This window comes from Pseudotamlana haliotis (assembly GCF_008806375.1).
GTDB lineage: Bacteria > Bacteroidota > Bacteroidia > Flavobacteriales > Flavobacteriaceae > Pseudotamlana > Pseudotamlana haliotis.
Genome location: NZ_WAAT01000051.1, coordinates 1 through 115343 on the forward strand (window position 1 = coordinate 1; position 115343 = coordinate 115343).

General features: G+C 35.3%; 110 protein-coding genes and 3 tRNA genes. 58 read left to right on the forward strand and 55 right to left on the reverse strand.

Annotation, left to right across the window (positions count from 1 at the left end):
- The 4 genes from F6U93_RS12930 to F6U93_RS12945 form a co-directional block, all read right to left on the reverse strand.
- Positions 1–814, reverse strand: an 814-nt coding sequence (locus F6U93_RS12930; RefSeq protein ID WP_150940510.1) for a sugar phosphate isomerase/epimerase family protein, incomplete at its 3' end; no start/stop codon positions are given.
- A gap of 103 nt (positions 815–917) precedes the next feature.
- Positions 918–1361 (reverse strand): GNAT family N-acetyltransferase, encoded by a 444-nt coding sequence (locus F6U93_RS12935; RefSeq protein WP_150940512.1) that lies wholly within the window; start codon positions 1359–1361, stop codon positions 918–920.
- Positions 1362–1620: 259 nt separating this feature from the next.
- Positions 1621–2538 carry a cation diffusion facilitator family transporter gene (locus F6U93_RS12940; RefSeq protein WP_150940513.1) on the reverse strand — a complete coding sequence of 306 codons (918 nt, stop codon included), beginning with the start codon at positions 2536–2538 and terminating at the stop codon, positions 1621–1623.
- Positions 2539–2973, reverse strand: a complete 435-nt coding sequence (locus F6U93_RS12945) for an RpiB/LacA/LacB family sugar-phosphate isomerase (protein ID WP_150940515.1) — start codon at positions 2971–2973, stop codon at positions 2539–2541.
- A 481-nt stretch (positions 2974–3454) separates the two neighbouring features.
- Here F6U93_RS12945 and F6U93_RS12950 point away from each other — a divergent pair, with 481 nt between their 5' ends.
- The 4 genes from F6U93_RS12950 (at position 3455) to F6U93_RS12965 (ending at position 9233) form a co-directional block, all read left to right on the forward strand.
- Entirely contained in the window at positions 3455–5239 is a 1785-nt protein-coding gene (locus tag F6U93_RS12950) for a T9SS type A sorting domain-containing protein (RefSeq protein WP_150940517.1), read from the forward strand.
- Between the two features lie 197 nt (positions 5240–5436).
- The gene (gene rnr / locus F6U93_RS12955; RefSeq protein ID WP_150940519.1) at positions 5437–7635 is read left to right on the forward strand and encodes a ribonuclease R; all 2199 of its coding nucleotides are present in this window, start codon (positions 5437–5439) and stop codon (positions 7633–7635) included.
- A gap of 73 nt (positions 7636–7708) precedes the next feature.
- Positions 7709–8386: a head GIN domain-containing protein gene (locus F6U93_RS12960; protein WP_150940521.1), complete on the forward strand. Its 678-nt coding sequence runs from the start codon at positions 7709–7711 to the stop codon at positions 8384–8386.
- 121 nt (positions 8387–8507) lie between these two features.
- A complete protein-coding gene (locus F6U93_RS12965) occupies positions 8508–9233 on the forward strand; it encodes a LysE family translocator (RefSeq protein ID WP_150940800.1) in 726 nt (241 codons plus the stop codon).
- A 140-nt stretch (positions 9234–9373) separates the two neighbouring features.
- Here F6U93_RS12965 and F6U93_RS12970 read toward each other — a convergent pair.
- The 3 genes from F6U93_RS12970 to F6U93_RS12980 form a co-directional block, all read right to left on the reverse strand.
- A tRNA-Cys gene (locus F6U93_RS12970) sits at positions 9374–9444 on the reverse strand.
- An 80-nt stretch (positions 9445–9524) separates the two neighbouring features.
- On the reverse strand, positions 9525–9887 hold the full coding sequence (gene folB / locus F6U93_RS12975) for a dihydroneopterin aldolase (RefSeq protein ID WP_150940523.1): 363 nt from the start codon (positions 9885–9887) through the stop codon (positions 9525–9527).
- A gap of 3 nt (positions 9888–9890) precedes the next feature.
- Positions 9891–10097: a zinc ribbon domain-containing protein gene (locus F6U93_RS12980; protein ID WP_150940525.1), complete on the reverse strand. Its 207-nt coding sequence runs from the start codon at positions 10095–10097 to the stop codon at positions 9891–9893.
- A gap of 141 nt (positions 10098–10238) precedes the next feature.
- Between F6U93_RS12980 and F6U93_RS12985 the strand changes: the two genes are divergently transcribed.
- The 3 genes from F6U93_RS12985 (at position 10239) to F6U93_RS12995 (ending at position 14044) form a co-directional block, all read left to right on the forward strand.
- Complete coding sequence (locus F6U93_RS12985; RefSeq protein WP_150940527.1) at positions 10239–12230, forward strand: glutamine--tRNA ligase/YqeY domain fusion protein; 1992 nt, start codon at positions 10239–10241, stop codon at positions 12228–12230.
- An 83-nt stretch (positions 12231–12313) separates the two neighbouring features.
- On the forward strand, positions 12314–12802 hold the full coding sequence (locus F6U93_RS12990) for a DUF1761 domain-containing protein (protein ID WP_150940529.1): 489 nt from the start codon (positions 12314–12316) through the stop codon (positions 12800–12802).
- Positions 12803–12883: 81 nt separating this feature from the next.
- Positions 12884–14044, forward strand: coding sequence for a GNAT family N-acetyltransferase (locus F6U93_RS12995; protein WP_150940531.1), 1161 nt, complete (start codon positions 12884–12886; stop codon positions 14042–14044).
- A gap of 325 nt (positions 14045–14369) precedes the next feature.
- On the opposite strand, the gene F6U93_RS13000 is transcribed toward F6U93_RS12995, so the two are convergent.
- On the reverse strand, positions 14370–15305 hold the full coding sequence (locus tag F6U93_RS13000; protein WP_150940532.1) for an SPFH domain-containing protein: 936 nt from the start codon (positions 15303–15305) through the stop codon (positions 14370–14372).
- Positions 15306–15378: 73 nt separating this feature from the next.
- Between F6U93_RS13000 and F6U93_RS13005 the strand changes: the two genes are divergently transcribed.
- Positions 15379–16062, forward strand: coding sequence for a porin family protein (locus tag F6U93_RS13005; protein ID WP_150940534.1), 684 nt, complete (start codon positions 15379–15381; stop codon positions 16060–16062).
- A 237-nt stretch (positions 16063–16299) separates the two neighbouring features.
- Here F6U93_RS13005 and gltX read toward each other — a convergent pair whose 3' ends face one another.
- Positions 16300–17817 carry a glutamate--tRNA ligase gene (gene gltX / locus F6U93_RS13010; RefSeq protein WP_150940536.1) on the reverse strand — a complete coding sequence of 506 codons (1518 nt, stop codon included), beginning with the start codon at positions 17815–17817 and terminating at the stop codon, positions 16300–16302.
- Between the two features lie 153 nt (positions 17818–17970).
- Here gltX and F6U93_RS13015 point away from each other — a divergent pair, with 153 nt between their 5' ends.
- The 8 genes from F6U93_RS13015 (at position 17971) to F6U93_RS13045 (ending at position 30275) form a co-directional block, all read left to right on the forward strand.
- Positions 17971–20952: a DUF4175 family protein gene (locus tag F6U93_RS13015; RefSeq protein ID WP_317132855.1), complete on the forward strand. Its 2982-nt coding sequence runs from the start codon at positions 17971–17973 to the stop codon at positions 20950–20952.
- 56 nt (positions 20953–21008) lie between these two features.
- Positions 21009–21407 (forward strand): hypothetical protein, encoded by a 399-nt coding sequence (locus tag F6U93_RS14970; RefSeq protein WP_317132856.1) that lies wholly within the window; start codon positions 21009–21011, stop codon positions 21405–21407.
- Positions 21400–21810, forward strand: a complete 411-nt coding sequence (ybeY, locus tag F6U93_RS13020; RefSeq protein ID WP_150940538.1) for an rRNA maturation RNase YbeY — start codon at positions 21400–21402, stop codon at positions 21808–21810. Before F6U93_RS14970 ends, ybeY begins: the two co-directional genes overlap by 8 nt.
- Before the next feature lie 79 nt (positions 21811–21889).
- Positions 21890–23761 (forward strand): tRNA uridine-5-carboxymethylaminomethyl(34) synthesis enzyme MnmG, encoded by a 1872-nt coding sequence (mnmG, locus tag F6U93_RS13025; protein WP_150940541.1) that lies wholly within the window; start codon positions 21890–21892, stop codon positions 23759–23761.
- Between the two features lie 1324 nt (positions 23762–25085).
- On the forward strand, positions 25086–25934 hold the full coding sequence (locus F6U93_RS13030) for a class I SAM-dependent methyltransferase (RefSeq protein ID WP_317132857.1): 849 nt from the start codon (positions 25086–25088) through the stop codon (positions 25932–25934).
- Positions 25935–26170: 236 nt separating this feature from the next.
- Entirely contained in the window at positions 26171–26695 is a 525-nt protein-coding gene (locus tag F6U93_RS13035) for an OmpH family outer membrane protein (RefSeq protein WP_150940546.1), read from the forward strand.
- 358 nt (positions 26696–27053) lie between these two features.
- A complete protein-coding gene (locus tag F6U93_RS13040) occupies positions 27054–29423 on the forward strand; it encodes a TonB-dependent receptor (RefSeq protein ID WP_150940548.1) in 2370 nt (789 codons plus the stop codon).
- 6 nt (positions 29424–29429) lie between these two features.
- Positions 29430–30275 (forward strand): DUF4249 domain-containing protein, encoded by an 846-nt coding sequence (locus tag F6U93_RS13045; RefSeq protein WP_150940550.1) that lies wholly within the window; start codon positions 29430–29432, stop codon positions 30273–30275.
- 49 nt (positions 30276–30324) lie between these two features.
- Here F6U93_RS13045 and F6U93_RS13050 read toward each other — a convergent pair whose 3' ends face one another.
- The 4 genes from F6U93_RS13050 to rbfA all read right to left on the reverse strand — a co-directional run bounded on the left by F6U93_RS13050 (position 30325) and on the right by rbfA (position 33927).
- On the reverse strand, positions 30325–30720 hold the full coding sequence (locus F6U93_RS13050) for a DoxX family protein (RefSeq protein ID WP_150940552.1): 396 nt from the start codon (positions 30718–30720) through the stop codon (positions 30325–30327).
- Positions 30721–30729: 9 nt separating this feature from the next.
- Positions 30730–31884 (reverse strand): DNA polymerase III subunit, encoded by a 1155-nt coding sequence (locus tag F6U93_RS13055; RefSeq protein ID WP_150940554.1) that lies wholly within the window; start codon positions 31882–31884, stop codon positions 30730–30732.
- Positions 31885–32264: 380 nt separating this feature from the next.
- The gene (locus F6U93_RS13060) at positions 32265–33470 is read right to left on the reverse strand and encodes an ABC transporter permease (RefSeq protein WP_150940556.1); all 1206 of its coding nucleotides are present in this window, start codon (positions 33468–33470) and stop codon (positions 32265–32267) included.
- A gap of 58 nt (positions 33471–33528) precedes the next feature.
- A complete protein-coding gene (gene rbfA / locus F6U93_RS13065) occupies positions 33529–33927 on the reverse strand; it encodes a 30S ribosome-binding factor RbfA (RefSeq protein ID WP_150940558.1) in 399 nt (132 codons plus the stop codon).
- A 144-nt stretch (positions 33928–34071) separates the two neighbouring features.
- On the opposite strand from rbfA, the gene mce reads away from it, so the two are divergent.
- The 3 genes from mce (at position 34072) to F6U93_RS13080 (ending at position 35017) form a co-directional block, all read left to right on the forward strand.
- Positions 34072–34476: a methylmalonyl-CoA epimerase gene (gene mce, locus F6U93_RS13070; RefSeq protein WP_150940560.1), complete on the forward strand. Its 405-nt coding sequence runs from the start codon at positions 34072–34074 to the stop codon at positions 34474–34476.
- A 49-nt stretch (positions 34477–34525) separates the two neighbouring features.
- Positions 34526–34599 (forward strand) — tRNA-Ile (locus F6U93_RS13075).
- A gap of 181 nt (positions 34600–34780) precedes the next feature.
- Positions 34781–35017: a hypothetical protein gene (locus tag F6U93_RS13080; protein WP_225312709.1), complete on the forward strand. Its 237-nt coding sequence runs from the start codon at positions 34781–34783 to the stop codon at positions 35015–35017.
- Positions 35018–35022: 5 nt separating this feature from the next.
- Here F6U93_RS13080 and F6U93_RS13085 read toward each other — a convergent pair whose 3' ends face one another.
- The gene (locus tag F6U93_RS13085) at positions 35023–35613 is read right to left on the reverse strand and encodes a riboflavin synthase (protein WP_150940564.1); all 591 of its coding nucleotides are present in this window, start codon (positions 35611–35613) and stop codon (positions 35023–35025) included.
- A 66-nt stretch (positions 35614–35679) separates the two neighbouring features.
- On the opposite strand from F6U93_RS13085, the gene pdxA reads away from it, so the two are divergent.
- The 9 genes from pdxA (at position 35680) to F6U93_RS13130 (ending at position 42746) form a co-directional block, all read left to right on the forward strand.
- The gene (gene pdxA, locus F6U93_RS13090; protein WP_150940566.1) at positions 35680–36732 is read left to right on the forward strand and encodes a 4-hydroxythreonine-4-phosphate dehydrogenase PdxA; all 1053 of its coding nucleotides are present in this window, start codon (positions 35680–35682) and stop codon (positions 36730–36732) included.
- A 124-nt stretch (positions 36733–36856) separates the two neighbouring features.
- Positions 36857–37402, forward strand: coding sequence for a YceD family protein (locus tag F6U93_RS13095; RefSeq protein ID WP_150940568.1), 546 nt, complete (start codon positions 36857–36859; stop codon positions 37400–37402).
- A 9-nt stretch (positions 37403–37411) separates the two neighbouring features.
- Positions 37412–37615: a 50S ribosomal protein L32 gene (rpmF, locus tag F6U93_RS13100; protein ID WP_067145427.1), complete on the forward strand. Its 204-nt coding sequence runs from the start codon at positions 37412–37414 to the stop codon at positions 37613–37615.
- Between the two features lie 181 nt (positions 37616–37796).
- The gene (locus F6U93_RS13105; protein ID WP_150940570.1) at positions 37797–38798 is read left to right on the forward strand and encodes a beta-ketoacyl-ACP synthase III; all 1002 of its coding nucleotides are present in this window, start codon (positions 37797–37799) and stop codon (positions 38796–38798) included.
- 22 nt (positions 38799–38820) lie between these two features.
- A complete protein-coding gene (accB, locus tag F6U93_RS13110) occupies positions 38821–39306 on the forward strand; it encodes an acetyl-CoA carboxylase biotin carboxyl carrier protein (protein WP_150940573.1) in 486 nt (161 codons plus the stop codon).
- 88 nt (positions 39307–39394) lie between these two features.
- Positions 39395–40735: an acetyl-CoA carboxylase biotin carboxylase subunit gene (gene accC / locus F6U93_RS13115; RefSeq protein WP_150940574.1), complete on the forward strand. Its 1341-nt coding sequence runs from the start codon at positions 39395–39397 to the stop codon at positions 40733–40735.
- 91 nt (positions 40736–40826) lie between these two features.
- Entirely contained in the window at positions 40827–41525 is a 699-nt protein-coding gene (mtgA, locus tag F6U93_RS13120) for a monofunctional biosynthetic peptidoglycan transglycosylase (RefSeq protein ID WP_150940576.1), read from the forward strand.
- Complete coding sequence (locus F6U93_RS13125; protein ID WP_150940578.1) at positions 41506–41964, forward strand: 3-oxoacyl-ACP synthase; 459 nt, start codon at positions 41506–41508, stop codon at positions 41962–41964. The genes mtgA and F6U93_RS13125 overlap by 20 nt, the downstream gene beginning before the upstream one ends.
- A 176-nt stretch (positions 41965–42140) precedes the next feature.
- Positions 42141–42746 carry a superoxide dismutase family protein gene (locus F6U93_RS13130; protein WP_150940581.1) on the forward strand — a complete coding sequence of 202 codons (606 nt, stop codon included), beginning with the start codon at positions 42141–42143 and terminating at the stop codon, positions 42744–42746.
- Positions 42747–42775: 29 nt separating this feature from the next.
- On the opposite strand, the gene F6U93_RS13135 is transcribed toward F6U93_RS13130, so the two are convergent.
- From F6U93_RS13135 to F6U93_RS13165, 7 genes are all read right to left on the reverse strand, one after another.
- Positions 42776–43687: an ABC transporter ATP-binding protein gene (locus tag F6U93_RS13135; RefSeq protein WP_150940583.1), complete on the reverse strand. Its 912-nt coding sequence runs from the start codon at positions 43685–43687 to the stop codon at positions 42776–42778.
- Between the two features lie 35 nt (positions 43688–43722).
- Positions 43723–45798: an HAD family hydrolase gene (locus tag F6U93_RS13140; protein WP_150940585.1), complete on the reverse strand. Its 2076-nt coding sequence runs from the start codon at positions 45796–45798 to the stop codon at positions 43723–43725.
- 3 nt (positions 45799–45801) lie between these two features.
- Entirely contained in the window at positions 45802–47916 is a 2115-nt protein-coding gene (locus tag F6U93_RS13145; protein ID WP_394349755.1) for a prolyl oligopeptidase family serine peptidase, read from the reverse strand.
- Between the two features lie 60 nt (positions 47917–47976).
- Positions 47977–48801 carry a glycosyltransferase family 32 protein gene (locus tag F6U93_RS13150; protein ID WP_150940589.1) on the reverse strand — a complete coding sequence of 275 codons (825 nt, stop codon included), beginning with the start codon at positions 48799–48801 and terminating at the stop codon, positions 47977–47979.
- A 103-nt stretch (positions 48802–48904) separates the two neighbouring features.
- Positions 48905–49894: an aspartate-semialdehyde dehydrogenase gene (locus F6U93_RS13155; RefSeq protein ID WP_150940591.1), complete on the reverse strand. Its 990-nt coding sequence runs from the start codon at positions 49892–49894 to the stop codon at positions 48905–48907.
- Positions 49895–50121: 227 nt separating this feature from the next.
- A complete protein-coding gene (alr, locus tag F6U93_RS13160) occupies positions 50122–51228 on the reverse strand; it encodes an alanine racemase (protein ID WP_150940593.1) in 1107 nt (368 codons plus the stop codon).
- Entirely contained in the window at positions 51221–51865 is a 645-nt protein-coding gene (locus F6U93_RS13165; protein ID WP_150940595.1) for a thymidine kinase, read from the reverse strand. Before F6U93_RS13165 ends, alr begins: the two co-directional genes overlap by 8 nt.
- Before the next feature lie 266 nt (positions 51866–52131).
- Between F6U93_RS13165 and F6U93_RS13170 the strand changes: the two genes are divergently transcribed.
- From F6U93_RS13170 to F6U93_RS13195, 5 genes are all read left to right on the forward strand, one after another.
- A complete protein-coding gene (locus F6U93_RS13170) occupies positions 52132–52953 on the forward strand; it encodes a hypothetical protein (protein ID WP_150940597.1) in 822 nt (273 codons plus the stop codon).
- Between the two features lie 25 nt (positions 52954–52978).
- Positions 52979–53650, forward strand: a complete 672-nt coding sequence (gene rsmI, locus F6U93_RS13175) for a 16S rRNA (cytidine(1402)-2'-O)-methyltransferase (RefSeq protein ID WP_150940599.1) — start codon at positions 52979–52981, stop codon at positions 53648–53650.
- An 82-nt stretch (positions 53651–53732) separates the two neighbouring features.
- A complete protein-coding gene (locus tag F6U93_RS13180; protein WP_150940601.1) occupies positions 53733–53966 on the forward strand; it encodes a hypothetical protein in 234 nt (77 codons plus the stop codon).
- On the forward strand, positions 53950–54252 hold the full coding sequence (locus tag F6U93_RS13185; RefSeq protein ID WP_150940603.1) for a type II toxin-antitoxin system RelE/ParE family toxin: 303 nt from the start codon (positions 53950–53952) through the stop codon (positions 54250–54252). The genes F6U93_RS13180 and F6U93_RS13185 overlap by 17 nt, the downstream gene beginning before the upstream one ends.
- A 327-nt stretch (positions 54253–54579) precedes the next feature.
- Positions 54580–54924, forward strand: a complete 345-nt coding sequence (locus F6U93_RS13195; protein ID WP_150940607.1) for a HopJ type III effector protein — start codon at positions 54580–54582, stop codon at positions 54922–54924.
- Between the two features lie 57 nt (positions 54925–54981).
- Here F6U93_RS13195 and F6U93_RS13200 read toward each other — a convergent pair whose 3' ends face one another.
- Together F6U93_RS13200 and F6U93_RS13205 are read right to left on the reverse strand one after the other, a co-directional pair.
- Entirely contained in the window at positions 54982–55176 is a 195-nt protein-coding gene (locus F6U93_RS13200) for a helix-turn-helix transcriptional regulator (protein WP_150940610.1), read from the reverse strand.
- Positions 55176–55661: a hypothetical protein gene (locus F6U93_RS13205; protein WP_150940611.1), complete on the reverse strand. Its 486-nt coding sequence runs from the start codon at positions 55659–55661 to the stop codon at positions 55176–55178. Before F6U93_RS13205 ends, F6U93_RS13200 begins: the two co-directional genes overlap by 1 nt.
- Before the next feature lie 319 nt (positions 55662–55980).
- Between F6U93_RS13205 and F6U93_RS13210 the strand changes: the two genes are divergently transcribed.
- The 4 genes from F6U93_RS13210 to F6U93_RS13225 all read left to right on the forward strand — a co-directional run bounded on the left by F6U93_RS13210 (position 55981) and on the right by F6U93_RS13225 (position 60100).
- Entirely contained in the window at positions 55981–56553 is a 573-nt protein-coding gene (locus F6U93_RS13210) for a uracil-DNA glycosylase family protein (RefSeq protein WP_150940613.1), read from the forward strand.
- Positions 56554–56651: 98 nt separating this feature from the next.
- Positions 56652–57074 carry an OsmC family protein gene (locus tag F6U93_RS13215; protein WP_150940615.1) on the forward strand — a complete coding sequence of 141 codons (423 nt, stop codon included), beginning with the start codon at positions 56652–56654 and terminating at the stop codon, positions 57072–57074.
- An 18-nt stretch (positions 57075–57092) separates the two neighbouring features.
- Positions 57093–58784: a single-stranded-DNA-specific exonuclease RecJ gene (gene recJ / locus F6U93_RS13220; protein ID WP_150940617.1), complete on the forward strand. Its 1692-nt coding sequence runs from the start codon at positions 57093–57095 to the stop codon at positions 58782–58784.
- 47 nt (positions 58785–58831) lie between these two features.
- Positions 58832–60100: an MFS transporter gene (locus F6U93_RS13225; protein WP_150940619.1), complete on the forward strand. Its 1269-nt coding sequence runs from the start codon at positions 58832–58834 to the stop codon at positions 60098–60100.
- Between the two features lie 70 nt (positions 60101–60170).
- Here F6U93_RS13225 and F6U93_RS13230 read toward each other — a convergent pair whose 3' ends face one another.
- Positions 60171–60926 carry a UDP-2,3-diacylglucosamine diphosphatase gene (locus tag F6U93_RS13230; protein ID WP_150940621.1) on the reverse strand — a complete coding sequence of 252 codons (756 nt, stop codon included), beginning with the start codon at positions 60924–60926 and terminating at the stop codon, positions 60171–60173.
- A gap of 167 nt (positions 60927–61093) precedes the next feature.
- On the opposite strand from F6U93_RS13230, the gene F6U93_RS13235 reads away from it, so the two are divergent.
- Positions 61094–61693, forward strand: a complete 600-nt coding sequence (locus F6U93_RS13235; protein ID WP_150940623.1) for an MCP four helix bundle domain-containing protein — start codon at positions 61094–61096, stop codon at positions 61691–61693.
- 10 nt (positions 61694–61703) lie between these two features.
- Here F6U93_RS13235 and F6U93_RS13240 read toward each other — a convergent pair whose 3' ends face one another.
- The 6 genes from F6U93_RS13240 to F6U93_RS13265 form a co-directional block, all read right to left on the reverse strand.
- Positions 61704–62087, reverse strand: coding sequence for a VOC family protein (locus tag F6U93_RS13240; protein ID WP_150940625.1), 384 nt, complete (start codon positions 62085–62087; stop codon positions 61704–61706).
- Between the two features lie 82 nt (positions 62088–62169).
- Complete coding sequence (locus F6U93_RS13245; protein WP_150940627.1) at positions 62170–63630, reverse strand: potassium/proton antiporter; 1461 nt, start codon at positions 63628–63630, stop codon at positions 62170–62172.
- A 145-nt stretch (positions 63631–63775) separates the two neighbouring features.
- Positions 63776–64672, reverse strand: coding sequence for a sugar phosphate isomerase/epimerase family protein (locus F6U93_RS13250; RefSeq protein WP_150940629.1), 897 nt, complete (start codon positions 64670–64672; stop codon positions 63776–63778).
- A 137-nt stretch (positions 64673–64809) separates the two neighbouring features.
- Entirely contained in the window at positions 64810–65565 is a 756-nt protein-coding gene (locus F6U93_RS13255) for a hypothetical protein (protein WP_150940631.1), read from the reverse strand.
- 103 nt (positions 65566–65668) lie between these two features.
- The gene (locus F6U93_RS13260; RefSeq protein WP_150940633.1) at positions 65669–66745 is read right to left on the reverse strand and encodes an endonuclease/exonuclease/phosphatase family protein; all 1077 of its coding nucleotides are present in this window, start codon (positions 66743–66745) and stop codon (positions 65669–65671) included.
- A gap of 194 nt (positions 66746–66939) precedes the next feature.
- On the reverse strand, positions 66940–67395 hold the full coding sequence (locus tag F6U93_RS13265; RefSeq protein ID WP_150940636.1) for a 6-pyruvoyl trahydropterin synthase family protein: 456 nt from the start codon (positions 67393–67395) through the stop codon (positions 66940–66942).
- 274 nt (positions 67396–67669) lie between these two features.
- Here F6U93_RS13265 and F6U93_RS13270 point away from each other — a divergent pair, with 274 nt between their 5' ends.
- Positions 67670–68311: a 2OG-Fe(II) oxygenase gene (locus F6U93_RS13270; protein ID WP_150940638.1), complete on the forward strand. Its 642-nt coding sequence runs from the start codon at positions 67670–67672 to the stop codon at positions 68309–68311.
- 165 nt (positions 68312–68476) lie between these two features.
- Here the strand turns inward: F6U93_RS13270 and F6U93_RS14680 are convergent, their stop codons facing one another.
- The 7 genes from F6U93_RS14680 to F6U93_RS13300 form a co-directional block, all read right to left on the reverse strand.
- A complete protein-coding gene (locus F6U93_RS14680) occupies positions 68477–68647 on the reverse strand; it encodes a hypothetical protein (RefSeq protein WP_191963517.1) in 171 nt (56 codons plus the stop codon).
- A 27-nt stretch (positions 68648–68674) separates the two neighbouring features.
- Positions 68675–70009: an MATE family efflux transporter gene (locus F6U93_RS13275; protein ID WP_150940639.1), complete on the reverse strand. Its 1335-nt coding sequence runs from the start codon at positions 70007–70009 to the stop codon at positions 68675–68677.
- 247 nt (positions 70010–70256) lie between these two features.
- Complete coding sequence (locus tag F6U93_RS13280; RefSeq protein WP_150940642.1) at positions 70257–70760, reverse strand: DUF6646 family protein; 504 nt, start codon at positions 70758–70760, stop codon at positions 70257–70259.
- Between the two features lie 276 nt (positions 70761–71036).
- Positions 71037–71603: a carboxymuconolactone decarboxylase family protein gene (locus F6U93_RS13285; RefSeq protein WP_150940644.1), complete on the reverse strand. Its 567-nt coding sequence runs from the start codon at positions 71601–71603 to the stop codon at positions 71037–71039.
- Positions 71604–71671: 68 nt separating this feature from the next.
- Positions 71672–72235 (reverse strand): TetR/AcrR family transcriptional regulator, encoded by a 564-nt coding sequence (locus F6U93_RS13290; protein WP_150940646.1) that lies wholly within the window; start codon positions 72233–72235, stop codon positions 71672–71674.
- An 86-nt stretch (positions 72236–72321) separates the two neighbouring features.
- Positions 72322–72927, reverse strand: coding sequence for a hypothetical protein (locus F6U93_RS13295; RefSeq protein ID WP_150940648.1), 606 nt, complete (start codon positions 72925–72927; stop codon positions 72322–72324).
- A 143-nt stretch (positions 72928–73070) separates the two neighbouring features.
- A complete protein-coding gene (locus F6U93_RS13300; RefSeq protein ID WP_150940651.1) occupies positions 73071–74333 on the reverse strand; it encodes a cellulase family glycosylhydrolase in 1263 nt (420 codons plus the stop codon).
- A 312-nt stretch (positions 74334–74645) separates the two neighbouring features.
- Here F6U93_RS13300 and F6U93_RS13305 point away from each other — a divergent pair, with 312 nt between their 5' ends.
- The 4 genes from F6U93_RS13305 to F6U93_RS13320 all read left to right on the forward strand — a co-directional run bounded on the left by F6U93_RS13305 (position 74646) and on the right by F6U93_RS13320 (position 79715).
- Positions 74646–77036: a TonB-dependent receptor gene (locus F6U93_RS13305; protein ID WP_150940653.1), complete on the forward strand. Its 2391-nt coding sequence runs from the start codon at positions 74646–74648 to the stop codon at positions 77034–77036.
- A gap of 61 nt (positions 77037–77097) precedes the next feature.
- Positions 77098–78327 carry a hypothetical protein gene (locus F6U93_RS13310; protein WP_150940655.1) on the forward strand — a complete coding sequence of 410 codons (1230 nt, stop codon included), beginning with the start codon at positions 77098–77100 and terminating at the stop codon, positions 78325–78327.
- A gap of 106 nt (positions 78328–78433) precedes the next feature.
- Positions 78434–79579 (forward strand): PepSY-associated TM helix domain-containing protein, encoded by a 1146-nt coding sequence (locus F6U93_RS13315; RefSeq protein ID WP_150940657.1) that lies wholly within the window; start codon positions 78434–78436, stop codon positions 79577–79579.
- A gap of 62 nt (positions 79580–79641) precedes the next feature.
- Positions 79642–79715 (forward strand) — tRNA-Ala (locus tag F6U93_RS13320).
- Positions 79716–79951: 236 nt separating this feature from the next.
- On the opposite strand, the gene F6U93_RS13325 is transcribed toward F6U93_RS13320, so the two are convergent.
- From F6U93_RS13325 to recA, 4 genes are all read right to left on the reverse strand, one after another.
- Positions 79952–81403: an outer membrane beta-barrel protein gene (locus tag F6U93_RS13325; protein ID WP_150940659.1), complete on the reverse strand. Its 1452-nt coding sequence runs from the start codon at positions 81401–81403 to the stop codon at positions 79952–79954.
- Complete coding sequence (locus F6U93_RS13330) at positions 81403–81945, reverse strand: RNA polymerase sigma factor (RefSeq protein WP_150940661.1); 543 nt, start codon at positions 81943–81945, stop codon at positions 81403–81405. The genes F6U93_RS13325 and F6U93_RS13330 overlap by 1 nt, the downstream gene beginning before the upstream one ends.
- A gap of 41 nt (positions 81946–81986) precedes the next feature.
- On the reverse strand, positions 81987–82403 hold the full coding sequence (locus F6U93_RS13335; protein ID WP_150940663.1) for a hypothetical protein: 417 nt from the start codon (positions 82401–82403) through the stop codon (positions 81987–81989).
- 126 nt (positions 82404–82529) lie between these two features.
- Positions 82530–83531, reverse strand: coding sequence for a recombinase RecA (recA, locus tag F6U93_RS13340; protein WP_150940665.1), 1002 nt, complete (start codon positions 83529–83531; stop codon positions 82530–82532).
- 346 nt (positions 83532–83877) lie between these two features.
- Here recA and trhO point away from each other — a divergent pair, with 346 nt between their 5' ends.
- The 10 genes from trhO to F6U93_RS13390 all read left to right on the forward strand — a co-directional run bounded on the left by trhO (position 83878) and on the right by F6U93_RS13390 (position 94208).
- Complete coding sequence (gene trhO / locus F6U93_RS13345; RefSeq protein WP_150940667.1) at positions 83878–84957, forward strand: oxygen-dependent tRNA uridine(34) hydroxylase TrhO; 1080 nt, start codon at positions 83878–83880, stop codon at positions 84955–84957.
- Positions 84958–84961: 4 nt separating this feature from the next.
- The gene (locus tag F6U93_RS13350) at positions 84962–86206 is read left to right on the forward strand and encodes a peptidase U32 family protein (protein WP_150940669.1); all 1245 of its coding nucleotides are present in this window, start codon (positions 84962–84964) and stop codon (positions 86204–86206) included.
- The gene (locus F6U93_RS13355) at positions 86206–86433 is read left to right on the forward strand and encodes a ferredoxin (RefSeq protein ID WP_150940671.1); all 228 of its coding nucleotides are present in this window, start codon (positions 86206–86208) and stop codon (positions 86431–86433) included. The genes F6U93_RS13350 and F6U93_RS13355 overlap by 1 nt, the downstream gene beginning before the upstream one ends.
- A 12-nt stretch (positions 86434–86445) precedes the next feature.
- Positions 86446–87450 (forward strand): radical SAM protein, encoded by a 1005-nt coding sequence (locus F6U93_RS13360; protein WP_150940673.1) that lies wholly within the window; start codon positions 86446–86448, stop codon positions 87448–87450.
- 175 nt (positions 87451–87625) lie between these two features.
- A complete protein-coding gene (ricT, locus tag F6U93_RS13365) occupies positions 87626–89044 on the forward strand; it encodes a PSP1 domain-containing protein (RefSeq protein WP_150940675.1) in 1419 nt (472 codons plus the stop codon).
- On the forward strand, positions 89031–89528 hold the full coding sequence (locus tag F6U93_RS13370) for a gliding motility lipoprotein GldH (protein WP_150940677.1): 498 nt from the start codon (positions 89031–89033) through the stop codon (positions 89526–89528). The genes ricT and F6U93_RS13370 overlap by 14 nt, the downstream gene beginning before the upstream one ends.
- Positions 89529–89586: 58 nt before the next feature.
- On the forward strand, positions 89587–91932 hold the full coding sequence (locus F6U93_RS13375; RefSeq protein ID WP_150940679.1) for a penicillin-binding protein 1A: 2346 nt from the start codon (positions 89587–89589) through the stop codon (positions 91930–91932).
- 33 nt (positions 91933–91965) lie between these two features.
- Positions 91966–92424 (forward strand): RNA methyltransferase, encoded by a 459-nt coding sequence (locus F6U93_RS13380; protein ID WP_150940681.1) that lies wholly within the window; start codon positions 91966–91968, stop codon positions 92422–92424.
- A 295-nt stretch (positions 92425–92719) separates the two neighbouring features.
- On the forward strand, positions 92720–93424 hold the full coding sequence (locus F6U93_RS13385) for a CoA transferase subunit A (RefSeq protein WP_150940683.1): 705 nt from the start codon (positions 92720–92722) through the stop codon (positions 93422–93424).
- Positions 93425–93554: 130 nt separating this feature from the next.
- Positions 93555–94208 (forward strand): 3-oxoacid CoA-transferase subunit B, encoded by a 654-nt coding sequence (locus F6U93_RS13390; protein WP_150940686.1) that lies wholly within the window; start codon positions 93555–93557, stop codon positions 94206–94208.
- A gap of 309 nt (positions 94209–94517) precedes the next feature.
- On the opposite strand, the gene F6U93_RS13395 is transcribed toward F6U93_RS13390, so the two are convergent.
- The 5 genes from F6U93_RS13395 to F6U93_RS13415 all read right to left on the reverse strand — a co-directional run bounded on the left by F6U93_RS13395 (position 94518) and on the right by F6U93_RS13415 (position 99716).
- Positions 94518–96197, reverse strand: a complete 1680-nt coding sequence (locus F6U93_RS13395) for an ABC transporter ATP-binding protein (RefSeq protein ID WP_150940688.1) — start codon at positions 96195–96197, stop codon at positions 94518–94520.
- Positions 96197–96910, reverse strand: a complete 714-nt coding sequence (locus tag F6U93_RS13400; RefSeq protein WP_150940690.1) for a 3'-5' exonuclease — start codon at positions 96908–96910, stop codon at positions 96197–96199. Before F6U93_RS13400 ends, F6U93_RS13395 begins: the two co-directional genes overlap by 1 nt.
- Complete coding sequence (locus F6U93_RS13405) at positions 96903–98057, reverse strand: serine hydrolase domain-containing protein (RefSeq protein WP_191963518.1); 1155 nt, start codon at positions 98055–98057, stop codon at positions 96903–96905. The genes F6U93_RS13400 and F6U93_RS13405 overlap by 8 nt, the downstream gene beginning before the upstream one ends.
- Before the next feature lie 72 nt (positions 98058–98129).
- The gene (locus F6U93_RS13410) at positions 98130–98606 is read right to left on the reverse strand and encodes a methylated-DNA--[protein]-cysteine S-methyltransferase (RefSeq protein WP_150940691.1); all 477 of its coding nucleotides are present in this window, start codon (positions 98604–98606) and stop codon (positions 98130–98132) included.
- On the reverse strand, positions 98607–99716 hold the full coding sequence (locus F6U93_RS13415; protein ID WP_150940693.1) for a CNNM domain-containing protein: 1110 nt from the start codon (positions 99714–99716) through the stop codon (positions 98607–98609). It lies immediately after the preceding gene.
- A gap of 165 nt (positions 99717–99881) precedes the next feature.
- Between F6U93_RS13415 and F6U93_RS13420 the strand changes: the two genes are divergently transcribed.
- Genes F6U93_RS13420 through F6U93_RS13435 form a run of 4 tightly spaced genes read left to right on the forward strand, consistent with a single transcriptional unit; the run spans position 99882 to position 104592 of the window.
- Positions 99882–101273: a TolC family protein gene (locus F6U93_RS13420; RefSeq protein WP_150940695.1), complete on the forward strand. Its 1392-nt coding sequence runs from the start codon at positions 99882–99884 to the stop codon at positions 101271–101273.
- A 12-nt stretch (positions 101274–101285) separates the two neighbouring features.
- Positions 101286–102269, forward strand: coding sequence for an HlyD family secretion protein (locus F6U93_RS13425; RefSeq protein WP_150940696.1), 984 nt, complete (start codon positions 101286–101288; stop codon positions 102267–102269).
- Positions 102266–103426 (forward strand): ABC transporter permease, encoded by a 1161-nt coding sequence (locus F6U93_RS13430; RefSeq protein WP_150940698.1) that lies wholly within the window; start codon positions 102266–102268, stop codon positions 103424–103426. The genes F6U93_RS13425 and F6U93_RS13430 overlap by 4 nt, the downstream gene beginning before the upstream one ends.
- A 29-nt stretch (positions 103427–103455) precedes the next feature.
- The gene (locus tag F6U93_RS13435) at positions 103456–104592 is read left to right on the forward strand and encodes an ABC transporter permease (RefSeq protein ID WP_191963519.1); all 1137 of its coding nucleotides are present in this window, start codon (positions 103456–103458) and stop codon (positions 104590–104592) included.
- A gap of 54 nt (positions 104593–104646) precedes the next feature.
- On the opposite strand, the gene hemB is transcribed toward F6U93_RS13435, so the two are convergent.
- The 9 genes from hemB to hemA all read right to left on the reverse strand — a co-directional run bounded on the left by hemB (position 104647) and on the right by hemA (position 114247).
- Positions 104647–105639 carry a porphobilinogen synthase gene (gene hemB / locus F6U93_RS13440; RefSeq protein ID WP_150940702.1) on the reverse strand — a complete coding sequence of 331 codons (993 nt, stop codon included), beginning with the start codon at positions 105637–105639 and terminating at the stop codon, positions 104647–104649.
- A gap of 12 nt (positions 105640–105651) precedes the next feature.
- Complete coding sequence (locus F6U93_RS13445; RefSeq protein WP_317132878.1) at positions 105652–105975, reverse strand: YchJ family protein; 324 nt, start codon at positions 105973–105975, stop codon at positions 105652–105654.
- Positions 105976–106042: 67 nt separating this feature from the next.
- Positions 106043–107092 carry a DUF4421 family protein gene (locus F6U93_RS13450; RefSeq protein WP_150940706.1) on the reverse strand — a complete coding sequence of 350 codons (1050 nt, stop codon included), beginning with the start codon at positions 107090–107092 and terminating at the stop codon, positions 106043–106045.
- Positions 107083–107985 (reverse strand): oxygen-dependent coproporphyrinogen oxidase, encoded by a 903-nt coding sequence (hemF, locus tag F6U93_RS13455; RefSeq protein ID WP_150940707.1) that lies wholly within the window; start codon positions 107983–107985, stop codon positions 107083–107085. Before hemF ends, F6U93_RS13450 begins: the two co-directional genes overlap by 10 nt.
- Positions 107986–108023: 38 nt before the next feature.
- Positions 108024–109373, reverse strand: a complete 1350-nt coding sequence (nhaA, locus tag F6U93_RS13460; RefSeq protein WP_150940709.1) for a Na+/H+ antiporter NhaA — start codon at positions 109371–109373, stop codon at positions 108024–108026.
- Positions 109374–109389: 16 nt separating this feature from the next.
- Positions 109390–110130, reverse strand: a complete 741-nt coding sequence (locus F6U93_RS13465; protein WP_150940711.1) for an EI24 domain-containing protein — start codon at positions 110128–110130, stop codon at positions 109390–109392.
- A 78-nt stretch (positions 110131–110208) separates the two neighbouring features.
- Positions 110209–111237 (reverse strand): uroporphyrinogen decarboxylase, encoded by a 1029-nt coding sequence (gene hemE / locus F6U93_RS13470; RefSeq protein WP_150940713.1) that lies wholly within the window; start codon positions 111235–111237, stop codon positions 110209–110211.
- A gap of 177 nt (positions 111238–111414) precedes the next feature.
- On the reverse strand, positions 111415–112992 hold the full coding sequence (hemC, locus tag F6U93_RS13475; RefSeq protein ID WP_150940715.1) for a hydroxymethylbilane synthase: 1578 nt from the start codon (positions 112990–112992) through the stop codon (positions 111415–111417).
- The gene (hemA, locus tag F6U93_RS13480) at positions 112985–114247 is read right to left on the reverse strand and encodes a glutamyl-tRNA reductase (RefSeq protein WP_150940717.1); all 1263 of its coding nucleotides are present in this window, start codon (positions 114245–114247) and stop codon (positions 112985–112987) included. The genes hemC and hemA overlap by 8 nt, the downstream gene beginning before the upstream one ends.
- A 189-nt stretch (positions 114248–114436) precedes the next feature.
- Here hemA and F6U93_RS13485 point away from each other — a divergent pair, with 189 nt between their 5' ends.
- Complete coding sequence (locus F6U93_RS13485; protein WP_150940720.1) at positions 114437–115336, forward strand: AraC family transcriptional regulator; 900 nt, start codon at positions 114437–114439, stop codon at positions 115334–115336.
- Positions 115337–115343: the final 7 nt, after the last annotated feature.

Genomic DNA, 115343 nt, shown 5'->3' on the forward strand with positions numbered 1-115343 from the left:
CTTGTTCAACATCTTCGGTTTTTATATGACCTAAAACACCCCAAGGGCCCTCATAACCTAACTCAAACAAGGTTTTGATCATAGGATATTCATAATCGCCTTCACCAATAGTTAGAATTTTAGGACCATCTTTGCGTATACCATTTAAATTCACACAGGTTAAATAGGGTTTTATATTTTTAAATACTCGTGTATAATCGTTTAAATCTTCCTGAGCATGGTGAAAATTATACACGATTTTCAAATTAAAATCAGGTAATCTTTTTATAATTTCAATTTGATTATCGGTGTTTGCAAACCATCCACTGTGATTGTACAAAGCCAAATCAACGCCTAAAGCATCCGCTTTCTCCTTAATAAATGTAATGTAGTTAATAGCACGATTAATGGCATCTTCCTGACTCAAATCTTTAAAATAATTAGGACTAAAACTCAACCAAATATCCGGTTTGTTTTCAACACCTTCAAGTTTAGTTAACAGTGCTTTGTTTAACGGACTTAACTTTCCTATACTATCTCTTTTTGCATTTAACCATAAAAATATAGACTCAATAGCCATATTATTTTCCTTAGCTAAGGCAAATTCCTCTTGGATATAATCTAGATGTTCTTCACGCCAATTATAACCATATTTAGAAAATCCCATGTCTTTAAGCATGCTAATGCGTTCTTGTGGTTGACGTTCTAAAGCATCAAAAGAAACCACACACCATGGTATAATATCCTCAATGGTTATCTGTTTTTTCGCTTGTGCATAAGAAAAACTTAAGGGTAGGATAAATAATAAAAAACTGATTTTAAATAAATGATGCATTGATTTTTTTATTGAAATATGAGTTTAATAGAAACAAATTATAGGGTTCATTTTAGGTTATAATTGGTATTAAATGATAAACTTAAAAATAGTACTTAATAGCTTATGATCTAAACATCGCAATATGCGGAATATCATCTTCTAAATAGGTATCGCCTACTTCTTTAAAACCTAAATTATTATAAAATTGTTTCAAATGATATTGCGCTGAAATTTTAATCTTAGTTTCTCTAAAATGAATACGAATGACTTCAATGGACATTTCCATAAGTTCATAGCCATATTGGTGCTTACGTTGTTTTTGTGCAACCACAACACGCCCAATACTGGCGGATTCAAAATATAAACCAGGCTCAAAAATACGTGTGTAAGCCACAAGTTTTTTTCCTTTATACCCTAAAACATGCAGGGCTTTGTCATCTTTACCATCAATATCTTGGTACACACAGTCTTGCTCCACCACAAAAACTTCACTTCGTAATTGAAGTAGTTTATAGAGTTCGGTATTGGTTAAATCTTCAAAAGTTTTGATTTTATAATCTAGCATGGGCTTTTTATAAGTTAAAATGTAAGTACAATGTCAAAACGAGATCTGTTACAAAAATAGCGGTATTGATATGATATAAATTTTTACTTTGCAGACCCCTTAGTTTTTAAAAAACCTGAAGGACCTTATCACAACAATGATTGCGCAATGGAGATAATCCTATTTTAACATTATAAGTATTTATCTAGTTTCTTCTAAACATGAATTTAAGATTGAAATTACCGTATTTTAATCATGAGATTCCTGCTTTCGTAGAAATTTAATCTTGAACGATAACATCTTTAGCATCATCATAACTGTATTCTGGCTGAATATTCACATGATTAATATGGTATTTTTTAAAGACATACTGCTCAATATTCTTTAAAATGGTATCGAATTCAGATAAGGTTATATCTTCACTAAAATCAATATGAGCTTCTAGATGTACCTCATCTTCGTTTAGTTGCCAAACGTGAACATGATGCACGTTTTTAACACTTTCAAAAGCATTAATTTCATCTACAATTTTTTGAACAGGCACCGAATCTGGGGTAAAAAGCATGAGGACTTTGGTAGAGTTGATAAGCAAATCAAAACCCATCCAAATTAAGTAAATAGCTATCGCAAAAGTAAGCACACTATCTACCCAAAATAATTGATAATATTTCATGAGTAAACCGCCAACCAATACCGCCACACTGGCCATCATATCGGTAAGTAAATGAATGTAGGCGCTTTTCATGTTCATATTGCTTTTAGAGTCTTTCTTTAATAAAAGGACACTAAAACCATTACCTAAAATAGCGACTAGAGATAACCAAATCACTAAATCAGATTCGATAACTTCAGGGTTTTTAAAACGTTTAAAAGCTTCAATTATTAACAAAACGGCCACAATTATTAAAGTGGCTGCATTAATAAAGGCAGCTAATATTTCGGCACGTTTATAACCAAAAGTACGTTGAAAAGATGCTTTTCTTTTTGTTAATTTATTAGCGATATAGCTAATAATTAAAGAAATAACATCGCTAAAGTTATGTAAAGCATCACTAAGTAGGGACAAACTTCCAGAGAGGAGTCCGCCAATAACTTGCGCTACCGTAATAACGATGTTTAAAAGTATGGATATAACGAGATTCCGACCTTTAAGATCGGGATGATCATGAGTATGATGATGCCCATGAGAATGACTCATTTAGCAAGACACCGGTATTTTATCAATTCTAGTTTGGTGTCTTCCACCTTCAAATTCGGTGTTTAAAAAGACATCAACCATTTCTAAAGCTTGTGGAATGGCTGTAAATCTTGCAGGAATACATAAAATGTTTGCGTTATTATGACTTCTTATAAGGTGTACAATTTCTTTATTCCAACATAAACCGGCACGAATGCTTTGGTGTTTGTTCGCAGCCATGGCCACACCGTTGGCACTACCGCAAATTAAAATACCATATGTAGAAGTTTTGTTTTCTACATCGGTTGCTACGGGGTGTACAAAATCGGCGTAATCTACACTATCGTGAGCATCGGTACCATGGTTGTTTACGGTATATCCTTTAGCTTCAAGAAGTTCCTTAATTGCAAATTTATATTCTGTTCCTGCGTGGTCGTTTCCTATAGAAATTGTCATGTGTATATCTTATATTGTATTGTTGTACAAAGGTAGTAATTATTAACCATGTGTATTAAAATGTGGATGACTTGTTAATAACTGTTCATTACTTTCTAAAAGAAAAATATTGAATATCCATTTATTTTTCCAATCAAAAACCACAACTTAAAATCCAAATTTTTAATTCATTTTTTTTAGCGAGGTTATGAGTTCAAAAATTGTGAGCTATGAACATCAAACTTAAAAAACTTATGAATAAATACAGCTGGGTTTTGGTTGTTAACAACTGTGGATATAAAAATGAAAAAGACTTAAAATTAGACAATTAATCGAAATTTAATTGTTAAGAACCTATTAACAAACTGTAAAGTTAAAACCATCAAAATAAAACTTAGAGAAGTTATACCAGTTATTAACACCCTATAATAACCACCATTGTTTTTTTAAATTTTAAAAGAAAAATAATAATATATATATAAGTGTGGATAACTTCAAAATTATGATTAAAAAACTACTTTTGTTTTTACTAATTTCTATAATTAGTTTTCAAGGCATAGCCCAAACCACTGCGATTCCAGATCCTAATTTTGAACAAGCGTTAATAGATTTTGGTTATGATACTAATCTAGATGGTGAGGTACTTACATCTAATATTTCTGGTGTAACAAGTTTAGATATAAATGATAAAAATATTTCAGATTTGACAGGAATTGAAGATTTTGTTGCATTAACAAGATTATATTGTTACAATAATTCCTTAACAAGTTTATATGTAGGTCATATTACAACATTAAAAGAATTAGATTGTTCTTGGAATTCCTTACCAAGTTTAGATGTAAGTAATAATATAGCATTAGAAAAATTATATTGTTCTTCTAATTCCTTACCAAGTCTAGATGTAAGTAGTAATACAGCATTAGAATATTTAAGTTGTTCTAGGAATCCCTTAACAAGTTTAGATGTAAGTAGTAATACAGCATTAGAAAAATTATATTGTCATAATAACTCTATAACAAGTTTAAATGTGAGTAGTAATACAGCATTGACATATATAAAATGTGATAATAATCATCTTACCAGTTTAAATGTTAAAAATGGTAATAATGTTAATTTTACATATTTTGAAGCTACCAATAACAATTTAACCTGTGTACAAGTTGATGATGTAGCCTATAGCACAACAAACTGGACAGATATTGATGATAACTCAGTGTATAGCGAAGATTGTCCTGCTGCTCAATCCACTGCGATCCCAGACCCTAATTTTGAACAAGCGTTAATAGATTTAGGTTATGATACTAATCTAGATGGTGAAGTACTTACATCTAATATTTCTACTGTGACATATTTAGATGTAAATAATAGAAATATTTCAAATTTAGCAGGTATAGAAGATTTTGTAGTATTAGAATTTTTAATTTGTTCTAGAAATTCATTGGTAAGTTTAGATGTAAGTAGTAATACAGCATTAACATCATTATGGTGTGGTGATAATTCTATCACGAGTTTAGATGTAAGTCATAATACAGCATTAGAAAATTTAATTTGTTATGATAATTCCTTAACGAGTTTAGATGTAAGTACTAATAAAGCATTAGTAATTTTAGTTTGTTCTGATAATTCTTTACCAAGTTTAGATGTAAGTAGTAACACGGTATTAGAAATTTTAAGGTGTGGTGGAAATAATATTACAAATTTGAATCTAAGCAGTAATACAGTATTAGAAATTTTAAGTTGTTCTTTTAATCCATTAACAAGTTTAGACGTAAGTAGTAATACAGCATTGACAGATTTAGATTGTACTGATAATTCTTTACCAAGTTTAGATGTAAGTCGTAATACAGAATTAATATATCTAGATTGTACTTATAATTCATTAGAAAGTTTAAATATTAAAAATGGTAATAATGATAATATGATATATTTTGAAGCTACAAATAACAATTTAACCTGTGTACAAGTTGATGATGTAGCCTATAGCACAACAAATTGGACATATATTGATGATAGCTCAGTTTACAGCGAAGATTGTTACACTTTAAGTACAGAGCAATTATCTTTCGCTGGGTTTACTTTATACCCAAATCCTGTAAACAGTATTTTAAATATTGGTTTACAAAACGGCGCGACACTAAAACAAGTTACCGTGTATAACAATTTAGGCAAGCCATTATTTACTGCAAATACAACAAGTATAAATGTAAGTGAATTAAGTGCTGGTATGTATTTTGTTAATGTAGAAACCATCCAAGGTAAGTCTATAAAAAAGGTAGTTGTTAACTAACTACTTTTTTAAATTAATAAACTAAAAGGCTCACATGTATTTGTGAGCCTTTTTTATGATTTAAACTTAAGGAAACACCGCTTTAAATTAAAAACTGTAGCTTTGTAAAATATAAGTAGCAAAATCTTCTCCTTAAACCATGCTATTTAATAACACAATTCCTGTATCTTAGGAATTGAAAACGATTACCATAATAAATGACTAGAAAAAGAAAAGGAAAATCCAAAAATAAAGGGATTTCCAACCTATCAAATACGATTTTAAGTATTTTAAAAAAAGAAAGAAACCAATCTTTTAACTACAAACAAATTGCTGCTAAACTTGGTGTTAATGATGCCAGTAGCAGAAATCAAATCATAAAAAAATTACGCGATTTACAAGGCAAACAAGAAATTGAAGAAGTTGAACGCGGTAAATTTAAAGCGGTAGTAAATACCGAATATCATACAGGACGTTTAGATCTGGCTGCCAAAGGCAACGGTTACATTATTTGCGACGATTTTGAAGATGATGTGTTCATTGCTTCAAACAACATCAATAAAGCCTTACATGATGATGAAGTGGAATTCTATGTATACAAACGTAGAAGACGTGGCAAGTTAGAAGGTGAAATTACAAATATTATTAAACGCTCAAAATCGGAGTATGTTGGGGTGATTCAATTGCATGAAAAATATGCTTTTGTGATTGCCGATAGTAATAAAATGTACAAAGATATTTTTGTACCTATCAATAAAACCTTTAAAGCTGAAGACGGTGATAAAGTTCTAGTAAAACTAGAAGATTGGCCAGAAAAAGCTGATTCACCTTACGGAAAAGTGGTGCAAGTACTTGGAAAACCAGGCGATCATAACACCGAAATTCATGCTATTTTAGCTGAGTATGGCTTACCTCACGAATTTCCTTATGAAGTCGAACAATTTGCAAATCAAATTGATACGTCTATTACTGAAGAAGAAATTGCCAAGCGTCGTGATATGCGTAAAGATTTAACCTTTACCATAGACCCGAAAGATGCTAAAGATTTTGATGATGCTTTATCCTTTGAAGTTTTAGACAATGGCTTATACGAAATTGGTATTCATATTGCCGATGTATCGCATTATTTACAAGAAGGTACCGTTTTAGATGATGAAGCTTACGAGCGCGCCACATCGGTGTATTTAGTAGATCGTGTGGTACCAATGCTTCCAGAAGTATTATCAAACAAAGCCTGTTCTTTGCGTCCTCATGAAGAGAAATATACCTTTTCAGCGGTGTTTCAAATGAATGATAAGGCTGAAGTTAAAAACCAATGGTTCGGTAGAACCGTAACTTACAGTGATGCCCGTTATGCTTACGAAGAAGCTCAGGCCGTTTTAGAATCAAAAACTAATGAAATTCCTGCGGAAGTCTCTTTAACAGGAAAAGCTTATAAAACCGACCAAAAATTAGCCGATGCCATTTTAAAAATGGATGATTTGGCTAAAATTATGCGTGGTAAACGTATGCAATCTGGAGCCCTTTCTTTTGATAAAGTGGAAGTGAAATTCAATTTAGATGAAGATGCCAATCCCGTTGGTGTGTTCTTTAAAACCAGTAAGGATGCTAATAAACTTATTGAAGAATTTATGCTTTTAGCTAACAGAAAAGTTTCAGAATTTATAGGAAAACAAAGTCCGAAAAAAACCTTCGTTTATCGTGTGCATGATGAACCTGATGAAAGTAAACTGGCTAATTTACAAGGTGTAGTTTCTAAGTTTGGTTATAAACTTAATTTTAAAGATCGTAAAACCACGGCAGCTTCACTGAATCACTTATTAACAGAAGTAAACGGTAAAAAAGAACAAAATTTAGTCGATACTTTAACCATTAGAAGTATGAGTAAAGCCGAATATACCACGCATAATATCGGGCATTACGGTTTAGCTTTTGATTATTACAGTCATTTTACCTCACCTATTCGTCGTTATCCAGATGTCATGGCACATCGCTTACTTCAGCATTATTTAGATGGCGGAAAATCGGCTAATGAAGAAATTTACGAAGAAAAATGTAACCATTCCAGCAACATGGAAGGTTTGGCAACACGTGCCGAAAGAGACTCTATAAAATACATGCAAATCCGTTTTATGGAAGACCATAAAAATGAAAATTTTGTAGGGGTAATTTCCGGGGTAACCGACTGGGGAATTTACGTTGAAATCATTTCTAATAAATGTGAAGGTATGGTAAGTGTGCGTGATATGACGGATGATCATTATGCTTTTGATCAAGATCAATTTGCTATGGTTGGAAGAAATACCGGTATGAGTTATCAACTAGGTGAAGAAGTGGTGGTTAAGGTTAAAAACACCGATCTGGTTAAAAAACATTTAGATTTTACCTTATTAGGAAAACCAGAAGATCAAAATTAAATTTATCACAAAGTCATTTTAGGCTGGTCTAATTATTGATAATTTTGTATCTATAACTAAAACAAACTAACGTATGAAACGCATATTTTTTATTTTATCAGTATTGATTTCCTCTTCTATTTTTGCCCAAGAAACGGTTGAAAAAACAGTTGGTGAATTTACAGAAGTCAAGGTTTACGATTTAATTCATTTAGAAATGGTTAAATCAGAGGAGTATAAAGTGGTTATTACTGGTGAAAACACAGACCAAGTTTCTGTTCATAACAAGAATGGTAAACTTAAAATTAAGATGAATATTGAAAAACTCTTCAACGGTACCAATACTAAAGTAAAATTATATTATAAACATGTTGATATCATTGATGTAAATGAAGGCGCTCAAATTACTTCTAATGATGTCATTGAGCAATTTGAAATCGATTTAAGAGCTCAAGAAGGCGGAACGATTACTGTACCTGTAAAAGTTAAGCATACTATAGTTAAGTCCATTACAGGCGGTATAATCACGGTTAAAGGGACTTCTAAAGACCAAAATATAGACATCAACACCGGTGGGATATTTAAAGGTGAAGAATTAATTACTGAAGATACTGATGTTTCTATAAAGGCTGCTGGTGAAGCATACGTTCACGCTACTCAAGAAGTGAATGCAAAGATTAGAGCTGGTGGTAATGTTTATATTTACGGAAAACCAGAAGTTATTAACGAAAACACAGCTTTAGGTGGAACCGTAAAACGTATGGACAAATAAGTATTAATATATATTTTGAAAACAAAAACCGTCCTAAATGGATGGTTTTTTGTTTTTATGGTGTTTTCATTTTCCTATTGCTTTAAATATTTCTTTACTTTGTATAAAGCTTCTCATAATGATTATTAATGATATTTTAACGGCAATTCCCTTCGGGATCATACTTGCTTTTACCATTGGCCCTGTATTTTTTGTATTACTTGAAACTAGTGCTACAAAAGGGTTTAGAGCTGCTTTAATATTTGATTTAGGTGTTATTTTAGCCGATATTATCTTCATTTTAATCGCCTTTTATAGTACCAATAACTTAAGAGGGAAAATAGGGAATGACCCTAATTTTTTAATTTTTGGAGGCGCTTTACTCATTGTTTATGGGGTTATTTCTTTTGTAAAAACGTCTAAATCTTTTCGATCTATAGTTAAAGAATATCATAAAGTGATCATAAAAAAGGATTATGGAAAACTTTTTGTCAAAGGTTTTTTACTTAATTTCATAAATATTGGTGTGCTTTTAGGCTGGTTGGGCTTTATTGTTTTAGGTGATTCTTTAACGTCTTCTGAGCATGGTGGTGCTATATTTATAACTTCTATGTTAGGGGCCTATTTTATGACAGATTTGGTTAAAATTCTTATTGCAAAGCGTTTAAAAGCAAAGCTAACACCACGACTTATTTTTAAAACTAAAAAAGTCATCGCTATTGTCATTTTCGCTTTTGGTATTTTGTTACTCCTACAAGGGCTATTCCCTAAAGCCTATGAGAAAAATATAGAAAAATTAGAGCAGCAAATGTCTGTTGGTTATGATGACTCTATAGAAAGTTCCATAAATTTAATTTCACACCAATAGAACACGAGCACGACTATCCCCTTGAGAGGTGGTGATCATAGGGGTGTATCTAAATATTTAAGATATCTTGGCATAAAACCCCTAAACACACTTCCCAAAAAACAAAAAAGCCTCCAGAATAAACTGAAAGCTTTTTTTTGAGGCGTCGAGCGGATTCGAACCGCTGTACAAGGTTTTGCAGACCTCTGCCTAGCCACTCGGCCACGACGCCATTTATATGTGTGCGATTTCACACCGTTTTTGAAATCTGCTGCAAATGTATAAAAAATTGTGACTTTTCTATATATAAAATTACTTTTTACGCTTTTGGTGCATTTTTATAGTCACTTTTTCTACATCACCACCAATCGGCGGGTTTAATTTACTCACCCAAACGGTGGCTTTTTTAATGGATTTATTTTCTTTAAAAATACGGTTTAATATGCGTTTAGCTACGGTTTCCAAAAGCTGTGAAGGAATCTTCATTTCTTCTTTAATAATCCGATTTAAAAACACGTAATCTACGGTATCACTAAGTTTATCGGTTTTTGCAGATTTTTGCAAATCAGCTTCAACTTTTAAATTTACCGAATAATCGCTACCAATTTTTGTTTCTTCTTTTAAACAACCGTGGTTGGCAAAAATCCTAATATTTTCAACAGTTATAATTCCCATGTGTTATGTAAATAAATCGAAAACATTACTTAAGGTGCTTGTTTTCGTTTTGTAAAATTCTGTATAAGTGCAATTTTTACAGGTTACCGATGAAAATTTTTGATTCTGAACATCAAAAATCTTAGATAATGTCCCTCCAGTTGCTCTCATTTGTCCGATGGTATAGGTTTTATTTTCGCATTTCGGACAGATATAATCTAAGTTTTTCATAATATTATTTCGTTTGGTTTATACAAGTTGCATGTATAAATATACTGAAATAATTTTTATTAGGCTTCCTTAGATATATTGGGCAAAAATAACTTGAATTTCCGTAATTTTGAGCCTTATTTAGTTGAAAAAGATCAGGAAATGTCTGAAGAAAGAAAATCACTCAATTTTATTGAGCAAATTATAGAGGAAGATTTATCAAACGGAATGTCTAAAGAAGCCTTGCGTTTTAGATTTCCGCCAGAACCAAACGGGTATTTACATATTGGACATACCAAAGCCATTGGTATTAGTTTTGGTTTAGGTGAAAAATATGAAGCACCAGTAAATCTAAGATTTGATGACACCAATCCGGCCAAAGAAGAGCAGGAGTATGTAGATGCTATTAAAAAAGATGTGGCATGGTTAGGTTATACCTGGGATAAGGAATTATTTTCTTCTGATTATTTTCAACAACTTTATGATTGGGCCATTCTTTTAATTAAAGAAGGCAAAGCTTATGTAGATTCTCAATCTAGTGAGGCTATGGCCGAACAAAAAGGAAGGCCTACACAAGCAGGTGTTGATGGACCTTTTAGAAATAGGACGGTTGAAGAAAACCTTGATTTATTCGAACGCATGAAACAAGGTGAATTTGAAGAAGGTGAACATATTTTACGTGCTAAAATTGACATGCAACATCCAAACATGTTGATGCGTGATCCTATTATTTACCGTGTTTTAAAGAAACACCACCATAGAACGGCAAACGATTGGTGTATTTACCCGATGTATGATTGGACCCATGGTGAAAGTGATTATTTAGAGCAAATTTCACACTCACTATGTTCTTTAGAATTTAAGCCGCATAGAGAGCTTTACGATTGGTTTTTAGACCAAGTTGTCGTTGAAGAAAAATTAAGGCCAAAACAACGCGAATTTGCACGTTTAAACCTTAGTTATACCATTATGAGTAAACGTAAGTTGCTTAAATTGGTAGAAGATGGCGTGGTTAATGGTTGGGACGACCCTAGAATGCCTACAATTTCTGGCTTACGTCGAAGAGGATATACACCTGCATCGATTAGAAAATTTGTTGAAACGGTTGGAGTTGCCAAGCGTGAAAATGTGATTGATGTATCGCTTTTAGAATTTTGTATTCGTGAAGATTTGAATAAAACTGCCCCACGTGTAATGGCGGTTTTAAATCCTGTAAAAGTGGTTATTACCAACTATCCTGAAGATAAGGTAGAATGGTTAGACGCTGAAAATAATCAAGAAGATGCTAGTGCTGGTTTTAGAAAAGTACCGTTTTCTCGTGAAATATTTATTGAAAAAGATGATTTTAAAGAGGAAGCTGGTAATAAGTTTTTCCGATTAAAATTAGGTGGTGAAGTGCGTCTTAAAAATGCTTATATCATCAAAGCTGAATCTGTGGTTAAAGATGCTCATGGTGAAGTGATTGAAATTCATTGTACCTATTCTGAAGATACTGCAAAACGTGTTAAAGCCACGCTACACTGGGTTTCTATTGAACATGCTTTAAAGGCTGAAGTACGTGAATACGATCGTTTATTTAATGATGAAGCGCCAGACAGCCACCAAGACAAAGACTTTATGGAATTTATCAACCCGAATTCGCTAAAACATATCACCGCCTTTGTAGAACCAAGTTTAAAAGAGGCCCAAATTGGTGATCGTTTCCAATTTCAACGTTTGGGGTATTTTAATGTGGATGATGATTCAACCGCTGAACATTTAGTGTTTAACAAAACCGTAGGTTTACGTGATTCTTGGGCGAAGGCGCAACCAAAACCACAGCAAAATAATGCACCGAAAAAACAGAATATGCCAAAACGTAAGGCTATTGATGTGATTCAGCAATTAGGAAAAAAATATACCAATTTACCTGATGCTAAACAAGAAAAGGTGAAAGCTGAAATTTTAAAATTGGCTAAACAAGTGTCTTATGATGAATTAGCACCTTTGTTTAATACAGCTGTTAAAAAAGTAGGAACGCGTATCGCGGTCACACTAGTTTTAGGTGTTTTATTAGAAAACGGACAAGCAAAGAACGAAGAAATAGATGCTTTTATAACTAAAGCTTTAGAAGATAAGAATGCACTTTTAGTACAGTTTGCTCAAGGGTTATAGTTTATGAGGTGGTGTCTAAAAAAATAAGACCCTATACCTTAGTATTTTAACTATCTTTATAGTCTAACCAAAATTTTTTTAGAATGGAAGCTTATTATAACCTTATTGCAATGCTTGTTGCGGCTTTTTCTGCTTTAGTAATCGGATCTATTTGGTATCATCCAAAAGTCTTTGGAAATGCTTGGTTGAAAGCAGCAGAATTGAATGATAAACAAATGAAAAGTGGCAGTATGGTCAAAATATTTGGTCTGGCTTTACTGTTTGCATTCATGTTATCTACGGCGCTACCAGGTATTGTGATTCACCAAGTTGGGGCTTTAAGTTTAATAGGGGGTGACCCTACACAAGCTTTAGCTTCTTATGACGCTTTTATAGCCGATTATGCTACTAATTTTAGAACCTTTAAGCATGGTGCTTTACATGGTATTCTTACCGGTATATTTGTCGTTTTACCGGTTTTAGGAACCAATGCCTTGTTTGAGCGTAAAGGAGCAAAGTATATTTTTATAAATAGCGGATACTGGATCGTGACTTTAGCCATCATGGGCGGTATTATTTGCGCTTGGAAATAGTTCATATTTGAACATTATTTTTGTAAACTTTTAACTTGTTTAAAGACTGAGAATTGTAATTTTCGGTCTTTATTGTTTCTATTGAAAACTTATACCATTTATCATTCGAGTGAAGTGCTTCCAAATTCTTGGGATGCTCTGACGGGTCATGATGTTTTTCTTCAGAAGCCCTACTTGTGCGCTTTAGAGCAAGCGACTCCAGAGAATATTCAGTTGTATTATGTGGGTATTTTTTTAGATGATGTGCTTGTTGGTATTGCTATAATTCAGCATGTCAAGTTATATTTGGAAGACATGTTTAGAAAATCTGAAGTGTCATGCCTAAAAGAAGGTTTTCAAAAGTTGCTTGCCAAAGTACTAAAGGGAAATGTCTTAGTTGCTGGAAACCTTACCCATACGGGACAGCACGGTATGTATTTTGATAAAAATACGATTTCATATAAATCCTATACGCAACTAATTTTGGAGGCTCTAAACGCTTTAAAAAGACGTATTAAAGAAAAACACAACAAAACCGTCCGTTTAATTATCTTTAAAGATTTTTTTAATGACGATGTGTTATATAATGAAGCATTAGTGTTTCAAGAACAGCAGTTACATCAGGTTTCAGTGCAACCTAATATGATATTGAATGTTCCTTCGGAATGGAATGACATTTCAGATTACACTTCTGCATTGACTAAAAAATACAGAGACCGTTATAAACGTGCTAGAAAAAAGTTAGGAAAAATTCGCCGTATTGAATTGGATGTAGAAGCCGTTGAAAAACACAAAACCACAATTCACAAACTGTATTTAAATGTTTCTAACAACGCGAAGTTTAATAGTTTTCGACTCCCAGAAAGCCATTTTTTAAGCTTAAAACAACATTTACAAGGCCATTTTAAGGTTTTTGGATATTTTTTAGATGATGAATTGGTTGGTTTTTATACCTTGATTTTAAACGGAAAAAAGCTAGAAACTTATTTCTTAGGTTATGATTCTGAACATCAATACCATAATCAACTGTATCTAAATATGCTTTATGATATGTTAGAATTTGGTATTGAAAACCAGTTTTCACAAATCATTTATGCCCGAACCGCTATGGAAATTAAAAGTTCTGTAGGCGCAAAAGCCCTTCCTATGCAAATGTATATGAAGCACACTAATCCGTCTTTAAATGCACTGCTAAAACCTGTTTTTAAATTAATGAACCCCAAGCAAGAGTGGGAGGAAAGGCACCCGTTTAAGGTTGTTTAACTGTTTATACGTTTAATCGTTTATCCAAATGTTTATTCGTTTAACCGGATATCAATAATTTTAGTCTTATAAATTTTTAAACGTAGGTCACTCTGAACTCGTTTTAACTTTGTTGAATCTTCGATTTCAGGGTCATATAATATCATATAAATAAGTTCCATAGAAGCTGAAATCAGTTAAGCATGCCGTTTCGTAAGCAACGCGGTTCAATTCATAAACAAATCAACGATTTAACATTTTCTCAAATGAATATAAAACGTCAACGTCTTTCGCTAGCGCGACGGTTCAACGCATAAAACGATTCAACAAAAAACAGTTAAACAATTTATTCATCACCATTTTCATCCTGTTTCTTCTTCTGCGCCTTCATAGCTTCACCAATTTGGTTACTGGCTGTAAAACTGGCTACCATATCGTTTAACATGTTGCTTCCAGCTTGTGGTGCGTTAGGTAATAAAATTAAATTACTGTTGGTTTCTTCACCTAAAGATTGTAAGGTGTCATAATGTTGGGTAACAACGATTAGTGCAGAAGCCTCTTGACTGTTAATACCCACACGGTTTAAAACTTCAACCGATTCTTCTAATCCTCTTGCAATTTCGCGACGCTGATCTGCAATACCTTGTCCTTGTAAACGTTTGCTTTCGGCTTCAGCTTTTGCTTTTTCAACAATTAAAATACGTTGGGCATCACCTTCGTATTGGGCTGCTGTTTTTTCTCTATCGGAAGCATTAATACGGTTCATGGCCGCTTTTACTTGAGCATCTGGATCAATGTCAGTTACTAAAGTTTTAATGATATCAAATCCGTAATCTAACATGGCATCGTTTAATTCAGCTTTTACAGCCAATGCGATATCATCTTTTTTAACGAAAACATCGTCCAATTTCATTTTAGGCACTTCGGCACGAACCACATCAAAAACATAAGAAGTGATTTGTTCATGCGGATAATCTAATTTGTAAAAGGCGTCATAAACTTTCTGACTAATTACGCGGTATTGTACTGAAACTTTTAGACGAACAAATACATCATCCAAGGTTTTGGTTTCAATAATAACGTCTAATTGCTGAATTTTTAAACTCAAGCGTCCGGCAACACGATCAACTAAAGGAATTTTTAATTGAAGTCCTGAATGACGAATACTTTGAAATTTCCCGAAGCGTTCTATAATCGCTGCGGTTTGTTGTTTTACAATGAAGAGCCCTGATATAATTATAAAGGCGACAAGAACTAAAAATGCAATTGTAATAAAATTCATGATTATGAGTTTAAAAGTGATAAATTATTCAAATTTATGAAATAGACTATATTTGAGCGTTTAATTTAGCTGTATGAAATATAAGTCATTTTTATTATTAGTAGTCACAATATTGTGTTTTGTTACAAAAAGTTTCTCTCAAAAGGGCCAATATCAAATTAGAAATGGTTTCGGAATTTCTGGTGGTATGAGTCAATATGATATCAATACCGATAATTTTAAAACCAAAGCAGCTACGGGTTTTTTAGGTGGATTACGGGCATCGGTTGATTTACCACATAAATGGTATAACTTGAGTTATGGCATGCAGTTCTCTGAAAATCAAATTGAAATTTCAGGGAGACCAGATCAGTTCAGTCTAGAGGAAGACTATATAAAATATAAACTTTTGGCTGTTAGTTTAGATTTGAGCTTACACGTAAAACTTATAAAAAACTATCTCATGATTGATATCGGGCCTATGTTGCAATTCAATGGGCCGTTAGAATTTAAAGATGAAGATCAGGAAGGTTATTTTATTAACAACTATGATCATTTAACGGCTAAGGACATCACCAAGTTATCCAAATTCCATATGAATGGCGTTGTAGGTGCTTCAGTAGGCGTTCGTAATTTTATGTTGAAAGGTCAGTATATTTACGGTTTTACTAATATTTTGAATAAATTAAATAAAGAAAAAGTTGATAATTCAGGTGGGAAATCAAAGTTTGAAGGGCATCAACAAATGCTGACCTTATCGGCTATTGTTACTTTTTAAAATGTATTATTGTTTATTCGTTTATTTGTTTAATCGTGTAATTGAGGTGTTTACTACAAAAAAAGGAAGATTTCCTTTATATAGGGGAGCTTACTTCTAACTTCTAATATTTAACTTTTTATATTCTCAAATATATGAGGAGTTAACTCCTATGAAACAAAAATCCCCGAAGTTTTTTAATTCTGATAAACTTCAGAAGAAAAAAACTTCAGGGATATGTATAAAATTATATCTAAATTATAGCGTAGCCATGACGTTTTCAATACGTTTAATGCTTTCGTTTTTGCCAATCATGTACATAATATCAAAAACATCTGGTCCTTGTAAGGCACCTACTAAAGCTAAACGTAGCGGCATCATGACTTTTCCAAAGCCTATGTCGTTACTTGTAATCCAACCTTTGATTTCCGTTTGAAGGTTTTCAACAGTGAAATCTTCAATACCGTTAACTAGGGTGTTTACTTCAGATAAAATGGCTTTGGTTTCTTCTTTAAACGCCTTTTTTGATGCTTTTTCGTCATAAGACGTTGGAGCTGTGAAGAAATAATGTGTTAAATCCCAAAAATCAGATACAAAAGTGGCACGTTCTTTAATTAAACCAACTGCCATACTGATGTATTGTAAATCGATATCAGCTCCAGTTTTTTCATCAACCGTAGGTTTGAAGGCTTCAGCTAAAATATCGTTGTGCTGTTCTTGCATGTAATGGTGGTTAAACCATTTTGTTTTATCTGGATCAAATCGTGCACCTGCTTTATGAACACGGGTTAAATCAAAGTCCTTGATGAGTTCATCTAGACTAAATAATTCTTGTTCGGTACCTGGATTCCAACCTAAAAAGGCTAAGAAATTAACCATAGCTTCTGGGAAATAACCATCTTCTTTATAACCTCTTGAAACGTCGTTGGTTTTTGGGTCTGTCCATTCTAAAGGAAATACAGGAAAGCCTAATTTATCGCCATCACGCTTACTTAATTTACCTTTTCCTGTAGGTTTTAAAATTAGCGGTAAATGTGCAAATTCTGGAGCATCCCATCCTAAAGCTTGATATAATTGGTAGTGTAGGGCTAATGACGGTAACCACTCTTCACCACGAATCACATGTGTGATTTGCATTAAATGGTCATCAACAATATTGGCCAAGTGGTAGGTTGGCATTCCATCACTTTTGTATAAAACTTTATCATCTAAAATATTGGTGTCAATTTTAATATCACCACGAATAATATCTTTAAGATGTAAGGTTTCGTCTTGTGGAGATTTAAAACGAATCACATAATCTTCACCAGCATCTAATTTTGCTTGAGTTTCTTCTGCGCTAAGCGCTAAAGAGTTGCTTAATTTTAAGCGGTTGTGCCAGTTATAAATAAAGGTTTTTCCTTTTGCTTCATGGTCTTTTCGGTGAAAGTCTAAGTTTTCAGCGGTATCAAAAGCATAATATGCATTTCCCGAAGCGATTAAATCATCGGCATATTGCTTGTATAACTCTTTACGTTCACTTTGACGGTATGGTCCGAAATCACCACCTTTTCCAACGCCTTCGTCAAAAGGCATACCACACCAATTTAGAGCATCGATAATATATTGTTCTGCACCTTCAACATAACGGTTTTGGTCGGTATCTTCAATACGTAAGATAAAATCGCCATCGTGTTTTTTGGCAAATAAATAATTGAATAATGCGGTTCTTACGCCACCAATATGTAAGGGTCCTGTTGGGCTAGGTGCAAAACGCACGCGAACTTTTTTGGTCATGATATTTTTTATTTCTGTTGAAAATGCAATCTCAAGCATCGGTTTGAGAATCGCTGCAAAGATACAATTAACAGCTAATTTTGAACCTTGTAAAAAAATAAATTGTAGTTTAGTAAGTTAAAAGTTTATAGGCGAAGGCGTTTCTTTCAAGGCATGAATCATTTCAATACTATACAGCAAAAATTAGAAGTGTTTATTAGAAGATTTTATACTAATGAACTGCTCAAAGGGGCGATATTATTTTTCGCTATCGGACTGCTTTATTTGCTTTTTACTTTGTTTGTTGAAACGGTTTTATGGTTACAACCACAGTTTAGAAGCATCTTATTTTGGCTCTTTATTTTAGTGGAATGTGGCTTGTTGGTAAAATTCATTTTTCTGCCTTTGGCAAAATTATTTAAACTTCAGAAGGGTATAGATTATGAAGAAGCATCAAAAATTATAGGAACACACTTTCCTGAAGTGAATGATAAACTTCTAAATGTACTTCAGCTTCAGCGTGACAAAACGAAATCAGAATTACTACTGGCTAGTATTGAACAAAAGTCCTTAGAATTACAACCGGTACCTTTTAAGTTAGCCGTAAATTTTAATGAAAACCTTAAGTATTTAAAATATGCTGCCATTCCTTTGGCTATAGTTTTACTGGTATATATTTCAGGAAATATCACCTGGTTTAGTGACAGCTATAAACGTGTGGTTGATTATAAAACGGCTTATGAGCCACCAGCACCTTTTCAGTTTTTTGTTTTGAATGATCATTTAAGTGCTATTGAAAATAAAGATTTCGTGCTGAAAGTTAAAACCGCAGGTGATGTGGTTCCAGAAAATGTTCAAATTGAGTATAATGACGAAATTTATTTTCTCGAACAAAAAGGCGTAGGGGATTTTGAATATGTGTTTTCACAACCTAAGGAAGCTATTACATTTCGTTTATTGTCTAATAATGTACGGTCTAAATACTATGATATTAATCTTATTGAAACACCAAGTTTAGTAAGTTTCAAAATGAAATTAGATTATCCGTCTTACACACAAAAGAAAGATGAAGTTTTACAAAGCACGGGTAATGCATTGGTTCCTGAAGGTACAAAAGTTACTTGGGAATTGAATACGAAATCTACTGAAGCCGTGCAGTTGTTTTCTGAAGATACTGTTGTCTTCAGAGTTAATAAGAAGAACGTATTTGAAACGTCTAAACAATTGTTTAATGATTTTCAATATACGCTAAGCACGAGTAACAAAAGCCTTCAGAATTATGAAAATTTAGGGTTTAATATCGGGGTGGTTAAAGATGAGTACCCAGAAATCCGTTTGAAGGTGGAGCAAGATACTGTGGACTTACAAAGCTTGTATTTTTACGGACAAGTGAGTGACGATTACGGATTTTCAAAGCTAGAAATGGTGTATTATCCTTCGGAAAAACCATCAGAGAAACAGGTGGTTTCTATGCTAGTTTCAAAAACTAATATTGGTGAATTCATTTCTGCTTTTCCGAATAACTTGCAAATCGAATCTGGAATTCTTTATGAATTATTCTTTCAAGTAGCTGATAATGACCGTGTTAACGGTGTTAAATTTGTTAAAAGTCAGTTAGTTAGCTATAGAAAACGCACAAACGCCGAGGAAGAACACAAAAGTTTACAGGAACAAAAAGAATCGATTCAAGATTTAAATAAATCCTTAGAAAATTTTGATGTTCAGGAAAAGCAACTGGAGAAGCTTACCAAAACCCAACGAGAAAAAAATCAGTTGAACTTCAATGATAAAAAACAGTTGCAACGTTTTCTAAAACATCAAAAGCAGCAGGATGAAATGATGAAAAATTTCAATAAAAAGCTTAATGATAATTTAGAGGAATTTCAGAAGGAAAATAATGAAGCCGATCCTTTCAAGGAAGATTTAAAAGAACGTTTAAAAGAGAATGAAGAGCAGCTTAAAAAGGATGAAAAACTACTTAGAGAATTAGAGAGACTTCAAGAGAAAATTAATAAGGAACAGCTTATTAATAAACTTGAAGAACTGTCTAAACAAAATAAAAACAAAAAACGTAGTTTGGAGCAAATGCTTGAATTGACTAAACGTTTTTATGTTGAAAAGAAATTGGAAAAGCTTCAAGATGATTTACAGAAATTAGCCCAAGAGCAGGAGGCTTTATCTGAAAAATCTAAGGAGGAAAACACCAAAGAAAAACAAGATACGCTGAATAAAAAGTTCGAGAACTATAAAAAGGAAATTGAAGATTTAGAAAAAGAATCTAAAGACCTTAAAAAACCTATTGATATTCCTCGTGATAAGCTTGATGAAAATGATGTTCAAAAAGAACAGCAAGAAGCTTCTGAAAATCTTGAAAAATTAGAAGAGAATAATTCTGAGGAATCTGATGATAAAAATGATTCTAAAGAAAAGCAGAATAGTTTAAAAAAAGCACAACAAAATCAGAAGAAGGCTGCCGAGAAGATGAAGCAAATGAGTGCTCAAATGCAAAATGCACTTCAAGCTGGCGGACAAGATCAAATGAAAGAAGACATGGAAACGCTTCGTCAGATTCTTGATAATCTCGTTTTGTTTTCTTTTGAAGAAGAAGCCTTGATGAAAGATTTTAAATCCATGCAGGGTGATGGCAATAAGTTTGCATCCAATCTTAAAAAGCAAAATAATCTAAGAATTTATTTTGAACATGTTGATGATAGTTTGTTTGCTTTGTCTTTACGTCAGCCTAAATTATCCGAACAGGTAAATAAGGAAATTTCGGAGGTATATTATAATATTGATAAGGCCTTAGAATTGTTTGCAGACAATCATGTTTTTCAAGGCATTTCTAATCAGCAATTCACCATTACGGCGACCAATAATTTATCTGATATGTTAAGTGATGTCTTAGGTAACATGGAAGAAAGTTTAAGCATGTCTGCTGGTAAAGGCGGGCAAGGTGAAATGCAATTGCCAGATATAATTATGGGGCAGGAAGAGTTGAACGAGATGATGAAGGAAGGTATGAAACCTGGTGATGGAAAGCATCCTAAAGAGGGGGAGGGTGAGAAAGAAGGCGAAGGCAAAGACGGTAAGCAAGGCAAAAAAATGGAAAGGAAGGTGAATCCGGTAAAGAGGGCGAGCCATCTAAATCCGGAGTAGGTGGTAAGCAAACTGGTAGCGAAGGTGAAGGTGGTTCTGAAGGTCAAGAAGCGCTTTTGTTTGAAATCTATAAACAACAGCAACAATTACGTCAGGCTTTAGAAGAAAAATTAGCTAAAGAAGGTATGCTTGGAAATGGTAATGCTTTAACACGCCAAATGGAGCAAATTGAAATGGATTTGTTAAACAAAGGTTTTACTCAACAGACGCTACAAAAAATGATGAATTTGAAGCACCAACTGTTGAAAATGGAAAACGCTACTTTAGAACAAGGGGAGGAAGAGAAGCGTGAATCTAAAACCAACCAACGCGAGTTTGATTCCAATTCTAATAATCAAATTCCTGAGGCGAAACAATATTTTAGAACTACAGAAATATTAAACAGACAAGCTTTACCTTTGCAGCAAATTTACAAAGAACGCGTTAAGTCATATTTTAAGGAAAGCCATGATTAACTTTAATTACGAAACCGATTTCAAATTAGATTCTGAAACTCAAATTTCAAAATGGATAACAGAGACCATTTCTTCGGAAGACCATAAACTGGAAGAAATTAATTATGTGTTCTGTGATGACGAATATCTTCATAAATTAAATGTTGAATTTTTAAATCATGATACGTTAACTGATATCATTAGTTTCGACTACTCTGTTGGGAAGATTATTCAAGGTGATATTTTTATTTCCGTAGAACGTGTTATTGATAATGCTAAGGAATTTAACGTGGCTTTTGACGAAGAGGTTAATCGGGTAATCATTCATGGTATTTTACATTATTGTGGTTACAAAGATAAATCAGATGACGAAGCCAAATTAATGCGTGATAAGGAAAACTTCTACTTGGGTCAACTAAAATAGAAGTGTATAATTGATTGTATATTTGCAAACTGAAAACTATTGATGTTCCACGTGGAACATGTTATTGAAATCAAAGATTATGTTTAACGAAGTTTATGATGTTATAGTAGTTGGTGCTGGGCACGCTGGAAGCGAAGCTGCGGCCGCTGCAGCGAATATGGGTAGTAAAACCTTATTGGTTACCATGAATCTGCAGAACATCGCTCAAATGTCGTGTAATCCGGCCATGGGCGGTATTGCTAAAGGACAAATTGTTCGGGAAATTGATGCCTTAGGTGGGTATAGCGGCATTGTTTCTGATACCTCTGCCATTCAGTTCAAGATGTTAAACAAATCGAAAGGACCTGCTATGTGGAGTCCAAGAGTCCAAAGTGACCGTATGCGTTTTGCTGAAGATTGGCGCATGTTATTAGAAGGCACACCGAACTTAGATTTTTATCAAGATATGGTTTCTGGTTTGCTAGTAGAAAATGATCGCGTCGTTGGTGTTAAAACCGGATTAGGTATTTCTATAAAAGCGAAATCTGTTGTGCTTACAAATGGTACTTTTTTAAATGGCTTGATCCATATTGGAGATAAAAATTTTGGTGGAGGTAGAGCAGGGGAAAGTGCCGCTACTGGAATCACCGAACAGTTGGTGCGTTTAGGTTTTGAATCTGGAAGAATGAAAACAGGAACACCACCACGTGTTGATGGTCGTAGTTTAGATTTTTCTAAAATGACGGAACAACCTGGTGATGCGAATCCTGAAAAGTTTTCTTATTTAGATGTGACCAAGTCTTTAGAAAAACAGCGTTCTTGTCATATGACTTATACGAGCCTTGAAGTTCATGATTTACTTCGTGAAGGTTTTGATCGTTCGCCAATGTTTAACGGACGTATTAAAAGTTTAGGACCGCGTTATTGTCCGTCTATTGAAGATAAAATTAACCGTTTCGCTGATAAGGATCGTCACCAATTATTTATTGAACCAGAAGGTTGGCATACCTGTGAAGTTTATGTGAATGGGTTTTCTACATCACTTCCGGAGGATGTTCAATTTAAAGCTTTACGTTCTGTCGTAGGTTTTGAAAATGTGAAATTTTTCAGGCCAGGTTACGCGATTGAATACGATTATTTCCCACCTACACAATTGAAACATACTCTAGAAACGAAGTTGGTTTCTGGATTGTATTTTGCTGGTCAAATTAACGGTACTACGGGTTACGAAGAAGCCGCTTCTCAAGGATTAATGGCTGGTATAAATGCGAGCTTACAGGTTCAAGAAAAGGATCCGTTTATGCTCAAACGTGACGAAGCTTATATAGGCGTTTTAATTGATGATTTGATTACGAAGGGTACGGAAGAGCCTTATCGTATGTTTACTTCGAGGGCGGAATATAGAACTCTGCTACGTCAGGATAATGCCGATGCTCGTTTAACACCCAAAGGTTTTGAATTAGGTTTAGCTTCAGAAAAACGTTTAAAACGTATGGAAGAAAAGCATGAAGCGGCTGAAAAATTCGTTTCATTTTTCGAGAATACTTCTGTAAAACCTGATGAGATTAATCCTGTTTTAGAAAGTAAAAAATCATCTCCTGTAAAGCAATCTGGGAAGTTGTTTAAGGTGTTTGCGCGACCTAATATTGAGATGGAAGATATTCGTCAAGTAGAAAGTGTAGAAAGCTATATTCAGGCTAATAACCTTGATCGTGAAATTATAGAGCAGGCAGAAATTCAAGTGAAATACGCGGGTTATATTGCCAAAGAAAAGAATAATGCTGATAAATTAAGTCGTTTAGAATACGTTAAAATACCATCTAATTTCGACTACTCTCAAATCAAATCAATGAGTTTTGAAGCTCGTGAAAAGCTTAAAAAAATACAACCTGCTACCGTGTCTCAAGCATCAAGAATTAGTGGGGTATCACCAAATGATATTTCCGTTTTGCTTGTTTATATGGGTAGATAATGTTGGTTTTGGAATGTTTTTTTTGAGCGTTCCACGTGGAACATGTGTTTTGTTTTAATGTTTTTTTGCTCTGATTTTATAGTAAAATAGATTTCAATAGGAGGTGAAAGGGATTTAAAAAGCATCTGAATTTGGTTCTTTTTTGTGGTCTTAAAACTTAAAAACCGAGTCTAAATTCATTCCAATTTGACTTCTTCTATTATTTTTTAGGGGCTTTTTTTATAGTTTTTTCAAGTATTTTAATTAGACTTTTTTGCGAATCTGCAAGGTTCTCGACTCCGCTCGAACACCGTTTTGGGGGAGATTTCTTGACGGTCTTCGAGCGGAGTCGAGAAATTTTCTTGATATAAAAACTGATTTTTTGACATCACTTAAGTTTAAAATCTAATAGAAATTATATTTAAATACAGACCTACTTGGGTTGTTGTTGTTGGGTATTTTTTGAATGATTTTTTGTGTTTTTTGAAGCTTTAAAGGGTTCTTTATTTAGAAGTTTTTTACTTCGCTTCACCCTCGTGAGACAACTTTTTTTGCGAATCTGCAAGGTTCTCGACTCCGTTCGAACACCGTTTTGGGGGCGATTTCTTGACGGTCTTCGAGCGGAGTCGAGAAGTTTTCTTGATATAAAAACTGATTTTCGGACATCACTTAAGTTTAAATTCTACTAAAAACTCTATTTAAATACAGGCCTACTTGGGCTGTTGTTGAGTGTTTTTTGAATGATTTTTTGTGTTTTTTGAAGCCTTATATATATATTATTTAGAGATTTTTAGCTTCTGTGTACCCTTCTGAGGCTGCTTTTTTTGTTAATTAGTACGTTTCTCGACTCCGCTCGAACACCATTTTAAGGGATGTTTCTTATTGGTCTTCGAGCGGAGTCGAGAAGTTTTCTTCATATAAATAACCGGTTTTTGACTTCCTTTTATCTTAAATTCTAATAGAAATTATATTTAAATACAGACCTACTTGGGCTGTTGTTGGGTGTTTTTTGAATGATTTTTTGTGTTTTTTGAAGCCTTATATATATTTTATTTAGAGATTTTTAGCTTCTGAGTACCCTCGTTATTAAACTTTTTTTAGCTAATTAGTACGGTTATCGGCTCCGCTCGAACACCGTTTATAAGATTTTTTGTGATGGTCTTCGAGCGTAGCCTAGTAGTTTTGGTCTTAAAATGCAGTTTGAAAAGGTTGTGCTTAAATTCTATTTTAAGGGAATTCCATGCACTTTTCTACTTTTATTTTCATCTGTTCATTTTATAGTATTACTTTTAGAGTCTCATATCTGAGTTAAAATTCAATATTTAAAAGCCAAATTTTTTATATCGTGACTGAACCAACCCACTTAACTGTTATAGATCATTCCGTTTCTGAGGAAGAATTTACATTAGTACAAAACCCTGAATTTGGGTTTTTAGAGACCACACCTAGACCTGAAGCTGATAAATTACCTCAGTATTATGAGAGTAAAGATTATATTTCTCATACCGATTCTAATCGTAATTTGTTTGAAATTGTATATCATTTAGTGCGTCGTATTTCGATTAAAAAGAAATTAGAATTGATAGACAATTACGCCGAAGACGGTAAAATTCTGTTAGATGTTGGTTGTGGTACTGGTGATTTTTTAAAAGCCGCTAAGGATAATGGGTGGTATGGATATGGTATAGAACCAAACGAACAAGCTAGAGAAATCGCTAATAAGAAAACAAATCAAGGTGTTTTTGATACCGAAGAGCTTTTTAAATTTAAACCGCACCGTTTTGATGTGATTACGCTGTGGCATGTTTTGGAGCATTTACCAGATCTGGAGGAGCAGATTGAAGCTTATAAAAAACTTCTAAAAGAAAATGGTACACTCATTATAGCCGTGCCTAACCATAAAAGTTTTGATGCTGAATATTATCAGGAATTTTGGGCAGGTTACGATGTGCCTAGACACTTATGGCATTTTGATAAAGTATCTATGGGTAAATTACTTTCAAAACATCAGCTAAAAATTACTGAAGTTAAACCAATGAAGTTTGATGCCTATTATGTCAGTTTACTTTCTGAAAAATATAAACATGGTCGTATGAAAATTATTAAAGGATTTTTAACGGGATGGAAGTCTAATCGCAAGGCAAAGGCTTCAAAAGAGGCATCTTCGTTAATTTTTGTTGTAAAAAATCAGTAAAAATTAAATTGAACAGGTTTTTTGCTGTTTTTTGGTGGTTAGTTATCCAAATACTAGTCAGTTTTTATAAAACCGCTTAAATCGCTTTATTTGAGCTTGTTTTTAATAGATTTTATTTATTTGTAATTTATTATATATAAAATTATCTTATATGTTAAACTAATTTCAAATCTAGATTTCAATTTGCTTTACTTCCCTACATTTGTTCGAAACTTAAACCAAACAATTATTAAATCATGAAAAACATATTTTACCTCGTTTTACTAGCAGTTGTATTAACTTCTTGTCAGCAACAAAAAATTGGATTTATTGATAATGGAACTGTAATAAACGGTTACCAAGAAAAAATTGATATTGAAGCAGCTTTTCAATTAAAAGACGACGCTTTTAAAAAACGAGCTGATAGTATTGGTCAAGCTTTCCAAACTGAAGCTATGGAATCTCAAAAGAAGGCCCAAGACTTAGCTAGAACATCACCTCAAAAAGCGCAAGAAATTATGGGTGGTTTACAGCAGAAACAGCAAATGCTGCAACAGCAAATGCAAATTGAACAGCAGGCTATAACAAAAGATTTTCAAAATCAAATTGATTCTGTTATTGTAAAAGTGAAAGCTTTCGCTCATGATTATGGTAAGGACAATGGTTATACTTTTATTTTAGGAACCAGTGATGCTGCAGCTTCAGTACTTTATGGTGATGAAAAGCAAGATTTGACCCAAACGGTTTTAGAGGCTTTAAACGCCAATTATACTAATGAATAAATTATTCAGTTGTAATATAAATTTTAAAGCCAAGTGAATATCATTTGGCTTTTTTTGTTTTAATATGATGTTGACTTTGCTTGTATTTTTGTAATCAAAACGCATATTTAACATCAATTCAACGGTATGCTCCGTAAGGTTTTATATTTTCACTCCACAAAAGTAATAGAGGTTGTCTAAAAAGTGTTAAAATTCGTCATTCTGAACTTGATTCAGAATCTCATCATATGTAAAATCAATCATTATGAGAACCTGAATCAAGTTCAGGTTGACGGAAAACTTACTTTTTCGACAGCCTCGCTATTTGTTTTTTAAAAAATAGTGTCATTTTTGTAACCCATTTTAATCGAACCATTTTATGAAACTTAAACTCAGTGCCTGCTTGATGTTGTTCAGCCTGCTGGTTTTTTCACAAGAAAATTATACTATTAGTGGTACAGTAAAGGATGATGCCAATGGTGAATTGGTGTTTGGCGCTTCTGTATTTTTAGAGAACACGTCTGTTGGTGGTATCACCAATGCTTATGGGTTCTATTCCTTAACAGCCCCCAAGGGAACCTATAATATTATGGTTTCCTATCTTGGATATACTACGATTAAACAAGAGGTGGTGTTAGATGCGAATCAGAGTTTGGTTTTTGAATTAAAGGAAGATACCACGTCTCTTGATGAAGTGGTCATTACTGCTGAAGAAAGTGAAAAGGCCAATATTAGAGACCCACAAATGGGGGTTTCTTTAATCAAAAGTGCGACCATAAAGCAAATTCCAGCCGTCTTAGGTGAAGTTGATGTGGTTAAATCCATTCAAATGCTGCCAGGGGTAACCAATAACGGTGAAGGGTCTAACGGATTTAATGTCCGTGGTGGTGCTGTTGACCAAAACCTCGTGCTTTTAGACGAAGCGATTATCTTTAATGAATCTCATTTATTTGGCTTCTTTTCTGTTTTTAATGCTGATGTGATTAAAGATGTAAAGCTTTATAAAGGAAATATTCCGGCGAATTACGGAGGGCGCGTGTCTTCGGTATTAGATATCAGGCAAAAAGACGGTAATAGTAAAGATTTTGAATTGAATGGTGGTATTGGTTTAATATCAAGTCGGCTATCTGCTGAAGGTCCGCTGTTTAAAAGTAAAGGATCCTTTATTTTAGCAGGACGTTCTTCTTATGCCCATCTATTTTTAAAATTGGCCGATCAGGATAACACGGCTTACTTTTACGATTTTAATGCGAAAGGGAGCTATGAGATTAATCAAAATAACCGACTCTATTTGTCGGGATATTTTGGAAGAGATGTGTTGAATTTTGATGATGCCTTTGCAAATTCTTATGGGAATACGACCTTTAACTTACGTTGGAATCATGTTTTTAACGATAAATTATTCTCTAATTTGTCCTTCATTTATGGCGATTATAATTACCAAATTGAAATTGGTTTTATAGGGTTAGATTGGACCTCTAGCATTAAAAATATGAATGCTAAATATGATTTCAAGTATTATTTAAGCAATAAAACGACCATCGATTTTGGTGCTAGCGCCATTCATTACAACTTTAATCCTGGTGATGTAAAACCTATTGATGAAGATTCTTCAATCAATGAGTTTATTTTAGATAAAAAACGAGCACTTGAAGCAGGGCTCTATGCCAACGTGGAACATAAATTAAGTGATAAACTAAACGTGCAGGCAGGTTTACGTTTTAGTATGTTTAACCGTTTGGGCGGACAGCCTATAGCCACTTACACCAACGACCAGCCTGTAGTTTATAATGCCGATTTAGGAATTTATGAGGAAGGCACCAAAACAGGAGATGTCGATTATGATAAAAGTGAAAGTATTGCCAATTTTTCCAATTTTGAACCGCGATTAGGTTTGGCGTATCAGCTTTCTGAAAACTCTTCTGTAAAACTGGGGTATTCGAGGGTAGCTCAATATTTGCATTTGTTATCAAATACGGCCAATGCCACGCCGCTTGATGTGTGGACGCCTAGTGGTTCGTTTATAGACCCGCAAATGGCAAACCAGTATTCGGCGGGGTATTTTAAAGAATTAGTAGATGGCAAATTTTCTATTGAAACCGAGGTGTATTATAAAACCGTTGATAACCGTATTGATTACATAGACGGGTCAAATTTAATTGCTAATAACAATATTGAAACCCAAATTTTACAAGGTGAATCTCGAGCTTATGGTTTAGAGTTTTTATTCCGAAAAAATAAAGGAAAGTTTACAGGTTGGTTGGCTTATACGCTTTCTAAATCTGAACAAAAAACACCTGGCGGCAACGCCGGTGGACCAGGAATTAATAAAGGCGATTGGTATAACACGCCCTTTGATAGAACACATGATATTTCATTAACCGGAAGCTATAAACTGACCGATAAATGGAGTTTTAGTGGGAATTTCATCTTTCAAACTGGGCGCCCCGTAACATATCCAGTAGGGCAGTATGAGTATGAAGGCCTTTCTATTGCGGTTTATGACCAAAGAAATGCCAACAGATTACCTTCCTATAACCGTTTAGATTTGGCGGCGACCTTTAAACCAAACCGTAAACCAGATGCCCGTTGGAAAGGGGAGTGGGTTTTTAGTATTTACAATGCTTATAACCGTAAAAATGCGGCTTCTATTTCGTTTGGTCAAAACCTTGAAACAGGCGTTAATGAAGCGACGCGAACCGCTATTTTTGGTATCGTACCTTCGGTAACTTATAATTTTAAATTTTAACAGGCTATGAAAAAATATATATACTTCAGCTTAGTTTTAGTCACACAGTTTTTGGTGTCTTGTACTGATGTTATTGATGTTGATGTGCCTACAGCTGATCCGCGTTTGGTGATTGAGGCTTCTCTAGATTGGGAGATGGGTACTTTAGGAAATAATCAATCCATAAAACTGAGTACGACTTCAGCGTATTTTGATAATAATAGTAACGATGCCGTGACAAACGCTGTAGTTTCGGTGATGCGATTAAGTGATAACATGGTTTTTAGTTTCACCAATAACAATGATGGCACGTATACCACAGCAAATTTTGAAGCCGATTTAAATGAAACTTATCAACTGGAGGTTTTATATGAAAATGAAGTTTATACCGCTACAGAAACTCTATTGGCGACTACTCCGATTAAAGAAGTCACCCAATCTGAAGAAGGTGGTATTCTTCCTGATGCCATAGAAGTCAATGTGTTTTTTGATGACCCAGGTGATGAAATGAATTTTTATGTGCTAAGATTTAAAACCGAAGGAGACCCTTATCCTGAATTAAGAGATGTGTCTGATGAGTTTTTAAACGGCAACGAAATAAGTATTTTTTATGAGAAACGTGGCGATGATGAGGCGGATGAATTACAACCAGGAGATGTTGTAGATATTAATTTGTTTAATGTTTCAGAGCGTTATTATAAATTCATTCAATTACTCAACAGTCAGTTGGGTTCTGGAAACCCGTTTGCACCTACGCCTGTAGAATTACGTGGTAATTGTGTGAACACCACCAATGCTGATAATTATGCTTATGGTTACTTTAGAGTGACGCAAACCGATAAACGCAGTGTCACACTCATTGAAATGGACTAAAGTGGCTTAACAGGGCTTGTTTTACGTGAGTTTCGTGTTTTTTAGTGCTTTACTGAAGTAAATACACCCCAAAAACGGCTAGAATAAAGTAAATGGTAATATTTCTAGCACCGTCAAAATTTTTGGCGATACGTTGGCCAAATAAGAATATTAAAAGAATAACACAAGAAACAATGCAGCCCAACAAGGCGTAAAGCGTTTCTTGATAAGCTATGATTTGATAGATGCCAAAGCTGCAAAACGCGGTTGCCAAGGCTTCTAAGATGATAATGAAAACCAAAATACCAGGTATAAAAGGCGGTACAAAAGTTTTGGAAAAGTAATCTTCTAAAAAGAAAACTTGTCCTTTCCAATCACTTACTTTATCGTAAAAACTCATAAGAAAAGTGATGCTTAAAAAGCTTAAAACCAATAACTCAGCACTGTAACTTAAAATGGTTTTCATAGTAAAGTATTAGGCCTTTTTAGCATGTAGTAACCGGGTGAGTTTGATTGATAAATCGGTTAGAATAATTTTAGAATTTCCGTTGCGTTCAATATGGTAAATGGCATCTTGAAGTTCGTTGCTAATGTCCATAATATTGTTGCCATGAACAAAAGGGGCAAAGTTTTCAAGTTTAAATTTATCGGTTTTTGGTTCGAAAAAAACCAAATCTGTAGCGTTGTAATTTAAAAGTAGCGCCTGACGGAAAAAATCTAAACAGAAGTTTAAAAACTGCTTTTGGGTTTCACGTCCGGTTTTTGCAATATCTTCACTCCAAGATATTAAATCGTGAATGGCTGCTTTATTGCCTTTGGCTTTAAAGGCACTTCTTATCCAAAATATAAACCAGGTTTCAAACTGAATGTCTTCAGAATCTTTAAAAGCCAAATCACAGGCTTTGTTGTAGTTTCCGTTGGCTTGATGTGCAATTTTAGTCGCTTTAGCCGGTTCCACTTGATACTTGGTAATTAAGGCGTCTTTTATGACGTTTTCGGCAAGTGGCGGGAAATGTAATATCTGGCAGCGCGAACGAATGGTGTTTATAATTTGCTCTTCATCTTCAGCAATGAGAATAAAAACCGTATCTTTTGGTGGCTCTTCAATGAGTTTTAAAAGCTTATTGGCACAGGCAGAATTCATTTTTTCAGCCATCCAAATGAGCATGACTTTGTGACCGCCCTCGTAAGATTTTAGGGTGAGTGCTTTTACAATTTCAACAGCTTCATCAACACCAATTTGTCCTTGTTTGTTGTCAACCCCAAGGAGTTTGTACCAATCAAAAAGATTACCGTAAGGCTGCTCGTTAAGCAATTGGCGCCATTCTTCAAGGTAAAAACTAGAAACCGGTTTACTTTTTACTTTATCACTGGTGGTTACCGGAAAAGCAAAGTGTAAATCGGGGTGTGAAAAGTTTTTAAATTTTAGGTTACAGCTTTCGTTTCCGCTGTTGTTTTCTCCACCAGAATTTGAACATAAAATATATTGGGCATAGGCCAAAGCCATAGGTAAGGTTCCAGAACCCTCATTACCAACAAACAATTGCGCATGAGGTATGCGCCCGTTATCAACACTTTGGGTAAGGTGTTTTTTAATGTGTTCTTGGCCTAAAATATTGGAGAATAACATGAAGCAAACTTACATAAAAAATTAGTTTTGATGCGGGATTTGAAAGGGATGCTTATTAAATAATAGGAAATATTAATTTAAGTGACTATACTAAAGGTGTTCGAGCGGAGTCGAGAATATGGTTGTAAAAGAAGTTTCCTGTTCTAGACCTCGCTCGAACACCATAAGCAGGCATTTATTGAAATATTAAAGGCGTGTTTTTATAACTTTTGTTTGTTGAAAACAATGCATTTTGATGTTAGGTTATTTGTCTTGTTTCGAAGTCTATACTTATAAAAACGAAGACCCTGCAAGAAGGATTGAGCAATTTGTTTGAGCTCCTCGCAGAGAGCGAGTTGTGAAAGCCTGGTTGCCATTTTTCTTGGCAACTTGCCCAAATGCTAGATGTTATTAATCAAAGATTCGGTGATGCGTACCGAAGCAATTTTTGAAGCAACAATACCGAGAATAGAAATGGTGAAAAACACAATAAAAAAGTTTTCAATCTCAATGGCAATAGGGTAAGCCAGGGTTGGGGTAATCATAAGCAAACTAAAATGCTGTTGCAAGAGGGTCACAATAAAGGCGATAATTATACCTATTATACCACCAACAATACTCATTAAGCTGCCTTGAAGAAAGAATGTTTTTCGAATATCTTTAAGCGTAGCACCAATATTATATAGGGTTGATAGGCTTTGTTTTTTGTCTAACATCATCATGATTAGAGAGCCTATCACGTTAAAAAACGCAATGATGAGTACTAGGGTAAAAATGAGGTAAACCACTAAATTTTCGGTGTTTAGCATTTTATAAAGCGCATCGTTTAATTGGGTGCGGTCCTTTAAAATCACTTTATCGCCTAGAGCGGTTTGAATTTGAGCGCGCACCTCTTTTATATCGACACCATCTTTTAACTTAAATTCAATGTTTGAAATTTGGTTACGCTCATAGTTTAAGAGTTTTTTTGCTAAATCTATAGAGGAAAAAACATAGGTTTCGTTTAAGCTTTCGTTTATAAAAAAGACACCTACATTAATCACTTTTACCGTGCTAAAGGCATTTTTTGAAGAGGTTATTTGTCCGGTACCAGGCTTAGGAACGTATACATTAATGTTTTTTGTGAAGTTTAATACGCCAAGCGAGAGGTCGTTTGAAATGCCCCAACCTACAACAATTTGATTGCTTTTTTGGTCTAACCAATCGCCATGGTCAATGACGGAGTCAATACTAACCACCTTTTGAAAATTCTCATCAACGCCTTTTATCACCGCTAGAGCATTTTTATCTTGTGACTCAATAATAATACGTTCTTCTATGATTTTAGAATAGGAAGCAATACCTTCAATATTGTCTAATTTTTCAACATCAAAAGGGTAGAGCATAAAGGATTTCCCCTCGGCTGGTTGGGCTTTTAAATCGGGGTCAACCACACTGGTAAACTCTAAAGTGAAATCTTTTAAGCCCGAAAATCCAGAAAGTACAATAAACAGGGACCCAGCACCAAGAATTACACCCGCAATGGCAATGTAGGTGATGAAATTTATGGCGTTATTGCTGCTTTTTGAGCGTAAATAACGTTTGGCGATGTATAAAGAAACATTCATGAGGTTAATATTATGAAAAAATAATGACTAAATGAATGTTGAAATGCAGCTAAAATAATTATGATTTTTTTCTATCGTCTAACATGCTAGGGTCTTTAATAGGGTTTTCGTCACCTTTTAAAGATTTTTCAATTTTATCGATGTACTCAAGCGAATCGTCAATAAAAAATTCTAAATGTGGCATACGTCTTAGTTGATTTCTAGTACGTTGTGCCAATTCATGACGTATTAATGGGGTGTTTGATTTTATACCTTCAAGAAGTTCTTTGGCCTTATCGTTAGGGAAAATGCTTAAATACACTTTAGCCACCGATAAATCTACCGTAACCTTTACTTTTGAAACCGATATTAATACACCACGCATACCACCTTCTGTAGCCGCGCGTTGTAATACATCTACTAAATCGTTTTGTAAAACGGTTCCTATCTTTTTTTGTCTTTGACTTTCTTCTTCCACAGTATAAAAATTAAAACCTTTTAGCGGTTTAGAATGCAAAAATACGGATAATTAGAGATTATGTGCCCTTTAGAACGCTATTTTCGTACTTTAATGCATGAAACATGAGGTTTTCGCTTTCGCGGAAATGAAAAACGAACACTTATGAAGCATATTGAACATATTGGTATTGCCGTTAAAAACCTTGAAGAGTCCAATGATTTGTTTGCCAAACTTCTTGGAAAACCACATTATAAAACGGAAGCTGTGGTTAGTGAAGGGGTTAATACCTCTTTTTTTAAGGTGGGTGAAAATAAAATTGAATTGCTAGAAGCAACTTCTGAAGCTAGCCCAATTGCTAAATTTCTTGCCAAAAAAGGAGAGGGTGTGCATCATATTGCCTTCGCGGTAGATGACATTCTCTCTGAAATTGAGCGTCTTAAAAAAGAGGGCTTCACAGTGCTTCACGACCTGCCTAAAAAGGGCGCCGATAATAAACTGGTGGCCTTTTTGCATCCTAAAAGTTCTAACGGTGTTTTAATTGAACTCTGCCAAGAGATAAAGGAATAATTTTTCTTGGTAGGTAGCAAAATAAGTAGTAATATTGCACTCCAATTTCGGTCCTATAACTCAGTTGGTTAGAGTATCTGACTCATAATCAGAAAGTCCATGGTTCGAGCCCATGTGGGACCACTGGTAGAAATTGTAAAGCCTTGCAGAAATGTGAGGCTTTTTTTGTTCCTAATAAGTTTTTTATCAAATGTTATAATGACACCTATTGAAAGCGAGTCGTTTAATGTTTTTAAAAAATAATATAAGCTTCACAATTGATTAATCACTTTTTTTCTATATTTGCCCTTGTATGACAACCCAAATGAAAAAAATTGTTTTTTTTAGTTTATTTATCTTGATAGGACATGTGGCTATGGCTAATGATGGTTCAGAAGATGTAGCTGCTACCGTAGCAGGCGTAGATGCTGCAGATACCTTACCAGAACCACCAGGACCAACAATACCACCAGGACTTCCTATTGATGGCGGAATATTAGCAGGTGTTGTTGTGGCTCTAGCTTTCGGCACTAAGAAAGTCTTGTCTCATAAAAAAAACTAGTAGATTTACTGATTTAAAGCGGTTAATCGCGCTACATATTTTCCTAAAACATCAAATTCTAAGTTTACCTGAGTCCCTTTTTTAAAGGTTTTAAAGTTGGTATGCTCGTAAGTGTACGGTATAATGGCCACACTAAAAGCGTTTCTTTTTGAGTTGACAACAGTTAAACTCGTACCGTTTACAGTGATTGAGCCTTTTTCAATAGTGATGTTATTTAAAGCAGCGTCGTATTCAAAAGTAAATACCCAGCTGCCGTTTTCTTCTTTAACTTCGGTGCAAATAGCAGTTTGATCTACATGACCTTGAACAATATGACCATCTAAGCGATCACCCAGTTTCATGGCACGTTCTAAGTTCACCGGAGCATCAACAGTTAATGTGCTTAAATTTGTTTTTTCAAGGGTTTCTTTAATGGCGGTTACGGTATATTCGTCTTTATCAATATGTACTACAGTTAGGCAAACACCATTGTGCGCTACACTTTGGTCTATTTTTAATTCTGAAGCCAAAGGGCTTTTTATCGTGATATGAAGATTGTCTAATTCATTTTTTAAATGAGATACCGTACCAATCGTTTCAATAATTCCCGTAAACATAATATTATGCGTTTATTTAGTTAAATTTGCAGAATCAAAATTACGAACAATAGTTAGCATTTTTTAATGAAGCAGACAGAAAATATAGTAGTAGGAATCTCAATAGGTGATTTAAACGGGATTGGTGGTGAAATTGTTTTAAAAACATTTGAAGACCCAAGGATATTAGATTTTTGTACGCCTGTCATTTTTGCTTCCATTAAAGTGATGTCTTTTTTTAAGACACATTTTAAATCTGAAATCAATTTTCACAGCATCAAAGAGCTGAGTCAACTGGTTCAAGGAAAAGTAAATGTATTAAACTGTTGGCAAGAACCTGTTAAAATAGAGTTTGGAAAAGAAGACACCAAAATAGGAGCATTTGCTATAAAATCTTTAGAAGCTGCTACGAAAGCCCTAAAGGAAGAAGCTATTGATGTTTTGGTGACCGCACCTATAAATAAATCGAATATCCAATCGGAAGCCTTTAAATTCCCAGGTCATACTGATTACTTGGCTCAAGAGTTAGAAGGTGATAGCCTGATGTTTATGATTAATGACGGACTTAGAGTGGGCTTACTAACCGATCATGTTCCAGTTAAAGATATTGCAACGCATATTACGCCGCAGTTAATTGAAAAGAAAATTGCAACGGTTTACGAATCGCTTGTAAAAGATTTTAAAATACAGAAACCCAAAATTGCAGTTTTAGGTATTAATCCGCATACTGGTGATAATGGTGTTATTGGCAATGAAGACGATGCCGTGTTAAGACCAACGCTACAAAAAATTAAAGAAGGTGGTAAATTGGTTTACGGGCCGTATGCTGCCGATAGTTTTTTCGGTTCAAACAACTATAAGAATTTTGACGCGATTATTGCCTCGTATCACGATCAAGGCTTGATTCCGTTTAAAACCTTATCTTTTGGGCAAGGCGTTAATTTTACAGCAGGCTTAAGCAAAGTACGTACCTCACCAGATCATGGAACGGCCTATGAAATTGCAGGGAAGGGTACTGCAGACGAAAATTCATTTAAAGAAGCGGTTTATAGTGCCATGAAAATCTTTAAAAATCGTTCGGAGTATGAAGAACTCACTGCAAATCCCTTAAAAAAAGCCTCACGAAATGAGCGTCGTTAAGCCTCTGATCCCTAGTTTTTTCGGGAAGAAGGCGAGTTATTTGAGATATAAACAAAAAAATGTTAATAAGTAATGCTGCGTAAATAAAAATTTATATATTTGCGGGCTCAAAATAGATGTGATTATGAAGTCGTTAAAAGAGTTTACAATTCCATTTGTAGGGTTAAAAATAGGCAAGCATCATTTTGAGTATGACGTTGAGCAGTCGTTCTTTGAACATTTTGAGTATGAAGATTTTAACGATGTAAAGGTTCATGTTGATTTAGTATTAGAGAAAAAATCAACTTTACTGGAATTACATTTTAAAATTTCTGGATGGGTAAACGTGAATTGCGATTTAACAAACGAACCTTATAATCAAGACATAGAAAATGAATTTGATTTGGTAGTGAAGTTTGGTGATGAGTATAACGATGAAAATATTGACTTATTAATTGTTCCTCATGGAACCTATGAAATTAATATTCAGCAATATATTTATGAGTTAATTATACTTGCTGTTCCAATTAAACGTGTGCATCCTGGTGTTGAAGATGGTACGCTAGATTCAGAAATACTTAAAAGATTAGAAGAACTAAGCCCGAAGCTTAAGGAAAATAAAGAAGAAGACAAGTCAGAGGACATCGATCCTCGTTGGAATACATTAAAGAAATTATTAACGGATAAATAAAAACATAAAATGGCACATCCTAAGAGAAAAATCTCGAAAACAAGAAGAGATAAAAGAAGAACACATTACAAAGCAACTGCGCCACAGATTGCGACTTGCCCAACAACAGGTGAGGCTCACTTATACCATAGAGCACACTGGCATGAAGGAAAATTATACTACAGAGGTCAAGTATTGATTGATAATTCTGCAGAAATAGAAAATGTTGCATAATTAGTTATGCACGCATATTAAAAAACGCTCATTTATGAGCGTTTTTTTTATGAATTAATTTTTATGATTAACAAAAACGCGTAATTTGCAGAATATTACTTCAAGATTTAGTAGTTTTCCCTAAATTTTGAACGTTTTTGTCCATTTTTAATAAATTTTTGGTCAAATTAACTATAAAGTTATGAGTAAAATCTCAGCGGCAATTACAGCTGTAGGTGCATATGTACCAGAATACGTGTTAACCAATCAAATCCTTGAGACGATGGTTGATACAAATGATGAATGGATTACTTCCAGAACAGGTATCAAAGAACGCCGTATTTTAAAAGACGACGGAAAGGGTACATCTTACCTTGCTATAAAAGCAGCGCAAAACTTAATTGATAAGAACAATTTAGATCCTAAAGATATTGAATTGGTTATTGTAGCCACTGCTACGCCAGATATGAAAGCAGCATCAACGGCTTCTTTTACGGCTTCAGAAATTGGAGCAACCAATGCTTTTTCTTTTGAGATGGACGCAGCGTGTTCAAGCTTCTTGTTTGGTATGTCTGTTGCCGCCAGCTACATTGAGTCTGGAAGGTATAAAAATGTCTTACTTATTGGAGCTGATAAAATGTCTTCAATTATTAATTATAAAGATCGCGCTACTTGTATCATCTTTGGTGATGGTGCCGGAGCGGTATTGTTTGAAGCTAATGAAGAAGGTTTAGGGCTTCAAGACGAGTACTTGAGAAGTGATGGAACTGGACGAGAGTTTTTACAAGCAACTTACGGTGGATCATCGCATGCTTTAACTCACGAAATTTTAGATCAAGGCGGGCACTATGCATTTCAAGAAGGACGTACCGTATTTAAGAACGCCGTATTTAATATGGCTGATGCAGCCGAAAAAATCTTAGAACGAAATAATTTAACTAAAGAAAACGTTGATTGGTTAGCAGCTCATCAGGCTAATAAGCGTATTATTGATGCTACGGCACAACGTATTGAATTAGAGGATGAAAAGGTGATGGTAAATATTCACAAATATGGGAATACAACCTCAGCGACCTTACCTTTGTTAATAAATGATTACGAATCACAATTAAAAAAGGGAGATAATGTTATATTTGCCGCTTTTGGAGGCGGATTTAATTGGGGGTCTATTTACTTAAAATGGGCTTACGATTCCAAAAACTAACCACTTATTAATTAGCAATATTATGGATGTAAAAGAAATTCAGAACTTAATTAAATTTGTTGCCAAGTCAGGTGCAAGTGAGGTTAAATTAGAAATGGACGATATCAAAATCACGATTAAAACGGGATCTGAATCAGATACCACAATCGTGCACCAAGTTCCAGCGCAAATACCACAAGCTATTCCAGCTGCAGCACCTGTTGCTGAAACACCAGCACCAGCTGCTACACCAGCCGCTCCTGCTGCACCAGCTGCGGAAGATTCAAAATATATCACAATCAAATCTCCAATTATTGGAACTTTCTATAGAAAACCATCTCCAGATAAACCATTATTTGTTGAGGTAGGTCAGACGATTGCTGAAGGTGATGTACTTTGTATTATTGAAGCCATGAAGCTTTTCAATGAAATTGAATCAGAAGTTTCAGGAAAGATTGTTAAAATTTTAGTTGATGATTCTTCTCCAGTTGAATTTGATCAACCATTATTTTTAGTAGATCCATCTTAAATTTTTAGATGATTAGGAGCTTTGATGAGGCAATAAAATTGCTAATCATTAAATAATCCTATTTTCTATTTAATCTAATCCAAACAAGATGTTTAAAAAAATATTAATTGCCAATAGAGGGGAAATTGCACTACGTGTTATTAGAACCTGTAAGGAAATGGGCATTAAAACCGTTGCTGTTTATTCTACAGTTGACGAAGAAAGTCTACACGTAAAATTTGCTGATGAAGCGGTTTGTATTGGTCCAGCAGCGAGTAGCGAGTCCTATTTAAAAATGTCTAATATTATCTCTGCAGCCGAAATTACCAATGCAGATGCTATTCATCCAGGCTACGGATTTTTATCTGAAAACGCTAAATTCTCAAAAATTTGTGAAGAACACGGTATCAAGTTTATCGGAGCTTCTCCAGAAATGATTGATAGAATGGGTGATAAGGCTAATGCTAAGGCTACTATGAAAGCTGCTGGTGTACCTTGTGTACCAGGAAGTGAAGGCGTTATCGAGTCTTTTGAAGAATGTGAGAAAATAGCCGAAGAAACCGGTTACCCAGTAATGCTTAAAGCTTCTGCCGGTGGTGGTGGGAAAGGAATGCGTGGTGTTTTTAAGAAAGAAGATCTTAAAGATGCTTGGGATTCTGCTAGACAGGAATCTAAAGCGGCCTTTGGAAATGACGATATGTACATGGAGAAGCTTATTGAAGAACCAAGACATATTGAAATTCAAATTGTTGGTGATTCTACAGGTAAAGCTTGTCACCTATCTGAAAGAGACTGTTCAGTACAACGTCGTCATCAAAAATTAACTGAAGAAGTACCTTCACCATTTATGACTGCTGCATTGCGTAAAAAAATGGGTGAAGCTGCAGTGAAAGCCGCAGAATATATTAAGTACGAAGGTGCTGGAACTATCGAATTTTTAGTCGATAAGCACAGAAACTTCTACTTCATGGAAATGAATACGCGTATTCAAGTAGAGCACCCAATTACTGAACAAGTGATTGATTTCGATTTAATTCGTGAGCAGATTTTAGTGGCTGCTGGTGTGCCAATTTCTGGTAAAAACTACTTGCCAAAATTACACTCTATAGAATGTAGAATTAATGCTGAAGATCCTTATAATGGTTTTAGACCATCACCAGGAATGATTACTACATTACATGCACCGGGAGGTCATGGGGTACGTTTAGATACTCATGTTTATGCAGGGTATGCCATTCCGCCAAACTACGATTCTATGATTGCGAAGTTGATAACAACGGCGCAAACTAGAGAAGAAGCCATCAATAAAATGAAACGTGCTTTAGATGAGTTTGTCATTGAAGGTATTAAGACTACTATACCTTTCCACAGACAATTAATGGATCATCCAGATTATATCGCTGGTAATTATACCACGAAATTCATGGAAGATTTTGTTATGGAAAAATAACAATATTATAAATGATTAAAACTCCGGAAGCAATTTCGGAGTTTTTTTATGCTCTAATTTTAGTATTATTGCTGAAAATTTCACAAGCTTCATGAAGGGATTGTTTCAGCTTTTATTGAAAATAGTAGTTTGGTTTGTAAGCCTGTCTTTTCTGCTTGTGTTGGCTTTTAAATGGCTTCCTGTACCTGTTACGCCCTTAATGTTAATTCGATATTTTGAAACTGATAGCTCGAAAATTTTAAAACACGATTGGGTGCCTTTAGACGATATTTCAAAAAATTTGCAATTGGCAGTGATTTGTAGTGAAGACCAGTTGTTTTTAAAACACAACGGATTCGACTTAAAAGCCATTGAAAAGGTGATTACCGAAAGTCAAAACGGAAAACGCCTTCGTGGCGGTAGTACCATAAGTCAGCAAACCGCAAAAAACGTTTTTTTATGGCCAGAACGGAGTTGGCTTAGAAAAGGTTTTGAAGCTTATTTTACTTTTGCTATTGAACTTTGTTGGCCTAAAGAACGCATTTTAGAAGTCTATTTAAACAGTATTGAAATGGGCGAAGGCATTTATGGCGCTGAAGCCGCTTCGCAATATTGGTTTAAAAAACCAGCCAAAAACTTATCTCAATACGAGGCGGCGGCCATTGCTGCTATTTTACCAAACCCAAGAACATACAAAGCTGCACCAGTTACGGCATATATACAATCGAGAAAAACGTGGATTGTTAGGCAAATGCGTTATTTTGGACCCTTAAAGTTTGTTGATGATAAAGATGGAAAAGGAAAACACTAAAGAAGCATTATACGACTTATGTCAAGCTTTTATTGAAAATAGGTTTCAAACGATTCAGAATACTATTGCTGAAATTCAGGAGTCTTTAACTTCAGAAACTAAAAGTAGTGCTGGCGATAAGCATGAAACAGGTCGTGCGATGCTTCAGTTGGAACGCGAAAAGGCCGGTAACCAATTGGCCGAAATTCAGAAAACAAAAGCAATTTTAGCGAAGGTTAATGTCACAAAAACTTCTAAACACATTGGCTTAGGGAGTTTAGTTTACACGACTCAAGCGAATTATTTTATTGGCATAAGTGCTGGGGTTATGGCATTACATAACGAAAGCTTCTACACAATTTCTCCTGATACACCTATCGGGAAACTGTTAATGGGTAAAACCATTGACGGTCAGATTACTTTTAGAGACCAGGTGTTTACTATTATTGATGTCTTTTAGTAGGCACCCATCTTCTCTTTTTATTTCAAAAGGCCCATGCATAAAAGCGCCTTTGTTTTTTAGAGTTAATTTTTCATGTTTTTCGATTAATCATCAGGCTATTGATTTTGTAATTTCAAATTTGTAGGTCCTTTATGGGTTTACGAACTAGATATTAACTTTAATAAAAGAATACCATGAAGATTAGAAATATATTATTTATTGCTGTGTTGGTGATAAGTTTCGTGTCTTGTAAAGACAAAAAGAAAAACGGTCATACGGCACCAGATGATACCTATTCGTTAGAAACTGATGATATTGAAAATAGTGAAATAGAAAAAGAGGTTGAAGTACCTCAAATAAAAGTAGAAGTAGCATCTAAAAGTGGGAGCCAAGTTTCCGGTACTGTAGTATTTACAGAGATTAATAATGTGGTTAAAATGATGGCAGAATTTGAAAATTTAAAACCAAATACTGTACACGCCATTCATTTGCATGATACGGCCGATTGTTCGTCTCATGATGCTAAGTCGTCCGGGGGGCATTGGAACCCGACTAGTAATAAACACGGAAAATGGGGAGACGATCAAGGGTACCATCGTGGTGATATTGGTAACTTCACCGCTGATGAAAACGGAAAAGCTACCGTTACTTTTGAAACAGACGAGTGGTGTATATCTTGTCAAGATACTACGAGAACCATTAATGGACGTGGTATCATAATTCACCAAGGTCAGGATGATTTTAAAACACAACCAACTGGTGATGCTGGTACTCGAATAGCTTGTGGGGCATTACTATAAATCAAGCCTTAAACCATCAACTCACACGCTTATTTAATCACAGTAATGTGAACCTCTTCATTTGGGTTTAAAGCTTTGTTGTGTTCAAAAAAAATGGTCTGGCCATCAAGTATGGCTTCAACTAAAAAGAAATGACCTTTGTAGTAAGATCTTTTAACTTGAACTTGTAGTTTGGAATGTTTTACCACTTGCAGTTGGTGAGCATAGATAATTTCACCATCAATACTATTAAACTCTCCAAAAAAAGAGGCTATTAAGGGCGTTTTAGGGCTTTTAAATAAGTTTTCAGGGGAATTGCTCTCTATAATTTTATGGTCGTTTAAAACGATCATATGGTCGGCAAAACCAAGAACATCTTCTTTGTCGTGCGTAGCGACCACACAGCTTATATTTTTTTTCTTGAGATATTTAAAAACATTGCGGCGCAGGCTTTGTTTTTTGAAGTTGTCAATGTGGCTAAAAGGCTCGTCTAACAACATGATTTCTGGCTGATTGGCCAAAGCGCGGGCTAAGGCTACCCGCTGTTTTTGTCCGCCACTTAAAATTTTAACTTTCGTTTTAGCAAAGTCAGTGAGTTCTACCACTTCTAGTAATTCTGCCGTGCGCTCTTTTTTTTCTTCTGGATAAAAGTTAGATAGAAACTTACCAATGTTTTCTTCAACCGAAATAAAAGGCATTAAATCAAACTCTTGAGCCACATATTTCATGAAATCATAGCCCACAACTAAATTAAATTTCGGACCAAGAATTTCTTGTTTTTTCCAAAATATATGGCCTGAATTTAAATCATATTCACCGTATAAAAGTTTTAAAAGTGTACTTTTTCCGCAGCCGCTTTCTCCAATGATAGCCAGGTTTTCCCCTGCTTGTACTTTAAATGAAATATCATTTAAAACAGGTTTTTTATGGTATGAAAAAGTAAGTTGTTCTACGCTGAGCATATAAAAGTGATCCTATAAAAAAATAGGTTAAGATTTTAGGCGTTTTTAAAATAAGTGGATTTAAGTAAAAAGAATGGTTTTAAAACTTTAAATCGCGCAAATTTATTCAATAAATAATAAAAGTAGATCAGATAACTTGGAAATAAAAATGCTGCTATTTTATTTTTTTGATAAAGCAAAGGTTTGAATTTGGTAACATACCTAAATACAACCTCTGGCGTTAAAATGAAGGTTTTTAAAAGTGTTACAGCGCTATCGTCTTCTTTTTTTTCATAAGTAATTCCTACTTTATTCGTGCCTATATTTTGATAAAACCCTGAGTTTAAAGTTTCAATAAATTTTAAAGTTCTACTGTTATAAAATAGGCCAGTTTTTAAGGCAATTTTTGAAATGATGTGCTGAATCATCTCTTGATCGTAGCAAATAGCTTCAAGTCTTTTAAGTAGTTCTTGGTGGAAGCCAAACATTTGGGCTTGGTGCTTTTCGATATAATTATCGTATAACCATTTTTCTTCGGCATTGTGTTTTACAATGACGAAATTATTTTCAGCATTAGTATAACCTACAGCAGATCCGTGGTTGGCTGCTGAAAATTGCTCATAATATTGGTTGTTAGCCATGAGCAGATAATCGTTGTAGTTTGTATAAGGTAAAACAGAGAATATGAGTCCGTTACGCGGTGTTTTCTCCTGAATATTGTAAATGTAGCGCAGCCCCAAATAATGTCCGGTAACTTTAATTTTTTCTTCAAAGAAGCCATAAATAGATTCTTGCATGGTGCCACCCCAGCCAATATCAACAAGGTGTATGCCTTCATTTTCTATATCAGCATCAAAGGCTTTAATGTAGTTGTTGAAGTTTGAAACATTGGCTTTTCTATGATTTTCATAGTACGAAATGAAACTATGGTTTTGTTTTAAGGCTTCAAAAGTTTCCGAGTTAAAAAAGTCTTCAATAATATGGTTTTTATCGGTATGTAATGCTTCCGATATGGCAGCGATTTCGGTTTCCGGACAATCAAAAAAGGTTAAGAAATCATTAATGGATAGCTGTGGATATTCCTTCCGAAGATATTTAAAGCCTTCTTCATCTATCGATTTCAAATTAATTTGCATAGACGCTTGCCTCGAAATCTTTAAATAATGGGTTTTAATGGTTTCGGTATCTTCAAGGCTATGAAACTCTTGATAAGAATCAAATAATTTTTTTAAATACTGCCCTTCTCGAGATAAGAAAAACAGGTTTTTTAAGCCTTCCTTTTTACAGGTTTGGAAAAGTCTTTCCGTAAGAAAATGGTAGTAAATGATGTATTGTGTAAAGGGTAAAACATCTTTCTTTTTACAGTTTTTAAAGATGCTGTTGACCTCATGTTTTACTTTTTTATAATCGTTACCAAGGCCGTTTCGTTTGTTTTTTTTGATGTAATGGCTGTGTGGTAATTGGTAAGCTTGAAGTTTGTTTTTAATGGCATTGTCATAATCACTACGTTTATTATCGCCAATCATCATGACCTCGTTTGCTCGAATTGCTAAAGCATCAAGGACTTTTTTATAAATGTTACCACGGTGTTTACTAGCTTGTAATTCAGCTGAGCTGAAAACCCCATCAAAAATGTCAAAAACGCCATGATGTTTTAACAGGTCCTGAAATAAATTTTCGGTACCGTAAAAATCTGAAACCAAATACACTCTTCCGCCTTGGGCTTTAAAATCTTTAAGCACTTGTATAACGTCTTGGTTGAGGTATTGTACGCTAGCTTCTGCTTTGAATTCGGCGCTTTCAGAAACTTTGAAAAACTGCGATTTCAACTCGGGATTTAGTAATTGACTATTTACTAAACGTGTATAAATAGCTTCCACTAAAACCTGATACGGAATTTCGACGTTATTTTTATCTAGGGTTTCACAAAGTTGTTTTACACTTTCTTGTCTTATAAAATACAGTTCGTCTATAGAAATATTAAGGCCAAATTCAATAATCATGAATTTGGCCCATAGTTTTAAGGTGTAATTAGGATGCACAGTTCGGTGAACTATGGTATCATAATAATCAGTAAAAAGAACTTTAATGTTTTGCTTTTTAAGGCTGTTCTTTAGTTGATCTAAGTACATAAGTTATTTTGGTGCTTCGGTTTTTACCATATTTGATAGGTTTTCAAACCCCATGTTATAAAGGGTAAAACCAAAAATATCGGCATATTGATCAATAATTTTACTCACAGGAGTTCCAGCGCCGTGACCCGCATCGGTTTCAATTCGAATTAAAACCGGGTTGTTTCCAGTTTGTTTGTCTTGTAATTCAGCTGCAAATTTAAAACTATGCGCAGGAACCACACGGTCGTCATGATCGCCAGTAGTGACTAAAGTCGCAGGGTATTGTATATCTGGCTTTACATTATGCACTGGTGAATAGCCCTTAAGGTATTCGAACATTTCTTTGTTGTCTTCAGAAGTACCAAAATCATAGGCCCAACCTGCTCCAGATGTGAACGTGTGGTAGCGTAACATATCTAAAACACCAACGGCTGGTAAAGCTACCTGCATTAAATCAGGGCGTTGCGTCATGGTGGCACCAACTAACAAACCACCATTAGATCCACCACGAATGGCTAAATATTCAGAAGCTGTATAGTTGTTTTTAATTAAATATTCACCAGCAGCTATGAAATCGTCAAATACATTTTGCTTTTGCAATTTAGTTCCAGCATCGTGCCAGGCTTTACCATATTCACCACCACCACGTAAATTTGGAACGGCGTAAATACCACCTTGTTCCATCCAAATAGCATTGGGGATGCTAAATGAAGGAGTTAAACTGATGTTGAAACCACCATAAGCGTAAAGAATTGTTGGGTTTTTTCCGTTTAATTCTAAACCTTTTTTATGGGTAATCATCATTGGTACTTTGGTACCATCTTTTGAGGTGTAAAAGACTTGATGACTTTCATAAGCATCACTGTTAAAATCTATTGATGGTTTCCAATATGATTTTACTTCGCCAGTTTCAATGTTTAAACTATAATTGCTTCCTGGGGTATAATAATTAGTGAATTGAAAATATTCTATTTTTTCATCCTTTTTACTACCAAAACTACTGGCTGTTCCTAGTCCTGGCAGCTTAATTTCTCTAACCAAAGTTCCGTCCAAATTATATTGCTTTACCTTAGAAATGGCATCAACCATATAATGGGCTAAGATGTAATTACCACTTGTTGAAGGTGATAAAACCTGATCTGTTTCTGGTATTAAATCTACCCAATTTTCTGGTGTTGGGTTTGACGCATCTACGGTTACAATTTTTTTATTGGGCGCATTTAAGTTGGTAACCAAAATAAGTTTGCTGTCCTTGTTGGTTAAAACATTTGTATCGCTATTATCGTGATCTAAAATGCTAATAAACGAGCTGTTAGGTTCGCTTAAGTTTTTTATTAAAAGTTTGTTTCCAGAAGTAGAAGTACTAAGTGATAAAAGTAAATAGTTGTCATCTTCGGTAACCTCTGCACCGGTGTATCGGTGTTTTTCTTCAGGCGTACCACCATAAATTAATTCGTCTTCACTCTGTGGCGTACCTAATTTATGATAATAAACTTTGTGCTGATCTGTTTTTGCCGAAAGTTCGCTACCCTTTGGTTTGTCGTAACTTGAGTAATAGAAGCCTTCATTTTTATACCAAGAAAGTCCAGAGAATTTAATATCGACAAGCGTGTCTTCTGTAATTTCTTTTGTTTCGGTATCCATGATGATTACTTTTCGCCAATCGCTTCCACCTTCTGAAACGGAATAAGCCAAAATTTTACCATTTTTAGAAAAACTTAATCCGCCTAAAGAAACGGTACCATCTTCTGAAAAGGTATTTGGATCTAAGAAGACTTCAGTATCACTATCTCCTTTTTTTCTATAGATAACATTTTGGTTTTGTAAGCCATCATTCTTGTAGAAATAGGTGTAGTCACCTTCAATAAACGGAGTTCCAACTTTTTCGTAGTTCCAGAGTTCTGAAAGGCGTTGTTTTAGGTCGTTTCTATATGGAATTTGTTTTAAATACGTGTTAGTGGCCTTGTTTTCTGCCACAACCCAAGCTTCCGTTTCTGGGCTTCTGTCATCTTCCAACCAACGGTAAGGATCTTTTACTTGAACACCAAAATAGGTATCAACAGTGTCTACTGTTTTGGTTTCTGGATAAGAGGCAATGATGTTTTGTTTTTTACTGTCGTTTTGTTTGCAGGCCATAAAAATTGTTAGGACTAATACTGAGCATAGGGTTTTATTCATAATTGAAGATTATTTATTTCAAAAATAAAGAAAAAGAACAGGTAGGTCATAGGTTTCCATAAATATAATTCCGGCGTTGAGTGAACTTAAACGCTTAATTATCTTACGAACAGCAAAGAAACTCAGTATTTTTTCGGCAGTTTCTTCTCCCATTAATCCAACAAGTTGTAGGCGTTTTTTATTCATAAAAGTGAGCCAGCCCGCATTGTAATGATGAATAGAATAAGTTTTTTTTGTTTTGGCTATTTCTTTGGTGTGAAAATGTTTTGGACTAAAATATTCAGAAGGAAAGAGGTATAGTTGATTTTTGTTGGTTATAATTTCCGGAAGGTTTTTGATTTCCGTTTTATTTAAAATGACAATGTCCTTTTTCTTTTTAATAAGCATTTCCATAGTACCGGGTAAGGTATTGGTATCAAAAGAACCATCTTCTTGAATGAATGCGCGATTTTCAAAATGTTTTAGAGGTTCTAAAAGCCAGTCGGTGTTTTTTTCGGCTCCAAAAATTGCAGCTTCTATGGCGTGATCGTATTGTGTGCCCGCAAAGTAGGGGAGGTGTAAAAGATTATTAAAACTTTTTAAAACTTCAACATCGGTATCCAGGTAAATTCCGCCATAATTATAAACAGCATAAAGTCTAATATAATCTGAAGCAAAAGCATATTTTTTAGCTTCAAAAGCTTGTTTGGTCCAAAGTGTAGAATTGATATCAAATCGTTTGGTGTCCCATAACATAAATTCATAATCTGGTAATTTCTTTTTCCAAGATTGTATGCATTGGTCAATAAGCTTGGGGTAAGGATCCCCACTAAGCCAACAGAAGTGTATGATTTTAGGAATCATATAAGATGTTGTTTAATTATTTAATTAGTTTGGCTAGCTAAATTATATAAAAAAACCCCTTCTATCGAAAGAAGGGGTTGAACTGTATGGAATAACCGATAAGTTAAACGAGCTGATTCTTAATTAAGTACTCAGCAATTTGAATGGTATTGGTTGCAGCACCTTTTCTAAGGTTATCGGCAACAATCCACATGTTTAATGTATTTGGTTGTGTTTCATCACGTCTAATACGACCTACAAAAACATCATCTTTATCATGCGCATAAATTGGCATTGGGTAAGTGTTTGTTGCTGTATTATCCTGAACTACAACACCAGGAGTTTCGCTTAATATTTTACGAACTTCAGCTAAATCAAAATCGTTTTCAAATTGTACGTTTACAGATTCAGAATGCCCACCAGCAGTAGGGATTCTTACCGCTGTAGCGCAAACAGAAAACGTGCTATCACTTAATATTTTTTGAGGCTCCTTGGCTAATTTCATTTCCTCTTTAGTGTATCCGTTTTCTAAGAACACATCACAGTGTGGTAATGCATTTCTTCCGATAGGGTAAGGGTAGGCCATTTCACCATCAACACCAGCAATTTCATTTTCTAATTGCTTTACTGCTTTTACACCAGTTCCAGAAACCGATTGATAGGTTGAAACCACTACACGTTTCATAGTGAATGCTTTGTGTAACGGTGCCAATGCCATTACCAATTGAATGGTTGAGCAGTTAGGGTTAGCAATAATTTTATCGTCTTTTGTTAATTCGTTTGCGTTGATTTCTGGAACTACTAATTTTTTAGTAGGATCCATACGCCATGCCGAAGAGTTATCAACTACAGTAGTTCCAGCTTCAGCAAATTTAGGAGCCCATTCTAAAGAAGTATCACCTCCCGCTGAAAATAAAGCGATATCTGGACGCATTGAAACAGCTGTTTCTAATCCAACTACTTTATAATCGGTTCCTTTATAGGTTAGTGTTTTTCCAACAGAGCGTTCTGATGCAACAGGAATTAATTCTGTTACTGGGAAATTACGTTCTGCAAGAACTTTTAACATCACTTCGCCAACCATACCTGTGGCTCCAACAACTGCAACTTTCATAATGAATATGTTTTCTAATTATAATAAATTTCTGAAAGGCAAAACTAAGTATTAATTCTATTTCTGAATCTAAAAAAAGCCCTCATTTTCAGAAAACAAAGGCTTTTTAACAAGAAATAACAGGTTGTTATATATTTAACAGTTATTTAATATTTTAACAATCTGGTGTTTTTCATCGTTTAATCTAGGTTCGTTTTGGAGTTTTTCTAGCTTTGATGAGCTGTATTTTACTTTATAATCACGCGCATCACACGTTGGGAAATGTGGGTAATCAGTTCATAAGAAATTGTGTTTGCTGTTTCAGCGAGAGTTTCAGCATTTGGATGTTCACCAAAAACAATCACTTCATCGCCTTCATCGCAATCAATATCGGTAACATTTACCATAATCATGTCCATGCAAACATTGCCCATGATGGGAGCTCTTTTTCCGTTTATGGTTACGAAGCCTTTGCCATGACCGTATTGTCTACCAATACCATCTGCGTGACCAATGGGCAGGGTGGCCGAGCGTAAGTTTTCTGTGGCTATATAACCGCGATTGTAACCTATAGATTCACCTTCAATAATCGTATGAATTTGAGAAATTACTGTTTTTAACGTACCAATGGGTTTAAAAAACTGATTTTCCTTTTCGGAATTCCCAAAACCATAGAGTCCGATACCCGATCTTACCATATCGAAATGTGCTTCGGGATAATTTAAAATTCCAGAAGTATTACAAATATGATGCAGTGGTTTATAGCCTACTTGTTTTGTAAAATTTTCAGCAATGTTTTTAAAATCTTCAATCTGGTTTAGGGTGAATATTTTTTCATTTAAATCTTCACTGGCTGCCAAATGAGAAAGTATCGATTTTACTTTTATCGTTTTGGTTTCGGCAAGCAAATTATCTATCATTTTAACATCGGTGTGCCAAAATCCTAATCGGTTTAAACCCGTATTAAACTTGATGTGAACGGGGTAATTGGTAATATGTTCTTTAGAAAGTGCTTCTATAAATTCTTTTAATATTTTTTCGTTGTACAAACTCGGTTCGAGTCGGTTTTCAACTAAAATATCAAAGTTTACAATTTGCGGATGCAGCACCAAAATAGGCGTTGTTACCCCACCTTGTCTTAGGGCAACACCTTCCTCAATATAAGCCACTGCAAAATAATCAACCCCCAATTTTTCTAAATACAGGGCAATCTCGCAGGAATCACTTCCGTAGGCATAGGCTTTAACAACGGCGATAAATTTGGTTTCGGGTTTTAATTTAGATTTTAAATAATCAAAATTGTGCTCAAGTGCTTTTAAGTTGATTTCAAGCACGGTTTCTTGTGCTTTAGGCATCTTGGTCTTTTTTATGATTTAGTTCTTCGGCATCATTCACCTTCATATTTCTCACTTTATCACGTTGCATGGCTTTGTAGTATGCTGCTCGGCTTAGAGGTTCGTATTCATTAACTTCACCAAGTAAAACCAAGTTATCGTTTTTATTTTTTCGGTAGCTGTATTGTGCTAAGTTTCCGGTTCTTGTGCAAACGGCGTGTACTTTGGTGACGTATTCGGCGGTAGCCATTAAATTTGGCATAGGGCCAAAAGGATTGCCTTTAAAATCCATGTCTAAACCAGCCACAATCACACGTACGCCTTTATTGGCTAAATCGTTGCAAACACGCACAATTTCATCATCAAAAAACTGGGCTTCATCAATACCAACCACATCACAGTCGTCGGCAAGAATAGGAATATTTGCTGCTGCCGGAACAGGGGTAGAACGAATTTCATTATCGTCGTGAGAGACGACCATCTCTTCATCATAACGAACATCGAGCGCTGGCTTAAAGATTTCAACTTTCTGTCTGGCAATCTGTGCACGCTTTAATCGGCGTATCAATTCTTCTGTTTTTCCAGAAAACATGGAGCCACAGATGACTTCAATCCAGCCAAATTGTTCTTTATGATTTACTGTATTTTCAAGAAACATTTTGTAATTTTAACAAGGAACTCATTTTAACTTTTTAGTGGTGTTGAAAAGGCGTTGTTTTGTAGCGAGTTAGCATGTTTAAGATTGGTATAGCAAAGCTACGGCAATTTTAAAAAGACAACTTAGTTACCACAAGCCTCAAATTATGCCAATAAAAAAGTAGCAAATGAGTTCATTAAACAAAGGAAATATTCGTTTGCATAAAGGTGGCGCAAATTTATTAAAAATCAAAAGCCCTTGCTGCAATAATTAAAATTTTATAAACAATGAAGAAGAAGTTAGAATCGGACCTTGTTAGTATTGCTCATAGAGTTCTTAAACTTAAGGGGAAAGAGGATGTGGTCAAGTTGCAAGCGGAAGCCGGAGCGCTCTATGAAGCTCTTACGGTTTTAAAATTTGCAGAAGAAAATTTTGATGGTGAACTACCTAAAATAGGCAATGATTCTTCCTTTTTCGGGATGTTAGACAGTGCTTTTAATAATAAAGTGAGTGATAATATTGAGGTAGAAGATAAGATTTATGTGAATTTTGATGATGCCAATCGTGAGGTGATTACCGAGCCAGCCATGTCTAAAATTAAAGATATGCTTGAATTTATGCCGAAAACTCCTGAAGACGATATACGCGATCCTCAAGAATTCATTCCTAAAGAAACTGCTCCAGAAGATAAAGTGATAGAAGAAAAGATTGCAGATGAAGTAGTTCCAAATGAAGTTGTGCCTAAAGAAGAACCGGTTAAAAAAGATGTTCTAGAAGATTTCTCTGAAGCCTATACGGAAATGCCCGTTTTTGATCCCGTACCAAAAAATCAGAACGGTATTTCAAACCAAAAGAAATCACTAAATGATAAATTGAAATTTGGTGGCTTTAATATTGGTCTTAACGATAAAATTGCTTTTATTAAGCACCTCTTTGAAGGCAAAAATGAAGATTACGATCGTGTGATTTCGCAATTAAATACCATAAATTCTTGGGATGATGCACATAATTTTATTCAGAATATGGTCAAACCAGATTATAACAACTGGGCTGGAAAAGAAGAGTTTGAAGAACGCTTTATAGAAATAATTGAAGCTAAATTTAATTAATGTATTGCCAATTTTATAGGCGCCCATGAGCAAACTTTATATTGTACCCACCCCAATTGGGAATTTAAAAGACATCACGTTTAGAGCCCTTGAGGTGTTAAAAGATGTTGATTTGATCTTAGCCGAAGACACGCGTACTTCTGGAAAGCTCCTTAAACATTTTGAGATTAGTACTCATATGCAGTCGCACCACATGCATAACGAGCATAAAACGGTTGATGCTATCATTCAGAAATTAAAAAGCGGGACTACAGTGGCATTAATTAGCGACGCAGGAACTCCAGCCATTTCAGACCCTGGATTTTTACTATCACGGGCTTGCATTGAAAATGATATTCCTATTGAATGCTTACCTGGAGCCACAGCCTTTGTGCCTGCTTTGGTAAACTCAGGACTTCCAAATGACAAGTTTGTATTCGAGGGCTTTTTACCGGTTAAAAAAGGGCGTCAAACACGCTTATTACTTTTAGCTGAAGAAACAAGAACCATCATATTTTATGAGAGTCCGCATAAACTAGTGAAAACTTTAGGGCATTTTTGTGAATATTTTGGTGAAGAACGTACGGTTTCAGTATCTAGAGAGCTCACAAAACTGTTTGAAGAAACCGTGAGAGGTACAGCTAAAGCCGTTTTGGAACATTATACCAATAAACCACCAAAAGGTGAGATCGTTATTGTGGTAGAAGGGAAGAAGTAAGGCTAATAGTCAAGCCCTTAGGCAACCGTTAAAATCATGTTCAAAAATTGAATGTTTAGATTAAATTTGTAAATTTGATAATATGGATTTAAGCTTAGAAAATAAAAAATTAGAATTAATTCAATGGTTATCAACTTTGGATGATACTTCTCTGATTGATAAGCTAATGAGATTGAGAGAAAAGGAGAAAAATGATTGGTGGAATGAAATTTCCGCAAGGGAAAAAGAGTCTATTGAGAAAGGAATCCAAGATGCTGATAACCGAAAATTGACTTCTCACTCAAACGTGAAAGGAATTTATGAAAAGTGGCTATAAAATTCTTTGGACTGATCACGCAATATCTGAGCTAAAAGAAACTATTGAATATATTGAGAACAAATGGACTGAAAGAGAATTAAGAATATTCTCGTCAAAATTAGACCATACAATAGAACTGATTTCAAAATCCCCAGAAATTTTTCCAGTATCATTTGAGAAAAAAAATATACGAAAAGCTGTAGTCGAAAATCACAATAATATTTATTACAGAATTAATGAAAATTCCGTAGAGATTGTTTCTTTGTTTTCAAACAAAAAGAACCCGAATAAGAAAAAACTATAAAACTCGTTCCTTAAAAATGCTATAAGTAATTGCTCTTTCTTACCTACTTTTGAAATTCCTCTAGGGTTTTCAGGTTGGTATGTACTTGTAAAATTAAGTGCTAAACCAGGCAACTATTCATAGACATGACAGTCATAAAACATACGTCACTTCAAACTTGTTTTTCTTTAAATTTTATGATGAATTAGTCAGAATAAGTGCTGTAGGGCGTTTAAAAAATTATAAACATCTGAATCATTTTTGTCATTCAGAATGAAGTGAAGAATCTTTGGAAAGATTAGAGATTCCTCGTTTTATTAGGATGACATAAGTAATAAAAAAATAAAAATGAACATTGAAACTTTTAAAAACAAATTACAAGCGAATCCAAAAACCATTGCTTTTGCTGATACCATGAGTACTATAGAGGCTAACTATACTTTTACACCAACAGCTTTTATAAATGGCGCCTTAAAAAATACAGAAGGTGAAAACTCAGGATCTTGCAAGCTATTTGCTTTTGCAAAAAAGCAAGGGTTTACTAAAGAAGAAACGCTAGCTTGTTTTGGCAAATTTTACTTTGAAGATGTGTTACAAGATCCGGAAGGTACCGGCCATCAAAATATTAGAAACTTTATAAAAACGGGCTTTGAAGGTTTATCCTTTGCAGGTGAAGCCATAGTTGAAAAATAGGGTTTATACCAGTTCTTTTTTTCTATGGCTTCTGGTTTAAACAAGAAGTTTTAAGAATCATTCTTCAATATCAAATAAATACTCTACGGTAACATTAAAATAACGCGCCATTTTAATGGCTAATGTTACCGAAGGGTTGAATTTGTTGTTTTCAATAGCATATATAGTTTGCCTTGAAACGCTTAGTTTTTCGGCTAAATCTGCCTGTGTTAAATTATGTCTTGCTCGTTCTACTTTGATAAGGTTTTTCATTAATAAATGCGTTTTTTGAAGAAAAATATGAATAAGTAGAGTATTAAAAATATATTTAATACAGCCTCAAGTTTTACATCTATATTCCCTGAAATGATATAAATTAATAGAGATACGCATAAAAGGATAAGAACCGTCAATACATAAGCGTCTAAGCGTAATTTATTAATATAATCATCTTCAATTTTTTCTTTAGATATGATATAAACAATCATACCTATAATAGATAGTATTTCAGCGAGATGAAGTGATGCTGTATCAAGGTTTTCAGATCCTTTTATGGTGCACTGTTTTTTTTCTAATTTAGAAAGCGACTCACAAGGTACGTTGCAGTTATGGTGGTTCTTTGTAGCATGAAGTCCTTCTTGATATGCACCTTGTAAGAGTCCGTGTTGTAAGCCAATTACTATGCTAATAATAGTGCCTAGAAAGAAAACCACTAATCCTAACTTTTTACACCAGTTTGGGAGTATTTGAATGTTCATATTTTGATGATTTATTTAAAAATTAAAAATAGTATGACTAAGTATTAAATACATGAAATAGAATTTTAGTTTAGTGATTACTCCTAATGAAGCAGCTAAAACGATATAGACTATAGTCTTTATGTTTTTTCGCAAACGGAGTTCTATTATTCTATTCATAATTCTATTATTGTTATACAAATGTATATAATACTTTACATTATGACAATAATAATAGTAGGAAATTTTTTAAAAAAAATTATCGGGATATTTTTTAATTTTATAATTAGTTAAAAATGATCTGTTTGTTGATTGTTTTAAAACGTATAAATTCTCATAAGTGAAACACTTACTAGACAACATAAAACAATGTCGTATTTGTGAAGCGCACTTGCCTTTAGGGCCACGCCCTGTGGTCTGCGCGCACCCCGATGCTAAAATTGTAATTATAGGGCAAGCTCCGGGTACCAAAGTCCACGCTTCAGGAATACCGTGGGATGATCCTAGCGGCAAACAACTGCGAAAATGGTTGGGTGTTTCAATAGAAGAGTTTTATGACACTACCAAATTCGCCATTATCCCCATGGGTTTTTGTTATCCCGGAAAAGGGAAGACAGGCGATTTACCACCTAGAAAGGAATGTGCTCCGCAATGGCACGAAGCCCTTTTTGATGAGTTTAATCAAGTAGAACTCGTGCTTTTAATAGGCATGTATGCTCAAAAATATTATTTGGGACAGGTCGCTAAGAAGACCTTAACGGAAACCGTTAAAAATTATATTGATTATTTACCAAAATACCTGCCTTTACCACATCCATCACCACGAAATCGGTTTTGGTTAACTAAAAATCCTTGGTTTGATGTTGAGGTTTTACCCGAGTTAAAGCGCCGAGTAAAACTGATTTTAGAATAAAATTTCTGTAATTTTTTCGACGGAATTATGCTGTAGGGAATGACTTCCTTTTGGTTATAAGTCGTATTTTTGATTCTTCAACAATAAAAATAGAAAAAATGGCAGTACAGGTTTCCACAAAATGGTTGGGTGAGATGAGGTTTGAAAGTACAAATCCTTCTGGGCATAATTTATTTATAGATGCTGGTGAAGAAAACGGCGGAAAAGGCGAAGGTTACAGACCAAAAGCCCTAATGCTTTCAGGTTTGGCTGGGTGCTCAGGTTTAGATGTGGCTTCACTAATAAAAAAGATGAAGCTTCAGGTTGATGATTTTAAAGTGGATATCGACGCCAACCTTACCGATGTAGATCCTAAAATTTATGATAAAGTAACCATGAGTTTTCACTTTTATGGCAACGAATTAAATGAAAAGAAGCTTCAAAGAGCTGTTGATTTATCGGTTGAAAAATATTGTGGGGTGATGGAAATGTTTCGTCAATTTTCAGAATTAGACGTACAAACACATTTTCATAAAAATTAACTTTTCAGAATTTATTGAATGCGTTGGACTTTAAAACCCATTCCACCTTCCGATAAGGTAAAATCCTTAGCAAATACCCTTAAAATCGAGCCTGTTTTAGCCAGTTTATTGGTGCAAAGAGGCATCGAAACTTACGAGCAAGCTAAGCAGTTCTTCAGACCCAGTTTTGATGATTTACACGATCCATTCTTAATGCAAGATATGGATAAAGCTGTGGCGCGTATTGAAAAGGCTATTGCAAACAAGGAAAATATCTTGGTATATGGCGATTATGATGTTGATGGCACGACTTCGGTGGCCTTGATGTCTACCTATCTAAAAACCAAACATGAGTTGGTTTATACCTACATTCCCGATCGCTACGACGAAGGTTATGGCGTGTCGTATAAAGGGATAGATTTTGCTTCCGAAAATGATTTTAGCCTTATTATAGCACTCGATTGTGGTGTCAAAGCCATTGAAAAGGTAGAATATGCCAAAAAATTGGGTGTTGATTTTATCATTTGCGACCACCACAGACCTGGAGACACCATTCCAGATGCGGTGGCAGTTTTAGATCCTAAACGTGAAGATTGCAATTACCCTTTTAAAGAGTTATGTGGTTGCGGTGTGGGTTTTAAATTGATTCAAGCTTTAGCTTCAAAGGAAGGAAAAACAGCTGAAGATTTAACCGAATATTTGGACCTTGTAGCCACGGCAATTGGTGCCGATATTGTCCCGATTAACGGGGAAAACCGAGCCCTTGCTTATTTTGGTTTGCAGGTGATAAATAGTCATTCTAGACCAGGTATCCAAGCCATTTTAGAACAGGTGAATAAAACCGAGTTCACTATTACCGATGTGGTGTTTATTGTAGCACCACGAATCAACGCAGCCGGACGTATGAAACACGGTAATTATGCAGTGACTTTACTATCTGAACAAGATCCTGAACTGGCTAAAAACTATGCTGAAGCCATTAATAACTATAATTTAGATCGCCGTGAAACTGATAAAAGAATTACTGAAGAAGCCCTTCAACAAATCGAAGCTCATGAAGAACAAGACCGCTTTACTACTGTTGTTTACGACGAAACTTGGCATAAAGGCGTTATTGGTATTGTGGCTTCTCGATTAACAGAAACCTATTACAGGCCTACTTTAGTTTTTACTAAGAGTGGTGATAAATTAGCTGCTTCGGCCCGTTCGGTAAAAGGTTTTGATGTTTACAATGCCTTGGAAGCGTGCCAGGAACACATCGAACAGTTTGGTGGTCATAAATATGCTGCAGGATTGACACTTGAAGAAAAGAATTATCACGCTTTTAAAGCGGCCTTTGAAAAGGTAGTTTCTGAAACCATAGATCCTAATTTATTAACACCTGAAGTTCAAATTGATGCACAGCTGGATTTGCATCAAATCACCCCTAAGTTTTATCGTATTTTAAAACAGTTTGCACCTTATGGGCCGAGCAATATGTCGCCTGTTTTTATGACTGAAAACTTAAGCGATACCGGATACGGAAAATGTGTTGGTGCTGATCAAACCCATTTAAGGTTAACCGTAAAACAATCACAATCGCAGTCCCAACTTGTATGTATTGGTTTTGGTTTAGGTGATAAGTTAGAACTGACTACAAACGAAAAGCATTTTTCTGCTATTTATTCTGTTGATGAAAATGAATGGCAGGGTAGTGTATCGTTGCAGCTACGCTTGAAGGACATCAAGTGATGAGTTGCTAGAACAAATTCAGCAGAACGATAAATAACTAAAAATTCATGGCAAAAAAAGACCCCTACGCAGCACTTCGCATTAAAGAATTCAACATTTTCTTAATGGTCCGTTTTGCTCTAGTTTTTGGTTGGACCATGCAGTTTATTGTTATTGAGTGGGAGGTATATAGTTTAACTAAAGATCCGTTATCACTTGGTGTTATTGGGTTAATGGAAATTATCCCAGCTTTTACAATGGCCCTGTTTGCCGGACATATTGTTGACCAAAAGGAAAAAAGAAACCTTTTAGCCCTTTGTATTGGGGCGTTTTCATTGATTAGTCTTGGCTTGTTTTTGCTAACCTGGGATGTGGTGGTAGCCGATTGGAGTCAAAAAACCATTCTGGTGTGTATCTATGCTTTGGTATTTTTTGGCGGCTTTTTACGTTCCTTTTTTGGGCCAACCATTTTTTCTTTAGTGGCGCTTATTGTGCCTAAAAAAGTATATCCTAATGCAGCGACTTGGAACAGTTCGACTTGGCAAATGGCCGGAGTTTTAGGTCCTGCATTTGGTGGTTTTGCTATTGGTTGGATGGGTGTACATTGGGCCTTGTGTATTGTTTTTGGCTTGGTGATGCTATCTCTACTTATTTTACTTCAAATAGAACGCAAACCCGTTTTAAATCCGAAAATAGGGGAGCCCGTGGTTCAGAGTTTAAAAGAAGGGGTGTTGTTTGTGTTTAAAACTAAAGCTATTTTAGGAGCCATGACCCTAGATATGGTCGCAGTTCTATTTGGTGGCGCTATTGCATTGTTACCTGTTTTTGCCCAAGATATCCTGAAAGTAGGCAGCGAAGGTTTTGGTGTGTTAAGAGCTGCGCCTGCTGTGGGTGCTTTTATGACCATGTTGGTTACGGCGTATATCCCAATAAGTAGAAATGCTGGAATGAAGTTGCTTGTGGCTATCTTCGGTTTCGGATTAAGTATCATCACGTTCGGGCTTTCCTCAGTATTTTGGATTTCATTATTGGCCTTGTTTTTCAGCGGAATCACCGATGGGGTTTCTATGGTGATTCGTCAAACTATTTTACAGATAAAAACACCTGATCATATGCGTGGTCGCGTGTCGTCGGTAAATTCGATGTTTGTGGGGTCTTCTAACGAATTAGGAGCTTTTGAAAGTGGTTTAACAGCAAAACTGATGGGAGCTTCAACAGCGGTTGTCTTTGGTGGCGCTATGACCTTGTTTACCGTAATTACTACAGGCGTTATTTCGCCAACCTTTAGAAAGCTTGACTTGACTAAAGATTTGGAAGCTCATGAGAATGCAGAGTAATGCTGGCTTTTTATTGTTTATTTGTTTAAGGGTGCAATTAGGTAGTACCAGATTTCAGGAAAAAGCCTCTTTATTGATATGTTTTCAATGCCATGGTTTCTCCATCAAAAACGCCGTAAGTATAGTAATTAATCCAGTCGCCCAAATTGATGTATTTAGAGTTGATTTTAAGATCAATATCTAAAGGCAAGTGGCGGTGCCCAAACACAAAATAATCGCGATGTTTTTCTTCTAATTTACGTTTACAATACTGTACGAGCCATTCGTTTTCTTCGCCTAGAAATTTGGCATCATCATCCCCTGAAATCAATTTATTTTTCACCGAAAGGTATTGCGCCATACGTACACCTAAATCGGGGTGTAGCCAGCGAAATAACCATTGGCAAAAGGGGTTAGTAAACACCTTTTTCATGCGTTTATACCCTTTGTCACCCGGGCCTAAACCGTCGCCGTGTCCAATAAAAAAAGTTTTATCGTTAAAAGTAAATTCTTTGGGTTCGTGGTAAACCGGGATGTTTAGTTCTTCTTCAAAATAGCCATTCATCCAAAGGTCGTGATTGCCCACAAAATAGTAAATAGGAATTCCAGAATCACTTATTTCGGCGAGTTTGCCAAGCGTTCTAGTAAAGCCTTTAGGCACCACGGTTTTAAATTCTATCCAGAAATCAAACATATCGCCAAGCAAAAAAATAGCAGCGGCATCGTGTTTAACCTCGTCTAACCAAGCTACGAATTTCTTTTCACGAGGTCGTGAAGCTTCAGCCGTTGGGGCGCCTAAATGGTTGTCGGAGGCGAAATATATTTTTTTTCCTTTGGGAATTTGCATGCCGTAAATATACTAATTCATATGATTGTTGCATTCTTGTGGAGAAGATTATATGTATTATTCTAAGTCTTCAACAATACAACAACAGTCCTTAAAAAACCAAATCCATACTTTTTTCTACATTTGCAAATCAGGTTATTAATTTTTTTAAAAGAAACTTTACATATATGACATTTTATGACAAGGTAAAATGGACATTGGGCATACTGATGGTTTTTGTGCTCATTATGGCCACGAATTTAATTGATAAGAATAATTTTGAACGCGTGCGAGATTCAGTGGTTACCATCTATGAAGACCGTGTTATTGCAAGCGATTTAATTTTTGAAATGCTCAAATCAGTTCAAGAAAAGGAATTGGCGGTCGCTGTATCAGATTCTACTTTTTTTAGTGCAGAAAATGCCAATGTGAACGATCATTTGCACACGCTAGTTTCCCGTTTTGAAGAAACAAAATTAACACGAGATGAAGCTGAGGTTTTTCAAAATTTAAAGGAAAATGTACAATTATTGGTAACTGCTGAAAATCAGTTTTTGAAGTCAAATCAGCAAAATAAAACAGCCCTTATAAAGCATATTGAAGCTTTAAAAACAAACCTTGATGATTTATCTGAAATTCAACTTAGCGAAGGCAGCAGGCAAGTGTCTATAAGCAGGCGTGCACTAAATGCGGTTGAATTGTTTACCCAAATTGAGATTTTTATATTGGTTTTCTTGGCCATTGTTATTCAGGTGATTGTGATGTATAAGCCTAAAGAGAAAGATTGAGTGTGTTGTCTCAAACATCATCGTTGATTTCAACCCAATAGCCGTTTGGGTCTTGAAAGTAGATTTGTCTGATCTTATCTTGCCTGATGTAATCTTTGTTTGGCGTATCTAGCCAATCGGAATATTCAATTTTTAAAGTTTCTAAATGCTTTATGACTGTATCAAGTTGTGAAGTCGCTAGAGCGAAATGAACAGCTTTATTGGTTTTAATTTCAGCCTCTGGTCGCGGAATTAAATGCAGTTGTTTGCCTTCACCAAGAATAAGCCATCTTGTTTTCGAGTTGGAAGCTGTATTCTTAATTTCTTTAAGTCCCAAAACCTTTTGATAAAAATCAACAGCTGCGTTAACATCCTTAACGGAAAGGGCTATATGATTGATTGAAAAGTCTAGCATGTGATGAGTTATGATTGGTTTAGTACTTAAAAATAAGGAAATAAAACGGCACTATTTTTTACAAGAGTTGAAATTTTATGGTTTATGCATTTCCTGCGAGTACCTCATTAACCTGCTTTAAGCTATCTTCATTATCTAACAAAACGACTAATATATCATTGGCCTCAATAATTGTAGAACCTCCGGCACGCACAAAATTACCATCGCGTTTTATCATGGTAATGAAAGCGGTTTGCGGAAAGTGAATATCAACAATACGTTGATTTACTGCAAAACTATTGGGTTTTACAAGGACTTCTTTCATGGCCGATTTGGGTAAATCAAGAATATATCGGTCATTGGCCGCTACAGGTTTTTCAGGTAAACCTACATTAAGCCAATCGGCAACCACCGAAAGAGTAGTCCCTTGCAGTATAACCGAGGTTACAGAAATAAAAAATACAATGTTAAATATCATATTGGCTTTGTCAATTCCTGCTAATAAAGGATAGGTGGCAAATACAATAGGCACGGCGCCACGAAGCCCGACCCACGATATATAAACACGCCTGCGCATTTTCATTTTAAATGGCGATAAACTTAAAAACACTCCTATTGGGCGTGCCAGGAAAATAAGAGCAACCGCTATTAGGAGTCCGATTCCTGCTACTTCTATAATCTGACTTGGGAATACTAATAACCCTAAGGTTAGGAATAGTACAATTTGCATGAGCCAAGCGAGGCCATCAAACATTTTTAAAATAGTCGATTTATGTATTAAATCCTGATTCCCTAAATAAACAGCACAGATGTAAATTGCCAGAAAACCATTGCCACCTACAGCATCAGTAGCTGAAAATGTTGCAAACATGAGGGCGATGACCAAAATCGGGTAGAGTCCTTCAAAATCGAGGTTAAGCTTGTTAATACAGAGTTTGCTAAACTTTCCAAAAGCAATACCTAATATCCCACCAAGAATCATTTGCTGAAAAAATATAGGGATAATTGAGGCGACACTTTGGTCTTGGTTGATGACTAAGGTTAAGAATGAAATGGTAAGCACGTAAGCCATGGGGTCATTACTTCCGCTTTCAAACTCGAGGGTAGGACGTAAATTGGTTTTTAAAGCTAGGTTTTTCGATCTTAAAATAGAAAAAACGGCTGCCGCATCGGTAGAGGAAACGATTGACCCTAGCAACATACTTTCGTAAATGGTAAAATCTGTGACTAACCAAACAAAGCCACCTAGTGAAAGAGCCGTTAATAATACGCCAATGGTAGAAAGAGCTAGCCCTTCTTTAAGAATAGGTTTTACGCTGTTCCAATTGGTGTCTAGACCGCCGGAAAACATAATAAAGTTGAAGGAGACTAGACCTATAAACTGCGCTAGTTTTGGGTCGTCAAAATGAATACCGCCAATACCTTCAGAACCTGCAAGCATGCCTACAACCAAAAACAACAATAGGGTTGGCACCCCAAATTTAAAGGCTCTTTTTGCAAAAATAATGCTTAGCAAAAGCAGGATAGAACCAATAAGTAAAATGTTTTCGGTGGTTATATTCATACGTTATCGTTAAGGTGTTGGCTTATAAATACTAGTAATGCCTGTAGTTTTCTAAGCGGCAAAGTTAATCAATTGATTTGCTTTAATTTAAAGTGTTACCTGTTTTTCAGTATAATAACAAGTATCTGTTTTAAGGGATCTCCTACTATTGATTCACTTCCTTCCAAAGTTGTCTTAAAAAAGTGACATCCTTTTTTATTCTTTTAAACACGTCTTTATGTGCAATAGTTGGGTTTCCGCCACTTTCTGCACCGCCTAAATCGTATTCGGTATGAATGGAAATAGGCATGTTAATATTATATGCTTTCAGTAAGCTGAAGTATTTTTTGAAATCTATCATACCTTCACCTAAAGGGGTGTATTCAAATTGCCATTGCCCATTTTTCTTAGTCCAGATATAGTCTTTAATCACCAATGTATTGATGTGAGGCTTGATCAATTTAAGGCCAATTTCCCAATTGGTACCACCTTCAATACTGGCGTGTGTAATATCATATTGGCTTCCTATGAATTTTGGTGACAAACCTTCTAAGCCTTGATGCAAATCCCAAATCGAGGAACCGTAAAATTGCCCCGGGAGATTGATGTAACTCGCAGTGATTCCGAATTTTTCATTTAGTTTTTCTAAGGAACTCAAGTATGTTTTGGCTTTTTCAACCACCTGTAAAACTGCTTCATCATCGGTGTAAGTGAGTAAATCGGGTCTATAAAACTTGTAACCTAAATTACTAGCGACTTCTAGAACTTTTAAATGATCGGGGTTATTAGCATCTTTAACATTAGAAACAATCATATTGGGTTCAAGATTGAAAGACTTCATAGCTTCGGTCACCTTAGGCAGGTCGTCTTGTACGCGTTCAGGTAAAACATGTCCGCCAGGTCTTAGGGTTAAATCAATGCCGTTGAATCCCATTTCAGCAACAGCTTCACTCATACTGTTATAGTCTAAAAACTTTAAATGCTTTGAGAAGATTGAAAGGTTTAAATCTTTAAAGTGGTCTGAATTTCGACTAGTTGGTAATGGAGATTTTGAATCCGTCATTAGATGCTGTTTTATGGTGTTTTAATTAGAAAACTCTCATTTGATATCAATGACTTTTTCTTCTTAAAGATATAAAAAGGATATCACAATTTAGAAAGGTAAAAAGGGTTTAGTGAAGCTATTTAACTGCTCTGTTATTATTCAAACTCAACTTCAGTATCGAAAAATTTCGGGTCGCTAACCATTTGGTATAGGTTAGCCGTGATTTCTATACCTTTAAAATTAGATAAGATTTTGGCATGTTCGTTACTCACATTTTTAATGCGGTACGGGAAGTTGTATCGTAATTTGAATCGCATGAGATTAGCCATAGGGTTATCGGCAGTCATGGTGGTGTCTTTTTCTTTCTCTGCTTTTTCTAGCGCTTCTTGACTAATACTAAGAGTAAATTTATCTTTATTGAAAGTGGTATCAAAGGAGTCGCTTATGTTGAGCATCATATTAGGCTTACTCTTATCGGTGGCTTGTAACTTTTGATTAAGGTCATTCAGCTCCTTGATGTCTTGGTCTTTAAGTTTTTCTCCAAACAAGGCTAAATCTTCAAGATCTTTAAAATCATAATTAATTTTCATTTTAAATTGTCCTGACGTGGTATCTGATTTTATGTAAAAACTGTAGGCTTCCAGTTCCTTGAGTTTGTTCTGTTCTTCTAGACTTAATTTAGCGATACTGTCTTTTTTTGATTCTAAAATATCTGAAAATACAATTAGTGAATCTATTTGTTCCATTGAATCACTTTCACTATCAAGACCCATACTCATCATTTCAGAGAGGTCAAAACCCAAACTGTATTGGCCACTTTGGTCGGTGTTAAAGTTTACTTCTTGAACAACTTCACAGCTGTATAAATTAAAGATTAAAGTTAAAATGAATAGGGATTTAAATAATTTCATGTGTTGATATATTCGGATGGTTTTTAGATACAGTAAATAGAGTATGTTAGTTCGGCTTATCCATTATTTAAGGTGTATAAAACATAGGGTGTTTTAATGCTTTTTACGAAGCCGTTCTATTGGTGCTTATTTCGTCTTTTCCGTCTTGAATAAGCGTTTGGGTTTCTTCTTTTTCTTCAGAAGATATGTGTTCAACTTCTTTTTTTTGAATAGGTGAATGGGCTTCAGGTTTTACACAGAAAATGCAGCCTATCGGAAAATGGTCGGAGCCTATATGTTCAAGTAATGTGAGTTCTTTTAGGAAAACAGTGGTACTATGAAAAACCAAATCTAAAGGCGCCCGAAAAAACCAATATTTGGCATGGTAGGTCGCTAGTACACCACGACCGGTACGCCCGTCTATAAGTCCGCTATTTTTGCGAAATAACTCTGCTATTTTAGACCAAGCCACAGTATTGAAATCGCCAATCACTAAGGTGGGTTTGTTAATGGTCTTAACACGTTTGGCAATGCATAGCAAATCGCCATCACGTTCTTTAGAGTTGTCTTCTTCGGTAGGACTTGGTGGTGGTGGATGCACCGAAAACAATACAAAATCTTCACCATCAGGGGTTTTTAAATGGGCCTCTATGCTAGGAATATCATCGGCTACAAAATAGTGTGTGTTTACTTTATCAAATGGCAGTTTAGAATATAGGTGCATGCCGTAGGTGTTTTCTAAAGTGATTTTTTGGCTGTGCGGATAGTCTTGTTTTAAATCCCGCATGGCCTTTTCCCAGTCGGCATTACTTTCTATGGTGATAAAAATATCGGGGTTTTCTTTTTTGATGAAGCTTTTAAAACGCTCAAAATCGGTGTTGTACTGGTAGATGTTAGTTGAAATGACTTTAAGAGTCTTAGCGTTTTTAGGGCCGTAATCTTGTTTTTTATAGAATTTGGTAAAGCGTGCAAGAATATAAATGTGATAAACGATTAAAATGGTTTGTGCAGCTGCTACCACCCATAACCAAGTGTTTTTAGTACTGAAAGCAAATAACCCAATAAGTGCTATAATTTGAAAAAATAGCAGTTGAATTTTAACAAATTCGGGCACACGAAAAAACCAATGCTGATTTTTACTAAAAGGCAGCAGACTTAGCATAATAAGTACTACTGAGAAAATTAGAAAAAATAGGTTCATATGTCGCTTATAGTTTGGAAGCTCTAACTTAGAGAATATCTAGGACTTATTAAAGTTTTATTTTGACTGTAAAGCATGGTCAAAAATGCTTGGTGGCTTTCTATGGAAACTCTACGAATCTCCTTGTAATCTGTGTTTGAGAATTTAGAGTAAGCCTTTAAAAACCATTAACTGATAACCAAAAACCAACACTCTTAAATATTATCGTAAGCAAACCATTCAGCAAAAGAGCTATCGGTTTCCTGAAGTCTTAGCGAGTGTAATTTAATGTGATTTGGTAAACGTTTTTTAATTTTACTAGCAAAGTCTAAAACCATCATTTCACTAGTAGGTTGGTAGTCTACTAACAACACATTATGGTCACGTTGCTGTAGTTCTTTGGCCAACTCGACATGCGGAGTGTTTTTGTTGAACACCGTAGCGTGATCGAAAACATCAACAATTTCTTCTTTTACAATCTTTTTAAGGTCGCCAAAATCGATAACCATACCGTATTTTACATTCGCTTTATCGGCAATGGGTTTCCCAATTACGGTAACTGAAAGTTTGTAGCTGTGACCGTGTACGTTTTTACATTTTCCGTCGTATCCATAAAGGGCGTGACCGGTTTCAAATGAAAATTGTTTGGTGATACGAATGTTGTTTGCCATTGTTTTTTTGTGTTGGTTTTACAAAGATATTCATTTTGTTTTACCAAACGATTTTTAGTTTACATTTGCCCGCTTTTATCTAGGAACTGATTTAAACTTTTTGCGTTTAAGTGAAAATTAGACATTTTTTGACCATTTGAAAGTTTTTTAGAGTTTCATAGCTGGGTTACGGAAGGAAAAAAAGATGAAAAATGGGTGAAAAACAGCAATTTTTTAGCAAATGGAAAAAGTTTAAATCAGTTCTTCAAATGGATAGGCTTTTATTTTGAAATTTATGAGTCATCTTTTTGAGTCTATTGATTTTGTTGAAAACCCGCTTTATGAGCAGATTATTTCCGATATCGGGAAACAACAATTTAGCATTATTGAAAACTTCTTTTCTTTAGAAGCCGTTGAAACTCTGAGGGAAGCCGTGAGTACAAGGTATGAGGAAGACCGATTTAAAAAGGCAGCCATTGGTAACCGTATTAATGAAACCATTGAAACGGCTGTTCGTGGTGATTTGATTTTATGGATGGATGAAACTAAAGCTACCCCCAAAGAAAGGTTCTTTTTTGACCAGATTAATGATTTGGTAAGTTATCTGAATCGCACTTGTTTCTTAGGAATTTTACACAAGGAATTTCATTATGCCATTTACCCCACAAACACCTTTTATAAAAGGCATTTAGACACTTTTCAGAATGACGACCGCCGAAAGTTATCGTTCGTGTGTTACCTAAATGAAGAAGGTTGGCTACCAGAAAATGGTGGTGAATTGGTGTTATATTTAAATGAAAATGGCGAGGAAGTAGAAAAGGTTATATACCCATTCCCTGGGCGTCTTGTCATTTTTGAAAGTCAAATAATCGAGCACGAAGTGCGTCCCGTAAAAACGGAACGCTTGAGTATTACGGGGTGGTTGAAGACGCGCTGATATGCGGACCCTTGAATATTGCGAAAAAACCCCTCTGTTATCTCCTTTAGGTAACAGTTCTTATGGGCGGCGCTTACGGTTTACGATGTAAACGATAATTAATACTAAGGCTAAGATGAGAAACAAACCGTTTCCGCTTAAAAATGACATGATATCCATAACGTTCTATTGATTCTTTTTTTTGTTAAAATAATATATGATGTATGCAATGGTGACCAGTATCACAAAAGGGAGCATGGCACCAATAAACACACCTATCTCATAAGAACTATCTGGAGCGTTTTTTATTTTATCTTCAATATTTATTTGTTGAAGTAGGTTGATGCTTACATTCATTGGGATGGTCTTTACTGCATGACAAAGTTAGGTGTTTTGTGCTAGAGGAATAAAGGTTTTTCTAAATTTTACGATAAGCGGAACGCCTCTGGCAATAATCCAAAAGGCAATAGCGATAAAAATACCGTGGAGCTTGTAATCTAAGGCATCCAACCAAAATATAATAGGAATAAAAACCACCAAGGTTGCAAATAGTAATACGTTTCTCAGGTATTTCATTTTACCAAGTCCTTTAAAAATACCATCAAAAATAAAGGCCAAGGTACAGAGTGGTTGCATGGCTAGGACAATCCAAAATACGCTATAAAAAGCCTCTAAAACCTCAGGTTCTTTTGTAAATATACTTCCGATAGGGTAGTAAAATAAAGCACCTACGGCAGCAAGTGCTAGGCCAACTAATAGTCCGTACTTTATAAGTTTATTGCTTAAAAGCATGAGCGTATCATAAGCTTTTGCGCCAAAGAGTTTTCCTGAGAGAATATTTCCTGCGCTGGCATAACCATCAACAATAAAAGCGCCTAGAAACCATAAATTTATGGCAATGGTGTAGGCTGCAATATATTCCGCCCCGTAGCTAGTGGCTTTGGCACTGGCAAAGTATAGGGTTACATTAAGGGCTAATGTTCTAATAAAGAGGTTTAGAATCATGAGCACAAAGCGTTGAATTTCCTGATTAAAAGGAAATCTAGGTGTGAGCGGGATATTGGTTTTCTTCAGTAAAAAATATGCAGCCAAAATCGCCATTAGCATTTGGGCAATCACACTGGCATAGGCAGCCCCTTCAATATGCATGGCCAGGACGTAACCTGGTATACCGTAAACAAAAATTACATCTAAAATAATGTTGGTCGTAGCACCTATAATGGCAATAATCATGGGGTAGTAGGTGTTTTGTAAACCGCGAAACACCCCAAAAATAGCGAAAGTAAAAAGCGTAAAAGGAAACCCTAATACACGTATTTTATAATAAATCACGGTGTAATCTAAAATAAGGTTGCTTGCGTTATAAAGTTTGAATATAGATTCTGCAAAGGGGTAGGTGCATAAAATGATGAGTAAACTTAGCGATGTAATTATAAAAATAGCCTGAGCTGGTAGGTTTTTTATTTGCTCCACTTTATTAGCCCCAACGTATTGTGATACGATTGATGATATGGCACTGCGTGTTTGCCCTAAAACCCAAATAAGCATGGAGATAAAAGTGGTTACAATACCAACAGCTGCAAGTGATTCAGTAGGGTTTTGCTGAATGTTTCCAACAATGGCAGCATCTGTGAGTGATAAAATAGGTTCTGAAACTCCTGCAATTAAGGCGGGAATTGCTAGTTTGTTAATCTGTTTTAAGTTAATCGTACTCTGCATTATTAAAAAACCTAGGCATTAATTGGTTTGCAAAACTACTATTCTATGATGGAATAATGGTTTTAAGACGAAGCGTAAATTTTAATTTTAAAGTTGGGAGATAGGTTTATAAGAACTTTATCCGTTCAAAATGTTGATTACTGGCCATAAAAAAGCCTGTCTGAAAAATAGAAAAACGCGTCAAGCTCAATCAAGCTCAGGCTGGCGAATGCTTTAAGTTTTAGACAGGCTTGAGTATTGTATTTGTTTACTGAAGGTTGAAGGTTGCTCCAATATTCATAGTAAACTGATTGTGAATTTCTTCAGCAGGACTTAAGTTGTTGTCATATTTAGCAATAGGAAATTGTGCTTCTGTAAATATTCCAAAACCAGATGTGAAGAAATAACGAGCGCCAATGTGCCCTCCTAAATTTTTAAGACTTAAACTTAAACCAGGATATAAATCAAAGTTGTCATCAATATTGATCACATTACCAATATTGGCATTGAAACGTGCTTTCACATCAAAACGATCTCCAAAATCTGGTTCGTCAATACGGTCTAATTCATCGGAAATACCTAAGGCATAGCTAGAACTTAAACCAATAGAAATGTTTTCACCCAGACCATAATCATAACTTAGATTTATACCTGTAGCTTCTGATTGAAGATTGACACCAACTTGAAATTTTTGATCACCTTTTCCTGAAAAAGCTTGTCCATTTACAAACGATACCGTAAGAACGGTGGCAACAATTAATAATTTTTTCACTTTTTATGTTTTTTAAATATAAAGCAAAAGTATTGATAAAATTACGGTTTGAAACTAGAGGAGGCTTTAAAATTAGCAGTATATGGGTGTTTTTGTTGTTATGGTTTGTCGCAAAAAAAAGTACCAGTTTTGTAGCTGGCACTTTTTTGTGGATTCGTATTACTTCGTTAGTCCTCAATTTTAGAATCTTATAATATAGAAAACTCAGTAGGATAGAAACCTGAATCGAGGTCAGGTTGACGAAGATTTCCTACACCCCTCTTTTCTTAGGTATTCTTATTTCTTCCAAGCAAATGGTTTGAAAGCATCATCTACTGGGGTTTCAGCAATGCTGTTGGTGTAGTTGCTAATCACTTTTTGTGATAATCCTAGTATAATTTCTAGAAGGTGTCTTTCGTTATATCCGGCTTCATAAAATGTTGTTATAGCCTCTTTTGAAACTTTTCCACGGTTACGTGTCACCAATAGTGTCATTTCGTGTAAAGCTTGCAATTTTTCTGAAGGTAAAGCGGTTTCGTTTCTTAAAGCTTCGGTAATGGCATCATCGACTTTCATTTGCTTGGCAATACCAGTGTGTGCTGGTACGCAATAATGGCAACCGTGTTCTACATTAATGGTTTGCCATACTACGGTAAGTTCATCCTTATTGAATGACGATTTTGAAAATAATTCATGTAGTATTTGATAACCCTCTAATAAACCTGGAGCTCCAGCTAGAACGCCATGTAAATTAGGAATAAACCCGTAGGCATCTAATGATTTTTGAAGAAGCCCTTTACTATCTTCAGGTGCGGTTTCAATATTGTGATTGGTTAATGTGGTACTGTTTTCTTTTGTGCTCATAATCTTTGTTTTTATATGTTTATAATTATTATATCTAAACGTTCGTTTAGATATTGGATAAAAAATATTTATAACCTTTTAAAGGTGTTTTCAATATAGTTATCAAGCTGAGGTTTACTAAAAACTTTTGTTGCAGATGCTAATCCGAACATGGCAATAATTAAAAAATCGGCTTGCTGTTCAATTGTGGCTTCGTCTTTCGTGGTGTCTTGTTTGAGGCTTTCAGTGAATACTTGTCTTACATCATTTGTAAATGCTGAAAGTACATTTTTTATGCGATCTTCTGTATGAGCACCTAATTCGTTAGCGGTATTTGTTACCAAGCAGCCTTTACCAAATTCGGTTTCTTTAGTGAAATCAATGAAATTATAGAAATATTCTTTGATGCCTAATGCGCCATTAGACTTCGATTTTAGGTCGTTAATTAAAGCGTTCAATTTCTTTTTATAGCACTTTAAACTTTCAAGAAATACACCGTTTTTATTTCCGAAGCTAGAATAGATAGAGAATTTATTAATGCCCATTTCTTTTTCAAGCATCTGCATAGAGGTGGTTTCATAACCATTTTTCCAGAACAAATGCATGGCTTTTTCTATGACTTCTTCTTCTATATATGCTTTCTTTCTTGCCATGACCTTTAAATACAATACAAAACTAAACAATCGTTTAGAAATAAAAAAATGTTTAACGATTTGTTTGGTTTTGTGGGTAGTGAGGGTTATTTAATTTCTAAGGTGTCCCAAGTTAAATCAATGAGTTTCGCTCCTGAAGAACTGTTAGAATCATCCATTTTCATTGTCATAATCAATACGCCTTGATCCTTTTCTCCTGACGTGGCTATTTCATAAATATTGATTTCGTCGTTATATGTGAGAACAGCTTTATTCACATTTATCTTTTTTCCTGAGGCTAAGGTTCTTTCGTAATCCTGTCTTTTTAAAGTATAACCATAGTTAATACTTTCTTTTGTAACCTCATTAATCATCAATTCATTAAGCATGGTTGGGTTAATGGTAGAATATTTTTGAATAATAAATCCAGAACCTTCTGCAGTCATCATCATTAGTTGTTCGATGCCTTGTTCTATCTCAGTTTTAGCGACTTTATGATCTTTATGAAATTTAAAGCTGAAAGCATCATCGTTATATAAAAGGGTGTCTTTTTGGCTCACTTTTACGGTATAACGCTTGTTTTTCACATTGAATTCATAGCCTTTATCTAATGCGATTTCAAAGGTTTCTCCGTTAATCTCTATTTTATAGTCTTCTTGTGAGGTGATGAGGTTTGTTAGGCATAGAAATACTATACAGAAAAGGTGTTTCATGGTCATTTTTGAATGGTTTGATTGGTTTTCTAAATAACATAAAGCGATTTAGTTTGTGAATATAAGTCTATGATTTAAATATTACAATGTTTTGAATTGGTATTGACTATAAATGTCATCATCTTTTAGTTGGAAAAATAATACTATTTAACTACCCGCCCAATAAACTTATTTTCATATTTCAGTATATAAACCCCTGAATGAAGACCATCTAAATTCATGATTGTAGAATTTTCTACTACTTGCGTAGCAACCAATCGTCCTTGCAAATCCGAGATATTAATTATAGCACCAGATTCTATTCCTTTGATAACGATATGGTCGTTAAACGGGTTGGGAAACAGTTGAAACTTGATATCACTTTCTATGTTATTTGAACTTAATGTTTTGCAAGTTGATGTCGTACTCAAATGTTTTTCTAAAATAGCCATTTGTGGTTTATCTGTTGAGCCATCAGGTTCTACAGAAAGAATATAATTTCCCCACCATGGGCCACCTGCCCAATACGTGCCATTAATGCAGTTTTGAGAGAGGTAATCTAAAAAATTATCAAGAGCAGTTAGCCAGCGATTATCATCGGCAGGCACCCCGTATTCACCAACAAAACCGTTGAGGTTATTAGCTTGTAACCAATTTACAAAAGGTGCCACACGGTCTATTCCTATATTAGGATAGGCACCTTCGGCATCGTAATTTGCATCGTATTTTCCCGAAGCGTCATTGTCAAAATAGACATGCGCTTCAAAAATGAGTTTGTTTGAAGTATCATTAAGGTTTTTTAAATTATCACTGTACTGCAACCAACGTTCTGCAGAGCTCCAGCTATCGCCAGCAACTATAATACTTGTTTGGGCATCCTGAGTTCTTATACCGTTAATAATGTCTTGTGCGGTATCAAACCAAGAGGCATTAGGGAGTAAGTCGTGCGGTTCATTCATAATGCCGTAGCCCCAAATGTTTGAATAATCTTTAAATTCAATGGCTAATTTTGTCCAGAGATCTTTGATATGTGTTATGTTCAATTGGCTCGAACCAATAATCATTTCTTGTCCGTTTAATTTATATCGGCAGTAGTTATGTAAATCTAAAATGACTTTCATATCGCGATTTTCTGCAGAGTTTAAAACGGTTTTAATACGTTGTAATTCATTTAAATTTAAACTACCGTTTAAGGTAGGCTGAATACGTTCCCATTTAAATGGTAATCGAATTAAAGTAAGCCCTTTGCTTTTGTAATAATCTAATTCGCTTGCCGTAGGGTAGGTGTAGTCAACACCAAAAGTTCCGGGCATGTTGGAACCAAAATCTGCCCCAGCCAAATTAATGCCAAAGGGATTTTGTGCGGTTGTTTGAAAGGCTAGGAGTAATAGAAATAAGGTATAGGCGAAAGTGGTTTTTTGTTTCATAGACTTAGGGGGCGTATAAAATTATAAAAACGTAAATATAGTACTACGCTTTATGATTTATCATGGATACTTCATTTTATTTAGTTTAGAATTTCGATTTGTAGGAAAACTTTAGGGTAATGGTTTTGTCTCAATTATATAATTGACAATTTGTTTTAATTATTTTGTTTTCTTGATAGTATACCATTGATTAAAAGGTGTTTATTCTGTGTGATTCGAGCTCATTTTACCTTATCAATAATTGATATAAATAACTTGCAGAAGTGAACTGCTATATCTATTTTTGCGGTTATTTGTAATAAGTCTAAATAAATGAATCATTTCGTCGTATTGTTTTTTGTCATGCTTAGTGCGTTTGGAGGAGCCCAATCTAATTTGGGGCAAATTCAAGGGCAGATTACTGATGAATCTGGCGAATCGCTTTTAGGTGTAACGGTTCAACTTAAAAATACGAGACAAGGCGCAGCAACAGGTTTAGATGGAAACTATGTTTTAAATAGAGTACGCTACGGAAATTACACTCTAAAAGTTTCTGCCATTGGATACCAAACTCAGGAAATTGATGTATCGGTAAATTTGGAAGAAAGTATCATAAAGAATTTTGTTTTAAAAGAAGATACTTCTGAGCTGGATCAAGTCTTTGTGGTAGGTAAAACTAAAGCTGAAAAAATTAAAGAAGCTGGGTTTAGTGTTAATGCTATTGAAACTCAAAAGATAAAAACCCAAAGTCTAGCGTTAAATACCGTTTTAGATAATTCTGTTGGAGTGCGTGTAAGAACTACCGGAGGAGTAGGCTCAGATTTTGAGTATTCTTTAAATGGTATGTCTGGAAATGCGATTCGTTTTTTTATTGATGGCATTCCTATGGATTATTTTGGTTCTTCCTATTCTGTAAATAACTTGCCAATCGCCCTTATCGATCGCATTGATATCTATAAAGGAGTGGTTCCTGTAGAGTTAGGTTCCGATGCTTTAGGGGGCGCTATAAACTTGGTGACCAAAGAACAGATTGAAAATTTTGCCGAAGTTTCTTATTCCTTTGGTTCTTTTAATACGCATAAAGTGGCCTTTAATGGACAATGGAAATTCGATTCTGGATTTACAACACGCCTTTCTAGTTTTTACACCTATTCTGATAATAATTATAACGTTTGGGGAAGAGGTGTATATTATGGAGAGGAAGGGACAGGAAAGGCTATAGAGTTTACTAAAGACAATCCCGCCGAACGTTTTAATGATGATTTTCAAACCTTCAGTACAAAATTAGACGTAGGATTTACTAATAAATCATGGGCCGATCAACTCTTCTTAAGTATTTTGGGTTCCGATCTTAAAAAAGGCGTGCAAACTGGACAAACCATGGGGCATGTGTACGGTGAAATGCGTAATAATGAACAGGTGCTCATGCCTATTTTGACATACAAGAAAAAGGATATTTTTACAAAAGGCCTCGATGTGAGTACTTTTGCGGCTTACTCGCATACCAAAGCTGAGGTGATTGATACCACCACAGCACGATATGATTGGAGAGGAGAGGTAATCGGTACCAATCCTTCTGGAGGAGAAACCAGTCGTAATGGGCGTTCTTTATATACGCAAACAGATAACTCGGTTATTGCTAGATTTAACGGCACCTACCAGTTGCCTAAAGATTTCAAATTAGGATTCAATTATTTATATACGCATACCAGTCGTACCGGAGAAGATCCTTTTTCACCACCACATAGATTGGCTTATTTCGATCCTCAAAACATAGCTTCGCAATTTGCAGGACTATCTTTAGAAACGATTAAATTCAACAACAGGCTTCGGGCTAATGCCTTTGTAAAATGGTATGGTTTTAATTCTTCTATTAACGAACTGGTTTACACCACTGAATATGAGGTTAGACCCATAACTAGTAACATTTCTAATTGGGGAGGTGGTTTCGCGATGTCTTATAAACTTTTTCACCAATTTTTACTTAAATCTTCGCTAGAACAAGCCACGCGATTACCAAATGCTACTGAAGCTTTAGGTAACGGCGTTACGATTACAAATAACCCGGATATCAAACCAGAACAAAGTTTTAACGCTAATATAGGCTTTATTTTAGGCAGACTTCCGTTAGCAGGAAACCAGGGTGTAAAATTAGAAATGAATGCTTTCTACAGTAATACAACGGATAAAATTCAGATGAATGTTCAAGGCGGACAAGCAACAGGCATATTTGAAAATATAAAAGCCGTTTCAGGAACAGGAGTTGAATTGGATTTTGTTTATGATTGGAATCAGAAATTTAAATTCAATATCAATGGTACTTATTTAGATTTCAGAAATACACTTAAGGTTGATGAGAATGGCAATGACAACATTATTTATGGCGACCGACTTAAAAATGAGCCTTACTTCATGGCAAATGCTGGTGTTGATTATACCTTAGATGATTTTATTCAAAAAAAATCTAAGTTATTTATGTACTTACAGTCTAGTTATGTTCACGAGTTTTTTCTGAATTGGTCTAGCCTAGGAAGTGAAGATATCAAAAATAAAATCCCAACTCAATTGGTGTTTGATGCAGGATTGGGCTATACGTTTCCAAATGAAAAATTGAATGTATCAGTAGATTTTTCAAACTTTTTAAATGAACAAGTATATGATAACTTTTTGCTTCAAAAACCTGGTAGGGCTATTTTCTTAAAAGTAAACTACCAATTCCTATAGAGAAATATAAATCAGAATAAATTAGAAATTAATAAATATTGTAAACATGAATTTAAATCTTATGAAAACTAATAAAACATGGAAAGCTGTAACAGCTTGTTTATTTATAGCCTTAAACCTTACGTTTGTTGGGTGTAGTAATGACGATGATAGCACTGATGATGGAGACTCAAATCAAGATGTGTCGTATTTAGTAGGTGCAGCCGTAGATGATGAGGGTTATTATTTTACAACCGATAACATCACATCTGGTTCATTATCTATTCAAGGAAATGGCGCTGAAGGTTGGGCGACCATATCAGTAACTGTAGATGGTTATCTATATATCGTTAACAATACAGAAGGATTAACTGAAAAGTTTGAATTAACCGAAAATGGACCTGTAAAAGTAGATGCTATTTCAAATGCTGTATTAGCTCCTGGAGCTTTCTTCCGTTATATTCAAGCTACAGATAGTGGTGATTTATTCCTATCGAGTAGTCCAGAAAAAGAAAGTGGTCAAATGCCTTACGGGATTATTGATTTAGATACTTTTGAAGCTACAGGTCATGGGTATATCGATTTTCCTGAAGTAAACGGCAAAGTGAATTTATGGGCTAATGGTTTGGTGAGTAATGGAAAAATCTACTTTGGTTCTTTATACGGTGAGCCTAGTTGGGCAAATTTAGAAGAGAATTTAATTACGGTAGCTTTTGATTACCCTTCTATTACAAGCCCTAAAGTTTTAGAGTCTCCTGCTTCTGCTGGTATGACTGCTGGATATAGAACTAACGGTACTTTTGCTACTGAAACTGGTGATTTATACCAATACAACATTACAAGTTCATTATGGTACGGGAATGAAGAAGTTGCTGATAAGCCTTCTGTTTTTGTTAAAATAGCGAATGGTGATTATGACGATTCTTACATATTAGATGTGTCTGCACATTTTGGAGAGCCTGTTACTATTTGGAATGCTTGGTACGCTGAAAACGGTATCGCTTACGCGAACGTAGTACGTGCTGTTGATGTTCCTGAGTGGGGTGATTTATCACAAAATACTGGGACTTTAGTTGAAATTGACTTATATAACGAAACCATAACTGAATTGAATTTACCAAAAGCGCCTTTCGTGAATATTTTCACCTTAGACTGTGTTGAAAATGGTAACTTCTATATCCCTGTAAGTATCGCTGGAGGTGAGGCTAATATCTATGAAATTAATATTGATGGCGGTGCTAATGGCTTTACAAAAGGAGCGAAGTTAGATGGTAGCAATGTGTATGTAGACGTGCTACAAAAAGTCAACTAATTATAAAGATTTTTAACTTTTATATAGCTATATATTCCAGTTTAATTTTCAATATTTGCGAGCCCCAACCCAACGATGTTATTTGGGTTGGGGTTTGTTTTTTTCTATGAAAACACGATTTAAAAATACACTCCACAAAATACACCTCTGGCTAGGCATGGCCTCAGGTTTGGTGGTCTTTATTGTAGCTATTACAGGTTGTGTTTATGTGTTTTCATATGAAATAAAAGATGTTATCTATAAAGATAGACATCATGTTTCCATACCAGAAAACCCTACTAGAGTACCTATATCGCAGCTTATAGAAATCGCTGAAGGCGCTTTTAATAACACTTATAGCTTTCAAAATGTAATTATCCCAAATGACCCCGGTCATGCGGTAAGTATTAGCTTTACCGATGTTGATGGTACTGTTTTTGGATATCATAATTTCATGAAGTTCTATAAAACTGTTTCCTTAAACCCCTACAACGGAAAAATAATTTTTATAGAAAACACCAAATGGGAGTTTTTTAATGTCGTTCTAGCCATTCATATGAATCTATTTATGGGTTACAATGACGTAAGTCATTATATTGTTGCTGGTGCCACATGGACTTTTGTTTTTATGCTTATTTCTGGCTTAATATTATGGTGGCCTAAAAAATCACAGCGCAAACAAAGCTTTAGCTTTAAATGGAAGAAAAGTTCGAAATGGCGACGTAAAAACTATGATTTGCACCGCATTTTTGGTTTCTATATGCTTGCAATAGCCTTAATTTTAGCTTTGACAGGCTTGATGTGGGCTTCAAAAAGCTTTAATGCCTCGGTGAAATGGGTAGCAAACGGCGGAAAAACAATCCCTTACGCGGCACTTTCTAAACCCGTGCAAAACACAAATCCAGAACAACCGTTTGATGTGATTTTAAATACAGTAATCACTGATTACCCAGAATATGAGTTTCTGTTAATACGTAAACACCCTAAACCTAATATTCCCTATATTGTACGTGTTTACAAAAAAGACGAACAAAACTATAAACGTACCGAGCTCTATTTTGATAGAACCACGGCCGAGCTACTAAATACTTTTACATTCTCTGATAAGAATAACGGTGAAAAAATACAAGCCCTAAATTACGATTTACATGTTGGGGCTATTGGTGGCTTACCAACCAAAATACTGGCCTTTTTAGCGAGTTTATTAATAGCCAGTTTACCGATTACGGGCTTTTTTATTTGGTACGGACGCAAGTATAAAAAGAAAAAATAGTTATAAATTTTACATAATTAATTTATACATTTACCAAGTAGATTTTACGATAAGAAATCAATGGGGGATTAGCTCAGCTGGCTAGAGCGTTTGACTGGCAGTCAAAAGGTCACCGGTTCGACTCCGGTATTCTCCACAAGTGTTAATAGGGCTTCCAAGCGATTGGAGGCTTTTTTTATGAGCCTGAGATAGCGCTCAATTTAGCGCGTGTTGTTGTAAGTTAGAATTATACAGAGAAGCGCAGAGGTTACACAGAGTTGCTCGAAGCTATATTTTAGATACCGATTACACTGGTTTTCACAGATTACACTTTACTACGCCTTTGCGACTCCACTGCAGACCAGAAGTGTTATTATGGATAAAATAAGTGACCTAAAACTTAATAGAAAACCCTGTGTAAACCCCAATGAAATAAGGGTTGAAATTCCCAGAGGTATTATCAAAAGTGTTGAATTGATATTTAAACATAGGCTCTAAATTCAGGTCTATTTTTTTTGTGAATTTATAGTTTAAACCGAGTCCGAGGTTGGCACTGTAACTGGTGTCGTTAATGTTATTAGCTTCACCAATATACGTGCTTGTACCATCTTCAGCATTAGAAATAATTTCGTTATCACTTAAAAAGAACGAGCTAAATCCGCCAATAATATTAACGCCCAATCGTTTTTGAGAAAGTGCGTATTGAATTTCTAAAGGCACTTCAATGTAGTCAAATGTTTGATGAATAGATACATTAGTCGCTGTTAAAGGTTGTGCTGCATTGCTATCTGCAGCGGTAGAGGTCACCGAAATATTAGACGTTGTACTTGACACGTTCTGTAAGGCGCTAACACCTGCTCCTCGTGATTCATAGACAATAACATTGTTTGTGTTGTAGCCTAAGTTTACTTTGTTAATTCCCGAACGTATTTTTACACGGTTATTTACGGCATAGCTGGTAGAAATACCATAACTCATATTCACATCGCCCGTTTTTTCGTTGTTAGAAAATTGTTGGTCAATGGATGAACCCTCACCTAAACTATTAAAATACACCGGTGCCACATGAGTAGAGACACGCCATCTGTTTTGGTTTTGTTTAGTTTTAACAGGTCTGTTGTTTGCTGCTATGGCTTCTTCAATTGTTTGTGTGTTTTTATTGGAGTCGTTGTTGCTTTCTGCAATAGCGTTATTGTTTTTTGAGACCTGAGCGATATGTGATTTAGCGGCTTCTTCATCAATTAAAAAAGGGTCCTTGTTTTGAGTCGTGTTTTCTTGAGTAGATGACACTAATGCAGTATTCGAATTTATATTTTCTAAAGCAATGTCTTCAGAAGTATGCTGTTTTTCAGAGCTTGTCGCTATCGTAGTCATTGTGTTACTATGATGGCTGTTGTTTCCAGTTTTTTCTTCTGAATTTTTAGCTACAGATGAATTTTTAGAGGATGCTGTTTGTGGGTTGTCCGATTCTTCTGATGGTGTGTTTATTGCGTTTGTATGGCCTTCTGTATTGGTTTTAGAATCTGTTATGGCTGAATGGTCTTCTGAAGTCCTATTAATTGTTGTTTTAATGACTTCGGAAGCATTTTCAATCAGGATATCATTAGTATCTACTACTTGATGTTCGCCTTCTTTTTCATTGAAAAATGGCATTCCAATAGTAATAAAGAGTAAAAGAAGGGCTGCCACACCAGCATAGCGCCACCAAATAGGGATCACACGGCGCTTGTCTTCTTTTGAGTGAAGTTTAGCTTCTATATTGTTCCACACGGCATCGCTTGGGGTTGCTTCAAAGTCTTTAAAGCTTTCCTGGAATAACCGGTCTATGTGTTTCTTTTCAGCCATTATAAGGATTGTAAGTGTTCTGTGTTTTGGTAATCTTCAATAGTTGTTTTTAAAATCATTCGCGCTCGTGCCAAATTTGACTTTGAGGTGCCCACGCTAATATCTAATAGTTCTGCTATTTCTTTATGAGAATAGCCATCGAGAACGTAAAGATTAAAAACCAAGCGGTAGCGGTCTGGCAATTCTTGTATGATTTTTAATAGATAATCGATGGACACTTGGTCCTCATCAATTTCAATTTCTACGTCTTCAATGGCGTTTTCATTAACCAAGTCAAATACCTTCTCTGTTCGGTATCGTTGTAAGGCGGTATTAACCGTAATACGTTTGAGCCACCCTTCAAAAGAGCCTTGGTTTTTATATTGTCCAATTTTTTTGAAAATTGTTAGAAAGGCATCCTGCAGGTTGTCTTCCGCTTCAGCGCGATTGCGTGAATACTTCAAGCTTACCGCGAACAACTTGCTGGAAAACAACTTGTATAATTCGCCTTGGGCTTTAGTATTATTAGCTTTACAATTTTTTATGAGCAATTCTAGACTCAATTGAACAGGGTTTAAAATGAATACTTAAAGTTACTCATTTGTTATGGGGTATCTACAACTGGTACTTCAATTTCAAGATAAACATTTTCTCCGTCCTCATCTTCACCTTGCCAAAATTTGAAAATATATGAATCACGAGTAGTTGGAGTGAAGTTCAAAATATTGCTGACAAGAATATCATCTGTAGGTTCGCAATTATTGTAATCAAATACCAAGTTGTTTGGGGCTACGGTGCGTACGTTATCTTCTTTTCTGTAGTAGAAGTTATAGTATTCATAACATGTTGTTGGTTGGTAATAGAAGACTTCAATTTGATAGGTTTCACCACGTTCAAATTCTACAGGTATATCTACACTATCAACAGGTAAAATGGCCGACCCAAAGGCGACACCTTCATCGTCAGTACTACATGATACAAAAAAGGTTAGAGTTACAAATAAGGCTATTAATCTTTTCATGACTTTATAGTTTTAGGGGTTTTACATATTTCTATGTAGATGCCTATAAATTGAAAAGGTTGCGTAGCCAGCAAAAAAAATCCCGAATTAACGGGATTTTAAAGTTTTATACCAATTTAATTGGTGTTACATTTCTGAAACTATTTTTCGAACCTTGGTTTCAAGTTCTTCCATAAGTTCCGGATTATCTTTTATGAGTGTTTTTACAGCATCTCGACCTTGACCGAGTTTTGTTTCTTCGTAGCTAAACCAAGAACCACTCTTTTTAACGATTTCGTGTTCTACAGCTAAATCTAGGATTTCTCCTACTTTAGAGACCCCTTCACCGTACATAATGTCAAATTCTGCCATTTTAAAAGGTGGTGCTACCTTGTTTTTCACCACTTTTACTCTGGTTTTATTACCTGCTACATCACCATTGGTTTCCTTAATTTGCGTAGATCTTCTAATATCTAATCGAACCGACGCGTAAAATTTTAATGCATTACCACCAGTTGTAGTTTCTGGGTTTCCAAACATCACACCAATTTTTTCACGCAATTGGTTAATGAAGATAACTGTACACTTGGTTTTGCTAATAGAACCTGTTAGTTTTCTTAAGGCTTGAGACATTAAACGGGCATGAAGTCCCATTTTAGAGTCGCCCATTTCACCTTCAATCTCACTTTTTGGTGTTAAGGCCGCTACAGAATCGACTACTACAATATCAATAGCACCAGAACGAATTAAGTTATCGGCAATTTCTAAAGCTTGCTCACCATTATCTGGTTGCGAAATAATTAAATTGTCAATATCAACGCCTAATTTTTCAGCATAAAAACGATCAAAGGCATGCTCGGCATCAATAAATGCTGCAATACCTCCAGCCTTTTGAGCTTCCGCAATAGCGTGTAAAGTTAAAGTAGTTTTACCCGATGATTCTGGACCGTAAATTTCAATAACTCTTCCGCGCGGATAACCGCCAACGCCTAAAGCGATATCTAGACCTAAAGACCCCGAAGGAATAGCTTCTACGTCTACAATGGCAGAATCGCTCATTTTCATTACGGTTCCTTTTCCGTAGGCTTTATCTAGTTTGTCTAATGTAAGTTTTAGTGCTTTTAATTTCGCTTCTTTTTCGCTGCTCATGGCTCTGTTTGTTTACTGAAAATTGGAGGGCTAAAATACTATAAGTTTTATCATAACACAATAATAGTTTTCAACATAAAATTATTGGTAGGCAGAATACTATCATGAATAACAGAAAAAATTCTACTGTAAATTACGCAACCTTTTTAATGGATTTGCATCATAGAAAAAGATATGAAGCTAGAACGCTTGATGTTTTATATTTAAAATTGTGTGACTAACTCAATACTAAGCACTTAAACTTTGGTTTAAGTGCTTTTTTTATGCTAAAAAGACTTAATCTCCTAGAAAATCGTACCTTTGCAGCTTCAAAAAATAGTCTTTAACCTTATAAAATTAGTATAGCATGCAACTGTACAATAAATTAAGTGCCAAAGAAAGAGCAGAATTAATCGAAAAAGCCGGAAAGGATCGATTAACACTTTCTTTTTATCAATATGCCAAAATTGACTGCCCTCAAGAATTTCGTGATCAGTTATTTATAGTTTGGGAGAAACTAGACGTTTTAGGACGTATTTATGTGGCTACCGAAGGTATAAATGCCCAATTGTCTTTACCAGCCGATCGTTTTAATGATTTTAAAGCACATCTCGATACCATCGATTTTTTAAAAGATATCCGTTTGAATATTGCCGTTGAGCAAGACAACATGTCTTTTTTAAAGCTGAAAGTAAAGGTGCGTAACAAAATTGTGGCCGATGGGTTAAATGATGATACGTTTGATGTGACGAACAAAGGTGTGCACCTTTCAGCAAAAGAGTTTAACGATATGTTAGCGAATCCAAATACGGTTTGTGTAGATATGCGTAACCATTACGAAAGTGAAATTGGTCATTTTGATGGGGCAGTAACACCAGATGTTGATACGTTTAGAGAATCGTTAGATATTATTGAAGCTGATTTAAAAGAGCATAAAGAAGAAAAAAATTTATTGATGTATTGCACCGGCGGTATACGTTGTGAAAAAGCTAGTGCATATTATAAACATAAAGGTTTTAAAAACGTTTTTCAGCTTGAAGGCGGTATTATTGAATACACCAGACAGATTAACGAAGAAGGCCTAGAAAATAAATTCATAGGCAAGAATTTTGTTTTTGATGAACGTCGTGCTGAAAAAATTAGCGACGATGTGATTGCGCGCTGCCACCAATGTGGTAGCCCAGCAGATATTCATACCAACTGTGCCAATGATGCTTGTCACTTACTTTTTATCCAGTGTGATAGCTGTAAAGAAGACATGAATTATTGCTGTTCTGAGAACTGCAAAGAAATACATGCGCTCCCTTTTGAAGAGCAAAAAGCCCTTCGTAAAGGCCAAGCCAATAGCAACGACATTTTCAAGAAAGGACGTGCCGACCACTTACCTTACAAAAAGGATTTACGTAATATTTTCGAAACACTGAAAGTAGATAAACTTAAAGACTAAGGTCATGCAAAAAATTGAATTAATGGCGCCAGCAGGGAATTTTGAATCCTTACAGGCAGCCCTAGATAATGGTGCAGATTCTGTTTATTTTGGCGTTGAACAGTTAAATATGCGTGCGCGTGCAACGGTAAATTTTACCCTTGATGATTTAGATGAGATTGTAAAACGCTGTGAAGCTAAAAACGTTAGAAGTTATTTAACCTTAAACACCATCATTTACGATCATGATTTATCGATTGTAAAAACCTTGGTTAAAAAAGCCAAAGAAGCCAATATTACTGCAGTCATTGCTATGGATCAAGCCGTGATTTCTATGGCGCGAGAAGTGGGGATGGAAGTGCATATTTCTACTCAAATCAACATCACGAATATTGAAACGGTTAAGTTTTACGCTATGTTTGCCGATACCATGGTGCTGAGCCGTGAGTTAAGCTTACGCCAGGTTACGATGATTACCGAGCAAATTGAAAAAGAACAAATCAAAGGCCCTTCAGGAAGACTTGTAGAAATAGAGATTTTTGGTCATGGTGCCTTGTGTATGGCGGTTTCAGGGAAGTGTTATTTGAGTTTGCATTCTGATAATTCTTCAGCTAATCGTGGGGCTTGTAAGCAAAATTGTAGAAAAAAATATACGGTTGTTGATCAGGAAACTGGTTTTGAAATGGAGCTAGATAACGAATACATCATGTCGCCTAAAGATTTGTGTACCATCGATTTTTTAAATGAAGTGGCCGATGCTGGTATCAAAGTTTTAAAAATTGAAGGCCGTGGTCGAGCACCAGAATATGTAGCTAAAGTGATTCGTTGTTACCGTGAAGCTATTGATAGTATTGAAAACGGTACTTATAGCAAAGAGGAAGTTATTGAATGGATGAAAACTTTAGAAACCGTTTATAACCGTGGGTTCTGGAGTGGCTATTACTTAGGTCAGAAATTGGGCGAGTGGAGTAAAGGCTCTGGTTCTCATGCCACACAAAAGAAAGTGTATATTGGTAAAGGCACACATTATTTCCCAAAAGCTGAAGTCGGTGAGTTTAAAATTGAAGCCTATAACATAAATGTAGGTGATACCATTTTAGTCACAGGACCATCAACTGGGGCTCAAGAATTTGTTGTTGAAGCGTTTTTCGTGAACGATCAAAAAGTAAGCGAAGGGAAAAAAGGCGATATGGTGACGATTAAATTGCCGTTTAGAATCCGCCAATCTGATAAACTTTATAAGATTGTTGAAAATAAAGTAGAAGCCTAATGGTTGTCATTACCTTACAACGAAAAAAATGTATTGGCTGTAATTACTGTGTGGAGTTGGCACCAAGCCAGTTTCAAATGTCTAAAAAAGACGGGAAGTCTGTTTTACTGCAAAGTCAAGAAAAAAAAGGTTTTTTTACGCTGAAAAGCAATGATTTTTCTATCTTGGAAGCTTGTGAAAACGCAGCAAAAGCCTGTCCGGTAAAAATAATAACAGTTAAAAACTAGTCATAGCCTTAAATGAATATTTATAAACTTTTACAACTTAATAGAAAAATTAAAAATCATAGAATTAAATTTCTAGGACTCTATATGTTGCATAAGTTGAATAAACGCTATTTGGCAGTGAATTTAGATCCGGTTTTGGCCTGTAATCTGCGTTGTAAAATGTGTTATTTTACAGATAAAGACTATGTAAAAACCTTAAAAGGTCAATTTAAAGAGGAAGAATTGGAGCAGGTGGCCGATGCGATCTTTAACCGCGCCTTAAAACTGCAAATTGGTTGTGGTACCGAACCCACACTTTATAAAGATTTAGTAAAGCTTGTGGTTTTGGGTAAAAAGCATCAAGTACCTTATATTTCTATTACCACCAATGCCAATTTGTTAACAGAAGAAAAGATTATTGAGCTATTAGAGGCTGGCTTGAACGAATTTACCATTTCGTTGCACGGCGTTAATAAAGAATCGTATGAAAGTTTTATGCAAAAGGCGAGCTATGAAAAATTTCATGGTGTTTTCAATGTCTTTGCAAAACTGAAAAGAACCTACGATTTTAAGGTGAGAATCAATTATACCTTTAACAAAGATAATTTCTATGAGTTGAAAGAATTTTTCAACCACTTTAATGGCGACAGTTTTGATGTGCTTCAAATACGTCCCATTCAAAAAATTGGAAATACTGAGTATAATGATTTTGATTTAGATGCTATTCGAGGTGATTATCCAGAGGTGATTTCGATTATCAAGGAAGCCTGTATATCACATAATATTTTATTATTAGCCCCAAATAGTATTCCTAAGCACGGTACAGATAATGCGGCCAGTTTTATTTTCGAATATACCTTTTGTTATATTTCACCTAAAGCATTTTGGAAAGAAGGTTTCAATTGGCGTGAAGAAAGTTTCAACGATTATTCTCGTAAAATAGGCTGGGAAAAGTTGTTGCTCGGAAATGCCTTTAGATCTAAAAAGCAATTAAAATCCCGCTCTAATCGCCTAAATTATGAGGTCGAGTTTAATTAAAATATCTTTCTTTTTAAGTCTTTAGAATAATCATATCTTTACATCGCAAAATGTTTTTTGAAAATTAGTTTCAAAATCCTAACAAAAATGTGTTTTTCACTGCAATGTGAAAAATAATTATTTATAAATCTTCATTCGTAATAAGTTTATTATTAGCGAATTCAATATATAATATATGGCTTGCGCAAGTTGCTCAACAAAAGACGGCTCACCTAAAGGCTGCAAAAATAATGGTACTTGTGGTACAGATAGTTGTAACAAACTAACGGTATTCGATTGGCTATCTAACATGTCGCTTCCTAGCGGCGAAGCCCCATTTAACTGGATTGAGGTACGTTATAAAAACGGTAGAAAAGAATATTACAAGAATACTGAAAATTTAACTTTAAGTATAGGTGATATTGTGGCGACTCAGGCAAAAGCCGGTCATGATATTGGTATGGTTACCCTTACGGGGGAATTGGTGCGTGTTCAAATGAAGCGTAAAAATATTTCAACCAAACCTGAAGATACCCTTAAAATTTACCGAAAAGCCAGTCAGAAAGATATTGATATTTGGCAAACCGCACGTGAGCGTGAGGAAGCTATGAAGGTGAAAGCCCGCCAATTTGCTATCGATTTGAAACTTCAAATGAAAATTTCAGATATCGAATTTCAAGGTGATGCTAGTAAAGCGACTTTCTATTATACCGCCGAAGAGCGTGTTGACTTCCGTGAATTGATTAAGGTTTTTGCACGCGAGTTTAGAACGCGTATTGAGATGAAACAAGTAGGCTTCCGTCAAGAAGCCGCAAGACTTGGAGGTATTGGTTCTTGTGGACGTGAATTATGTTGTTCGACTTGGTTAACCGATTTTCGTTCGGTGAGCACTTCTGCGGCACGTTACCAACAACTCTCATTAAATCCGCAAAAACTTGCAGGACAATGTGGTAAGTTGAAATGCTGTTTAAACTATGAGTTGGACACCTATTTAGATGCTTTAAAAAACTTTCCAAAATCTGACGTGAAGTTATACACCGAAAAAGGTGTAGCAGTATGTCAAAAAACAGATATTTTCAAAGGACACCTGTGGTATGCCTATGAAGGGGAATGGATGAATTGGCATAAGATTACTACCGAGCATGCCAATGAAATTATTGAAATTAATAAGAAACGAGAAAAAATCACGAGTCTTGAAGAATATGCTTTAGATCTTATTGAAGATACTAAAACAGAGTTTGAGAACGTTGTAGGGCAAGATAGTTTAACACGTTTTGATAGTCCGAAACCAACAAAAAAACGTAGAAATAACAGACGTAAGAAAGGCGGTGCTCCTGCAAAAAATAATGCGGATCAAGCTCATGGCGGAAAACCTAGAAATTCAGGAGGTCAAAAGAAATCCCAGAATAATAGAAATGCCGATTCTAACAAACCAAAGCCAAAACCACGTCCAAATCGATCCAATAAGCCAAAAGTTGAAGGTGGAGAGGCTAATAAAACTAATCCAAATCAAAACCAAAAGCCGAATCAAAATAGGAGTCGAAATAAGCGAAGAAAACCTAATAACAACAATAATCAGAATAAATCACAAAACAATAAAAATGCTGAAAAATAGAGTTTTATTACTTGGCCTATGCGTTTTTTTTACTTTGGTGTCTTGCGACTCACAATATTATTTTGACGAATACAAAGCCGTACCCAAAAAATGGCATAAAGATTCTATTGTCAGTTTTAAGATAAACACACCTGATTCTATAAGCCCTTACGACTTGTTTATAAATCTTAGAAACACCAATGCCTACAAGTATAACAACTTGTTTTTAATTGTAGAAATGCAATTCCCACATGGTAAGCGCGTAAAAGATACTCTAGAATATAGAATGGCTGACCCTAGCGGTAAACTTCTTGGTGCGGGCTATTCAGATATTAAAGAAAATAAGTTGTGGTATAAAGAGCAGGTCATTTTTAGTGAATCTGGTGAGTATGAAGTAAAAATACAACAAGCCATGCGTGAAAACGGTATGGTTAATGGAGTTGAAGCATTGGAAGGGATTACAGATGTTGGATTCAGTATTGAAAAAAAGCAAGTAAAAAAATAGATAACATCTCCTGTTTTGCAAAAGCGAAGTGGTATCAAGATGTATTAACAATTAGTACATGGCAAAGGCAAAAAAAGAAACGACTAAGGTTCAAAATTATTCAAAATACATCCGTTGGATGTGGATTTTATTTTTGGGAGGTATACTTTCTGTAGTATCCCTTTTTTTATTGGCGTCTTGGGGTGCTTTTGGTGAAATGCCCGATCACACCGTTTTAGAAAATCCTAAAACCAATTTAGCTACTGAAATTATTTCATCAGATGGGAAAACACTAGGGAAATTCTATTTTAACGACAACCGAACGCCTGTGAGTTATGATGAGTTACCACAGCAACTAGTTGATGCTTTAATTGCTACCGAAGATGCGCGTTTTCATGAGCATTCTGGAATTGATGCAAGGGGTACTATTAGAGCGATTATAAAGCCAGGAAGCGGTGGTGCTAGTACGGTTTCTCAACAGTTAGCAAAACAATTATTTCACGGCGAAGGTTCTAAAAATATCATTGAAAGGGTGCTTCAAAAAATTAAAGAATGGATTATCGCTATCCGTTTAGAGCGCCAATATACCAAAGAAGAAATAATTGCCCAGTATTTTAATATTTATGACTTCGGAAATAATGCCGATGGTATTCGTAGTGCCTCGCGAATTTATTTCAACAAAGAACCTAAGGAATTAGACCTTAAAGAATCAGCCATGCTGGTAGGGATGTTTAAAAATTCCTCTTTATATAACCCAAGGCCAAGCCGAAACCCAGTAGGGGTGAAAAACCGCCGAAATGTGGTTTTAGCTCAAATGTATAAGTACGATTACATTACTGAGAAAGTAAAAGATTCGCTTCAAAAAACCGAATTAGACTTAAACTATTCTCCTGAATCACATCGTGAAGGTATTGCTACCTATTTTAGAGGGTATTTAGATGGTTTTATGAAGCAGTGGATTAAAAATAATCCGAAACCAGATGGTACCAAGTGGAATCTTTATAATGATGGTTTAAAGATTTACACCACTATAGATTCTCGTATGCAAACCTATGCTGAAGATGCAGTACAGCAGCACATGCCTAGGTTACAAGCTGAATTTTTTCATCAAAATACGCCAGATCGTAACCCAACGGCTCCTTTTTTAGATCTAGAACCTGAAGAAGAAAAAGCTTTGATGCGTCGCGGTATGCGTCAATCAGAACGTTGGAGACACATGAAGTACGATTTGAAGAAATCGAATAAGGAAATTGAGGCGTCATTCCAAAAACCAATTAAAATGACAGTTTTTAAGTGGGAAGATGGTAAACCTTCAGAGGTTGATACCATCATGAAGCCTATGGACTCTATGCGTTACTATAAATCCTTTTTAAGAACAGGTATGATGTCTATGGATCCGCAAACAGGTCATGTAAAAGCTTGGGTTGGTGGAATGAACTACAGACATTTTCAATATGATATGGTGAAGCAAGGAAGGCGTCAAGTGGGGTCTACTTTTAAACCTTTTGTATATGCCACGGCTATAGATCAGTTACATTTTTCACCTTGTGATGAATTGCCAGATACACCATTTTGTATTGAAGCTGGTAAATTTGGTAATCCAGAAGCTTGGTGCCCTAGAAATTCAGGGGATGACTATGGTGGAAAAAGAACCTTAAAAGATGCCCTAGCAAATTCTGTAAATACGATTACCGCTCAATTAATAGATAAGGTGGGACCACAAACTGTGGTTGATTTGGTTGAAAAATTAGGTGTAGAATCTGATATTCCTGCCGTGCCTTCTATTGCTTTAGGGACTACAGATATTAGTGTTTATGATATGGTAGGCGCTTATTCAACATTTGCCAATCAAGGGGTGTATACCAAACCCGTTATGGTTTTAAATATTGAAGATAAAAATGGTACGGTATTATACCAGTTCAAACCAGAAACCCGCGATGTTTTAAATGCTGAAACCGCTTATGTGACGGTTAAGCTTATGGAAGGGGTAACGCAATCTGGTTCTGGTGCCCGTTTACGTGGAAAAGGACGTGATTCTTACCGTGCTGACTTTAGAGAAATCATTACAGGTTATCCTTATGAGTTTACCAATCCTATTGCTGGAAAAACAGGAACTACACAAAACCAAAGTGATGGTTGGTTTATGGGTATGGTGCCTAATTTAGTGACTGGTGTTTGGGTAGGTGCTGAAGATCGTGCGGCTCACTTTAAAACCATTACCTATGGTCAAGGGGCTGCAATGGCTTTACCTATTTGGGGACTTTATATGAAAAGCTGCTATGCTGATGAGACCCTAGGTGTTTCTAAAGCTGACTTCACACCACCTGTGGAGCTTTCTATTATAGTAGATTGTAGTAAAGTTCCTGATGACCATACCAATAGTAATTCGCCTGAGGAAGATACTTTGGATGAATTGGAGTTTTAAAAAACTTTTGAATTATTTTAAAAGCTTTTTTGAATGAACGATAATTTTGTAAATGAATTTTTTGGCATAGGTATTCAAAACGGTAAAACACCCGAAAACTTAGGTGTTTTGTGGCGTACAGCACAAAATTTAGGTGCTAGTTTTATTTTTACTATTGGCAATCGCTATGCGAAACAAGCTTGTGATACGCATAACGCTGTGAAATCGATGCCTTATTTTCATTACGAAAACTTCGACGAATTCTGTAATAACCTACCTAAAGGTGCACGTATTGTCGGGGTAGAATTGGATGAAATCGCACAAGATTTAGAAACTTTTCATCACCCAAGGCGCTGCGTATATCTTTTAGGTGCCGAAGACCATGGCTTAAGTAAAGAAGCCATAGAAAAATCACATTTCTTAGTGAAATTTAAATCAGAGTTAAGCCTTAACGTTTCAGTTGCAGGAAGTATCATCATGTATGATAGGAACCTGAGTAAGCCTAGGAGTTAGGTTATAATTGGTATAATATGTCATTACGAGGAATCGAGGAATCTCTTTATTGGAATACCAGTCGCAGTCCTAGTTTTCGGTTGAGTGATTAAACAGATACACGCTCTACAATGAGGTTAAGATGTTTCAGTCGTACCTCCCTTCTGCATGACAAAACACTATGGTAGTGTCGCTCGTGATGTTCAGAGTTAACTTTTTTCATTAATACAATTGGGCAATTACACGTTCAAACAAATAAAGAGTTCCACAACATCATTAATTATTCGTAAATTTAGATAGACTAAACGAGAATAAGATGATTAATAAAAAAGTGGACAATGTTCAGGAAGCGTTAGCCGGTATCGATGACAACATGACCTTGATGCTTGGGGGTTTCGGACTTTGTGGTATTCCAGAAAATGCGATTGCCGAACTGGTTAAACGTGGTGTTTCCGGACTGACTTGTATCTCTAATAATGCTGGTGTAGACGATTTTGGTCTGGGCTTACTGCTTCAGAATAAGCAAATAAAAAAAATGATTTCTTCTTATGTAGGTGAGAATGATGAATTTGAACGTCAGATGTTGTCTGGTGAGTTAGATGTTGAATTAGTACCGCAAGGCACTCTTGCCGAGCGCTGTCGTGCAGCACAAGCAGGTATTCCTGCTTTTTTTACCCCAGCGGGTTATGGTACCGAAGTTGCCGAAGGCAAAGAAACCCGAGAGTTTGATGGTAAAATGTATGTTTTAGAACACGCCTTTAAAGCTGATTTTGCTTTTGTAAAAGCCTGGAAAGGCGATGCTGCAGGGAATTTAATTTTTAAAGGAACCGCACGAAATTTCAACCCCGTCATGTGTGGTGCCGCTAAAATAACTGTCGCTGAGGTTGAAGAACTGGTACCGCTTGGTGCTTTAGATCCCAATCAAATTCATATTCCAGGGATATTTGTGCAACGCATTTTTCAAGGGGAAGCTTATGAGAAGCGTATTGAGCAACGCACAGTTAGCGTTAGAAGTACTTAAAGTTGGCTTTGGATAGTTCTAGAAATTAACTTAGGTTCATGGATTTGTAATGTAACTGGTTTGATTTAAATATTAATATGGTGCTTAACTTTAAATACTTTGGGCACTTTTAACTCATAACTAAAATAAAATGTTAGATAAAATAGGTATTGCAAAGCGTATCGCTAAAGAAGTTAAAGACGGGTATTATGTAAACTTAGGTATTGGTATTCCAACCTTAGTGGCCAATTATGTTCGCGATGATATCGAGGTTGAATTTCAAAGTGAAAATGGTATTTTAGGTATGGGACCCTTTCCGTTGGAAGATGAGGTTGATGCCGATCTTATTAATGCCGGTAAGCAAACGATTACTGCGCTTCCTGGCGCGAGCTTTTTTGATTCGGCTTTAAGTTTTTCTATGATTCGTGGTCAGCATGTTGATTTGACCATTTTAGGAGCTATGGAGGTTGCCGAAAATGGCGATATTGCCAATTGGAAAATTCCAGGACGCATGGTAAAAGGTATGGGAGGCGCGATGGATCTAGTTTCTAGTGCTGAAAATATTATTGTGGCTATGATGCATACAAATAAGTCTGGCGCGTCTAAACTGCTAAAAAAATGTAGTTTACCACTAACAGGTGTAGGCTGTGTTAAAAAAATTGTAACCAATCTTGCGGTTATTGAAATTATTCCAAAAGGTTTTAAGTTATTAGAACGTGCCCCAGGAGTTTCTGTCGAAACTATAAAGTCTGCTACTGAGGGGTATTTAATTGTTGAAGGAAAAGTCCCTGAAATGGAGTTTTAAGTTGTGAGTCTTGTAAGACTATTTTGCTTCTTTAAAGGCTGATTGTTAAAAATTGTTGCGTTTCATCGAATTTATATGTTTTTTGTCGGATAAATAGAATCTATTATCGATATTAGTTGCAGCCAAAAAAGAAATATTAATTTTAGATTTAACTTTTTGTCCCAAAATCTAAAGTAATTTAAAAAGCCTACGTATATGGACGCAAATCTACATGAACTACCTACTAACCAAAGCAAGTTTAAAACATCTGTAAGAGATACTTTTGAATTTGTAAAAAGCTTATGTTATTTGACTAAAAAGATATTCATGCTATAAACCTTTAGGAATAGCATGAATTAATTTTTTTGTGTATTCCTTTTTAGGATTTTTATAGATGATATCTGCATCGTCTAACTCTTCAATTTCACCTTGGTTCATAACCAATAATTGATCTGACATGTATTTCACAACTGCTAAGTCATGTGAGATGAAAATATAAGTGAAATCGAAGTCCTTTTTAAGTGCATTAAGCAAGTTTAATACTTGCGCTTGAACAGAAATGTCCAAAGCTGAAACTGATTCGTCACAGACAATCAGTTTCGGTTGAAGGGCAATCGTTCTAGCGATACCAATACGTTGTCTTTGACCGCCCGAAAACTCATGAGGATATCGGTTATAATGATCCTCAGACAACCCCACCTTATTTAAAATATCAATGACCTTTTCTTTACGTGCTTCATCAGTTTCGTAAAGTTGATGTACTTTCATAGGTTCCAAAATGGCTTCACCAACAGGGATCCTTGGATTTAGAGAAGAATAAGGATCTTGAAATATAATCTGAATGTCTTTTCTAAGCTTTCTAGTGTCGGCTTTTGATAGTTTAGTAATATCAACACCTTTATAAATAATTTGTCCTGCTGTGGCCTTATCTAATTGTAGAATAGCGTTTCCTAAGGTTGATTTTCCGCAGCCAGATTCGCCTACCAAGCCTAAAGTTTCGCCTTCGTAGAGTTTAAAACTGACACCATTAACAGCTTTGAAGCCTTCAGGTTTAGAAAATATATTGGTTTTTGACATGTATTCTTTTTCAACATCAATCACTTCTAATAAAGGGGGCTTGCTGTAAATCGTTTCGTGATTTTTTTGGCGTTCTTCTTTTGAAACCACTTCATTAGAAATGGTTTCGTTTAAAAAATCACCAATAGTAGGTAATACTTTTAATCGTGAATCTAATGAAGGTCTTGAATTGATTAAGGCTTTGGTGTAGTTGTGTTGTGGATTTTTAAATATACTAGCCACAAGACCCTGTTCAACAATTTGACCTTTGTACATGACTAATACACGATCGGCAATTTCTGAAATCAACGCCAAATCATGCGTGATGAAAATGATGCTCATTTTTGTTTGTGCCTGCAGTTCTTTTAATAAACTGATGATGTCTTTTTGTACGGTAACATCTAAGGCTGTTGTAGGTTCGTCGGCTATTAAAATATCAGGCTTACAAGCAATAGCCATGGCAATCATAACCCGTTGTTTTTGGCCTCCAGAAATTTCATGAGGATAAGCCTTGAACACACGTTCTGGGTTTGGCAACTTCACCTTTTCAAAAAGCTCTATGGTTTCCTGTTTTGCCGTTTTTTTAGAAACGTGAGTATGTTGTAGTAAGATTTCTAAAAGTTGTTTACCGCAGGTCATAGATGGGTTTAAAGAACTCATAGGTTCTTGGAAAATCATAGCAATCTTATTTCCGCGAATGGTTTGAAATGATTTTGAAGATAGTTCTACCAGATCAACATCTTCAAACAGAATAGACCCCGAATTGATGCTTGAAATTTTCTTCGGCAGTAAGCCTAATACAGCCAAAGAGGAAACTGACTTACCCGAGCCAGATTCACCAACAATGCCTAAAACTTCATTGGTATGAAGTTGGTAGCTAATGTTGTGTACCACTTCATTGTCACCAAATGATACACTTAATTCCTTAACTTCTAAAATCTGGTTATCTTTCATTATATGTGAATAATTTCATCATCGGTTAAAATATCATCTCCTCTCAAGCGCAGGAATATTTGCGCTACCGCAATGGTGTCTTTTTCGCAATAAGTTACAATGCGATCTATTTCATTGTCTTCGTAATACACACGATACACTTCACTACCATCAATATCATCTTTTGGAGACGGTATGCCTAAAACATTAGTAAGAAGTTTTAAAGAGGTAAAGCTTTTAAAATCACCAAATTTCCAAAGTTCTAAGGTATCTAGGTGTGGAATTTCCCATGGTTTTTTCCCAAATAAGTTGAGTTTTTGAGGCAATTCAATATTATGAATAATCATGCGTCGGGCAATATAAGGAAAGTCAAATTCTTTACCGTTATGTCCGCAAAGTAAATGTTGAGGCTGGTTAAAATGGGTGTTCAGTAAGTTTTTAAAGTCCTTCAGGATTTTTATTTCGTCACCAAAAAAAGAAGTGGTTCTAAAGGATCTTAAATCGTTGTGGATATTAAAATACCCTACTGATATACAAACAATTTTACCAAATTCCGCCCATATTCCGGCACGGTCGTAAAATTCTTCAGCAGTGAAATCTTCTTTTCTTTGGTATTTTGATTTACCTTCCCAAAGGGCTTGTTTCGTTTCGTCTAAATCTGAAAAATGCTGAACTTCTGGAACGGTTTCAATGTCAAGAAATAAAATATTTTCAAGATTGTGCTTTTTAATCATGGCTTAGCATTTTATAAGCTTCATCAATATAGGTAACAATATCATTAGTGAAAACAGCATCGGTATGGCCATAATCACGAGATTTTCTATGGCCTAAACGCACGATAATCACATCGTCTTCGGGCTGTACGATAACATATTGCCCAAGATGGCCACGCATCATGAAAAAATCTTTTCCATTTTGTTCTTTTAACCACCAGCCATAACCGTATTCTGGGCCATCCTTAAAGCGGGGTTTAACAGATTTAGCCACATAAGCAGAGTCTAAAAGTTGTTGGCCTTCCCATTTTCCAAAGTTTTTATACAGTTTACCAAAACGTGCAAAATCACGAGCGTTACTTGAAATACAACAAAAAGCTTTGGCTAAACGGTGTTCACTATCGTCAACTTGCCATAAAGCATCGTTGGCTGCACCCATAGGTTTCCAAAAAGATTCTGAAAGGTAGTTTGAAAGGCTTTTACCCGTAGCTTTTTCTATAACCATACCTAGTAACTCGGTGTTTCCGCTTAAATATTTAAAGGCCTTTCCTGGTTCTTCTACAACTTTTTGATTGAGAATGGTTTCGGCTAAATCATCATCATAATTCGCCCTTGCGGTTACTGAAAACGGACTCGTATAAGACTCCACCCAGTCTAATCCAGAGGCCATAGAGGCCAAATCGCCAACGGTTATTTTACTACCCTCATATTCAGGATAGAAATCGCTAACAGGCTGGTCTAGGTTTTTAATATCACCATCCATAATGGCTTTTCCTAATAGTGCCGTGGTAATACTTTTGGCCATAGAAAAGGAGTTTGTTTTAGAGTCTTTAGTATAATCTTCATGATAGTTTTCATACCAAATACTATCATTTTTTATAATTAAGAACGCAACAGTACCCCAAGATTCGTTAACTTTTTCTAGTTTTTTTGTTGGTTCTACGGTGTTGTAGTTTTGATGTGTTGGCCAAGGGCTTGTGGTATTGCCTTTTTTTATAGTATCGTTGTCAAAATAGGTGTAATCATCTATAAAAGCAGTTTTATGCCCTGTAAAATATACAATTTTGGCACCTCTTAGAATATAATCGTAATCGAAAATATATAAAAGGGCAACTGCAGCAATAAGAATGAGAATAATTCCTTTAAGGAAGATTTTTATAAATTTCATGTGGATATAATTAGTCGACTAAATATAGGAAATAATTTTATGTTTTACGGGTTTTGGAATACTTGAAGCTTACTATGAAAACAGCGTTTGCTGCTTATTCGGGTTTTCATGATTTAACAACCATTGTTTGCGGTGTAAACCACCGGCGTAGCCTGTTAAACTACCATCGCTTCCAATAACGCGGTGGCAGGGTGTGATAATCCATAGCGGATTTTTAGCATTGGCATTGGCCACAGCTCGAATGGCTTTGGCATCACCCACTTGTTTTGATAATTCGAGATACGATAAGGTTTTGCCGTAGGGAATTTGCTGAAGTTGTTTCCATACTCTTTTCTGAAAGTCACTGCCTTGAGGGTTTAGTGTGAGGTCAAATTGTTGGCGTTCACCTTTAAAGTAATCCTGGAGTTGCGTTACGCCTTCCAGTAAGGCTTCAGGAATAACATCTGTGATTTTTTCTTCGGAATTGAGCACCGTTACACTGGATATCCCCTGTGTATCACCACAAATTTTAGTGAAACCTATCGGGGAAGCAATGATACAGGTTTCCATTTATTCTGAGGCGTTTGTGTCTTCTTGATTTTCTTTTTTATCTTCCTCAAAAATGCCTAATTTTTTAGCACGGATTTCCCAGCTTTTACGTGCTAATAGCTGTAAATCTGAAACGCTATCACTTTCATCCATAATCTCTAGACCTAGCAGGGTTTCAATAACATCTTCCATCGTGACAATACCGCTGGCGGTGCCATATTCATCAACAACTAAAGCCATATGGTTACGGCTATCTATAAGTTTTTCAAATAAATCTGGAATGGGTAAATTTCTATTAATGATGATGATATTACGTTTAAGTTCAGATAGTTGTTGGGAGCCATTACCTAGGGCCATTTCTTTAAAAATTTCATCTTTAAGAACCAAACCTTTAATATTATCAGGTTCATCAACAAAAACAGGGACCCTTGAAAAACGCAGGTTGAGGTTTTTATTGAAGAAATCTTCTACCGTGGTGTGTTCGTCTACAGTTTTCATCACGGTTCTAGGGGTCATGATATCTTTGGCAAACACCTGTTTAAAGGTTAATAAGTTTTTAATGACCTTACTTTCGTTTTCTTGAAAAACACCTTCTTCATGAGCCAAATCGGTCATGTCCAGAAAGCTTTCTCGTGTTAAAACACTGCCGTGACCTTTACCGCCAATAAGTTTTGTGGTGAGTTGTAATAACCATAAAATACCGGTCCATTTCAATGGGAAAATTAAAATGGTTAATGCTTTTGAAGTAAAATTAGCCAATTGTTTCCAATAGGTAGCACCAATGGTTTTTGGAATAATTTCTGAAGCCACCAGAATTAAAAAAGTCATAATGGCTGATACCACACCAACGGTGTTGATGCCAAATAATTCGATTTTAAAAGGTAGTTTTTCGGCTTCGATACCTACCATCATAGCGCCTAAAGTATGGGCTATGGTGTTAAGCGTTAAAATCGCAATGAGTGGTTTATCTACATCTTTTTTTAGCGCTTCTAGTGTTAAAGCGTAGTCTTTTTTTTCTCGCTTTTTAAGGTTTATAAAGGTAGGTGTAATACTTAATAAAACAGCTTCTAGGATGGAACATAGAAAGGAGAAAAATATAGAAATGGTTGCCCAAAAAATCAGTACACTCATAAAATGGTTTTAGTAAAGTACTAATTTACAAAAACCATTTTACTCGGCGTGTCTAAATTTCTATGATCGATGTGCTTTTTGTTTTTAACAAAAATAGGACGTAAATTTTACATTTTTGTTCAAAGAATACTTAACTTGTTGGCGTTTTCTGACTAATCTTTTATTATGAAAAAGGCTTTTTTTCTTTTCTTTTTATTTTGTGGTTTTACCATCACAGTCCAAGCTCAACAAAACCTAACAGATGCACAGTTAGAACTTATTGAATTGAGTTTAGATAAGAGTTATGAGTTAAAAGCTGCAAATTATGAATTGTCTCTTGATAGTTTAGAATATAAGAGCATACGTCAAAATTTTATACCAACTCTTGAGTTTGATGCACTTTATGGTTATGGTTCTACTCAAATCATAACTAATATTCCAACCGTGCAATTGCCTATCACAGGTATAAATTTGTTTGAAGGAGATAAAAAATTTAATACCAATGGAAATGTTTTAAATGCAAACCTTACAGCAAAGGCTCTGTTGTTTTCTGGGTTGCAAGTCAATTATGGAGCTAAGGCTAGTAATCAAAAGATAAGAGCAATGCATTATTTATTGTTTAAAGAACGAGCAGAGATTATCAAAGACGTGATAAGTACTTTTGATAAGATTGAACTCCTTAAACAATCGAAACATGTTTTGGAGTCTGGATTAAGGCGAATTACTAAAGAAAAAGAGCGAGTTTTAAAGGCTATTTCCAATGGTTTAGCAACACCTTATGAAAGAGATAAAATCAGGGCCGCAGAACTTAATATAGCCGCTAAGAAAACGGAAATTAACGGAAATTTAGGCTTATTATATCTAAAATTATCAATGCTTACTGGTGTTGACGTGTTTAGTCTTAAAGCATATATGTTTGAGCTGAAACCATGGTTGGTAGAAATTAGCCGAGAATCTTTTATTGATCGTCCTGAAGTTAAGGCGCTTAATGCTTCTATTAAGGGATATGACTATAAGCTTAAAATGAACAAACATTTATTTTTGCCTAAAATTCAGGCATTTGCAAATTTATCTTATGCCAATTTGTTTAATGCAGAACTAAATACTCCTTACAACAGCTTAATAGGAAATGAACCTATTAACTTAGAGTTAAATAAGTTTCAATTTTTTCCAACATATTTTTTAGGGGTGGGTATGAAATGGGAAATTTTTAGTGGTCTAAAACATACAACAGAAATTGGTAAAACTTCTATCGAGAAAAGTATGGCTGAAGATAAAAAGGCAGATGTTTTAGAAAAGTTGAAGTTGTTTGCTAAAAAGACGCAAGTTGATTTTGAAGTAAAAAATGAGCAACTATTATATAAGGAGCAAGAAAAACAAGTTGCCTTGAACACATTAAATTCTGCCGTCAAGCAATATAAAGCGGGATTAATTTCTATTACTGAACGTTTAGAAGCAGAAACTGATTATCAGGATGTTACTTTTAATTATTATGAACTTATTACCCAGCAACGTATGGCTGCTTTAGAATTATTGATTTCTACAGGAAGTTTACAAGTACAGAATTTGAACCAATGAAAAAATAAAATTATGAAAAATGATAAGCAAATTTTCATGTTAACAGTCCCTGTTTTAATTATTGCTATTGGAATATTTATATTGGTTATGTCGAGTCCCAATAAAGATTCAGGTCGTGTGTTTGTAGCGCTTTTTGAAACTGTTGAAATTAAAGTAGCTTCTGAAATTCCGGGGAGAATAGAATCTATATATGTGAATCGTGGCGATCAAGTTAAAAAAGGGCAATTGTTGGCAACTATTGAAAGTGATATTTTGGAGGCTAAAGTCCAACAGGCAGAAGGGCTTTTTAAAGCTGCGAAGTCTGTTAGTGAAAAAGCAAATACAGGAACTAGAAATCAAGAGGTTGAAGCGGCAGAAAACAGCTTTAAGATGGCATTAAGTCAGTATAGTTTTGCTGAGAAATCATATAATAGGTTAAAGGCTTTAGTTGCAGATAGTTTAGTGTCCCAGCAACAAATGGATGAAATTGTTTTTAAACGTGATGCTGCTTTTGATCAGATGAATGCCGCTAAATCTATTTTTGAAATGGCTAAAGAAGGTGCTAGAGTCGAAGATAAAAGAGCAGCAATAGGCCAAATGGATGCTGCTGGTGGTATGGTTAATGAAGCTAAGGCCTATTATAAACAGCTAGAGATATATGCCCCGGTTTCTGGCGAGATATCAAATAAATTGGCTGAAGAAAGTGAAGTCATGCCTGCTGGTTATCCTATTTTTACGGTTCAGAAACTAGAGGATATTTATGCGGTGTTACACGTTCGTGAAGATTTTTTGAATGATTTTATTATGGGGTCCGAAATAACAGGGAAGCTACCCGCATTTAATAATGAATCGTTTCAATTTAAAGTCACCTACATTGCACCTATGGCAGATTTCGCCGATTGGATTCCTACGGCAGATAAAGGAAGATTAGATATGAAAACCTTTGAAATACACCTAAAACCTGTTAGTAAGATTGATAACCTGCGTCCAGGAATGAGTGTTAATATTAAACTTTGAAAGCTGTTATAAACATAATAATTAGAGAGCTTTTTATTTTAAAAAAAAGACCTGCAGCTTGGGTGTTAATACTTTTAATACCCACAGCTATATTTTTCTATTTAGGATATATTTATAAAGAGGGCAGTATTGAACATGTAAATATTGCGGTTTTAGATTTAGATCATTCAGATTTAAGCAGAAAGGTGATCCAAAATGTGGAAGCAGCTCCAAAGTTGAATATTATAAAATTCTTGAATTCTCATGATCATATAGATAGTATTTTTACGAAACATCCTGAAATTAAAGGCTTTTATCTCATTCCTAAGGGTTTTGAAAAAAAAATTTACCGTGGAGAACAAGCAAAGCTTTTAGTTTATGTAAATGCATCAAATATTGTTTTTGGTAATTTAATTTATAAAGAGGCAGCCAGTTTTATTAATACCATGTCTGCCGGAATTAATTATAACATGTTAAAGGCCCAAGGTGTTCCAAGTGAAAAGGCTTTAAAAATGATTATGCCAGTAAAAGTGAGATCAAGACCGCTTTTTAATTCGTATTACAATTACTTATATTATCTGGTCCCGGGCTTAACCACCGTATTGCTTCAAATGCTGGTATTTTTTTTGGCAGCACGGGCTATAAATTCAGAATACTCTAACCAAACTTATGAAGCACTTTTAAAAATCGCGGATGGGAGTATTTTTAAACTTATAATTGGAAAATTACTCACTTACACATTAATTGGAGTTATGGTTGGTGTCTTTATTTTTTCGGCTGTTCACCCCTTATTGGGTATTCCTGCAAGTAGCGGAACACTCCCATTTTTGGCAGTAGTGTTTTTATTTGTTTTGGTTAACGCTATGCTTGGTATCATGGTGTCTGTCATATTTAAAAATGAAGCGATTGCCATGGACGTGTCGTTTGTTTATAATTCGCCAGCATTTGTTTTTAGTGGCTTTACATTTCCTATAATGGCTATGCCTGCTTTTAATGCTTGGTATGCCCAGCTTATACCTTATACGCATTTTTTACACGCTTACGTAAAGGGTATAGAAATGGAAACACCCTTTACTTTTTTGCTAGATCATATTTTAGATTTAATAATCTTTTTTTTAGTAGGTTATATTGTTGCTTGTATCATTTTGTTGCGTCGTAATACAAAAGTTTTAGCATGAAAAGTTGGTTCTCTATATTCAAAAGTGAATTGTCACTTATTTTTGAAGACAAAAGTATTCTTCTTACATGTTTAGTAGCACCACTACTTTACGCTTTTTTTGTGGGCTCTATTTATGCTGAAAAAGAAGTTAAAGAAATTCCTGTTGCTATTGTAGATTATGACCGTTCAAACCTATCCGCAAAGGTTTCTTGGCTCCTAAATGCTTCTGAAAGAGTAAATGTAAATGGTCATTTTTCTAGTATTGAAGAAGCACTATTTTATTTTAATAATTTAGAAGTACAGGGTATTGTAATGTTTCCAAAAGGATTTCAAGGAAAAACCATGAATTTAGAAGGTGCTCACGTAGAATTGATACTTAACAATACTAAATTTTTAACCTCAAATGAAATAAATAAAGCTGTTCAGCATGTTATTTTAACGGTTTCTGGTGGTGTAAGAATGCAATATCTGGTTAGCAACAAAATACCTATCGAGCAAGCAAAACAGAAAGCCCAGCCTGTACTGCCAGTGATTAAGTCTATTTATAATGCCACTAATAATTATGGGGATTATTTATTACCTGTTTTATTGATTTTGATTTTGCAACAAACCCTAATTATTGGTTTTGGGCAAAGTATAGTGCATGAATTTAATCATAGTATGCTTAAGCCTTTGAGTAACTCTACTTTTTTTGATTTTATAAAGATTTTATCGGCTAAGAGTATTTATTATTTAGGGCTTTACCTGGCCTATCTTTTTGTGTTTTTTAAGCTTATTTTTCCTCATTTTTATTTAACGTTTAATGGTTCTATTGGTTTTCATTTATTTTTAGGGATATTGTTTATTACAACGGTATTAATTTATACAGTGATTTTTGCAAGTTTCTTTAAAACTACTATTGGTTGGACAGAGGTTTTGGCGTTTTCAACCTATCCTTTGTTTTTAGTCTCTGGTTATTCTTGGCCTATTGAATCTATGCCAAGACTGCTGCAATTATTTGCAAATGTATTGCCATCTACTCCTTATTTCAAAGTATTTAATGCTTTAGCAGTAGAGGGTGCAAATTTATCAGATATCACAAGTGAATTGGTGCATCTTCTCCTTTTGTTATTAGTTGGATATGGTCTTTTGTATCTGCGATTTAGGTCTATAAGAAATCGAAAATTACTACGAGCTAACTCTTGATTCTACCCTTAGACGACGCTCAGGATAACAATTAACGTTTGGATTAAATTCTTTTTAATCATTTAAAAGTTTCACCACATCTTTAGCAAAATAACTCGCAATCATATCAGCGCCAGCACGTTTGAATGCCGTTGTAGTTTCCATTATGATTTGATCATGGTCTAACCAACCTTTTTCGGCAGCAGCTTTAATCATGGCATATTCACCAGAAACTTGATATACCGCTACAGGCAGATCAACTTCATTCTTTATATCTCTTAAAATATCTAGGTAAGACAGTCCGGGTTTAACCATAACAATATCGGCACCTTCATCGATATCCATTTCGGTTTCACGAAGGGCCTCAAATCGGTTGCCATAATCCATTTGGTAGGTTTTTTTATCCTTAGGAATATCTACTACGTCCACTGGAGCAGAATCTAGGGCATCACGAAAAGGCCCGTAAAACGCCGAAGCATACTTTGCAGAATAGCTCATAATACCTGTATCTGTGAAACCCTCATCCTCTAAAGCCTCACGAATTGTTAAAATGCGGCCATCCATCATATCACTAGGGGCTACAAAATTTGCTCCTGCTTTGGCGTGTGATAAGCTCATTTCAGCTAAAAATTCGGCGGTATCATCATTAATAATTTGTCCGTTTTCTACAATACCATCATGGCCGTAAACAGAGTACGGATCCAGAGCCACATCGGTCATAACTAGCATATCTGGACAGGCATTTTTTACAGTTTTTATGGCGCGCTGCATGAGTCCATTGGGGTTTAATGCTTCCGTACCCTTATTATCTTTAAGGTGGTCTGGTACTTTTACAAAGAGTAAAACAGATTTTAAACCCAGTTTCCAAAGTTCTTTAACTTCTTTTTCAAGCAAATCTAAACTATAACGAAAGTAATTAGGCATCGATGGAATTTCATCCTTAACGCCTTGGCCTTCTACCACAAAAAGTGGCACTAAAAAATCATTTGGTGTCAATATGGTTTCACGAACTAGTGAACGAATAGCTCCGTTAGTTCTTAATCTTCTATTTCTTCTTAAAGGGTACATAATTTAATTTTTTTATTTACTGAGACCTAAATATGTCCAAAGGTTATTTTCTTTTACAAAAGCCGATTTTTCATGAATCACATCAACCTTGCCGTTTTCATAGAAATAGGCGTTAAATGTGACGGTACCTTCGGTATCTTCTATTTGGCCTTTCGTGGTTTCTAAGACTTCTAATTTTATCCATTGCACCGATTTGGCCCAATTAATAATGGCTTTTTTCTCCTTGGGTTGTCGTGTTTTACTGTGCTGACTTTCTATTAAATAATCGCCATTTGCTAAAACAAAAGCGCTGTATCTGGAACGCATGAGCTGTTCGGCAGTTTTAGCCTTTGCCATGTTTTTGTGAATGGGTTCACAGCAGGTTTCATAAGGGGTTATGTGACCGCAGTAACAAGACATATTTTTAAATCCCTATTTTTTCGTTAATCTTACCGTTGATTCTGTCTGCTTTATCAACTAGTTTCTTTGGTGCATTAAAGCGGTACCCTATAAAAACTTGCAAATAAGGGATATCATCTTTAATGTATGATGAGCGATCACTATTGTGATTTAATATCAAATAGTTGTAGTGGGCTCCTAGATATAAGAAATTGATATCGTAGGTTATGGTGCCTCTAAAATCAAGTTCTGTAAGTAAAGAGGTCGTGTCGTCCTCACCAGCAGGATTATTACTGTAATTTAAACCAATTCCTGCAGAAGCTCCTGCTGAGATAAATAGATTCTTTGTTGGTACAAAATTGTATACATAAGACGGTGCAAAGGCAATATCAAAAGAATTATAATCTGTGCTTACAGATTGGGTATTGGGGTCGTTGCTATATGCGTTTAAATCATGTTTTGTAAAATAATACACCAAACGAGGTATAAGGGTCCCGGCACTTTTTAGTTGCTTTTCGTCTTGAGTGGCTAGAGCACGATATGAGAAATTTTCATTAAAAATATAGGACGTCGATCCTCCTATTTTAAAGGTTTTTGTATCTGGCAAGTATGCCTGTGGATCATTACCTATCTCTAATATTACCCCTTTTTGACTATAAATATCTAAGGTTTGCATAAAGTGTCTACCAAAATAATTTCTTAAGTTTAAATTAAAGAGATTAGAGTTCTTGTCTTTTGGGTTTTCAGCTAGAGAATTAGGTGAAAATGAATAGGAGGCTGAAATGGATCTAAAAGCTACCGAAACCCCTATTTTATCTTGGTTGTTAGGGGAAAGTACAAACTCTTCATTAGGGTTGCCACGATTTCTAATATTTATCGAATTAGAGGTTTTAACAAAAAAAGCTCTGGTAGTAATTCTATTCTTATAAATATAGATATGGGCGTTAGGCTGTTCTCCATAAATAATCCCATTAATAGTATCTTGTTTTGTTTCGTTAGGCTTGGTGTTTTGAGCTAAAAGTGATAAACACAATAGGTTGAGTAAAAAGCAAAGTAGCTTTGGTTTTAAATCCATTTTTTTGGTTGCTGTAATATTTTAATCAGTTTTTCTTCTTCGCTACCAGGCTCGGGGTGATGGTCATAAACCCATTGTACATGAGGAGGTAAACTCATCAAGATACTTTCAATACGTCCATTGGTTTTTAATCCGAAAAGAGTGCCTTTATCGTGCACTAAATTAAACTCCACATAACGCCCACGGCGAATTTCCTGCCAATCGCGTTGTGCTGTGTTGTATGGAAGATCTTTTCTGCGTTCTACAAGAGGTGCGTAGGCTTCTAAAAAACTATCACTGACTTCGGTTACAAAATCGTACCAGTTTTCCATGGTCATGTCATCGGTTGCTTTACAATAATCAAAAAACAAACCGCCAATACCACGGCCTTCATTGCGGTGTGCATTGTAAAAGTATTCGTCGCAACGTTTTTTATAGTTGGGATAGAACTCTGGGTTATGATTGTCACAAGCCGTTTTACAAGTTTGATGAAAATGCACAGCATCTTCATCAAACAGGTAATAAGGCGTTAAATCTTGACCGCCACCAAACCAGCTGTCAATAATATCACCAGTTTTGTCATACATTTCAAAATAGCGCCAATTGGCGTGTACTGTAGGCACCATTGGGTTTTTAGGATGCAGTACGAGGCTCAATCCGCAGGCAAAAAAATCAACATCACCAACTTTAAAATAGGCTTGCATTGATTTTGGTAATTTACCATGAACCCCAGAGATGTTTACCCCGCCTTTTTCAAAAACGTTGCCGTTTTCAATAACACGGGTTCTTCCGCCGCCGCCTTCAGGTCGTGTCCAAAGGTCTTCTTGAAATGTGGCTTGACCATCAATAGATTCTAATTTAGAAGTGATTTGATCTTGTAAATTTTGAATGTATTGATAAAACTTATCCTTCATTTATAAATGATTCTACTTAATATTTATAGAAATGGTTTCTAGTTAGAAACCGGTTTTGGTTCATCCAGTTTCGCCATTTTATTGCCCTGACGATTCAGTAACATATAACCGATGATACCTGATATGGACGAGCCTATTAAAATACCAATTTTAGCAGAATCTACATAAATGTGGTGCTCTGTAAAGGCTAAACTAGCAATGAAAATAGCCATAGTAAAACCAATACCTGCTAAGAACGACACCCCAATGATGTGTGCTGTTGTAATATCAGATGGTATTTTTATGATTTTAAGTTTATCGGCAAGTAATACAAATATGGAAACCCCAATACTTTTCCCTAATAATAAACATACGGCAATGTTAGCCACAAGTACTAAGTCTAAACCTTCACTACTGCTTAAAACAACTCCTGAATTTGCCAAGGCGAAAATAGGAATAATAAAGTAAGCTACCCAGTCATGTAAGTGATGCTCTAAATGCTGTAAGGGTGATTGATACTCGTTGGTCCAGTGCTGTAACTCATCAATTTCATGAATTTGTTCGGCAGAAAGTATAGGCTCCTTTAATTCTGAAGAGCTTTTAATTTTATTGGTGATTTCTTCCAATCGTGTTAAGAAAACAGAGGTATCTGCTTTTTGTCTAATTGGCACAGAAAAGGCTAATAAGATACCTGCTAAAGTTGGGTGAATTCCTGATTTAAGGAATAGAATCCAAATCGCAATACCGAAAATAATCATTAAGAACTTAGAGTAATAGCCTTTATGTGATAAGAAGTATAGGATAGCTAATAACACCAGGGCAGCACCTAAAAGGGCCATTTTAATGGTTCCACTATAGAAAAGAGCAATCACAATAACAGCACCTAAATCATCAACAATAGCAAAGGCTGTTAAAAATATTTTTAAGCTAATAGGAACTTTGTTTCCTAGTACTTTTAATATGGCTAATGAGAAAGCAATATCGGTAGCCATAGGAATACCCCAACCGTGTAGCGTGTCACCAGGATGCGTACTTAAAGTGTTGTTAATAAGCACGAAAAATAGTACTGGGATAAGCATTCCGCCAACAGCACCAACAAGTGGGAAAGCTAATTTTTTAGCTGTATTTAGTTCTCCGATTAAAAACTCACGCTTAATTTCTAAACCAATAAGGAAAAAGAAAACCGCCATGAAGCCATCGTTAATCCAAAGAATCAAGGGTTTGTATAATTCGAAAGTTTCTGATTTATACCCCAGGTGATATTCCCAAAGTGCCGTATAGCTGGCTGAATACGGTGAATTAGCCCAAGCTAAGGCTAAAATTGCTGCGAAAAGCAGCAGTATACCACTAAAACTCTCAATCTTGATGAATTTTTGTATTGGTGATAAAATATTACTTTTTGGTTCCATATTATTTAATTGACTTTTAAAATTTCTTATTTAAAACCTTTACGGTTTGTGTTGTTGCAGCTGTTACCGAAAGTGGTAAAACCAAAAGCACGCCAATAACTGGAATAAAAAGGCAGAGCATAAATATAATGCCATTGCCAATGGCTATTCCGCGATTTTGACGTACAAAATTAATACTGTTCTTATAATTGTAGTGACGTTCTAATGTATAGTCCATATTTCCAAACCCTGCATAATACGATTGTAGAAAAAATAAGGCTACCGTAGAAAATATATTTACAATCGGTATAAATTTGAGTACTAAGATAGGAATTGTAAATAATAATTCTCTAAATAAATTGCGAATGTTAATACGTATACCTCGCCACAATTGTTGAGCAAAAGTGCTGTTAAGTTGTGTAGTGTTGAGGTTTCCTGTTAGGTGTGCTTCAATTTTCTCTGAAACCGGACTCATAAAAGGTGCCGAAATCGCCATGATGATGTGCTTAAACAAGATCAAGCCAATGGATATGATAATAAGTAAACTTAAAATAGTACCTAAGGCTGTAAAGGCATTTTTACCCCAGTCCCAAATCCAGATTTCTGAAATATATGCCCCTAAGTTGTCCGATAGGCTGTAAGCTATTAGAGAGATTACTGTGGCTGTAAGCACACTAATCAACATCGGGATAATAAAGTATTTCCAGAGCTTTAGTTTGGATATTAAACCAAAAGCGCCTAGATATGCTTGAATTCCTGATGTGATGCTTTTTAACATAGTTCTTTTAAAAAACTAAAGTTAAGAAAGCTTATATTTTTTACTTCTGAAATGAACAGAATTTTAGCTTTCTTAAACTTAAGCGTTATACTCTTTTACGGCGTCTATAAACGCTTTTGCGTGGTCTAAAGGTATGTGCGGTAGAATACCATGACCTAGATTAACAATATATTTATCTTTACCAAATTCATTAATCATTTGGTGTACCATTTTCTTTATTTCTGCCGGTGGTGATAATAAACGTACCGGGTCAAAATTACCTTGAAGCGTGATGTTTCCTCCTGTGAGGTAGCGTGCATTTTTAGGTGAACAGGTCCAGTCTACTCCTAAAGCTGAAGCATTACTTTTAGCCATTTCACCAAGGGCAAACCAACAGCCTTTTCCGAAGGCAATGACTGGAGCCTCATCTTTTAAAGCTTCAATAATTTGATTGATGTATTGCCATGAAAATTCTTGATAATCGGTTGGCGATAACATACCTCCCCAAGAATCGAACACTTGAACGGCGTTAACACCAGCTTTTACTTTCTCTCTCAAGTAAGCAATGGTGGTGTCTGTTATTTTTTGTAATAATTGATGTGCCGCTATCGGGTTTGTAAAGCAAAATTCTTTGGCTTTATCAAAATTCTTGCTGCCTTGACCTTGTACGCAATAGCATAAGATGGTCCATGGTGAGCCTGCAAAACCAATAAGCGGAATATCATCATTCAATAATTCCTTTGTCGCTTTGATACCTTCATAAACATAGTTTAGTGCGTCCTTAACATCTGGAACAATAACATTATCTACATCTTTTTGAGTACGAACAGGATTTGGTAAATAAGGGCCAAAATTAGGTTTCATCTGTACCTCAATATTCATCGCTTGAGGAATAACCAAAATGTCACTAAATAAAATAGCAGCATCCATCCCGTAACGTCTAATAGGTTGTACGGTAATTTCACTAGCTAATTCTGGAGTCTGGCAACGTGTAAAAAAGTCATATTTCTCACGAATGGCCATGAATTCTGGTAAATAACGTCCAGCTTGACGCATCATCCATACTGGTGGACGTTCAACAGTTTCTCCTTTTAATGCTCTTAAAAATAAATCGTTTTTAATACTCATATTTTTTTCCGCGAAAGCGGTAATCTTTTTATCTAAAACTAAAAAGCATGTAAAACTAATGGATAAATCATGGTGCCAAAATGATATTTATCATAGTTTTTTCATTGAGCTTTTAAAATTAACGTCAAAACGTGGTTCTAAACTTTTTAGTTTCGTTAGTTTATAATTTTTTCAAAGTTATTGCGCGTAGTGGGCATTTACCAATTCAATAACACTCTCTACAGTTGGAACTTTAGCAATGCGAACATCTTTAAAATGTTTTTTCGCTTCCTTAGCTGTAGTTTCTCCAATACAAAAGGCGATAACCTCAGTCTTGTTTTTTTGTACAAAACTTTCTACTGTAGAAGGACTATAAAACATAGCGCTTTCAATAGTATCGGCTACTTTGAAACCGTCAAATTTAGTTTGATAAGCTTCAACTTCAGTTACCTTAATGTTATTTTCTTCTAGAATATTTGGTAAATCGTCTAATCTTAAATCGCTACAGAAATAGGTCACTTCAGTGCCGTCCATATATTCCACTAGGTACTCGGCGAGTTTCTTAGCATTTTTTTCGGTGTGTGCTACAGGGCCTATTTTTCTTTCTACTAAGCGTTTTGTACGACGACCAACACAGTAAATGTTTTTGAATTGTAATTCGACTGCCGAATAGTTCGTTGTTAATGATTCTACAGCATTTTTACTGGTAATAATAACGTTTTCAATTTCGTTTTTTAAGAAACGCGGGTGAATACGATTCAGGCTTATTTTTATAAAATCGGAACTTTCAGCAAGTGCTTTTTCATGAAAAAGTAAACGTTGGTCCTCTGTAAATTGCTTGGTTGAAAATACGTTAATTGGTTTGCTAGACTTGATGTTGTCCATCAGGCGTTTTCCACCACGTTCAATAACGAAATCGGCACAATATTGCGCCATATCATTATGTTTACCTAGTTTTTTAACGCGGGTCACATCAATACGTTTGCTGCCATCTTCACTTAGAAGCACGCCTTTAAAGTGGATGTCTTCGTCTTTGATATAAGCTAAAGCACCAATAGGAGCAGTACAACCACCTTCTAATTTGTTAAGAAAATCACGTTCAATTGTGGTGCAAATTTCGGTTTCTTCGTGGTTTAATTCCGCGCAAGCAGTTCTAGAAAACTCATCATTTTCTAAAGCTGTAATCATGATAGCCCCTTGTGCAGGCGCAGGAATCATCCAATCTAAATTAAAAGATTCTTCTGGTCTGAGGCCAATTCTTCCAATACCTGCAGCGGCAAAAATAGCACCGTTCCAATCTTCGTGGTCTTCTAATTTTTGAAGACGTGAATTTACATTACCACGAATATCAACAATGGTGTGTGTAGGGAAACGGTTTAACCACTGGGCTCGGCGTCTTAAACTTCCGGTTGCAATGATGGCGTTTTTAGAACCTAAAAATTCTTCATTGTTTTTAAAAACGAGGGTGTCGTTAACATTACCACGTTTTAAAACGGCTGCTTGTACAATGCCTTTAGGTAAAAGGGTAGGCACGTCTTTTAGGGAATGCACGGCAATATCAATATCCTCATTGAGCATAGCAATATCGAGTGTTCGTGTAAAAACACCGGTAATTCCTAATTCGTAAAGGGGTTTATCTAAAACGATATCGCCAGTAGATTTTAAAGGAACAAGTGTGGTTTGGTGCCCTAAAGCCTCAAGTTGTGTTTTAACAATGTTGGCTTGATAAAGTGCTAATTCACTATCACGCGTACCAATTCTTATGATTTTAGACATTTTTTGGAGTGGGTTCTAACTGAAACACTTTTTTAATAAGCTCTAAACTATCGTTAGTAGAGATATTATCATCTTTAAGGTGATGTGCAAAGTGATTCGTTATTTTTTGTATGATGTTGTTGCTAATTAATTCGGCTTGTGCTTCATTGAAATCAGCGTTCTTCTTGCGTTGTGTGTCCAATTCCGCAGCAGCGAAATCGTTTAATTTATGTTTTAAGGCCTTAATAGTAGGGGCAAACTTTCGTGTTTCTAACCAACCGTTGAATTCGGCTTGAATTTCTTCTATAATCGCTTCCGCGGAAGGAATATGCGTCTTTCTAGCCTCTAAAGTTTGGTCTGTAATTTGAGATAAATGGTCTAAATGTACCAAAGACACATGGTCCAATTCTTCAACATTAGAATTGACGTTTTTAGGAATAGATAAATCTAAAATTAAAAGTGGTTTTTTAGACTGAATAATATGTTTGTCGATGGTTGGGCGTTGGGCGCCTGTGGCCACGATTAGGATATCGGTTTGGTTAATTTCCTCCTGTAAGTTCGCATAATCTTTAACCACCAAATTAAATTTACCAGCAATTTGCTCAGCACGGGTTTTGGTACGGTTAATTAGGGTGATATGCTCGTTTTTGGTATGTTTTACCAAATTTTCACAAGTATTTCTACCAATTTTTCCGGTTCCGAAGAGTAAAATATTCTTATCAGAAACGTTTTCAATCGTATTTAAAATGAATTGCACCGAAGCAAAAGATACCGATGTTGCTCCAGAAGAAATATCGGTTTCCGTTTTAATACGTTTACTCGCTTGAATAACGGCATTCACTAAACGTTCAATATAATTGTTTAATAAACCGTGTTTTCTAGAGAGCTTGGTACTCGTTTTCAACTGACTAATGATTTCAAAATCACCAAGAATCTGACTGTCTAAACCAGAACCCACACGAAACATGTGTGCAATGGCTTCGTTGTTTTTATAGACGTAGGCCACGTTTTGGAATTCTTCAAGTGTTCCTCTGGTATTATCGCAAAGCAGTTGAATGAGTTTAAAAGGGTGTTCTGCAAAACCGTAAATTTCGGTTCTATTACAGGTTGAAGTCACTACAAGACTTTCTATGCCATTTTCTTTAGCTTGAGTGAGTAATGCGCGCTTGGCATCTTCGTCTAAGCTAAAGTGACCTCTTATCTCGGCATCGGCTTTTTTGTAGCTTAAGCCAATGGCGTAAAAGTAGGAACTTCGTGAATTTATTTGGTTATGCATGCTGGTAGCTCGAAATATGCCACAAAAATATATAGCTGCAATCAGAAAAAACAACGCTAAAAGAACTATTAGTGTCGTTTGTGGTTTTTTAGCGATGTTTTTCGCGAATATGCCGTAAATATGTTATTTTCGTAAGAAAACAGGGCGGTTGAGCCTTATTAGTTTAGAATCAGTCTAAATAGATTAACAATGAAAGATGAATTAAAAGCCCAAAAAAGTATCGCTAAAAGTACTTTTAATGAAACCACGGTTGAGGATGGGGTTATGGTGTTGACTTTTAGAAACGATGGTGCTGAAGCGCAATCGGCTGTGAAAGATATAGATAGTGATTATATTCAATTCCATTTTTGTGTTAAAGGCTCGAGTCAGTTTCTGTTTAATGAAGGCCGTTATAAATTAAATATCCTTGAAGAGAATTCATTGTTGCTATATAATCCGCAACGGGATTTACCAATACACTTGGAGATTAATCCGCATTCTTGGATGGTTTCTATTTTAATTTCTATTAAGAAGTTTCACGGATTTTTCTCCCATGAAGCCGATTATATCACCTTTTTAAGTGAAGACAATAAGGATAAAAAATATTATAAAGATGGGGTGATTACGCCTTCTATGGCTATAGTATTGAATCAATTGATTAATTATAATTTGAACACTACTATAAAAGAACTTTATTTTAAAGGTAAGGCCTATGAATTATTGAGCTTGTATTTTAATAGGAGTGAAGATGCAGACATTGAACAATGTCCGTTTTTAGTTGATGAAACCAATGTGATTAAAATACGAAAAGCCAAAGATATCATCGTATCACGTATGGCTGAGCCACCAAGTTTACAAGAACTTGCCGATGAAATAGGCTTGAGTTTAAAAAAGTTAAAAGAAGGGTTTAAGCAAATTTATGGCGATTCTGTATTTAGTTTCTTATTTGATTATAAAATGGAAGTTGCCAGAAAATTGTTAGAATCGGGTGAAAACAATGTCAATGAAGTAGGATTAAAAGTTGGGTACAGTGCATCCAGTCATTTTATTTCGGCTTTTAAAAAGAAATACGGCACGACGCCAAAAAAATATATCATGTCTCTAAGTTAAATTTAAA

Excerpts from the sequence above, each read along its gene's own strand:
- F6U93_RS12940 (WP_150940513.1), bottom strand. The coding sequence starts at position 2,538 with ATGAGTCATTCTCATGGGCATCATCATACTCATGATCATCCCGATCTT.
- ricT (WP_150940675.1), top strand. The coding sequence starts at position 87,626 with ATGGCTTGCGCAAGTTGCTCAACAAAAGACGGCTCACCTAAAGGCTGC.
- F6U93_RS13485 (WP_150940720.1), top strand. The coding sequence starts at position 114,437 with ATGAAAGATGAATTAAAAGCCCAAAAAAGTATCGCTAAAAGTACTTTT.
- hemE (WP_150940713.1), bottom strand. The coding sequence starts at position 111,237 with ATGAGTATTAAAAACGATTTATTTTTAAGAGCATTAAAAGGAGAAACT.
- F6U93_RS13305 (WP_150940653.1), top strand. The coding sequence starts at position 74,646 with ATGAATCATTTCGTCGTATTGTTTTTTGTCATGCTTAGTGCGTTTGGA.
- F6U93_RS13445 (WP_317132878.1), bottom strand. The coding sequence starts at position 105,975 with ATGGCAAAGGCTAAAACTGCCGAACAGCTCATGCGTTCCAGATACAGC.
- hemB (WP_150940702.1), bottom strand. The coding sequence starts at position 105,639 with ATGTACCCTTTAAGAAGAAATAGAAGATTAAGAACTAACGGAGCTATT.
- F6U93_RS13050 (WP_150940552.1), bottom strand. The coding sequence starts at position 30,720 with ATGAAAACCATTTTAAGTTACAGTGCTGAGTTATTGGTTTTAAGCTTT.
- hemA (WP_150940717.1), bottom strand. The coding sequence starts at position 114,247 with ATGCATAACCAAATAAATTCACGAAGTTCCTACTTTTACGCCATTGGC.
- F6U93_RS13255 (WP_150940631.1), bottom strand. The coding sequence starts at position 65,565 with ATGAAATTATTTAAATCCCTATTCATTTTAACTTTAATCTTTAATTTA.
- folB (WP_150940523.1), bottom strand. The coding sequence starts at position 9,887 with ATGGGAATTATAACTGTTGAAAATATTAGGATTTTTGCCAACCACGGT.
- F6U93_RS13425 (WP_150940696.1), top strand. The coding sequence starts at position 101,286 with ATGAAAAATGATAAGCAAATTTTCATGTTAACAGTCCCTGTTTTAATT.
- F6U93_RS13005 (WP_150940534.1), top strand. The coding sequence starts at position 15,379 with ATGAAATATAAGTCATTTTTATTATTAGTAGTCACAATATTGTGTTTT.
- F6U93_RS13420 (WP_150940695.1), top strand. The coding sequence starts at position 99,882 with ATGAAAAAGGCTTTTTTTCTTTTCTTTTTATTTTGTGGTTTTACCATC.
- F6U93_RS13380 (WP_150940681.1), top strand. The coding sequence starts at position 91,966 with ATGAACGATAATTTTGTAAATGAATTTTTTGGCATAGGTATTCAAAAC.
- F6U93_RS13240 (WP_150940625.1), bottom strand. The coding sequence starts at position 62,087 with ATGCTAGACTTTTCAATCAATCATATAGCCCTTTCCGTTAAGGATGTT.
- F6U93_RS12990 (WP_150940529.1), top strand. The coding sequence starts at position 12,314 with ATGGAAGCTTATTATAACCTTATTGCAATGCTTGTTGCGGCTTTTTCT.
- F6U93_RS13215 (WP_150940615.1), top strand. The coding sequence starts at position 56,652 with ATGGCAGTACAGGTTTCCACAAAATGGTTGGGTGAGATGAGGTTTGAA.
- F6U93_RS13040 (WP_150940548.1), top strand. The coding sequence starts at position 27,054 with ATGAAACTTAAACTCAGTGCCTGCTTGATGTTGTTCAGCCTGCTGGTT.
- F6U93_RS13095 (WP_150940568.1), top strand. The coding sequence starts at position 36,857 with ATGAAGTCGTTAAAAGAGTTTACAATTCCATTTGTAGGGTTAAAAATA.
- rnr (WP_150940519.1), top strand. The coding sequence starts at position 5,437 with ATGACTAGAAAAAGAAAAGGAAAATCCAAAAATAAAGGGATTTCCAAC.
- rsmI (WP_150940599.1), top strand. The coding sequence starts at position 52,979 with ATGAGCAAACTTTATATTGTACCCACCCCAATTGGGAATTTAAAAGAC.
- hemF (WP_150940707.1), bottom strand. The coding sequence starts at position 107,985 with ATGAAGGATAAGTTTTATCAATACATTCAAAATTTACAAGATCAAATC.
- ybeY (WP_150940538.1), top strand. The coding sequence starts at position 21,400 with ATGATTAACTTTAATTACGAAACCGATTTCAAATTAGATTCTGAAACT.
- F6U93_RS13185 (WP_150940603.1), top strand. The coding sequence starts at position 53,950 with ATGAAAAGTGGCTATAAAATTCTTTGGACTGATCACGCAATATCTGAG.
- trhO (WP_150940667.1), top strand. The coding sequence starts at position 83,878 with ATGCAACTGTACAATAAATTAAGTGCCAAAGAAAGAGCAGAATTAATC.
- F6U93_RS13385 (WP_150940683.1), top strand. The coding sequence starts at position 92,720 with ATGATTAATAAAAAAGTGGACAATGTTCAGGAAGCGTTAGCCGGTATC.
- F6U93_RS13105 (WP_150940570.1), top strand. The coding sequence starts at position 37,797 with ATGAGTAAAATCTCAGCGGCAATTACAGCTGTAGGTGCATATGTACCA.
- accB (WP_150940573.1), top strand. The coding sequence starts at position 38,821 with ATGGATGTAAAAGAAATTCAGAACTTAATTAAATTTGTTGCCAAGTCA.
- recA (WP_150940665.1), bottom strand. The coding sequence starts at position 83,531 with ATGAGCAGCGAAAAAGAAGCGAAATTAAAAGCACTAAAACTTACATTA.
- F6U93_RS13140 (WP_150940585.1), bottom strand. The coding sequence starts at position 45,798 with ATGTACTTAGATCAACTAAAGAACAGCCTTAAAAAGCAAAACATTAAA.
- F6U93_RS12960 (WP_150940521.1), top strand. The coding sequence starts at position 7,709 with ATGAAACGCATATTTTTTATTTTATCAGTATTGATTTCCTCTTCTATT.
- F6U93_RS13290 (WP_150940646.1), bottom strand. The coding sequence starts at position 72,235 with ATGGCAAGAAAGAAAGCATATATAGAAGAAGAAGTCATAGAAAAAGCC.
- F6U93_RS13350 (WP_150940669.1), top strand. The coding sequence starts at position 84,962 with ATGCAAAAAATTGAATTAATGGCGCCAGCAGGGAATTTTGAATCCTTA.
- F6U93_RS13405 (WP_191963518.1), bottom strand. The coding sequence starts at position 98,057 with ATGAAATTTATAAAAATCTTCCTTAAAGGAATTATTCTCATTCTTATT.
- F6U93_RS13180 (WP_150940601.1), top strand. The coding sequence starts at position 53,733 with ATGGATTTAAGCTTAGAAAATAAAAAATTAGAATTAATTCAATGGTTA.
- F6U93_RS13000 (WP_150940532.1), bottom strand. The coding sequence starts at position 15,305 with ATGAATTTTATTACAATTGCATTTTTAGTTCTTGTCGCCTTTATAATT.
- F6U93_RS12985 (WP_150940527.1), top strand. The coding sequence starts at position 10,239 with ATGTCTGAAGAAAGAAAATCACTCAATTTTATTGAGCAAATTATAGAG.
- F6U93_RS13080 (WP_225312709.1), top strand. The coding sequence starts at position 34,781 with ATGAAAAAAATTGTTTTTTTTAGTTTATTTATCTTGATAGGACATGTG.
- F6U93_RS13230 (WP_150940621.1), bottom strand. The coding sequence starts at position 60,926 with ATGCAAATTCCCAAAGGAAAAAAAATATATTTCGCCTCCGACAACCAT.
- F6U93_RS13015 (WP_317132855.1), top strand. The coding sequence starts at position 17,971 with ATGAATCATTTCAATACTATACAGCAAAAATTAGAAGTGTTTATTAGA.
- F6U93_RS13205 (WP_150940611.1), bottom strand. The coding sequence starts at position 55,661 with ATGAACATTCAAATACTCCCAAACTGGTGTAAAAAGTTAGGATTAGTG.
- rpmF (WP_067145427.1), top strand. The coding sequence starts at position 37,412 with ATGGCACATCCTAAGAGAAAAATCTCGAAAACAAGAAGAGATAAAAGA.
- F6U93_RS13390 (WP_150940686.1), top strand. The coding sequence starts at position 93,555 with ATGTTAGATAAAATAGGTATTGCAAAGCGTATCGCTAAAGAAGTTAAA.
- alr (WP_150940593.1), bottom strand. The coding sequence starts at position 51,228 with ATGCCTAAAGCACAAGAAACCGTGCTTGAAATCAACTTAAAAGCACTT.
- recJ (WP_150940617.1), top strand. The coding sequence starts at position 57,093 with ATGCGTTGGACTTTAAAACCCATTCCACCTTCCGATAAGGTAAAATCC.
- F6U93_RS13060 (WP_150940556.1), bottom strand. The coding sequence starts at position 33,470 with ATGAATGTTTCTTTATACATCGCCAAACGTTATTTACGCTCAAAAAGC.
- mce (WP_150940560.1), top strand. The coding sequence starts at position 34,072 with ATGAAGCATATTGAACATATTGGTATTGCCGTTAAAAACCTTGAAGAG.
- F6U93_RS13315 (WP_150940657.1), top strand. The coding sequence starts at position 78,434 with ATGAAAACACGATTTAAAAATACACTCCACAAAATACACCTCTGGCTA.
- F6U93_RS13055 (WP_150940554.1), bottom strand. The coding sequence starts at position 31,884 with ATGTTATTCTCCAATATTTTAGGCCAAGAACACATTAAAAAACACCTT.
- F6U93_RS13195 (WP_150940607.1), top strand. The coding sequence starts at position 54,580 with ATGAACATTGAAACTTTTAAAAACAAATTACAAGCGAATCCAAAAACC.
- F6U93_RS13145 (WP_394349755.1), bottom strand. The coding sequence starts at position 47,916 with ATGGCCTGCAAACAAAACGACAGTAAAAAACAAAACATCATTGCCTCT.
- F6U93_RS13375 (WP_150940679.1), top strand. The coding sequence starts at position 89,587 with ATGGCAAAGGCAAAAAAAGAAACGACTAAGGTTCAAAATTATTCAAAA.
- F6U93_RS13355 (WP_150940671.1), top strand. The coding sequence starts at position 86,206 with ATGGTTGTCATTACCTTACAACGAAAAAAATGTATTGGCTGTAATTAC.
- F6U93_RS13270 (WP_150940638.1), top strand. The coding sequence starts at position 67,670 with ATGAGTCATCTTTTTGAGTCTATTGATTTTGTTGAAAACCCGCTTTAT.
- F6U93_RS13165 (WP_150940595.1), bottom strand. The coding sequence starts at position 51,865 with ATGTTTCTTGAAAATACAGTAAATCATAAAGAACAATTTGGCTGGATT.
- F6U93_RS13250 (WP_150940629.1), bottom strand. The coding sequence starts at position 64,672 with ATGACGGATTCAAAATCTCCATTACCAACTAGTCGAAATTCAGACCAC.
- mtgA (WP_150940576.1), top strand. The coding sequence starts at position 40,827 with ATGAAGGGATTGTTTCAGCTTTTATTGAAAATAGTAGTTTGGTTTGTA.
- F6U93_RS13395 (WP_150940688.1), bottom strand. The coding sequence starts at position 96,197 with ATGAAAGATAACCAGATTTTAGAAGTTAAGGAATTAAGTGTATCATTT.
- F6U93_RS13170 (WP_150940597.1), top strand. The coding sequence starts at position 52,132 with ATGAAGAAGAAGTTAGAATCGGACCTTGTTAGTATTGCTCATAGAGTT.
- F6U93_RS12945 (WP_150940515.1), bottom strand. The coding sequence starts at position 2,973 with ATGACAATTTCTATAGGAAACGACCACGCAGGAACAGAATATAAATTT.
- F6U93_RS14680 (WP_191963517.1), bottom strand. The coding sequence starts at position 68,647 with ATGAATGTAAGCATCAACCTACTTCAACAAATAAATATTGAAGATAAA.
- mnmG (WP_150940541.1), top strand. The coding sequence starts at position 21,890 with ATGTTTAACGAAGTTTATGATGTTATAGTAGTTGGTGCTGGGCACGCT.
- F6U93_RS13335 (WP_150940663.1), bottom strand. The coding sequence starts at position 82,403 with ATGAAAAGATTAATAGCCTTATTTGTAACTCTAACCTTTTTTGTATCA.
- F6U93_RS13150 (WP_150940589.1), bottom strand. The coding sequence starts at position 48,801 with ATGATTCCTAAAATCATACACTTCTGTTGGCTTAGTGGGGATCCTTAC.
- F6U93_RS13275 (WP_150940639.1), bottom strand. The coding sequence starts at position 70,009 with ATGCAGAGTACGATTAACTTAAAACAGATTAACAAACTAGCAATTCCC.
- pdxA (WP_150940566.1), top strand. The coding sequence starts at position 35,680 with ATGAAGCAGACAGAAAATATAGTAGTAGGAATCTCAATAGGTGATTTA.
- F6U93_RS13035 (WP_150940546.1), top strand. The coding sequence starts at position 26,171 with ATGAAAAACATATTTTACCTCGTTTTACTAGCAGTTGTATTAACTTCT.
- F6U93_RS13465 (WP_150940711.1), bottom strand. The coding sequence starts at position 110,130 with ATGTTAAAAAGCATCACATCAGGAATTCAAGCATATCTAGGCGCTTTT.
- F6U93_RS13450 (WP_150940706.1), bottom strand. The coding sequence starts at position 107,092 with ATGGATTTAAAACCAAAGCTACTTTGCTTTTTACTCAACCTATTGTGT.
- F6U93_RS13045 (WP_150940550.1), top strand. The coding sequence starts at position 29,430 with ATGAAAAAATATATATACTTCAGCTTAGTTTTAGTCACACAGTTTTTG.
- F6U93_RS13360 (WP_150940673.1), top strand. The coding sequence starts at position 86,446 with ATGAATATTTATAAACTTTTACAACTTAATAGAAAAATTAAAAATCAT.
- F6U93_RS13260 (WP_150940633.1), bottom strand. The coding sequence starts at position 66,745 with ATGAACCTATTTTTTCTAATTTTCTCAGTAGTACTTATTATGCTAAGT.
- F6U93_RS13135 (WP_150940583.1), bottom strand. The coding sequence starts at position 43,687 with ATGCTCAGCGTAGAACAACTTACTTTTTCATACCATAAAAAACCTGTT.
- F6U93_RS13325 (WP_150940659.1), bottom strand. The coding sequence starts at position 81,403 with ATGGCTGAAAAGAAACACATAGACCGGTTATTCCAGGAAAGCTTTAAA.
- F6U93_RS13200 (WP_150940610.1), bottom strand. The coding sequence starts at position 55,176 with ATGAAAAACCTTATCAAAGTAGAACGAGCAAGACATAATTTAACACAG.
- F6U93_RS13130 (WP_150940581.1), top strand. The coding sequence starts at position 42,141 with ATGAAGATTAGAAATATATTATTTATTGCTGTGTTGGTGATAAGTTTC.
- F6U93_RS13245 (WP_150940627.1), bottom strand. The coding sequence starts at position 63,630 with ATGAATATAACCACCGAAAACATTTTACTTATTGGTTCTATCCTGCTT.
- F6U93_RS13155 (WP_150940591.1), bottom strand. The coding sequence starts at position 49,894 with ATGAAAGTTGCAGTTGTTGGAGCCACAGGTATGGTTGGCGAAGTGATG.
- F6U93_RS13225 (WP_150940619.1), top strand. The coding sequence starts at position 58,832 with ATGGCAAAAAAAGACCCCTACGCAGCACTTCGCATTAAAGAATTCAAC.
- F6U93_RS13265 (WP_150940636.1), bottom strand. The coding sequence starts at position 67,395 with ATGGCAAACAACATTCGTATCACCAAACAATTTTCATTTGAAACCGGT.
- F6U93_RS13235 (WP_150940623.1), top strand. The coding sequence starts at position 61,094 with ATGACATTTTATGACAAGGTAAAATGGACATTGGGCATACTGATGGTT.
- hemC (WP_150940715.1), bottom strand. The coding sequence starts at position 112,992 with ATGTCTAAAATCATAAGAATTGGTACGCGTGATAGTGAATTAGCACTT.
- F6U93_RS13370 (WP_150940677.1), top strand. The coding sequence starts at position 89,031 with ATGCTGAAAAATAGAGTTTTATTACTTGGCCTATGCGTTTTTTTTACT.
- accC (WP_150940574.1), top strand. The coding sequence starts at position 39,395 with ATGTTTAAAAAAATATTAATTGCCAATAGAGGGGAAATTGCACTACGT.
- F6U93_RS13085 (WP_150940564.1), bottom strand. The coding sequence starts at position 35,613 with ATGTTTACGGGAATTATTGAAACGATTGGTACGGTATCTCATTTAAAA.
- F6U93_RS12980 (WP_150940525.1), bottom strand. The coding sequence starts at position 10,097 with ATGAAAAACTTAGATTATATCTGTCCGAAATGCGAAAATAAAACCTAT.
- nhaA (WP_150940709.1), bottom strand. The coding sequence starts at position 109,373 with ATGGAACCAAAAAGTAATATTTTATCACCAATACAAAAATTCATCAAG.
- F6U93_RS13310 (WP_150940655.1), top strand. The coding sequence starts at position 77,098 with ATGAAAACTAATAAAACATGGAAAGCTGTAACAGCTTGTTTATTTATA.
- F6U93_RS13125 (WP_150940578.1), top strand. The coding sequence starts at position 41,506 with ATGGAAAAGGAAAACACTAAAGAAGCATTATACGACTTATGTCAAGCT.
- gltX (WP_150940536.1), bottom strand. The coding sequence starts at position 17,817 with ATGACCAAAAAAGTTCGCGTGCGTTTTGCACCTAGCCCAACAGGACCC.
- F6U93_RS13285 (WP_150940644.1), bottom strand. The coding sequence starts at position 71,603 with ATGAGCACAAAAGAAAACAGTACCACATTAACCAATCACAATATTGAA.
- F6U93_RS13400 (WP_150940690.1), bottom strand. The coding sequence starts at position 96,910 with ATGATTAAAAAGCACAATCTTGAAAATATTTTATTTCTTGACATTGAA.
- F6U93_RS13300 (WP_150940651.1), bottom strand. The coding sequence starts at position 74,333 with ATGAAACAAAAAACCACTTTCGCCTATACCTTATTTCTATTACTCCTA.
- F6U93_RS13415 (WP_150940693.1), bottom strand. The coding sequence starts at position 99,716 with ATGAGTGTACTGATTTTTTGGGCAACCATTTCTATATTTTTCTCCTTT.
- F6U93_RS12935 (WP_150940512.1), bottom strand. The coding sequence starts at position 1,361 with ATGCTAGATTATAAAATCAAAACTTTTGAAGATTTAACCAATACCGAA.
- F6U93_RS13295 (WP_150940648.1), bottom strand. The coding sequence starts at position 72,927 with ATGAAACACCTTTTCTGTATAGTATTTCTATGCCTAACAAACCTCATC.
- F6U93_RS13410 (WP_150940691.1), bottom strand. The coding sequence starts at position 98,606 with ATGGAAACCTGTATCATTGCTTCCCCGATAGGTTTCACTAAAATTTGT.
- F6U93_RS12950 (WP_150940517.1), top strand. The coding sequence starts at position 3,455 with ATGATTAAAAAACTACTTTTGTTTTTACTAATTTCTATAATTAGTTTT.